The organism is Pseudotabrizicola sp. (genome assembly GCF_030656345.1).
Taxonomy (GTDB): Bacteria; Pseudomonadota; Alphaproteobacteria; order Rhodobacterales; family Rhodobacteraceae; genus Pseudotabrizicola.
In genome coordinates this window covers 1-112,145 of record NZ_JAUSNR010000011.1, presented here as the reverse complement: position 1 = coordinate 112,145, position 112,145 = coordinate 1, and the positions used below count along the sequence as shown (strand labels likewise).

General features: G+C 63.8%; 111 protein-coding genes (1 of these 111 running past the window's edge). 52 read left to right on the top strand and 59 right to left on the bottom strand.

Going from position 1 to position 112,145, the window contains the following annotated elements:
* The 3 genes from Q7J44_RS06715 to Q7J44_RS06705 form a co-directional block, all read left to right on the top strand.
* A protein-coding gene (locus Q7J44_RS06715) for a zinc-binding alcohol dehydrogenase family protein (protein ID WP_304878257.1) crosses the window boundary here: on the top strand, positions 1 to 667 show its 3' portion. 350 nt of this gene lie to the left of the window's left edge; 667 of the gene's 1,017 nt are visible here — the last part of the coding sequence; the start codon falls outside the window, past its left edge; the stop codon is at positions 665 to 667.
* 472 nt (positions 668 to 1,139) lie between these two features.
* Positions 1,140 to 2,924 (top strand): bifunctional diguanylate cyclase/phosphodiesterase, encoded by a 1,785-nt coding sequence (locus tag Q7J44_RS06710; RefSeq protein WP_304878256.1) that lies wholly within the window; start codon positions 1,140 to 1,142, stop codon positions 2,922 to 2,924.
* A gap of 105 nt (positions 2,925 to 3,029) precedes the next feature.
* A complete protein-coding gene (locus Q7J44_RS06705; RefSeq protein WP_304878255.1) occupies positions 3,030 to 3,209 on the top strand; it encodes a hypothetical protein in 180 nt (59 codons plus the stop codon).
* A gap of 171 nt (positions 3,210 to 3,380) precedes the next feature.
* Here Q7J44_RS06705 and Q7J44_RS06700 read toward each other — a convergent pair whose 3' ends face one another.
* The gene (locus tag Q7J44_RS06700; protein ID WP_304878254.1) at positions 3,381 to 4,571 is read right to left on the bottom strand and encodes a Bcr/CflA family multidrug efflux MFS transporter; all 1,191 of its coding nucleotides are present in this window, start codon (positions 4,569 to 4,571) and stop codon (positions 3,381 to 3,383) included.
* Between the two features lie 349 nt (positions 4,572 to 4,920).
* On the opposite strand from Q7J44_RS06700, the gene Q7J44_RS06695 reads away from it, so the two are divergent.
* Positions 4,921 to 5,547, top strand: a complete 627-nt coding sequence (locus tag Q7J44_RS06695; protein ID WP_304878252.1) for a TetR family transcriptional regulator — start codon at positions 4,921 to 4,923, stop codon at positions 5,545 to 5,547.
* A gap of 174 nt (positions 5,548 to 5,721) precedes the next feature.
* Here Q7J44_RS06695 and Q7J44_RS06690 read toward each other — a convergent pair whose 3' ends face one another.
* Positions 5,722 to 5,934, bottom strand: coding sequence for a heavy-metal-associated domain-containing protein (locus Q7J44_RS06690; protein ID WP_304878250.1), 213 nt, complete (start codon positions 5,932 to 5,934; stop codon positions 5,722 to 5,724).
* Between the two features lie 151 nt (positions 5,935 to 6,085).
* Between Q7J44_RS06690 and Q7J44_RS06685 the strand changes: the two genes are divergently transcribed.
* Positions 6,086 to 8,473: a heavy metal translocating P-type ATPase gene (locus Q7J44_RS06685; protein WP_304878248.1), complete on the top strand. Its 2,388-nt coding sequence runs from the start codon at positions 6,086 to 6,088 to the stop codon at positions 8,471 to 8,473.
* Between the two features lie 94 nt (positions 8,474 to 8,567).
* Positions 8,568 to 8,972, top strand: a complete 405-nt coding sequence (cueR, locus tag Q7J44_RS06680; RefSeq protein ID WP_304878246.1) for a Cu(I)-responsive transcriptional regulator — start codon at positions 8,568 to 8,570, stop codon at positions 8,970 to 8,972.
* 139 nt (positions 8,973 to 9,111) lie between these two features.
* On the opposite strand, the gene Q7J44_RS06675 is transcribed toward cueR, so the two are convergent.
* Both Q7J44_RS06675 and tesB read right to left on the bottom strand, forming a co-directional pair.
* Complete coding sequence (locus Q7J44_RS06675; protein ID WP_304878244.1) at positions 9,112 to 9,699, bottom strand: HAD family hydrolase; 588 nt, start codon at positions 9,697 to 9,699, stop codon at positions 9,112 to 9,114.
* Between the two features lie 16 nt (positions 9,700 to 9,715).
* Positions 9,716 to 10,585, bottom strand: coding sequence for an acyl-CoA thioesterase II (tesB, locus tag Q7J44_RS06670; protein WP_304878242.1), 870 nt, complete (start codon positions 10,583 to 10,585; stop codon positions 9,716 to 9,718).
* Positions 10,586 to 10,884: 299 nt separating this feature from the next.
* Between tesB and Q7J44_RS06665 the strand changes: the two genes are divergently transcribed.
* From Q7J44_RS06665 to Q7J44_RS06655, 3 genes are all read left to right on the top strand, one after another.
* Positions 10,885 to 11,805, top strand: coding sequence for a histone deacetylase (locus Q7J44_RS06665; RefSeq protein WP_304878240.1), 921 nt, complete (start codon positions 10,885 to 10,887; stop codon positions 11,803 to 11,805).
* Between the two features lie 56 nt (positions 11,806 to 11,861).
* On the top strand, positions 11,862 to 13,022 hold the full coding sequence (gene ampC / locus Q7J44_RS06660) for a class C beta-lactamase (protein ID WP_304878238.1): 1,161 nt from the start codon (positions 11,862 to 11,864) through the stop codon (positions 13,020 to 13,022).
* Positions 13,023 to 13,086: 64 nt separating this feature from the next.
* Entirely contained in the window at positions 13,087 to 13,497 is a 411-nt protein-coding gene (locus tag Q7J44_RS06655; RefSeq protein WP_304878236.1) for a hypothetical protein, read from the top strand.
* On the opposite strand, the gene Q7J44_RS06650 is transcribed toward Q7J44_RS06655, so the two are convergent.
* Entirely contained in the window at positions 13,494 to 14,102 is a 609-nt protein-coding gene (locus tag Q7J44_RS06650; RefSeq protein WP_304878234.1) for a TetR/AcrR family transcriptional regulator, read from the bottom strand. The two genes, Q7J44_RS06655 and Q7J44_RS06650, sit on opposite strands and share 4 nt — an antisense overlap.
* 140 nt (positions 14,103 to 14,242) lie before the next feature.
* Here Q7J44_RS06650 and Q7J44_RS06645 point away from each other — a divergent pair, with 140 nt between their 5' ends.
* The 3 genes from Q7J44_RS06645 (at position 14,243) to Q7J44_RS06635 (ending at position 16,010) form a co-directional block, all read left to right on the top strand.
* A complete protein-coding gene (locus tag Q7J44_RS06645; protein WP_304878232.1) occupies positions 14,243 to 14,794 on the top strand; it encodes a carboxymuconolactone decarboxylase family protein in 552 nt (183 codons plus the stop codon).
* Positions 14,795 to 14,864: 70 nt separating this feature from the next.
* On the top strand, positions 14,865 to 15,542 hold the full coding sequence (locus tag Q7J44_RS06640; protein WP_304878230.1) for a haloacid dehalogenase type II: 678 nt from the start codon (positions 14,865 to 14,867) through the stop codon (positions 15,540 to 15,542).
* A gap of 66 nt (positions 15,543 to 15,608) precedes the next feature.
* Positions 15,609 to 16,010 (top strand): DoxX family membrane protein, encoded by a 402-nt coding sequence (locus tag Q7J44_RS06635; protein WP_304878229.1) that lies wholly within the window; start codon positions 15,609 to 15,611, stop codon positions 16,008 to 16,010.
* A gap of 421 nt (positions 16,011 to 16,431) precedes the next feature.
* Here Q7J44_RS06635 and Q7J44_RS06630 read toward each other — a convergent pair whose 3' ends face one another.
* From Q7J44_RS06630 to Q7J44_RS06620, 3 genes are all read right to left on the bottom strand, one after another.
* Positions 16,432 to 16,650: a hypothetical protein gene (locus tag Q7J44_RS06630; RefSeq protein WP_304878227.1), complete on the bottom strand. Its 219-nt coding sequence runs from the start codon at positions 16,648 to 16,650 to the stop codon at positions 16,432 to 16,434.
* 191 nt (positions 16,651 to 16,841) lie between these two features.
* On the bottom strand, positions 16,842 to 18,812 hold the full coding sequence (locus Q7J44_RS06625; RefSeq protein WP_304878226.1) for a DEAD/DEAH box helicase: 1,971 nt from the start codon (positions 18,810 to 18,812) through the stop codon (positions 16,842 to 16,844).
* Positions 18,813 to 18,975: 163 nt separating this feature from the next.
* A complete protein-coding gene (locus tag Q7J44_RS06620; protein WP_304878224.1) occupies positions 18,976 to 21,114 on the bottom strand; it encodes a NosR/NirI family protein in 2,139 nt (712 codons plus the stop codon).
* 208 nt (positions 21,115 to 21,322) lie between these two features.
* On the opposite strand from Q7J44_RS06620, the gene Q7J44_RS06615 reads away from it, so the two are divergent.
* The gene (locus Q7J44_RS06615; protein WP_304878222.1) at positions 21,323 to 21,535 is read left to right on the top strand and encodes a DUF3079 domain-containing protein; all 213 of its coding nucleotides are present in this window, start codon (positions 21,323 to 21,325) and stop codon (positions 21,533 to 21,535) included.
* 129 nt (positions 21,536 to 21,664) lie between these two features.
* Positions 21,665 to 22,924: a TIGR03862 family flavoprotein gene (locus Q7J44_RS06610; protein WP_304878220.1), complete on the top strand. Its 1,260-nt coding sequence runs from the start codon at positions 21,665 to 21,667 to the stop codon at positions 22,922 to 22,924.
* 352 nt (positions 22,925 to 23,276) lie between these two features.
* On the opposite strand, the gene Q7J44_RS06605 is transcribed toward Q7J44_RS06610, so the two are convergent.
* Positions 23,277 to 24,614 (bottom strand): DEAD/DEAH box helicase, encoded by a 1,338-nt coding sequence (locus Q7J44_RS06605; RefSeq protein ID WP_304878218.1) that lies wholly within the window; start codon positions 24,612 to 24,614, stop codon positions 23,277 to 23,279.
* A 263-nt stretch (positions 24,615 to 24,877) separates the two neighbouring features.
* Between Q7J44_RS06605 and Q7J44_RS06600 the strand changes: the two genes are divergently transcribed.
* Genes Q7J44_RS06600 through Q7J44_RS06590 form a run of 3 tightly spaced genes read left to right on the top strand, consistent with a single transcriptional unit; the run spans position 24,878 to position 26,848 of the window.
* Positions 24,878 to 25,480: a LemA family protein gene (locus Q7J44_RS06600; RefSeq protein ID WP_304878216.1), complete on the top strand. Its 603-nt coding sequence runs from the start codon at positions 24,878 to 24,880 to the stop codon at positions 25,478 to 25,480.
* Positions 25,480 to 26,205 carry a YgcG family protein gene (locus Q7J44_RS06595; protein ID WP_304878214.1) on the top strand — a complete coding sequence of 242 codons (726 nt, stop codon included), beginning with the start codon at positions 25,480 to 25,482 and terminating at the stop codon, positions 26,203 to 26,205. The genes Q7J44_RS06600 and Q7J44_RS06595 overlap by 1 nt, the downstream gene beginning before the upstream one ends.
* A gap of 25 nt (positions 26,206 to 26,230) precedes the next feature.
* Positions 26,231 to 26,848, top strand: a complete 618-nt coding sequence (locus tag Q7J44_RS06590; RefSeq protein WP_304878212.1) for a TPM domain-containing protein — start codon at positions 26,231 to 26,233, stop codon at positions 26,846 to 26,848.
* 271 nt (positions 26,849 to 27,119) lie between these two features.
* Here Q7J44_RS06590 and Q7J44_RS06585 read toward each other — a convergent pair whose 3' ends face one another.
* From Q7J44_RS06585 to Q7J44_RS06575, 3 genes are all read right to left on the bottom strand, one after another.
* Entirely contained in the window at positions 27,120 to 27,302 is a 183-nt protein-coding gene (locus Q7J44_RS06585) for a DUF6435 family protein (RefSeq protein ID WP_304878210.1), read from the bottom strand.
* A 235-nt stretch (positions 27,303 to 27,537) separates the two neighbouring features.
* Entirely contained in the window at positions 27,538 to 28,155 is a 618-nt protein-coding gene (locus Q7J44_RS06580; protein WP_304878208.1) for a PolC-type DNA polymerase III, read from the bottom strand.
* Between the two features lie 164 nt (positions 28,156 to 28,319).
* Positions 28,320 to 28,799, bottom strand: a complete 480-nt coding sequence (locus tag Q7J44_RS06575) for an NYN domain-containing protein (protein WP_304878206.1) — start codon at positions 28,797 to 28,799, stop codon at positions 28,320 to 28,322.
* A gap of 154 nt (positions 28,800 to 28,953) precedes the next feature.
* Between Q7J44_RS06575 and Q7J44_RS06570 the strand changes: the two genes are divergently transcribed.
* From Q7J44_RS06570 to Q7J44_RS06560, 3 genes are read left to right on the top strand one after another with little or no spacing between them, the layout of a single operon-like run.
* Positions 28,954 to 29,079 carry a hypothetical protein gene (locus Q7J44_RS06570; RefSeq protein WP_304878204.1) on the top strand — a complete coding sequence of 42 codons (126 nt, stop codon included), beginning with the start codon at positions 28,954 to 28,956 and terminating at the stop codon, positions 29,077 to 29,079.
* Between the two features lie 45 nt (positions 29,080 to 29,124).
* On the top strand, positions 29,125 to 29,616 hold the full coding sequence (locus tag Q7J44_RS06565; protein WP_304878202.1) for a YciC family protein: 492 nt from the start codon (positions 29,125 to 29,127) through the stop codon (positions 29,614 to 29,616).
* A 46-nt stretch (positions 29,617 to 29,662) separates the two neighbouring features.
* Positions 29,663 to 30,097 carry a VOC family protein gene (locus Q7J44_RS06560; protein WP_304878200.1) on the top strand — a complete coding sequence of 145 codons (435 nt, stop codon included), beginning with the start codon at positions 29,663 to 29,665 and terminating at the stop codon, positions 30,095 to 30,097.
* A gap of 236 nt (positions 30,098 to 30,333) precedes the next feature.
* Here Q7J44_RS06560 and Q7J44_RS06555 read toward each other — a convergent pair whose 3' ends face one another.
* The 3 genes from Q7J44_RS06555 to Q7J44_RS06545 all read right to left on the bottom strand — a co-directional run bounded on the left by Q7J44_RS06555 (position 30,334) and on the right by Q7J44_RS06545 (position 33,368).
* On the bottom strand, positions 30,334 to 31,131 hold the full coding sequence (locus Q7J44_RS06555) for an SDR family oxidoreductase (protein WP_304878198.1): 798 nt from the start codon (positions 31,129 to 31,131) through the stop codon (positions 30,334 to 30,336).
* Positions 31,132 to 31,235: 104 nt separating this feature from the next.
* Positions 31,236 to 32,408 (bottom strand): acetyl-CoA C-acetyltransferase, encoded by a 1,173-nt coding sequence (locus tag Q7J44_RS06550; RefSeq protein WP_304878197.1) that lies wholly within the window; start codon positions 32,406 to 32,408, stop codon positions 31,236 to 31,238.
* A gap of 129 nt (positions 32,409 to 32,537) precedes the next feature.
* On the bottom strand, positions 32,538 to 33,368 hold the full coding sequence (locus Q7J44_RS06545; RefSeq protein ID WP_304878195.1) for an EAL domain-containing protein: 831 nt from the start codon (positions 33,366 to 33,368) through the stop codon (positions 32,538 to 32,540).
* Positions 33,369 to 33,485: 117 nt separating this feature from the next.
* Here Q7J44_RS06545 and Q7J44_RS06540 point away from each other — a divergent pair, with 117 nt between their 5' ends.
* Positions 33,486 to 34,070 carry a DNA-3-methyladenine glycosylase I gene (locus tag Q7J44_RS06540; protein ID WP_304878193.1) on the top strand — a complete coding sequence of 195 codons (585 nt, stop codon included), beginning with the start codon at positions 33,486 to 33,488 and terminating at the stop codon, positions 34,068 to 34,070.
* Positions 34,071 to 34,148: 78 nt separating this feature from the next.
* Positions 34,149 to 35,192, top strand: coding sequence for a tRNA 2-selenouridine(34) synthase MnmH (gene mnmH / locus Q7J44_RS06535; protein ID WP_304878191.1), 1,044 nt, complete (start codon positions 34,149 to 34,151; stop codon positions 35,190 to 35,192).
* Between the two features lie 70 nt (positions 35,193 to 35,262).
* Here the strand turns inward: mnmH and selD are convergent, their stop codons facing one another.
* The 12 genes from selD to hspQ form a co-directional block, all read right to left on the bottom strand.
* Complete coding sequence (gene selD, locus Q7J44_RS06530) at positions 35,263 to 37,464, bottom strand: selenide, water dikinase SelD (protein ID WP_370692966.1); 2,202 nt, start codon at positions 37,462 to 37,464, stop codon at positions 35,263 to 35,265.
* Between the two features lie 107 nt (positions 37,465 to 37,571).
* Positions 37,572 to 39,821, bottom strand: a complete 2,250-nt coding sequence (rnr, locus tag Q7J44_RS06525) for a ribonuclease R (protein ID WP_304878187.1) — start codon at positions 39,819 to 39,821, stop codon at positions 37,572 to 37,574.
* A 102-nt stretch (positions 39,822 to 39,923) separates the two neighbouring features.
* Positions 39,924 to 40,364: a molybdenum cofactor biosynthesis protein MoaE gene (locus Q7J44_RS06520; RefSeq protein WP_304878185.1), complete on the bottom strand. Its 441-nt coding sequence runs from the start codon at positions 40,362 to 40,364 to the stop codon at positions 39,924 to 39,926.
* Positions 40,365 to 40,613: a molybdopterin converting factor subunit 1 gene (moaD, locus tag Q7J44_RS06515; protein ID WP_304878183.1), complete on the bottom strand. Its 249-nt coding sequence runs from the start codon at positions 40,611 to 40,613 to the stop codon at positions 40,365 to 40,367. It abuts the gene before it with no gap.
* On the bottom strand, positions 40,613 to 41,281 hold the full coding sequence (pgsA, locus tag Q7J44_RS06510) for a CDP-diacylglycerol--glycerol-3-phosphate 3-phosphatidyltransferase (RefSeq protein WP_304878182.1): 669 nt from the start codon (positions 41,279 to 41,281) through the stop codon (positions 40,613 to 40,615). The genes moaD and pgsA overlap by 1 nt, the downstream gene beginning before the upstream one ends.
* 46 nt (positions 41,282 to 41,327) lie before the next feature.
* Positions 41,328 to 42,017: a pseudouridine synthase gene (locus tag Q7J44_RS06505; RefSeq protein ID WP_304878180.1), complete on the bottom strand. Its 690-nt coding sequence runs from the start codon at positions 42,015 to 42,017 to the stop codon at positions 41,328 to 41,330.
* Complete coding sequence (locus Q7J44_RS06500) at positions 42,014 to 42,910, bottom strand: homocysteine S-methyltransferase family protein (RefSeq protein WP_304878177.1); 897 nt, start codon at positions 42,908 to 42,910, stop codon at positions 42,014 to 42,016. Before Q7J44_RS06500 ends, Q7J44_RS06505 begins: the two co-directional genes overlap by 4 nt.
* 11 nt (positions 42,911 to 42,921) lie before the next feature.
* Complete coding sequence (locus Q7J44_RS06495) at positions 42,922 to 43,380, bottom strand: GAF domain-containing protein (protein ID WP_304878175.1); 459 nt, start codon at positions 43,378 to 43,380, stop codon at positions 42,922 to 42,924.
* A gap of 1 nt (position 43,381) precedes the next feature.
* A complete protein-coding gene (locus tag Q7J44_RS06490) occupies positions 43,382 to 44,953 on the bottom strand; it encodes a gamma-glutamyltransferase family protein (RefSeq protein ID WP_304878173.1) in 1,572 nt (523 codons plus the stop codon).
* Between the two features lie 220 nt (positions 44,954 to 45,173).
* On the bottom strand, positions 45,174 to 45,623 hold the full coding sequence (locus tag Q7J44_RS06485) for an ATP-binding protein (RefSeq protein WP_304878171.1): 450 nt from the start codon (positions 45,621 to 45,623) through the stop codon (positions 45,174 to 45,176).
* Positions 45,613 to 45,957: an STAS domain-containing protein gene (locus tag Q7J44_RS06480; RefSeq protein WP_304878169.1), complete on the bottom strand. Its 345-nt coding sequence runs from the start codon at positions 45,955 to 45,957 to the stop codon at positions 45,613 to 45,615. The genes Q7J44_RS06485 and Q7J44_RS06480 overlap by 11 nt, the downstream gene beginning before the upstream one ends.
* Positions 45,958 to 46,057: 100 nt before the next feature.
* A complete protein-coding gene (gene hspQ, locus Q7J44_RS06475; protein WP_304878167.1) occupies positions 46,058 to 46,384 on the bottom strand; it encodes a heat shock protein HspQ in 327 nt (108 codons plus the stop codon).
* Between the two features lie 84 nt (positions 46,385 to 46,468).
* Here hspQ and Q7J44_RS06470 point away from each other — a divergent pair, with 84 nt between their 5' ends.
* Together Q7J44_RS06470 and Q7J44_RS06465 are read left to right on the top strand one after the other, a co-directional pair.
* Positions 46,469 to 47,350 carry an AEC family transporter gene (locus Q7J44_RS06470; RefSeq protein WP_304878166.1) on the top strand — a complete coding sequence of 294 codons (882 nt, stop codon included), beginning with the start codon at positions 46,469 to 46,471 and terminating at the stop codon, positions 47,348 to 47,350.
* A gap of 78 nt (positions 47,351 to 47,428) precedes the next feature.
* A complete protein-coding gene (locus tag Q7J44_RS06465; RefSeq protein ID WP_304878164.1) occupies positions 47,429 to 48,019 on the top strand; it encodes a lytic transglycosylase in 591 nt (196 codons plus the stop codon).
* A 28-nt stretch (positions 48,020 to 48,047) separates the two neighbouring features.
* Here Q7J44_RS06465 and Q7J44_RS06460 read toward each other — a convergent pair whose 3' ends face one another.
* The 10 genes from Q7J44_RS06460 to ilvD all read right to left on the bottom strand — a co-directional run bounded on the left by Q7J44_RS06460 (position 48,048) and on the right by ilvD (position 56,612).
* Positions 48,048 to 48,650 (bottom strand): outer membrane lipoprotein carrier protein LolA, encoded by a 603-nt coding sequence (locus Q7J44_RS06460; protein WP_304878162.1) that lies wholly within the window; start codon positions 48,648 to 48,650, stop codon positions 48,048 to 48,050.
* A gap of 169 nt (positions 48,651 to 48,819) precedes the next feature.
* The gene (locus tag Q7J44_RS06455; RefSeq protein WP_304878160.1) at positions 48,820 to 49,722 is read right to left on the bottom strand and encodes an ornithine cyclodeaminase family protein; all 903 of its coding nucleotides are present in this window, start codon (positions 49,720 to 49,722) and stop codon (positions 48,820 to 48,822) included.
* Positions 49,719 to 50,345, bottom strand: coding sequence for an HAD-IA family hydrolase (locus Q7J44_RS06450; protein ID WP_304878159.1), 627 nt, complete (start codon positions 50,343 to 50,345; stop codon positions 49,719 to 49,721). Before Q7J44_RS06450 ends, Q7J44_RS06455 begins: the two co-directional genes overlap by 4 nt.
* A 56-nt stretch (positions 50,346 to 50,401) precedes the next feature.
* A complete protein-coding gene (locus Q7J44_RS06445; RefSeq protein WP_304878157.1) occupies positions 50,402 to 50,863 on the bottom strand; it encodes a YaiI/YqxD family protein in 462 nt (153 codons plus the stop codon).
* A gap of 3 nt (positions 50,864 to 50,866) precedes the next feature.
* Positions 50,867 to 51,697, bottom strand: a complete 831-nt coding sequence (gene fghA, locus Q7J44_RS06440; RefSeq protein WP_304878155.1) for an S-formylglutathione hydrolase — start codon at positions 51,695 to 51,697, stop codon at positions 50,867 to 50,869.
* The gene (locus Q7J44_RS06435) at positions 51,697 to 52,629 is read right to left on the bottom strand and encodes an AEC family transporter (RefSeq protein WP_304878153.1); all 933 of its coding nucleotides are present in this window, start codon (positions 52,627 to 52,629) and stop codon (positions 51,697 to 51,699) included. The genes fghA and Q7J44_RS06435 overlap by 1 nt, the downstream gene beginning before the upstream one ends.
* A gap of 294 nt (positions 52,630 to 52,923) precedes the next feature.
* Positions 52,924 to 53,298 carry a hypothetical protein gene (locus tag Q7J44_RS06430; protein WP_304878151.1) on the bottom strand — a complete coding sequence of 125 codons (375 nt, stop codon included), beginning with the start codon at positions 53,296 to 53,298 and terminating at the stop codon, positions 52,924 to 52,926.
* A 23-nt stretch (positions 53,299 to 53,321) separates the two neighbouring features.
* Positions 53,322 to 54,095, bottom strand: coding sequence for a DUF6478 family protein (locus Q7J44_RS06425; RefSeq protein ID WP_304878149.1), 774 nt, complete (start codon positions 54,093 to 54,095; stop codon positions 53,322 to 53,324).
* Between the two features lie 230 nt (positions 54,096 to 54,325).
* Complete coding sequence (locus Q7J44_RS06420; RefSeq protein WP_304878147.1) at positions 54,326 to 54,862, bottom strand: hypothetical protein; 537 nt, start codon at positions 54,860 to 54,862, stop codon at positions 54,326 to 54,328.
* Between the two features lie 13 nt (positions 54,863 to 54,875).
* Positions 54,876 to 56,612 (bottom strand): dihydroxy-acid dehydratase, encoded by a 1,737-nt coding sequence (gene ilvD / locus Q7J44_RS06415; RefSeq protein WP_370692965.1) that lies wholly within the window; start codon positions 56,610 to 56,612, stop codon positions 54,876 to 54,878.
* 430 nt (positions 56,613 to 57,042) lie between these two features.
* Here ilvD and Q7J44_RS06410 point away from each other — a divergent pair, with 430 nt between their 5' ends.
* The 4 genes from Q7J44_RS06410 to Q7J44_RS06395 all read left to right on the top strand — a co-directional run bounded on the left by Q7J44_RS06410 (position 57,043) and on the right by Q7J44_RS06395 (position 60,990).
* Positions 57,043 to 57,765, top strand: coding sequence for a DUF1624 domain-containing protein (locus tag Q7J44_RS06410; RefSeq protein WP_304878143.1), 723 nt, complete (start codon positions 57,043 to 57,045; stop codon positions 57,763 to 57,765).
* A gap of 6 nt (positions 57,766 to 57,771) precedes the next feature.
* Complete coding sequence (locus Q7J44_RS06405; protein WP_304878142.1) at positions 57,772 to 58,638, top strand: peptidoglycan DD-metalloendopeptidase family protein; 867 nt, start codon at positions 57,772 to 57,774, stop codon at positions 58,636 to 58,638.
* A 151-nt stretch (positions 58,639 to 58,789) separates the two neighbouring features.
* Positions 58,790 to 59,719 carry an acetyl-CoA carboxylase, carboxyltransferase subunit beta gene (gene accD, locus Q7J44_RS06400; protein WP_304878141.1) on the top strand — a complete coding sequence of 310 codons (930 nt, stop codon included), beginning with the start codon at positions 58,790 to 58,792 and terminating at the stop codon, positions 59,717 to 59,719.
* Between the two features lie 35 nt (positions 59,720 to 59,754).
* A complete protein-coding gene (locus tag Q7J44_RS06395) occupies positions 59,755 to 60,990 on the top strand; it encodes a folylpolyglutamate synthase/dihydrofolate synthase family protein (protein ID WP_304878287.1) in 1,236 nt (411 codons plus the stop codon).
* On the opposite strand, the gene Q7J44_RS06390 is transcribed toward Q7J44_RS06395, so the two are convergent.
* Both Q7J44_RS06390 and Q7J44_RS06385 read right to left on the bottom strand, forming a co-directional pair.
* Complete coding sequence (locus Q7J44_RS06390; protein ID WP_304878139.1) at positions 60,987 to 61,619, bottom strand: TetR/AcrR family transcriptional regulator; 633 nt, start codon at positions 61,617 to 61,619, stop codon at positions 60,987 to 60,989. The genes Q7J44_RS06395 and Q7J44_RS06390 overlap by 4 nt on opposite strands.
* Before the next feature lie 66 nt (positions 61,620 to 61,685).
* Entirely contained in the window at positions 61,686 to 61,850 is a 165-nt protein-coding gene (locus tag Q7J44_RS06385; RefSeq protein ID WP_304878137.1) for a hypothetical protein, read from the bottom strand.
* A 150-nt stretch (positions 61,851 to 62,000) separates the two neighbouring features.
* Here Q7J44_RS06385 and mbfA point away from each other — a divergent pair, with 150 nt between their 5' ends.
* Entirely contained in the window at positions 62,001 to 62,978 is a 978-nt protein-coding gene (gene mbfA, locus Q7J44_RS06380) for an iron exporter MbfA (RefSeq protein WP_304878135.1), read from the top strand.
* A gap of 62 nt (positions 62,979 to 63,040) precedes the next feature.
* On the opposite strand, the gene Q7J44_RS06375 is transcribed toward mbfA, so the two are convergent.
* Entirely contained in the window at positions 63,041 to 63,943 is a 903-nt protein-coding gene (locus Q7J44_RS06375) for a rhodanese-related sulfurtransferase (protein ID WP_304878285.1), read from the bottom strand.
* Positions 63,944 to 64,072: 129 nt separating this feature from the next.
* Here Q7J44_RS06375 and pncA point away from each other — a divergent pair, with 129 nt between their 5' ends.
* Positions 64,073 to 64,681, top strand: a complete 609-nt coding sequence (gene pncA / locus Q7J44_RS06370) for a bifunctional nicotinamidase/pyrazinamidase (protein WP_304878133.1) — start codon at positions 64,073 to 64,075, stop codon at positions 64,679 to 64,681.
* Positions 64,682 to 64,755: 74 nt separating this feature from the next.
* A complete protein-coding gene (gene pncB / locus Q7J44_RS06365; protein WP_304878131.1) occupies positions 64,756 to 66,048 on the top strand; it encodes a nicotinate phosphoribosyltransferase in 1,293 nt (430 codons plus the stop codon).
* Positions 66,049 to 66,060: 12 nt separating this feature from the next.
* Here pncB and Q7J44_RS06360 read toward each other — a convergent pair whose 3' ends face one another.
* The 9 genes from Q7J44_RS06360 to Q7J44_RS06320 all read right to left on the bottom strand — a co-directional run bounded on the left by Q7J44_RS06360 (position 66,061) and on the right by Q7J44_RS06320 (position 75,138).
* Positions 66,061 to 67,539, bottom strand: coding sequence for an inorganic phosphate transporter (locus Q7J44_RS06360; protein ID WP_304878130.1), 1,479 nt, complete (start codon positions 67,537 to 67,539; stop codon positions 66,061 to 66,063).
* An 85-nt stretch (positions 67,540 to 67,624) separates the two neighbouring features.
* Positions 67,625 to 68,536 (bottom strand): phosphotransferase enzyme family protein, encoded by a 912-nt coding sequence (locus tag Q7J44_RS06355; protein ID WP_304878129.1) that lies wholly within the window; start codon positions 68,534 to 68,536, stop codon positions 67,625 to 67,627.
* Entirely contained in the window at positions 68,533 to 69,786 is a 1,254-nt protein-coding gene (locus tag Q7J44_RS06350; protein WP_304878128.1) for an aspartate aminotransferase family protein, read from the bottom strand. The genes Q7J44_RS06355 and Q7J44_RS06350 overlap by 4 nt, the downstream gene beginning before the upstream one ends.
* Positions 69,779 to 70,204 (bottom strand): alternative ribosome rescue aminoacyl-tRNA hydrolase ArfB, encoded by a 426-nt coding sequence (arfB, locus tag Q7J44_RS06345; RefSeq protein WP_304878125.1) that lies wholly within the window; start codon positions 70,202 to 70,204, stop codon positions 69,779 to 69,781. Before arfB ends, Q7J44_RS06350 begins: the two co-directional genes overlap by 8 nt.
* A gap of 407 nt (positions 70,205 to 70,611) precedes the next feature.
* Entirely contained in the window at positions 70,612 to 71,235 is a 624-nt protein-coding gene (locus Q7J44_RS06340) for a queuosine precursor transporter (protein WP_304878123.1), read from the bottom strand.
* A gap of 118 nt (positions 71,236 to 71,353) precedes the next feature.
* Positions 71,354 to 72,295, bottom strand: coding sequence for an esterase-like activity of phytase family protein (locus Q7J44_RS06335; RefSeq protein WP_304878121.1), 942 nt, complete (start codon positions 72,293 to 72,295; stop codon positions 71,354 to 71,356).
* Positions 72,268 to 73,179, bottom strand: a complete 912-nt coding sequence (gene mepA / locus Q7J44_RS06330) for a penicillin-insensitive murein endopeptidase (RefSeq protein WP_304878120.1) — start codon at positions 73,177 to 73,179, stop codon at positions 72,268 to 72,270. The genes Q7J44_RS06335 and mepA overlap by 28 nt, the downstream gene beginning before the upstream one ends.
* Positions 73,176 to 74,507, bottom strand: a complete 1,332-nt coding sequence (locus Q7J44_RS06325) for an MFS transporter (protein WP_304878118.1) — start codon at positions 74,505 to 74,507, stop codon at positions 73,176 to 73,178. Before Q7J44_RS06325 ends, mepA begins: the two co-directional genes overlap by 4 nt.
* Before the next feature lie 85 nt (positions 74,508 to 74,592).
* Positions 74,593 to 75,138 (bottom strand): acyl-CoA thioesterase, encoded by a 546-nt coding sequence (locus Q7J44_RS06320; RefSeq protein ID WP_304878116.1) that lies wholly within the window; start codon positions 75,136 to 75,138, stop codon positions 74,593 to 74,595.
* A 145-nt stretch (positions 75,139 to 75,283) separates the two neighbouring features.
* On the opposite strand from Q7J44_RS06320, the gene Q7J44_RS06315 reads away from it, so the two are divergent.
* From Q7J44_RS06315 to yaaA, 3 genes are all read left to right on the top strand, one after another.
* Positions 75,284 to 75,562, top strand: a complete 279-nt coding sequence (locus Q7J44_RS06315) for a YggT family protein (protein ID WP_304878114.1) — start codon at positions 75,284 to 75,286, stop codon at positions 75,560 to 75,562.
* Positions 75,563 to 75,571: 9 nt separating this feature from the next.
* The gene (gene recQ / locus Q7J44_RS06310) at positions 75,572 to 77,617 is read left to right on the top strand and encodes a DNA helicase RecQ (protein WP_304878112.1); all 2,046 of its coding nucleotides are present in this window, start codon (positions 75,572 to 75,574) and stop codon (positions 77,615 to 77,617) included.
* Positions 77,618 to 77,679: 62 nt separating this feature from the next.
* On the top strand, positions 77,680 to 78,474 hold the full coding sequence (gene yaaA, locus Q7J44_RS06305; protein ID WP_304878110.1) for a peroxide stress protein YaaA: 795 nt from the start codon (positions 77,680 to 77,682) through the stop codon (positions 78,472 to 78,474).
* Here yaaA and Q7J44_RS06300 read toward each other — a convergent pair.
* Complete coding sequence (locus Q7J44_RS06300; protein WP_304878109.1) at positions 78,471 to 80,999, bottom strand: response regulator; 2,529 nt, start codon at positions 80,997 to 80,999, stop codon at positions 78,471 to 78,473. The genes yaaA and Q7J44_RS06300 overlap by 4 nt on opposite strands.
* Before the next feature lie 166 nt (positions 81,000 to 81,165).
* Between Q7J44_RS06300 and Q7J44_RS06295 the strand changes: the two genes are divergently transcribed.
* The gene (locus Q7J44_RS06295; protein ID WP_304878107.1) at positions 81,166 to 86,604 is read left to right on the top strand and encodes an alpha-2-macroglobulin family protein; all 5,439 of its coding nucleotides are present in this window, start codon (positions 81,166 to 81,168) and stop codon (positions 86,602 to 86,604) included.
* Positions 86,601 to 88,640: a penicillin-binding protein 1C gene (gene pbpC, locus Q7J44_RS06290; RefSeq protein WP_304878283.1), complete on the top strand. Its 2,040-nt coding sequence runs from the start codon at positions 86,601 to 86,603 to the stop codon at positions 88,638 to 88,640. The genes Q7J44_RS06295 and pbpC overlap by 4 nt, the downstream gene beginning before the upstream one ends.
* Positions 88,641 to 88,854: 214 nt before the next feature.
* Here the strand turns inward: pbpC and bktB are convergent, their stop codons facing one another.
* Positions 88,855 to 90,033 (bottom strand): beta-ketothiolase BktB, encoded by a 1,179-nt coding sequence (gene bktB, locus Q7J44_RS06285; protein WP_304878105.1) that lies wholly within the window; start codon positions 90,031 to 90,033, stop codon positions 88,855 to 88,857.
* Positions 90,034 to 90,160: 127 nt separating this feature from the next.
* Between bktB and Q7J44_RS06280 the strand changes: the two genes are divergently transcribed.
* Complete coding sequence (locus tag Q7J44_RS06280; protein WP_304878103.1) at positions 90,161 to 91,273, top strand: sugar MFS transporter; 1,113 nt, start codon at positions 90,161 to 90,163, stop codon at positions 91,271 to 91,273.
* A gap of 30 nt (positions 91,274 to 91,303) precedes the next feature.
* Here the strand turns inward: Q7J44_RS06280 and Q7J44_RS06275 are convergent, their stop codons facing one another.
* From Q7J44_RS06275 to Q7J44_RS06265, 3 genes are all read right to left on the bottom strand, one after another.
* Complete coding sequence (locus Q7J44_RS06275; RefSeq protein ID WP_304878101.1) at positions 91,304 to 92,056, bottom strand: metallophosphoesterase; 753 nt, start codon at positions 92,054 to 92,056, stop codon at positions 91,304 to 91,306.
* Positions 92,057 to 92,163: 107 nt separating this feature from the next.
* Positions 92,164 to 93,759 (bottom strand): phosphoglycerate dehydrogenase, encoded by a 1,596-nt coding sequence (serA, locus tag Q7J44_RS06270; protein WP_304878099.1) that lies wholly within the window; start codon positions 93,757 to 93,759, stop codon positions 92,164 to 92,166.
* Between the two features lie 88 nt (positions 93,760 to 93,847).
* Complete coding sequence (locus Q7J44_RS06265; RefSeq protein WP_304878097.1) at positions 93,848 to 95,005, bottom strand: phosphoserine transaminase; 1,158 nt, start codon at positions 95,003 to 95,005, stop codon at positions 93,848 to 93,850.
* 37 nt (positions 95,006 to 95,042) lie between these two features.
* Between Q7J44_RS06265 and Q7J44_RS06260 the strand changes: the two genes are divergently transcribed.
* From Q7J44_RS06260 to Q7J44_RS06225, 8 genes are all read left to right on the top strand, one after another.
* Positions 95,043 to 95,558 carry a hypothetical protein gene (locus tag Q7J44_RS06260; RefSeq protein WP_304878095.1) on the top strand — a complete coding sequence of 172 codons (516 nt, stop codon included), beginning with the start codon at positions 95,043 to 95,045 and terminating at the stop codon, positions 95,556 to 95,558.
* 41 nt (positions 95,559 to 95,599) lie between these two features.
* The gene (locus tag Q7J44_RS06255) at positions 95,600 to 96,931 is read left to right on the top strand and encodes an AAA family ATPase (RefSeq protein WP_304878093.1); all 1,332 of its coding nucleotides are present in this window, start codon (positions 95,600 to 95,602) and stop codon (positions 96,929 to 96,931) included.
* Positions 96,932 to 97,091: 160 nt separating this feature from the next.
* Positions 97,092 to 97,637, top strand: coding sequence for a hypothetical protein (locus Q7J44_RS06250; RefSeq protein WP_304878091.1), 546 nt, complete (start codon positions 97,092 to 97,094; stop codon positions 97,635 to 97,637).
* Positions 97,634 to 99,280, top strand: coding sequence for a terminase large subunit domain-containing protein (locus tag Q7J44_RS06245; RefSeq protein WP_304878089.1), 1,647 nt, complete (start codon positions 97,634 to 97,636; stop codon positions 99,278 to 99,280). Before Q7J44_RS06250 ends, Q7J44_RS06245 begins: the two co-directional genes overlap by 4 nt.
* On the top strand, positions 99,271 to 99,624 hold the full coding sequence (locus tag Q7J44_RS06240; protein ID WP_304878087.1) for an HNH endonuclease: 354 nt from the start codon (positions 99,271 to 99,273) through the stop codon (positions 99,622 to 99,624). The genes Q7J44_RS06245 and Q7J44_RS06240 overlap by 10 nt, the downstream gene beginning before the upstream one ends.
* Positions 99,617 to 100,900, top strand: a complete 1,284-nt coding sequence (locus Q7J44_RS06235) for a phage major capsid protein (protein WP_304878085.1) — start codon at positions 99,617 to 99,619, stop codon at positions 100,898 to 100,900. The genes Q7J44_RS06240 and Q7J44_RS06235 overlap by 8 nt, the downstream gene beginning before the upstream one ends.
* The gene (locus Q7J44_RS06230) at positions 100,900 to 101,448 is read left to right on the top strand and encodes an HK97 family phage prohead protease (protein WP_304878084.1); all 549 of its coding nucleotides are present in this window, start codon (positions 100,900 to 100,902) and stop codon (positions 101,446 to 101,448) included. Before Q7J44_RS06235 ends, Q7J44_RS06230 begins: the two co-directional genes overlap by 1 nt.
* 1 nt (position 101,449) lies before the next feature.
* Positions 101,450 to 102,547 carry a hypothetical protein gene (locus Q7J44_RS06225; RefSeq protein WP_304878082.1) on the top strand — a complete coding sequence of 366 codons (1,098 nt, stop codon included), beginning with the start codon at positions 101,450 to 101,452 and terminating at the stop codon, positions 102,545 to 102,547.
* A gap of 166 nt (positions 102,548 to 102,713) precedes the next feature.
* Here Q7J44_RS06225 and Q7J44_RS06220 read toward each other — a convergent pair whose 3' ends face one another.
* Positions 102,714 to 103,094, bottom strand: a complete 381-nt coding sequence (locus tag Q7J44_RS06220) for a helix-turn-helix domain-containing protein (RefSeq protein WP_304878080.1) — start codon at positions 103,092 to 103,094, stop codon at positions 102,714 to 102,716.
* Between Q7J44_RS06220 and Q7J44_RS06215 the strand changes: the two genes are divergently transcribed.
* The 6 genes from Q7J44_RS06215 to Q7J44_RS06190 all read left to right on the top strand — a co-directional run bounded on the left by Q7J44_RS06215 (position 103,021) and on the right by Q7J44_RS06190 (position 106,902).
* Positions 103,021 to 103,287: a hypothetical protein gene (locus tag Q7J44_RS06215; RefSeq protein WP_304878289.1), complete on the top strand. Its 267-nt coding sequence runs from the start codon at positions 103,021 to 103,023 to the stop codon at positions 103,285 to 103,287. The two genes, Q7J44_RS06220 and Q7J44_RS06215, sit on opposite strands and share 74 nt — an antisense overlap.
* Positions 103,284 to 103,514 carry a hypothetical protein gene (locus tag Q7J44_RS06210; protein ID WP_304878078.1) on the top strand — a complete coding sequence of 77 codons (231 nt, stop codon included), beginning with the start codon at positions 103,284 to 103,286 and terminating at the stop codon, positions 103,512 to 103,514. The genes Q7J44_RS06215 and Q7J44_RS06210 overlap by 4 nt, the downstream gene beginning before the upstream one ends.
* A gap of 74 nt (positions 103,515 to 103,588) precedes the next feature.
* A complete protein-coding gene (locus Q7J44_RS06205) occupies positions 103,589 to 104,227 on the top strand; it encodes a hypothetical protein (protein ID WP_304878076.1) in 639 nt (212 codons plus the stop codon).
* Positions 104,228 to 104,408: 181 nt separating this feature from the next.
* Positions 104,409 to 105,425, top strand: a complete 1,017-nt coding sequence (locus tag Q7J44_RS06200) for a site-specific integrase (protein ID WP_304878075.1) — start codon at positions 104,409 to 104,411, stop codon at positions 105,423 to 105,425.
* A 137-nt stretch (positions 105,426 to 105,562) separates the two neighbouring features.
* Positions 105,563 to 106,435 (top strand): phosphoserine phosphatase SerB, encoded by an 873-nt coding sequence (gene serB / locus Q7J44_RS06195; protein WP_304878073.1) that lies wholly within the window; start codon positions 105,563 to 105,565, stop codon positions 106,433 to 106,435.
* Complete coding sequence (locus Q7J44_RS06190) at positions 106,432 to 106,902, top strand: GNAT family N-acetyltransferase (RefSeq protein ID WP_304878071.1); 471 nt, start codon at positions 106,432 to 106,434, stop codon at positions 106,900 to 106,902. Before serB ends, Q7J44_RS06190 begins: the two co-directional genes overlap by 4 nt.
* On the opposite strand, the gene Q7J44_RS06185 is transcribed toward Q7J44_RS06190, so the two are convergent.
* The gene (locus tag Q7J44_RS06185) at positions 106,889 to 108,496 is read right to left on the bottom strand and encodes an alpha-amylase family glycosyl hydrolase (RefSeq protein ID WP_304878069.1); all 1,608 of its coding nucleotides are present in this window, start codon (positions 108,494 to 108,496) and stop codon (positions 106,889 to 106,891) included. The genes Q7J44_RS06190 and Q7J44_RS06185 overlap by 14 nt on opposite strands.
* Positions 108,497 to 108,611: 115 nt before the next feature.
* On the opposite strand from Q7J44_RS06185, the gene zapE reads away from it, so the two are divergent.
* Complete coding sequence (gene zapE / locus Q7J44_RS06180; protein WP_304878067.1) at positions 108,612 to 109,694, top strand: cell division protein ZapE; 1,083 nt, start codon at positions 108,612 to 108,614, stop codon at positions 109,692 to 109,694.
* 38 nt (positions 109,695 to 109,732) lie between these two features.
* Here zapE and Q7J44_RS06175 read toward each other — a convergent pair whose 3' ends face one another.
* The 3 genes from Q7J44_RS06175 to Q7J44_RS23260 all read right to left on the bottom strand — a co-directional run.
* On the bottom strand, positions 109,733 to 111,253 hold the full coding sequence (locus Q7J44_RS06175) for a sodium:alanine symporter family protein (protein ID WP_304878282.1): 1,521 nt from the start codon (positions 111,251 to 111,253) through the stop codon (positions 109,733 to 109,735).
* A 34-nt stretch (positions 111,254 to 111,287) separates the two neighbouring features.
* The gene (locus Q7J44_RS06170) at positions 111,288 to 111,722 is read right to left on the bottom strand and encodes a universal stress protein (RefSeq protein ID WP_304878065.1); all 435 of its coding nucleotides are present in this window, start codon (positions 111,720 to 111,722) and stop codon (positions 111,288 to 111,290) included.
* A 321-nt stretch (positions 111,723 to 112,043) separates the two neighbouring features.
* Positions 112,044 to 112,145: IS3 family transposase (locus Q7J44_RS23260; RefSeq protein ID WP_370692967.1), on the bottom strand; the 102-nt coding region annotated here is incomplete at its 5' end.

Sequence of the window (112,145 nt, the reverse complement as noted above, 5' to 3'; positions counted from 1 at the left end):
GACCTTTGCCGAAGCTGCCGCCATGCCCCTGACGGCAATCACCGCCTGGGAGTTGCTATTCGAGCGCCTGCAAATCAGCCAGGGCAGTGAAGACCAGAACCAGAGCCTGCTGATTGTCGGCGCGGCTGGCGGCGTTGGTTCGATGCTGGTGCAGTTGGCCCGCCAACTCACCGGCCTGACCGTGATTGGCACAGCGTCGCGGCCCGAGACCCAGGCCTGGGTGCGCGAGCTGGGCGCACACCATGTAATCGACCATCGCCAACCGCTGAGCGAAGAGCTCAAGCGTATCGGCATCGGCCAGGTCACCCATGTCGCCAGCCTGACCCAGACCGATCAACACTTCGCACAACTGGTCGAAGCCCTCGCCCCACAAGGCCGCCTGGCACTGATCGACGACCCGGAGCAGGCGCTGGACATCATGCAGCTCAAGCGTAAAAGCCTATCGCTGCACTGGGAGCTGATGTTCACCCGCTCACTGTTCGAGACCGCAGACATGATCGAGCAGCATCGACTGCTCAAGCGCGTTGCCGAACTGGTCGATGCCGGCACCCTGAAAACCACCCTCGGCGAGCACTTCGGCAGCATCAATGCCGCCAACCTGCGCCGCGCCCATGGCCTACTGCAAAGCGGCACAGCCAGGGGCAAAATAGTCCTCGAAGGCTTCTAAGAAAAGGCCATGCCCCTGTAACGTGCTGGGTTCAGGCGTCGGCGCTTAAGTGTGAAGGGGCTTGGTCTTGCAGGGTGCGCCGCCAGTTGTTGATTCTGGGTGCGCATGGCGCACCCTACGTGGAGCCTGGCTACGGGTGCGACGCGTAGTCTGAGGCGTCTGAGGCGTCTGAGGAACGAAGCGGCCAAGCCCAACGGACATGCAATCACCCGCAGGGCTTCGCTGCCCGCGCCAACCCACCGATTGCATGCAACGCCTCACGGCTACATAGACCAGGAAAAAACCGGCTCGCAATCATCGCGAGTCAGGTAGTTTTTTACCCACATCCTCCTCATGGCTGGCTAAACTCTATGCATCACCTCCTGCTGTGTTGCTGGCAACAGCACTTTCAACTTTAGACCTGGCTAACCATTGGCGGTAAGGGATGCGACCCGATTATCAAGGCCCACTACGCCTAGCTGGCATCTACCTCTTGTTCAGTGCCCTGTGGATTTTGGGCAGTGACTACCTGCTGCATCTACTGGTCAGAGACAGTGAACTGACAGCCGAACTGCAAACAGCTAAAGGCCTGTTGTTTATCCTGCTCAGCACCGCGCTGATTTTTTTTGTCAGCCGCCGTGACCGGCACACCCTGCGCGAGCTGTTCAACGCCCTGACGCGCAACAGCCGCCTGCTGCAACAAACCCAGCGCACCGCCGCCCTCGGTAGCTGGGAATATGACGGGCGTCTGCACTGGACGCCTGAAGCCCTGCAACTGCTCAAGCGCGACCCGGGCAGTGAATACAGCAGCGCCGAGCAATTGCTCAGCTGGCTCTACCCTGCCGAGCGGCCGGCGGTGCAGCGAGCACTGCGGGCTCTGTTTGAGCAACACACGCCTATGGCGATCACTGCACGCCTGCATCAACCGCAGCAGCATCAGACCACCTGGCTGATGCTGCGAGGCGAGGTGGATAGTAATCATCAGGTTCTCGGCACCGTGCAGGACATCAGCAGCCAGAAGCGCGACGAAAACGCCCTGCGCGAAAGCGAGCAGCGCTTCCGCCAACTGTTCGAGCAAGTCCCGCGGATTGCCGTGCAGGGTTACGACCGCGAACGCCGGGTGATTTATTGGAACCAGGCAAGCACCCAGCTCTATGGCTATAGCCTGCAGGAAGCCATGGGCCGACACCTGGAAGAGCTGATCATCCCGCCCCCCGCACGCAACCAGGTCATCAGCGCAATCAATCACTGGCTACTCGGCGGCCCGCCAATAGCTGCCGCAGAGCTGCAATTGCAGCGCAAGGATGGCAGCAAGGTATGGGTCTATTCCAGCCATTCGATGCTGCGCAATAACCGTGGTCAGATGGAGCTGTACTGCATCGACATCGACCTCAGCGAACAGAAGCAAATCCACCTGGAGCTGCAAGCCAGCGAGGCGCGTTATCGCGAACTGGTCGAGCGTCTGAGCGATGTGATCGTGCAGACGGACATCAGCGGGCACCTGGTTTTCCTCAACCCGGCCTGGGAAAAAATCAGCGGCTATGCCAGCTACGAGTGCCTCGGCCGTCCACTCGCGCAATTTCTCGAAAGCGCCGACGCCGCACGTTTCAACCGGCAGATCAGCGCCCTCGACACTGGCCAGCAAACCAGCCTGCGTGGCGAATTTCGCCTACTCACCCGCCAGGGCCAACTGCGCTGGGTAGACATCGAGTTGAGCGCCAGCCCGTCAGGCGACATGCTCAGCGGCAGCCTGCACGACATCCACGAGCGCCATCAGCGCCAGCAACTGCAACACGCACGCAATGCGGTGCTCGATGAGCTGCTGGCCCAGCGCCCCCTGGCGCACATCCTCGACGGCATCAGCCGACGGCTGCAGGATCTCAATCCGCACATGCTGGTGTCGATCATGCTGCTGGACGAGCAGCAATGCCTGCACTTGATAGCCGCGCCTGATTTACCTGAGCCTTATCGACAGGCCATCGACGGCCTGCAGGCGAAGCTCGAACTCGGGTCCTGCGGACACTGCGCGTGCAGCGGCGAACTGGTGATCGCCGAGAACCTCGCGACTCACCCCTACTGGCAGGCGTTTCGCGCCCAGACCCAGGCAGCCAACCTGCATGCCTGCTGGTCACTGCCGTTCAAGGACGATAACGCCCGAGTGCTCGGTACCTTCGGCATCTACTACCACCAGCCCAGGCGGCCCAGCCAGGCCGAAATAGCGCTGGTAACCGAGTTCACCCGCCTGGCCAGTCTGGCCGTGCAACAACTGCGACGATGAACGGTAGATCCCCCGGCAAAACAGACGCAGGACAGTTGATCCATATCAGCAAAAGCCGAGGCACAGCGACTAGACTGATCCGCCTACCCAGCGGAGGTGTCGCTCATGAACATCAGCATTCAGCCACTGAAAAAAGCCGAAGGTATGTGCTGGCAAGTACGTTTTGCAGGCCATAGCGTGACCTTCCGCAGCGAAGCCGAAGCCCGACAATTCGTTGCCACCCTCGAAGCGCGCCTGCAGGCCCCTCATCAATGGCCGAAGCAGAGCCAGCGCGCAGTCAGCTGAGCAACACAGCCAGCAGGCTTACAGAGCCAGGATGCACTGCCTGAGGTGAGCCCGCAGACTACTCCGGCCGGGCGATGTCCTTGGCCTCAAGGGTGGCGATGTGCGTGCCGTATACATCCGCGCAGGGATCGCGCGGGCAGGTTGGGCCCGGCGGCGAAGGTGCGACCCGGCTCACCACCCCGGATGCCCGCTCCGCCGCTCGGCCCAATGCGTCAAGCGCGAACAGAGCACGGCCAATGCTGCGCAGCCGCAGATCACCAGCGCCATGGGCCAGGCACTGCCGTCATGCAACGCACCCACCAGCGCCGCCGCACTGGCGGCGATGCTGAACTGTAAAAAACCGAGCAATGCAGACGCACTGCCGGCATGCGTGCCTTGCCCGGCCATGGCGCAGGCTGAAGCATTGGGCAGAAGAATCCCGAGGCAGGCGATGCAGCCGAACAAGGGGATCATGAGCGGCCACAGCGCCGCAGGGTGTGAAGCCGCTACCGCCAGCAATAGCAGCGCGCAAGCCAGGTAAAACCATACCGTGCAGCGCAGCCAGTAGCCCGGCCCATGCCGCGCCACCAACCAGGCATTGAGCTGCGCCACCAGGATAAAACCCAGGGCATTGCTGCCGAACAGCCAGCCGTAATGCTCCGCCGGCACGCCGTATAACTCGATGAAGACGAAAGGCGAACCGGCGATGTAGGCGAACATCCCGGCAATCGACAAGCCACCCGTCAGTGCATGACCGAGAAACGGCCAGTCACCGAGTAATCGTCGGTATTCGCCCAGGGCACCGCGTAAGGGCGCCCTGGCCGCATCGGTTGCCAGGGTTTCCGGCAGCCACAGCGCCACGCCGAGCCAACTGAGCACACTGAAGGCGAACAGACAGATGAAGATCGACTGCCAACCGAACCAACCCAAAAGCACGCCACCGGCCAACGGCGCGAGGATCGGCGCCAGGCCCATGACCAGCATCAGCTGGGAAAACACCTTGGCCGAGGTGATCGGATCGCACAAATCGCGCACCACGGCGCGGGTCACCACCATGCCGGCGCAGCCACCGAGAGCCTGGACGAAACGCGCAGCAATCAGCCACTCCAGGCTCGGCGCCAGCGCACAGGCCAGCGAGGCCAGGCTGAACAACAGCACCCCGGCGAGCAGCGGCTTGCGCCGGCCGAAGCGATCGGCCAAGGGGCCGTAGATCAGTTGCCCCAGCGCCAAACCAATGAAGTAGGCGGCCAGCGTTAACTGCACATGCTCGACGTCGGTGGTGAAGACCCGCGCCAGGGTCGGGAAACTCGGCAGATAGAAGTCAATGGCCAGGGGGCCAAACGCGCTCAAGGCGCCGAGGATCAGCAAAAGGCGAAGCGGCATTGGTATCCCGTTCAAATGAGGTAAATGTTGGCTATGTAGCCGCTATGCATAGCCTTCGTTTTACTATTGCATGCGTGGGAGCAACTGCACCAAGCAACGCCCATGCACTTTTGCTCAACCCGCCACCACGGCTCCAGCAGCAGGAAGAACATCGGGACCAGGACCAGCGCCAGCGCCAGCGCCAGCGCCGCGAGCCTGCGCACAGACACAGATATAGGGCAGGATGCGCAACGCGTGAAAGCGACAATGCTAGTTACATACACCTGTGTCTGTAAATAGGTAATCATGCTTAAATCGCTAGATTGCAGTTGCCCAAAATAAGAACCTGGAAGGAAACACCCTTACCGCCATGCGCCGAACCAAAGAACAAGCCGAACTAACCCGCAACGCCATCCTGATGGCTGCAGAGGAATTGTTTCTGGAAAAAGGGGTGGCCCACACCAGCCTGGAACATATCGCGCGGCACGCCGGGGTCACCCGTGGCGCGGTGTATTGGCACTTCGAGAATAAAGCCCACCTGTTTCACGAAATGCTCAACCAGGTGCGCCTGCCACCCGAACAAATGGCCATGCGCCTGAGCGCCTGCGCCGAGCGCGACCCCTTGCTGGCACTGCGCGACCTGTGTGTCGAGGCCATCGAAAACCTCGCCCACGATGAGCAGAAGCGGCGGATTTTCACCATCCTCCTGCGCCGCTGTGAATTCACCGACGAACTGCGTGAAGCAGAGCAGCGTCACGCGGCCTTTATTGGTCAATTCATCAGCCTGTGCGAACAGCAGTTCGACAACCCCTGCGTCAGGCCGCGCCTGCAACCGGGCATGAGCCCACGTTTAGCCGCCCGCATCCTGCACGCGATGATTATCGGCCTGCTCAACGACTGGTTACGCGACCCAACCCTGTTCGACCCATTGAACGACACCGCGCCCATGATCGACGCCTGCTTTCGTGGCCTGGTGCAGGATTGGCAACAAGGATAAATACCGTGGATGACACCTTGTTCATCCGCCACCGCGATTGGTGGATGGGTGAGGCGTCATCCACCCTGCCCGGCTAAGCCGAGCTACCGGTGTAGGGTGCGCCGTGCGCACCGGCAACCAATGCCATGGCGCAGACTGATCGCTGCGCATGGCAATAATGAACCCAAGCAGACCTTACGCCAGGCCCGCCCCGTAGCCCGCTTCGGCAATCGCGATGATCAGCTCGTCGCTCGACAGGCTGCTGCTCACCCGCGCTTCGCCACCTTGCAACTTCACCTTCACATCGGCCGCCGGATCACGCGCCTGCAGGGCTTCGCTAATGGTTTTGACGCAATGTTCGCAGGTCATGCCTTCGATTCTGAATGTGTGAACCTTTACTGTTTGCATCTGCAACCTCCTGATTGAATGTATGGCCCATTTTGCGGGATATGCTCAGTGTCCGTCTTCCCCCATCGGCAAGGTCAAGGCATAAAACAACACTTGACCTTACCCACTGGTCAAGGTTGATCCTGTAGCGCAACTCAACGGAGGCTCCTGCATGTCCGACCTGACTACTTTCGACCTGCCGATCAGCGGCATGACCTGCGCCAGTTGCGCCGGCCGGGTCGAGCGCGCCTTGCGCAAAGTGCCCAACGTCGCCAGCGCCACGGTCAACCTGGCCAGCGAACAGGCACGTATCGAAGCGCCGGCGGATAGCCTGCAGCAGTTGCTCGCCGCCGTTGCCGGCGCCGGCTTTCAGGTGCCCAGCGAGCGCCTGGAGCTGGCCATCGCCGGCATGACCTGCGCCAGTTGCGTTGGCCGCGTCGAGCGCGCCCTGGCGCAACTGCCGGGCGTACTCTCGGTCAGCGTCAACCTGGCCACCGAGCAGGCGTTGCTGCAGGTCACGCCGGGGTTCGACGCGCAGAGCCTGCTGCGGGCGGTCACCAAGGCCGGTTACACGGCCACCCTGCTGGATAGCGACACGCCCTCCCAGCCTGCCGCCGAACGTCACCTGCGCCGCGAACGCTGGATCCTGGCCCTGGCCTTGCTGCTCACCGCGCCGCTGCTGATCCCGATGCTGGCGGAACCCTTCGGCGCCCACTGGATGCTGCCCGCCTGGTTGCAGTTCGCCCTGGCCACCCCGGTGCAGTTCATCTTTGGCGCACGCTTCTACCGCGCCGCCTGGCTGGCCCTGCGCGCCGGTGCCGGCAACATGGATCAACTGGTCGCCCTGGGCACCAGCGCCGCCTACGGCCTGAGCCTCTATCAATGGTCGATCACCCCGAGCGACGCGATGCCACACCTGTATTTCGAAGCGTCGGCGGTGATCATCAGCCTGATCCTGCTCGGCAAATACCTGGAAAGCCGCGCCAAACGGCAGACCACCAGCGCCATCCGCGCCTTGCAGGCTCTGCGTCCGGATCAGGCATTGCGCCTGCGCGATGGCGTCGAGCAGTGGGTGGCATTGAGTGCTCTGGTGCTGGGCGATCAGGTGCTGGTCAAGCCTGGCGAACGCTTCCCGGTCGACGGCCAAGTGCTGCAAGGCCAGAGCCACGCCGACGAAGCCCTGATCAGCGGCGAGAGCCTGCCGCAACCCAAGCAACCGGGTGACAAGGTCACCGCCGGGGCGATCAACGGCGAAGGCCGTCTGCTGATCGAGACCACAGCCCTGGGCGCGGAAACCGTGCTGGCCACGATCATCCGCCTGGTCGAGGACGCCCAGGCCGCCAAGGCGCCGATCCAGAAGCTGGTGGACAAGGTCAGTCAGGTGTTCGTGCCAACCGTGCTGCTGATCGCCCTGGCCACCCTGCTCGGTTGGCTGCTGCTGGGCGCCACGCTGCAAACCGCGCTGCTGAATGCCGTGGCGGTGCTGGTGATCGCCTGCCCCTGCGCCCTCGGCCTGGCCACGCCGACGGCGATCATGGCCGGCACCGGGGTGGCGGCGCGCCACGGCATTCTGATCAAGGATGCCGAAGCCCTGGAAGTCGCCCATGGCGTCACGACCATTGCGTTCGACAAGACCGGTACCCTGACCTCCGGCACACCGCAGATTGCCCACATGACGGCACTTGATGGCGACACCACGACCCTGTTGCAATTGGCCGGCGCCCTGCAACGCGGCAGCGAGCACCCCCTGGCCAAGGCGGTGCTGGATGAATGCACGGCCCGCCAGCTGTCACTGGACGAGGTGCTCGACAGCCAGGCCCTGGCCGGGCGCGGGATTGCCGGGCAGATCGGCGAACGGCAACTGGCCCTGGGCAACAAACGCCTGCTCGAAGAGCGCTGGTTGCACAACCCGAGCCTGGCCGCCGACGCCCTGGCCTGGGAAGCCGAGGGCCGTACCCTGTCCTGGCTGATGGAGCTGGCGCCAACGCCGCAGGTGCTGGGCCTATTCGCCTTTGGCGACACCCTTAAACCCGGGGCCGCCGAGGCCATTGCCCAGCTCAAGGCGCAAGGTATCGATAGCCACCTGATCAGCGGCGACAACCGCGGCAGCGTCAACGCAGTGGCCGGTGCCCTGGGCATCGACGCGGTGCATGCCGAGGTGCTGCCGGCAGACAAGGCGGCAATCATCGGCGACCTCAGGAAAACCGGCGTGGTGGCGATGGTCGGCGACGGCATCAACGACGCCCCGGCGCTGGCGGCCGCAGATGTCGGCATCGCCATGGGCAGCGGCACCGATGTGGCCATGCATGCCGCCGGCATCACCCTGATGCGCGGCGACCCGCGCCTGGTGCCGGCAGCGCTGGACATCAGCCGGCGCACCTACAACAAGATCCGGCAGAATCTGTTCTGGGCCTTCGTCTACAACCTGATCGGTATTCCCCTGGCCGCAGCTGGCATGCTCAACCCGATGCTCGCCGGCGCCGCCATGGCCCTGTCCAGCCTCAGCGTAGTCAGCAACGCGCTACTGCTGAAAACCTGGAAGCCGAAAGATCAAGACTGACTCGTAGGAGGGGACTTGTCCGCGATGCTTTGCCCTAGGCTGACAACCTTCGCGGACAAGTCCGCTCCCACAAGAAACCGACTGGAGATAAACCATGAATATCGGCCAAGCCGCCCAGAAGACCGGTCTCAGTGCCAAGATGATCCGCTACTACGAGAGTATCGAACTGCTACCGGTCGCCGGCCGTAGCGACAGCGGTTATCGCCAGTACAGCCCACAGGATTTACATCGCCTGGCGTTTATCAAGCGCGCGCGGGATCTGGGTTTTGCCCTGGCCGAGGTGGCCCAGCTGCTGACCCTGTGGCAGGACCGCCAACGCGCCAGTGCCGACGTCAAGGCGTTGGCCGCCGGGCATATCGCCGAACTCAATCGCAAGATCGCCGAACTCAGCAGCCTGCGCGACACCCTGCAAGACCTGATGCAACACTGCCAGGGTAACGATCGCCCCGACTGCCCGATCCTCAAGGACCTGGCGTCCGGTGGCTGCGCACACTCGTAAATCCGTGGTGCGCACAGCGCACCCTACGTGGCGGAGCGCTTGTTGTCGGGTGTGCGGGCAGCCTAGGCCGCGCGCACCGGAATTTTGATATGTCTGACCGCGCCCAATTCTGCTTGCCCGGTAAATCCGTGGAACCCGGCTAGATCACCTGCCGCAACGCCGCGCAATCCACGGCGAAGTGGTCGGCCAGTTCCGGCCAGGGGTTGTCCGGCAGGTTGACCAGCACACTGTAAGCACCGGCAGCGCGAGCGCACTCCAGGTCGAAGCGGTAATCACCGACCATCACCAGTTCGCCCGGCGCCACCTGCCAGCGTGCGGCCAGGTGCAGCAGACCGCCGGGGTGCGGCTTGGGTGGCGCCTCGTCGCGGCCGAGAATATCGGCGCTGGCGAAGCAGTCACCCAGGCCAATCGCCTGTAGCGTAACCAGCGCCAAATCGTAAGCGTTGCGGGTCAGGATACCGAGTTGGCAGCCGCGTTCGTGCAACGTGCGCACCAACTCGATGGCCCCGGGTGCTGGCTCAGCGCTCAGGGCCAGCTCGCGCTCGTGCTCCAGCAGCCAGGCGTACTTGGCTGCGGCGACATCCTCGGGCAGGGCGGCCAGGTGATGCAGGATGTCATCCGCCAGGGGAATATCCAGCGACCGCTTGATCGCCTCAAAGTCATGCACCGCCAACGTCAGGGTGCCGTCCATGTCGAACACCCAATGGCTTGCTGTGTGCAGTTTCATGTCCAATCCTCGCGGCTCACTTCCAATCCTCACGGACTCGGGTCAGGCCTTCCTGAGCGACCGAGGCGACCAGCTGGCCCTGACGATTGAAGATACTGCCGCGGGAGAAGCCGCGGGCATTGCCCGACCAGGGGCTGTCCATGGCATAGAGCAGCCAGTCGTCCATGCGCAGGTTGCCGTGAAACCACAGCGAGTGGTCGAGGCTGGCGACCTGCATGAACTTCTGGAACACCGACACGCCATGGGGCAGCATCGAGGTGGTCAGCAAGTTGAAGTCGCTGGCGTAGCCGAGCAGGTATTTGTGCAGTTGCGGATCGTCCGGCAACTCGCCGGCAGCGCGGAACCACACATACTTCACCGGCTCGCACGGCTGCGGGGCAAAGGGGTTACCGACCGTGACCGGGCGGATCTCGATCGGCTTTTCCGACACTGCCAGCGCCCGCATTCGTTCAGGCAACGAGTCGCCGATCAGCCGGGCCAGCTCGGTCTCCGACTTCAAGCCTTCCGGTCCCGGCACGTCCGGCATGCTGGTCTGGTGCTCGAAGCCCTGCTCGTCGTACTGGAACGAAGCGCTGCAGAAGAAGATCGGTTTGCCCTTCTGCACGGCCACCACGCGGCGGGTGCTGAAACTGCCGCCGTCGCGGATGCGCTCCACCTGATAGACCACCGGCAACGACGCATCGCCAGCGCGCAGAAAATAACCATGCATGGAATGCACATGACGATCGGCCTCGACCGTCTGGCTGGCCGCAGAAATGCACTGCCCGAGCACCTGGCCACCGAACAGCTGACGAAAGCCCAGATCCTGACTGCGGCCACGGAAGAGGTTCTCCTCAATGGCCTCCAGACTTAACAGGGCGACCAACTCGTCCAGTACCTGACTCATGCATGTTCTCCTATCAAGCGCTTAGCGCAGTGGCAAATGGTGTTCGGGGCAGAGTGAAATGGTAAAGACTTTGCCCGCGGCTGTCGGCAATTCCGAGTAATTCAGATGGAGAATCGTCGAAATAGCCGCCGCAGAGGCCTGCAGAAAGCAAACGTGACCGATTTACCGAGACGATCATGCCGGGTTCCTGTCCGGGGGGGGCGCAGCATTGCGGCGGGCGTTTCGAGCCATTACGGCGCCCTTGAGTGGGGCCGGCAGCGCCAGCATACTCAGGCGCTGCCCCCAAAGAGCGTTCTTGCATGCGCCTGCCGCTGGTCTATCACGACGACTACAGCCCGCCTTTCCCGGCGACGCATCGTTTTCCCATGGAAAAATTCCGCCTGCTGCGCGACCACCTGGTGGCTAGCGGCCTGACCAGCGACGCCGAGTTGCTGCGCCCCGAGCTGTGCCCGCCGGAGGTGCTGGCTCTGGCTCATTGCCCCGCCTATATCGCGCGCTATATGAGCGGCGAACTGCCCCAGCAAGACCAGCGCCGCCTCGGCCTGCCCTGGAGCGCGGCCCTGGCGCAACGCACCGTTCGCGCGGTTGGCGGTTCATTATTGGCGGCTGAACAGGCCTTGCAGCACGGCCTGGCTTGCCACCTGGCCGGCGGCACCCACCACGCCCATTACGACTTCCCCTCCGGTTTCTGCATCTTCAACGACCTGGCGGTTATCGCCCGTTACCTGCTCGAAGCCGGCCAGGTACAACGGGTGCTGATCTTCGACTGCGACGTGCACCAGGGCGACGGCAGCGCCCGCCTGCTCGCCGATGTCCCCGAGGCGATCACCGTGTCCCTGCACTGCGAAAAGAACTTCCCCGCACGCAAGGCCGCCAGTGACTGGGATATTCCCCTGCCGATCGGCATGGGCGATGACGCTTACCTGAAGGTGGTGGACGACGCGCTGAACTATCTGCTGCCGCTCTACCAGCCGGACATCGTGCTGTACGACGCCGGGGTCGACGTCCACCGGGACGATGCCCTCGGCTACCTGCAACTGACCGACGCTGGCGTCGCCGCCCGCGACGCCGCGGTACTCAACCACTGCCTGAGCCGCGACATCCCGGTGGTCGGCCTGATCGGCGGTGGCTACGACAAGGACCGCGCAGCGCTGGCCCGCCGCCACGGCATCCTGCACCACAGCGCCGCCAAGGTCTGGCAAGCACACGGATTGGGATAAAACCGCACGCCGCACCGTCACATCGCGCGCACCACACCCAAGGAATTTCGCACGACATGCACAGAAAATTCATTGCCCTGTCCGCCCTGTTAACCACGCTCGCATTCGCCGCTGCCGCCCAAGCAGATGACAGGCTGCAATCACTAGTGGATGCCAGCATCCGCCCGCTGATGGCGGAATACGATATTGCCGGCATGGCCGTGGCGATCACTCACAAAGGCCAAGCGCACTACTTCAACTACGGCGTGGCGCGCCTGGACGACCAGCAAGCGGTGAGCAGCGACACCCTGTTTGAAATCGGCTCGCTGAGCAAGCCGCTTACCGCCACCCTCGCCGCCCTGGCGCAAACATCCGGCAAGCTGACTCTGATGGACAGCGCCGGACAGCACTGGCCGGCGCTGCGCGGCAGCCCGCTGGAACACGCCAGCCTGCTCGACCTCGGCACCTACACCGCCGGCGGGTTGCCGCTGCAGTTCCCAGGCAACGTGACCGACCCAGCCAGCATGCTCACCTATTACCGCCAGTGGCAGCCCGAATACGCGGCCGGCAGCCATCGGCGCTATTCCAACCCCAGCATCGGCCTGCTTGGCATGCTCGCGGCCAAGAGCATGGGCCAGCCGTTCCCCACACTGATGGAAGGCACGCTATTCCCCGCGCTCGGCATGTCGCACAGCTATATCCAGGTGCCGGCTGCGCAGATGCCGCGCTACGCCTACGGCTACAGCAAGGACAACCAGCCGCTGCGCGTCACGCCGGGGATGCTCGATGCCGAAGCCTACGGGGTGAAAACCAACGCCAAAGACATGCTGCGTTTTGTCCAGGCCAATCTGAATCCTGCCGGCCTCAACCCTGACCTGCAGCGCGCCATCGCCATTACTCACGCGGGCTATTACCGCGTCGGTGAAATGACCCAGGGCCTCGGCTGGGAGCGTTACCCCTACACCATTAGCCTGGAGCGCTTGCAAACAGGCAATTCCCCAGCCATGGCCCTGGAGTCACAAGCCGCTACACGCCTCGCGCCACCTGAAACCGAGCCAGGCGACAGCCTGTTCAATAAAACCGGCTCCACCGGCGGCTTCGGCGCCTATGCCGTGTTTGTCCCCAGTCAGGAGCTGGGTCTGGTCATGCTGGCGAACAAGAACTACCCCAACGCCGCCAGAATCAAGGCCGCCCACGCCATACTGAGCGCGTTGGATAAGCACTCCCCCACACACTAAATGGAATCCCGTCATGGGTGACTCGTAGGCCCTGAACAAAGCCAACTGGAACGAGCGCGCCGTCTTGCATGCGGCTTCGCCCGACTACCAAATTCAGCTGTTTATCGCCTTACCCGAGCATTTATCCGAAGTCGTGCGCTTTGAGCTGCCGCGCCTTGGCGATATCCGCGGCCTGCGCGCGGTGCATCCCGTACTGATGGCGCTCGACGAAGACTGCGAGGACGCCCTGCTGACCGCCGCCATCACCCATGATTGGAACCATGGCCTGGGCGAAATCATCTCGGCGCTGCTGCGCCATGGCATGCGCCTGACCGCACTGATAGAACACAGCAGCATCCCCTGGGACGCTCTGCCGGGGCAGATGAGCCTGGGAGAAGACGGCGAATGGCGGCTGAACAGCCAACCGGAACGACTGCCACTGAGCTATACCCTGCAGGCAGGTCAGATAAGCGAACACATGCGTGTACTGGCTTAGCCTGCTGAGGGGCTAAAGCTGTCGAGCATGCTCGCCATGTCATCGGCCAGCGCGGCAATCTGCGCATCGGGCACGTCGCGGGTGGCAAAGGCGCGCAACCCCATAATCTGCGCTTGCAGCAGGCGAGCCAGGCGGGCGCAATCCACATCCGCACGCAACTCGCCATTGGCTTGCGCCTGTTGTAAAGCCTCACGCAGACGCACCTCGATCGCAGCCAGCATGGCATCTACCTTCGCCAGCAAGGCTGCATCTTCGGCATTCACTTCGAGCAAGGTTTTGATCAGCATGCAGGCCTGCGCCGGAGCCTGTGCATGCCCCATACAGCAGCGCGCCAGCGTTTGCAGGTAGCGTTGCAAGCCCGCGACAACACTTGGCGCGCTGTCGAGTATCTCGCGGAACTCATCACCACTGCGGGTGGCATAGGCGTCCAGCGCTTCACTAAACAGGCCGCTTTTGCTGCCAAAAGTGGCGTAGAGGCTGCCAGGACGCATATCCAGCGCCTCTTCGATGTGCTTCATCGAGGAGGCGTAGTACCCCCTCGACCAAAACAACTCAACGGCCCGTTGTAGAGCCACTTGTCGATCAAAACGAGCCGTGCGGGCCATCTTTAACTCTCGAAATAAATTGCAATTGAACGCTTAGTTTCAATTTGAATGATCGCTCAATTTTGACTTGATCGCCTCTCTTTATTCAATTACGGTGGCCATCAAATTATTGAGCGATCACTCAAGTAAGGAGTTACGTCATGAGTTCTTTCACCCTGCACGACCAGCACAGCGCCAGCGAAGCCGCCAAGCCGCTGCTGGAAAAATCAAACAAAGCCTTCGGCCGAGTGCCGGGCCTGCATGCCGTAATGGCCGAGTCTCCCGAACTGCTCGATGGCTACCAGGTGCTGCACGGCCTGTTTCTCAACAGCAGCTTCGACGCCGACGAGAAGACCGTGGTCTGGCAAACCATCAACGTCGAGCACGCCTGCCATTATTGCGTACCGGCGCACAGCGGCATCGCCAAGCTGATGAAGGTATCGGACGAGGTCAACAACGCCCTGCGTGACGAAACGCCACTGCCGACGCCGAAGCTGGAAGCTCTGCGCGACTTCACCCTGGCCATGGTGCGCCAGCGCGGTGAGCTTGAAGCCAAGCAACTGGACGACTTCTACGCAGCCGGTTATACCCAGCGCAATGTGCTGGAGGTCATTCTCGGCCTGAGCCAGAAGGTCATGAGCAACTACACCAACCACATCGCACAAACCCCGGTGGATAAGGTGTTTGAGGTGTATGCCTGGGAAAAGAAGTAACTCGATGATAAGCCCGGCACGTGCCGGGCTCGCCTGACGCGCCCTCTCTCAGTAAACAGTGGATGCTTATATGACCCGCGCAGTGGCATTTGATATCTACGGAACCCTGATCGACACCCAGGCCGTGCTGACGCGTCTGAGTGAACTGATCGGCGCTAAAGCCCCGGCGGTGTCACAGCTGTGGCGGCAGAAGCAGCTGGAATACAGCTTTCGCCGAGGCCTGATGGGGGATTACTGCGATTTCTCCGTCTGCACCCGCCAAGCACTGCTGTTTGCCTGCCAGCAACACCAGGTGGCCATCAGCGCGGCGGCGGTTGAGCAAGCCATGCTCGCCTATGCCGAGCTGGCGGCCTTTGCCGACGTACCCGCCGGGCTTGAGGCATTGCAGCAGCAAGGCATACCACTGTATGCGTTCTCCAATGGCAGCCGCGCGGCCGTGCAGCAGCTACTCGAGCGCGCGGAGATTGCGCAGTATTTTGCGGCGGTGGTCAGCGTCGAGGATGTGCAGTCCTTCAAACCAGACCCCAAGGTTTACGCTCACCTGGCGCAAGCTTGCGGCCTCCACGCCAGCAAGGTACGCCTGGTTTCGTCGAACCCGTTCGACATCCTCGGCGCCGCTAACGCGGGTTTACCCACCGCTTGGCTACGCCGTGATCCACAGGCGATTTTTGATCCCTGGGATGTTCAGCCCGATCTCACGCTCGACGACTTTAGCGACGTGGCCCGCCAGCTCGCAGCAGGCCAATAACGCAACGTCGTAAACCCCATACCTATTCCCCAGCAGCCGCCGAACGGCGAGCACTCGGAGTTTTCAATGAAACAGATCAGCTTGTTATTACTGCGTATCTCACTGGGCTGGTTGCTGGTGATCTGGGGGGCCGACAAGGTGTTCAACGTTGAACACGGCATGGCAGTTGCCAACAAGTTCTACTTTGGCTTTCTCGCCGCTGAGAGCACCTTGCAGGTCGCCGGCGTGCTGCAGATGCTATTAGGGCTGGCTGTGGTAGTAGGCTTTGCACGTCGCTGGGCGTACCCGCTGCAAGTACTGCTCAACAGCGCCTCGCTGCTGGCGGTAGCCAAGTCGATACTCGACCCCTGGGGCTGGGTGTTCAGCGGCAGCAATGCGTTGTTCTATCCGTCACTGATCATCTTCGCCGCCAGTCTTCTGCTGATTGCCTTCCGTGCAGAAGATCGCTGGGTGCTGGAGCGCGCCTGAATCTCGGCCCATACGGCATCAGTCTTTTGCGCCTAAAGACGCAGTCTGCGGGCCGGCAGCAGTGGCGCAGCTGTGCTTAGATGGCCCGTCCCCGAACGCGCATGACTTATGAGCACTCGAGCCTTACTGCTGACGGCCCTGCCCATGCTGGCCTTTGCCTATATCAATCTGGATGCCGGCACAGGTGCCTTGATTCTGTTCGGCGCAGTACAACTGAGCATGCTCGCTTGGGGCCTGTATCGCGGCTAGCGTCTTGACCTGATGGGTTGTAGCGGCTTACTCCTGGCGTTCGCGGGGTTGCTCGTGCTGCTCAGCGCCCAGCAGCGGCATGTATAGCGGCGCTGAACACCTTATCCGGCGCCTGCCCTAGCGTCGCTACAGTGCGCTCGATATTGCCCAGTTTATTCAGGTCGAATACCCCTTAAGTGGAAGGTCTAGCGGAAGGTCTGGAAGTGCCCGGTTCGTCGCACTGCAGCGGTACGCCGGCGGCGTCGATGTCCAACGCGCCGATGCCCTCGGCTACCTGCAACTGACCGACGCCGGCGACACCGCGGGACTCAACCACTGCCTGGGCCGCGACATCCCGGTGGTCGGCCTGATGCACCGCGCAGCGCTGGCCCGCCGCCACGGCATCCTGCATCACAGCGCCGCCAGGGTATGGGGTGAACGTGGGTTAGGCCGATTGAGCGCAGCGAAGCCCTACGGGTGATCGCAGAGTCGTTGGGCTTTGTCGCGTCGGCCCCCAGGCACAACAGGCTAAGCGCCGCGCCCCATCGCACCTGGCGACTGGCGCGCGACGGCGATTGATACGTTCACCACCGCGGGTCGCCGTCAGCCGCCGCGCTGGCCGGCGCGGCGCGCCAATACCTGGGTCGCGCCCTGGGTCTTCTTGGTAAACCACAGCACCCGGCTCACGCCGCGGGTGATCGCCACATAGGCCAGGCGCAATCCTTCATCCGCCATCGCCTGGTCGTAGCTGTTGGCAAAGAACCCCGAGTAGGCATACAGCGCATTGCGCAGCGGGTGCGGCTGCGCTGGCATGCAATCGTCGACGATGATTGCCACTTCGGCCTGCAGACCCTTGGCGCGGTGAATGGTGTAGGCCTTGACCGGCAGTTTCTTGTCCAATTGGGCCTGAATGGCGCGCAAGGGCTCATTGCGCCGGCTGAGCAGCAGCACCGCGTTGCGGTCGGCCATGCTGCGGCTGGCAACGTGGGCGCACTGGGCCTTGATCGTCGCCAGCAGCTCCGGCATCCGCGCTTTGATATCGAAGCCCTGCACCAGCTTGACCCCGTGATCGCCCGGCTGCATGGCCTTGAACGCCTTGCTGGTCTTGGCTTGCTTGCAGGCGACACCCGCGAGCACCGCCTCACCGTCGCGGATCACCGGCTCGATGCAGCGGTAGTTGGTGGCCAGCATCAACAGCGCGCTGCTCTTCGCCTTGCCCTTGCCCGGGAAGTGCTTGTCGAAGTTCATAAAGAGCTCCGGCGAGCTGCCCCGCCAGCCATAGATCGACTGCCAGTCGTCGCCGATCGCCATCAGGCTGACCGCCGTGCCCTGGCGCGCCAGGCTGCGGTGCACCGCTTGCAGCCACTGCACGATCTGCGGCGAGATATCCTGGAACTCATCGATCAACAGGTGATTGAACGGCGCCAGCGCCGCAGCCGAGATCCCTGGTGCGTCGCCGCCCAGGCGCTCGCCGAGGGCCTGGAAGGCGCCATCGAAGGTCATCAGCCCCTGCGCCTGCAGGCAGTCGTCGAAGGCCTTGCCGAACAACACCAACGCCTGGATAAAGCTGCGCTCGCGGGCGGAGCAGGACAGCGCCTGGGCATCTATGCGCTCGGGACGAATACCGATGCTCTGGATAAAGCCGGCCTGCACATAAAAGGCCTCGAACAGCGGCAAGGCGGTGAACTCCCCCGCCAGCGTGAAGCCATCCAGCGGCGCCTTGGCGACCCGTGGCCGCTTGCCCTCGGCGGCTTCGGCCGGCGGCGCTGGCAGCCCCAACAGGCTGTGCACCAATTCGCGAAACAGCGGCTCCTCGGTGTAGCACTGCTGGTAGGCCTGTTTGAGCAGGCGCTGCTGGGCCGGCCGCAGACGCGCGGCGGTCAGCGGGTTATCCAGCTCACGGGGCGCGCCGGATGAGTCATCCAGCTGCTCGAACCAGCGCGGGTTGTTCAGCGCCTGCTTGGCCAGCACGCCCATGGCCGAATGGAAGGTGCGCACGCACTGGCGGGCCTGGGCGGCATCGAAGGGGTACTGCCAGAAGCCCAACACCCTGAGCAATTGCTCGCGCAACTCGGCGCAGGAGGCGTTGGTGAAGGAAATCACCGTCAGCCGGCCAGGTTCGATACCCAGATGACAGAGCATGAACACCACCCGCAGCACCAGGGTGGTGGACTTGCCCGAGCCCGCCCCGGCAAAGATCCGCGTGAGCGGATGGCGACCGAGGATCATCGCCCACTGCTCGTCCGACGGCGCACTGATCACCCCCGCCGCCACCGCCTGAGCGACCCGCGCACGCATGGCCTCGACCTGCGCTGCATCGACCGCCAGCAACGCTGGCCCGTAAATCGCGGTGCTGGCCGGCTGGCCCGGTTTACCACGCGGCCTGGCGGGCTTTTTCCCGGCACCCGCCTTGCTCGCACCCGCCGTAGCCCCGGCCTTCTTCACCCGAGCCCGCGGCTTTTTCAGCGGCACCCCCACCTCGCGCTCGGCGCGCAGATAGGCCGCGGTTCGCGGAAAGTAACGCGCCAAGGCCCCGGACAAGAGCCGCTTGTAGCGCTCGACGGCAGACAACATTCGGCAATTACCACCCAGAGCATGAGGTATATGGCTGAATGATAAGTGTTTTTCGCCGGGGGCTGGCAAGCACTGGAAGAACGGTGCGCGTAGAGGGCTAGCCTGCGGGCCGGCAAGGCGGAGTTTCCTTAGGTTCCATCATCATGGATCCGCGCCCCCTTCCCTAGCCGGCCTGCTCCGGTTGCCAGTCGCTGACGATGATTCGGTCGCGGCCTTGCTGCTTGCTAGCCTTTTCCGCCTTTTTCCGCGCGCTGATGGTGGCCACGCATTGGTCGTCGTTGTTGAGGATCACGATGCATTCCAGGCACTGGATGCACTCGTCGTAGTCGATGCGGCCGTTGCGTTCGATGGCGCCGATTTCGCAGTGGTTCTTGCAGTGCTGGCAGGGGTTGCCGCAGGCGTCGATGCGCTTGAGCCAGGCGAACAGGTGGAATTTGCCGAGCATCGCCAGGCCGGCGCCAAGCGGGCAGACGTAACGGCAGTAGAACTTGTGCACGAACAGGCTGAGGCCGAGCAGGATCACGGCGTAGAGCACGAACGGCCAGCTGCGCACGAAGAACAGGGTGATCGATGTCTTGAACGGTTCCACTTCGGCCAGGCGCTCGGCCAGGCTCAGGGAGTAGAAGGTCGCGAACAGCAGGCCGAGCAAGATGCCATATTTGAGCTTCTGCAGGCGCTGGTGAGTGCGCTCGGCGATTTTCCACTGCTTGATCCGCAGGTGCTTGACAACCCAGCCGAGCATTTCCTGCAGGGCGCCGAAGGGGCAAAGCCAGCCGCAGAACAGGCCACGACCCCAGATGAACAGGCTGACGAAGGTGAAGCTCCAGAGGATGAAGATCAGTGGGTCCATCAGGAAGATGCGGATGTCGAAGCCGTCCCACAGGGTCAGCAGCAGGGTAAAGATGTTCACCACCGACAGCTGGCCCTGGGCGTAGAGCCCGATAAAGCCGAGGGTGAACAGCAGAAAGCCGCCGCGAAACAGGTGAAAGCCGCGGCTGTGGGCGCTGATGCGGTGCTGGAAGATAAATACGCCGCTCAGCAGGAGCAACGAGCTGACCAGGAGCGCAATCTGCCACCAACGCTCTTGCCACATGCGCAGCCAGATGGGCACCGGCTTGGCTGGGGCGACGGCCTGCTGAATATCGAACAGCTGCTCGTCGAGCTGGAACGAGCGGGTGAAGTGGCTATTGCTTTCCACCAGGTGATTGCGCCGCAGGCTGACGTTCAGTTGCAGTGCGGCGGGCTGCGCCGGGTTGAAGGCGGCGTGGCTCTTGATGCGGAAGATGTGCGCGTCGACCTCCTGCAGCGGTGTGGCAAGCATCGTCAGCACCTCGCCGCTATTGAAGTGCATGTCGTACAGCTCGATGGCCTGGTCGTTTTGCATCAGCACCAGACGGCTCGGCGCTGTGGCGGGGGTGAAGTCGGCCGGGACATGCCGATACAGACCGCTGGACATGACCAACAGCGCCTGCTCACCGGGCTGTAATTGCTCGCAGAGGGCTTGCCAACCGGCGGCGTCGAGCAGGTTGCGGCCAATGCTCGGGGCATTCAGGTAGGCAAAATGCAGTTCGCTAAAGGGGCTACTGTCGTCCTCCTGCGCGAACTCCGGGTAGTCGCTCAGCGCATGTTCCAGCTGGGCCTCGACCTCCTCGCGGCCCAGCGTCCAGCGCTGTACATAGCCGTTGTCGAGCAGGCGCTGCCAGTCCATCGTTTCATATAGGTCGCTTTTCGGCGTGGCCAGCGGGGCACTGGCGAAGCCGTCGAGCAGTTGCCGGGCGACACTCAGGGCCGCCTGCAACACGGTTTCATTGAGAATGACCACCGACACCGTGGCCTTGCTGACGCCGTCGAACTGGGTGGTCGAGTCGCCGTCCGAGCTGTCCGTACGCCGACTGCCGACGATGATCGGCCGGCTGATGGATTGCTGCCGGTACTGCTCGACGAAGTCCAACAGCGGCTGCCCCCCCAGGCCATAGAGAAACACCGGCTCATGGTGTTCGAGCACCCGCACTCCGGCCAGCACGCCCTGCGGGTCCATGCCGATCAGCAGGCGCATGGGCTTGCCGGAAAAACCCTGGAGGCTGGAGTAGTCGGCGGACTCGAAGGCATAGCCGAGCAGGTCGTCGAGCTGGTAGACGCTGTAGACCGGCGGCAATTCCTGTTTGGGCTCGATGCGCGTGGCTTTCGGGAACAACTGCAGGATCTCGTCCTGCAGCGCCTCGGCGGCCAACGGCTGGCTGATCAGCGCGCACAGCAGCACGAATACTCGCACGCAGGAAAAGCGGCTGAAGCAGGATGGCATGGCGCGCCTCGTCGATATTGTCCTTATCGATCCATGCTATCGAGCGTGCAGCGGGGCGCCATGCGACTTGCCGGCAGGTAAGGCGCTACTTCAGTCGTAGAAAAACAGACATGCAGCAGCGCTTGGGCTTCTTGCGCAGGATCAAGCGCGTATTCCGGCGCCAGGAGTAGGCTTGCTGCAGCGGCCGGTTCATTCCAGGGAGGCAAGCATGCCCAAGAAGTTCCCCTTAGACCCAGCGCATCCCGAGCGTATTTGCTGGGGCTGCGACCGGTATTGCCCGGCGGACTCGCTGGATTGTGGCAATGGCTCCGAGCGCACCATGCACCCGAGCGAGCTGTTTGGCGCGGACTGGCACCTGTCCGGCGACTGGGGGATCGAGGCGCCAGGCGAGACGCAGAAGCCGGAGGACGAAGCGCCCTGAGCTGTCAACGCAGCGACAACCCGCCACGAGCCAGTGGCGCACTGCCTGCGGCGAGTGACTCCCTACAGACCGCAACCATCGGGCCTCGGGTAGAATGCGCCCTCTCCCACCACTGTTAGCACCTCGCCCATGACCGACTCGGCCCAGCATATTGCCCCTCGCGTAGCCATTATTGGTGGTGGCCCGGCGGGCCTGATGGCGGCCGAAGTGCTGGCGCAGGCCGGGATCAGGGTCGAGTTGTTCGATGCCATGCCGTCGGTCGGGCGCAAGTTTCTGCTGGCCGGGGTAGGCGGGATGAATATCACCCACTCCGAGGCCAAGCCGGCGTTCCTCGCGCGCTACGGCGAACGCCGCGAGGAACTCGCCCGGCTGCTCGCCGAGTTCGATGCCGATGCCCTGCGCGCCTGGATTCATGGTCTGGGCATCGACACCTTTGTCGGCACTTCGGGGCGGGTCTTCCCTGGCGATATGAAAGCTGCGCCGCTGCTGCGCGCCTGGCTCAAGCGCCTGCGGGAACTGGGGGTGCAGATCCATACCCGCCAGCGCTGGCTGGGCTGGCGTGATGACGGCGCCCTGCGCATCGCCACACCCAATGGCGAAACCACCGTACAGGCCGACGCGACCCTGCTCGCGTTAGGCGGCGCCAGCTGGGCGCGGCTGGGCTCCGATGGCGCCTGGGTGGCGCTGTTGCAGGCACGCGGCATTGCAATCGCACCCTTGCAGGCGAGCAACTGCGGGTTCGAGGTGGCCGGCTGGAGCCCATTGCTGCAGGGAAAATTCGCCGGCGCACCGCTGAAGAACGTCAGCCTGCACCTGGACGACGAAGCACCGCGCCTGGGCGAGTTCGTCCTCACCGCTGGCGGCGTCGAGGGCAGCCTGGTTTATGCGTTGTCGGCGCCCATCCGCGAGCGGATCAACAATCAGGGCAGCGCCACGGTCTATCTCGACCTGCTGCCGCAAAGCACGCTGGCCAAGCTGCAAGGCGCACTGGCCAAGCCGCGCGGTTCGCACTCGCTGGCCAAACACCTGCACCGCCAGATCGGCATCGACGGGGTCAAGGCCGCATTGTTGCGTGAACTGGCGCCAGCTGACTGTTTCGCCGATCCCACCCGCCTGGCCGCTGCGCTCAAGGCATTGCCACTGACCCTGGTCAGGCCGCGACCGCTGGACGAGGCTATCAGTACGGCCGGTGGCGTCGCCTTCGAAGCGCTGGATGCGCGCTTGATGCTCAAACACCTACCCGGCGTATTCTGCGCCGGCGAAATGCTCGACTGGGAAGCGCCAACCGGTGGCTACCTGCTGACCGCCTGCTTCGCCAGCGGCCGGACTGCAGGGTTGGGCATGCTGGAGTGGCTATCCACCGTAGGGTGCGCCGCGCGCACCGGATAGATTGATCCGATCATGCACCCCGCCACCCCGGTGCGCACGGCGCACCCTACGATGAGTGAGCGCGGCCATCCATGACGTTGAAGGGCGGCGGACGCGATGGCAGGGCTGGGCATGCTCGGGTGGTTGCGCACCGTAGGGTGTGCCGCGCGCACCGAATAGATTGATCAGATCGTGCACCCCGCCACCCCGGTGCGCACGGCGCACCCTACGATGAGTGAGCGCAGCCATCCACGACGCTGAATGGCGGCGGACGCGACGGCAGGGTTGGCATGCGCGGGTGGCTGCACACCGTAGGGTGCGCCGCGCGCACCGAGTAGCGTGACGCCCTACAGTTACACGGTGCGCATCGGATCTAGGCTTTTCTGCCGCCCTTGGCCGGTTTGCCGCCGAAGCTGGGGACCTTGCGCACGGCCTTGGCTGCCGGGGCGGCGGATGCGTCACTTTCCAGCCAGCGGCCGAGGCTGCCGGCTTTGCCGCCGCTGGCCACTTTGGGCTTCTTGGCTTTTTTCGGTTTCTTCACCACCTGGCCGCCGGGCAGGGTTTGCGGTACGCGGTGGTCGGGGATGAAATCGGGTACGTCGATGCGCTGCAAGACCTGTTGGGTCAGGGTCTCGATTGCCGACAGCAGTTGCACCTCGTCGGCACACACCAGCGACACGGCCTGGCCGGTGGCGCCGGCACGGCCGGTACGGCCGATGCGGTGTACGTAGTCTTCGGCGACGATCGGCAGGTCGAAGTTGACCACCAGCGGCATGTCGTCGATGTCCAGGCCGCGGGCCGCTACGTCGGTGGCCACCAGCACTTTGATCTCGCCATCCTTGAACCGTTGCAGAGCGCGCAAACGGGTAGCCTGGGGCTTGTCGCCATGGATCGCATCGGCGCTGATGCCGTGACGCTGCAGCTCACCTTCCAGCTCGTCGACGCCCTTGCGGGTCTTGACGAACACCAGCGCCTGGCTCCAGCGCTTGCTCTGGTAAAGGTGCAGGAATAGTTCGCTCTTGCGCTTCTTGTCCACCGGGATCAGCCACTGCTTGACCGACTTGGCCGCGGCGTTACGCGGGCTGACCGAGATGTTCAGCGGGTCGTTGAGCATTTCGCTGGCCATGGTGCGGATGGCTTCGGAGAAGGTCGCGGAAAACAGCAGGGTCTGGCGCTTTTTCGGCAGCGCGGCGAAGACGTCCTGCAGCTCGCGGGCAAAGCCCAGGTCGAGCATGCGGTCGGCTTCGTCGAGCACCAGCACCTGCAGCTGGTTGAACTTGACCGCTTTCTGCCGGTACAGGTCGAGCAGGCGCCCGGGAGTGGCAACCAGCACGTCGATGCCCTTGCGCAGCTTCATCATCTGCGGGTTGATGCTGACCCCGCCGTACGCCGCATAGCTGCGCAGCGGCAGGTCCTGACCGTAGGTCTGGAAGCTCTGCTGTACCTGTTCGGCCAGCTCGCGGGTCGGCACCAGCACCAGGGCGCGCACCGAGTTGCTGGCAACCTCCGGGCCTTCCATCATCAACCGCTGCAACAGCGGCAGGGCGAAGCCGGCGGTCTTGCCGGTGCCGGTCTGCGCGGCGGCCATCAGGTCGAGACCCTTGAGGATCGGCGGGATGGCCTGGGCCTGCACCGGGGTGGGGGTGACATAGCCGAGGCCATCGAGGGTGCGCAACAGGGGGTCGATCAGACCGAGGGAAGCGAAGGTCATGTGGGTAACCAGAACAGGGAGACTAAGTAGCCGAATCCGCGCAGTTTACCCTGCCCCGCGCCGGCCATCGCGTTTCTGTTGCGCGGACAGCGCACCCGGCGGCCCTGCAATGCGTCTTACACGGCCATGTCTATCGAATAAATGCCTGCCAACGCGCAACAGACCAGCGCCGCCGGGGCCGCCTCGATTGGCTTCTGGGCCCTGGGACAGGTAGGGTGAAGGTCTATTATTCATGACTGAACGGAAATCAACGGATCATGCAGATGACATCGAGAGACTGGATCAGCGGGCGCGTGGCGGCCTTGCTGGTCATGGCGGCGCTGCTCAGCGGCTGCGGCGTCAACAACATCCCCACCTACGACGAGCAGGTCAAGGCCGCCTGGTCCCAGGTGGAAAACCAGTACCAGCGGCGTGCCGACCTGATCCCCAACCTGGTAGAAACCGTCAAGGGCTTCGCCAAGCAGGAGCAGGAGACTCTGGTGGCGGTGATCGAGGCGCGGGCTAAGGCCACCTCGATCCAGGTGGATGCCAGCACCCTGGACAATCCGGAAAAAATGCGCCAGTTCCAGCAGGCCCAGACCCAGCTGACTGGCGCATTGAGCCGCTTGATGGCGGTCTCCGAGCGTTATCCTGACCTGAAATCCAATCAGAACTTCCTGGCCTTGCAATCCCAGCTGGAAGGCACGGAAAACCGCATCGCGGTGGCCCGGCGCGATTTCATTACCGCGGTTAGTCGCTACAACACCGAGATCCGCACCTTCCCCGGGCGCGTCTGGCATAGCCTGATGTACAGCGACATGCCGCTGCGCGAGAACTTCGAAGCGACTACCCCGGAGGCGGAAAAAGCCCCAGAAGTGAAGTTCTGATGACCGTCACGCTACGCCTGCCACTGTTGCTGTTGCTGTGTGCCTGGACCTGGATGGCCCAGGCACAACCCGAGTTCCCACCTCTCAGCGGTCGGGTAGTCGACCAGGCCGAACTGCTGGACGCGGCAACCGAGGCCCGCCTGAGCCAGCTGCTGGCGGCGCATGAGCAAGCCAGCAGCGAGCAAGTGGTGGTGGTCACTCTGCCGAATCTGCAGGGCATTGCCATCGAGGATTTCGGCTATCAGTTGGGGCGGCACTGGGGCATCGGCCAGAAGGGCGAGGACAACGGCGCCCTGCTGCTGGTCGCCCGCGACGAGCGCAAACTGCGCATCGAGGTCGGTTACGGCCTTGAGGGTCGTCTGACCGATGCGCAATCCTCCGTAATCATCAACCAGATCATCACCCCAGCCTTCAAGGCCGGCGATTTCGCCAAAGGCATCAGTGACGGTGTTGCGGCGATCCTCCAGGTGCTCGGCGGCGAGCCCGTGGCCACCAGCAGCACAGCCAAGGACGAGCAGGCCAAGGCGATCCCCTTCTTCGTCATGCTGCTGATCGTCATCGGCCTGATCGGCGGTGGCCGCGGCGGACGTCGCGGGCTGCTGCTCGGCGGGCTATTGGCCGCTGGCATGGGCCGTGGGGGTTCAGGCGGTGGTTTCGGCGGTGGCGGCGGCTTTGGTGGCGGCGGCGGTGGTTTCGGTGGCGGCGGTGCTTCCGGCGGCTGGTAATTCAATTCACGAGTGAACAGACCCCATGGCTTTATTGACTGAAAGCGAACAACAGCAGGTCACCCAGGCGATCAACGCCGTCGAGCGCGAGACCGACGCCGAACTGGTCACTGTGCTGGCGGCTCAAGCGGACGATTACACCTATATCCCGCTGCTCTGGGCCAGCCTGGTGGCGCTGCTGCTGCCTGGCGCGGCAAATTATTTTTTCGCCTGGCTAAGCGCCCAGGAACTGTTGCTGGTGCAGTGGCTGACCTTTGCCGGCTTAAGCCTGCTGCTGCGCATTCCTGCGCTGACCACCCGGTTGATACCGCGCACCGTGCGTCACTGGCGCGCCGCCAACCTGGCGCGCAGGCAGTTTCTCGAGCACAACCTGCACCACACCACGGGTGCAACCGGCGTGCTGATCTTCGTCTCGGAGGCCGAGCACTACGTGGAGATTCTGGTCGACCGTGGCATTTCCAGCCGGCTGCCCGACGCAACCTGGCAGGCCATAGTCGCGGACTTTACCCAACAGGTGAAACAGGGTCAGACCCTGGAAGGTTTTCTTGGCTGCATTCAGGCCTGTGGCGAACAACTCAAGCTGCATGTGCCTGCCACCCACGCGCGCAACGAGCTGCCCAACCATCTGGTGATCCTGCCCTGAGAACTTGAGCGCACCAGCCTGGAAGTCGTCAATCCTATGTTCATCTGCAAGGTCTGCGGCATCAGGGTGGATGACGCTCTATCCATCCACCCATAGCGATGGTGGCTGAAAAAGGCCTCAGCTACGCCCCCCGCCCCACCCTACACCGCTCTCGTAGAGCCCGGATAAGCCTTGGCGCAATCCGGGAATCCGGTTTTATGGCGCCTACCGATGTCCCGGATTGCGCCTGGGCTTGTTCGGACGACGAACCGGGCGTGACAGGCGTTCGGCCTCAGGGCTTGGCCTGGGCCTGCTCCAGCGGCTCAAGTTGTTTCCACAGCGCCTCGGCCTCTTCGGTCAGGCTGGCGTAACTGCGGATATCGCCGCTGCGCTGGGCATTCATCGCTTCTTCGAGCTTGGCGCTGTATTGCTTGCGCAGTTTTTTGACAGGATCGCTTTTGAACAAACCGAACATGGGCATGCCTCTTGTGGACGCGCTGGCGCGATAGCCAACACTGCATCCACTGTATAGACCGCCCTGCCTGCACTCGATGGGCAATATGTTACAAGCGAAGAAAGCAGCGCCGTAGCCGGATGAACTCCGGGGCGAGGCTCAACCCCTACAAATTATTCCCGGATTGCATCCGGGCTACGGAACGGGCGCCCTGTGGGAAGGGCCTTGGCCGCGATTGGCAACTGCCAGCGCTCAGCTAAAAACCGCGCAGGCGCTGCAGCGCTTGGCCCATCTTGGCTGCAGGAACCTTCTGCAGACTGCACAGCAACTCATGGGAAACCCCGGCAATGCCGTGGCGTTCGCGCAGCAGTGCAGCCATGAAGCAGGTCAGATTGGCCGCCATTTCCGCATCGGCCAGCGCACGGTGTGCCTGGCCGGTGTCCGGCAGCTGTGCCCAGCGATTCAGGGTGCCGAGCTTGTGGTTCGGTGCCATCGGCAGCAGACGACGCGCCAGGAGCAACGAGCAGGCGAACGGTTGCACCCGCTTGCGGCGGATCAGTGCCAGCTCGGCATCCCAGAACTTCTGGTCGAAGGAGGCGTTGTGCGCGAGCAAGGGAATGTCGCCGACGAAGTCTGCCACCTCGTTCATCACCTGCGCCGCCGGCGGCGCGTTGCGCAGCATGCTGTTGCTGATCCCGGTGAGCTGTTCGATGAAGGGCGGCACCCAGGCGCCGCTGTTCATCAGGCTCTGGTAGCGCGCCACTATCTGCCCACCTTCGACGATAACCACGCCGATCTCGGTGGCGCGGGCCTGCTGCGCCGGCGACATGCCGGTGGTTTCAAAATCGAGGACGGCTATCGGAGCTTCGAGCATTGATCGGTTTCCCAACGACTGATTTTCAACGACCCGGAGGCTGACCTGTGGAGGCCGCCCAGGCCGTGCGCAACACTGACAACCGGGGTTTGGTGCGCACAGCACACCCTACGAGCCGGACCAGCGAAACAATAACTCCGAGACAGCGCAGCAGCTCCCAGCAACTAGCTGCGCAACAACAATGCGCCTTCGATCGGCACATAACGGCTGGCCGCACGCACCAGCGATTGTGCAGTCAGCCCCGGTACGCCATAGGCCACGGCCTCGACCCCGTAGCTGCTGCGGATTTTCTCCAGCAACAGATCAAAATCGCCATCGCCGGAGGCCAGCACCACCTCGTCGACCCGCGGCGCGGTGTCCATGATATCGATGGTGATGCCCACATCCCAGTCGCCCTTGGCCGAGCCGTCGCTGCGCTGGATATAGGGTTTTAGCTTCACGGTAAAGCCAAGGTTGCGCAGGATCTGCTGGAACTGCTGTTGCTTGGCGTCGCCACGGTCGATGGCGTAGGCGTAGGCCTCGACGATCTGCCCGTGCTGGCTGATGTCAGCCCAGAGCGCGGCGTAGTCGAAATGGCAGCCATAGGCCTGGCGCACGGTGTAATAGAGGTTCTGTACATCGGCGAATATGGCGATTTTCTTCACCGGTAATCCTCTTGGGGGCAACAAACGCCGCTCAGTATGCCAGAACCGTCCCGCCACGCTTGCCTGCATGCGCAAGCCGAACGCCCTGCCGTGGCCTTTGCATGCAGCTATCGGCTAGAGTGGCGCCCTGCTCACTCGACCGCGACCCCTGCCCATGAATGTGTTCCATGTCCTGCGTGATGCCTGGTTTTTCTTCAGCCATAACCTGCCGGCAATCGTCCGCCTGTGCCTGCCGCTGGTGGTGCTTGAAGCTGTGGTGCAACAGTTTGTCCGCGCCTAGGTCGGCATCGAAGCGACGGCGGCTTACGGCATTCTGGTAGGCCTGATGTTCTATCCGCTGTACACCGGGGCACTGATCCTGTTCCTCGATGCACGCAGCCGGGGTGAGGTGCCCGCCAACCGCGACCTGTTCGCCGCCAGCCTGCGCCTGTGGCCGGCCTTTGCCCTGCTGGCAGGCCTGAGCACCCTGGCGATCATGCTCGGCGCCTCGCTGTTCGTGCTGCCGGGCCTGTGGCTCATGATCAAGCTGGCGTTCGCCGAGTACCTGCTGGTGCTGCGCGGCTTGAGCCCGATGCAAGCCCTGCGTGAGAGTTTCGAGCTGACCAGCGGTTACTTCTGGCAGATTCTGACCTGTGTGCTGTGCGTCATGCTGCCGCTGTGGCTGCTGTCCTGGGCCAGCCACCCCGCCGCGGGCACGCAGCCGGATGTGCTGCTCAGCCTGCTGCTCGACAGCGCCAACGGCTTTCTCCAGCTGTTCGCCACGGTGGTGCTGTTCCGCCTGTTCATGTTGCGCGGTACGCTGCCGGCAGAGGAGTAAATCCAAGCTAGGCTGTTAGGGGTCAATCACCCAGAAGGACTGCCCAATGGCCGACGCCACCCCCAGCAGCCTGTCGCACGTATCGCTCGGCACCAATCGGTTCGAACAGGCCGTGGCCTTCTACGATCAGGTGCTGCCGACCCTTGGTTGTAAACGCATTCTCGCCCACCCCGGAGCGGTAGCCTATGGCCGCCAATCCCCGGAGTTCTGGGTGCAGACACCCATCGATGGCCAGCCGGCGAGCGTTGGCAACGGCACCCACTTCGGCTTTAGCGCGCCCGACAAGGCCGCCGTGCATGCCTTCTACCAGGCCGCCTTGGACGCCGGGGCGACCGCTGAAGGTGAACCCGGCCCCCGCGCCGAATACGGCGAGCCCTATTACGGCTGTTTTGTGCGCGACCTCGACGGGCACAAGATCGAAGCGGCCTATTGGGATCTGGAACAGGTCTATGAGCTGTATATCGCGCCGGTCGAAGACTGAGAGTCTTGTGCCCCCCACCTACTGCGACCGCCCCCAATAGCCCTCTACCAGCGGTGCGCACGGCGCACCCTGCCCGAGCGCGCCTTGTGTTGTGACCGAACGATCCGCCTTGGTCGCGAAGCCTAGCTACCGTCTGAGTTCACGGGCGATCCGGCTCATGCAATAGCTAACCGGGACATAGCCGTGAAAAAACTCCAGCCGGCTGCGAGCGCGCTGGCTATCTTCACGGCCGCGGCTCAAGTGCGGCGCGTGCGTTGCGGCTTCATGCCGGACAGGCGCGGCAGCAGCACCCGCTCGAACAGGCGCGGGAAGAAGCGCGCCAGGATGCGCGCGCGCCAATCGACGTTGGACAGGATCAACAAGCGCTTGCGCTTGAGGGCCGCCAGATAGATGGCTTCCGCGACATCCTGTGGCGAGGCGACCTTGCCCATCGCCAACGGTGGCTGCGGGGCTACCGAACCATCACCGACCAGGGCGTTCTTGCGCAGGTCGGTGGCGGTAAAGCCGGGGCAGACCAGCATCACGCTGACCCCGCTGTCCTTCAGTTCGTAACGCAGGGTCTCGAACAAGCCATGCAAGGCATGCTTGCTGGCGTTGTAGGCGCTGCGGTAAAGCAATGGGGAGAAACCGGACAACGAGCTGAGCACGATGATCTGCCCGCCACGGGCCAGCAGGCTGGGCAACGCCGCCTGAGTGCAATGCAGGGCACCAAAATAGTTGACCGCCATAACCCGCTGAAACACCGCTAACTCGGTCTCGGCAAAGCTGCTGCGGTGAGTGATGCCGGCGTTGTTGACCAGCACATCCACCGGGCCCAGATCAGCCTCTACCTGTTTGATGCCGGCGGCGCAGGCGTCATACTCGGCAACGGACCATTTATAGGTCGGAATCCCGGTCTCTGCGGTAAACGCGTTCGCCGCCTCTTCATTGCCGGCGTAATTCGCGGCAACCGTATAACCAGCGGCCTTCAGCGCCACGGAAATCGCCGCGCCAATGCCGCGCGAGCCTCCCGTAACCAATGCAACACGAGCCATGGTATCCTCCCTATTCTGGCGTTTCTTGAAATATACGTATCGTCAAGACAATGGGCGCGCAAGATTATTGCGCGCCCATTGTGCAGTTGCAGCGACGAATTGTCTTACCGCTCCAGACACATGGCAACAGCCATGCCACCGCCGATGCACAGGGTTGCCAGACCCTTTTTCGCATCGCGCCGTGCCATTTCATGCAGCAGCGTGTTCAGGATGCGGCACCCTGACGCACCGATCGGGTGGCCGATGGCGATGGCACCGCCGTTGACGTTCACGATCGACGGGTCCCAGCCCATATCCTTGTTCACAGCACAGGCCTGTGCGGCAAAGGCTTCATTCGCCTCAACCAGATCAAGATCGCCGACCGCCCAGCCCGCCTTGCCCAGCGCCTTGCGCGAGGCATGGATCGGGCCGACGCCCATGATCGACGGGTCCAGCCCGGCGGTCGCATAAGATGCGATGCGGGCAATGACGGTCAGCCCGCGCTTTGCCGCCTCTTCCTCGGTCATCAGCAGCACAGCCGCAGCGCCATCGTTCAGGCCAGACGCATTGCCAGCGGTAACCGACCCATCCTTGGCAAAGGCCGGGCGCAGCTTCTGCATGCTTTCCAGCGTGGCGCCGTGGCGGATGTATTCATCCTGATCCACCACCGTGTCGCCCTTACGGGTCTTCACCGTGTAGGCGATGATCTCATCCTTGAACTTGCCGGCCTTTTGCGCGGCTTCGGCCTTGTTCTGACTGGCCAGCGCGAATTCGTCCTGCTGATCGCGCGAGATCTGCCACTGGTTGGCAACGTTTTCGGCGGTTTGCCCCATGTGATAGCCGTTGAAGGCATCCCACAGACCGTCGCGGATCATCGAATCGATGAAGTTCAGATCGCCCATCTTCTGCCCGGCGCGCAGATGCGCCACATGCGGCGACAGCGACATATTTTCCTGACCACCGGCCACAACGATGCGCGCGTCATTCAGCTGGATATGCTGCGCGCCCAGCGCCACAGCCCGCAGGCCCGAACCGCACACCTGATTGAGCGACCATGCGCTGGCCTCTTTCGCCAGACCGGCTTTGATATGCGCCTGCCGCGCGGGGTTCTGGCCCTGACCTGCGGTCAGCACCTGCCCCAGAATGGTTTCCTCAACCTCGGCCTTGTCGATCCCGGCACGCTCTACCACGCCCGCAATCACGGCGGCCCCCAGATCATGCGCAGGCACAGCGGCGAAAGCGCCATTGAAGCTGCCCACTGCGGTCCGTCCCGCGGCAACAATTACGACATTGGTCATGTAATCTCTCTCCCTTGGCCAAGGCGGCAGAGGGCCTTTCCCCTGCCTTCCCTTTTGACCTAAGCCGCTGTGCGCCAAAGCGCAAGATTCTTGCGTCGGGGGTGTGACCTTACGTCATCAGGGCGGCCCTCAGGCCAGACGGCGGGCGTCGGCTTCCCAGACCGGAACCACCGTCGGCACGCCGAACAGATAGCCTTGCAGGCAATCCACCCCCAAGGCCCGCAGATATTCGGCATCGGCCAGATGTTCGACGGATTCCGCCACGCACATCATGTCAAACTGCCGGGCAATTGCCAGCAGCGCTGCCGTTACCACCTGATTGTCGGCATCGGCGTGGATATTGCGGATGAAATGGCCGCTGATCTTGACGATATCAAAGGAAAAATCCTTGAAATAGCGAATGGCGGTGAAGCCCGCGCCAAAATCATCCAGCGCAAAGGCAATGCCTTCGACCTGCAGACTGTCCATAAAGGCGACCACGATTTCCGGCACCAGCATGGCCGAACTTTCGGTGATTTCCAGAATCAACCGCTCCCCCACGCCGGGATGCGCGCGCAGGGCATTGCGCAGAATTCCGGTCCATTTCGGATAGCCGATCGACCGGGCCGACATATTGATCGACAGGCGGATCTGCGGTTGCTGCACCAGTGTCGCCAGCCCCATCGACAGGGCGGCGCAATCAATGTCGCGGGCGATCTGATGCGCCTCGACCACAGGCATGAAATCGCGGGCGGGAATCACCCGGCCCGCCGGATCAAGCACCCGCATCAGCCCTTCGTAAAACCCGATGCGGCTGGTATCGGCAGACAGGACCACAGGCTGATAGGCCAGACGCAACCGGCCGCGGCCTAGCGCATCGCGCACCATGGCAACGGTTTTCTGATCCCTTTCGGAAATGGCAAAGGCCAGCGGGCTGGCCTCCCCCTGCGGAACATCCTGAAGCGGGACTTTCTTTTCCATCGTGCCGCGCCCTTGTGAACCAAACCTTTGCCACGGTGCCGCCGCAGGAGTAAATCTTGCGTAAAGTTTCACATTTTGTTCCAATTGTAGGAATAACGCGGCGTCGGGGGACAAAAGATGGATGGGAATGCGCAAGCGCGCTGTGGCTGGTGCGGGACCGAGCAGATTTATGTGGACTATCATGATCATGAATGGGGCGTGCCCGAATATGACAGCCGGGCCTTGTGGGAAAAACTGATGCTTGATGGCTTTCAGGCGGGCCTGAGCTGGATCACGATTCTGAAAAAGCGCGACAATTTTCGCGCGGCCTTTGAGGGCTTCCGCCCCGAAATCATCGCCCATTGGGGCGAGGATGACATCAAGCGCCTGCTGGCCAACCCCGGTATCGTGCGTCACCGGGGCAAGATCGCAGGCACCATCGCTTCGGCCCGCGCCTATCTGCGGATTGACCAGCGGGTGGGGTTTTCCACCTTCATCTGGCAGTTTCAGGACGGGAAAGTGCAGCACAACCAATGGCAAAGCCTGTCACAGGTGCCGGCGCAAACCCCGGTGTCGCAAGCGATGTCAAAAGCGCTGAAGCAAGAAGGCTTCACCTTTTGCGGGCCCACCATCGTTTACGCCTTCATGCAGGCGACCGGCATGGTCAATGACCATCTGGTCACCTGCCCCTGTCACGCAAGACTGGCAACTTCGGGCACGTGATGCGGCAAACGCCGCATCGCACACCACCTTGCGCCCCGCCCGCGACAGGCTAAAGCTGTACCGGATCAAGGGGGCATGATGGCCATAGAACTGACGTCACTGGCCGATGTGCTGGCGCTGCGCTTTGATGATATCATCGACGTGCGCGCCCCGGCGGAATACGCCGATGATCATCTGCCCGGTGCAATATCCTTGCCGGTGCTGGATGATGCGGAACGCGCCCGCGTGGGCACGATCTACAAACAGGTGTCGCCCTTTGATGCGCGCAAGCTGGGCGCGGCACTGGTGGCAAAGAATGCCGCCGCGCATCTGATGGGGCCGCTGGCCGACCGGCCCGGCGGCTGGCAGCCGCTGGTTTATTGCTGGCGCGGCGGCCAGCGCTCGGGGTCTTTTGCGACCATCCTGTCGCAGATCGGCTGGCGGGTGCAGGTGATCAGCGGCGGCTACAAGACCTGGCGCAGGCTGGTGGTCGATGCCCTTCAAGCGCCGATCCCCGGCCCGGTGATCGTGCTTGATGGCAACACTGGCACCGCCAAGACCGCCCTGCTGGCGCATCTGTCCGGCCTTGGCGTGCAGGTGATCGATCTGGAAGGTCTGGCCGGCCATCGCGGTTCGGTCTTCGGGGCCATCGGCCCGCAGCCGTCGCAACGCAGGTTTGAGGGGCAGCTTGCGCTGGCGCTGGCCCGGCTGGACCCGGCCCGCCCGGTGGTGGTCGAGGCCGAAAGCTCGAAGATCGGCCGGCTCAGCCTGCCGTCAAACCTGTGGCGCGCCATGACGCAGGCACCGCGCATCGCGATCACCGCCCCGCTTGACGCCCGCGCCCGATATCTGACGCAGGCCTACGCCGATATTGCCGCCGATGCCGACCGCCTTGGCACCGTGATCGACCAGCTGAAACCCTCGCACCCCGCCGAGCGCCTCGCCGCGTGGCGCAGCATGGCCGAGGCAAGCCAGTTCGCGGCCCTCGCCACCAGCCTGATGCAACACCACTACGACCCGCGCTACGCCAAGCACCGCGCCCGCAGCACGCAAAGGGTGACAGAGGTTCAGGCCGAAAGCCTCGATCCCGACAGCCTGCCCGATCTGGCCCGCCGCATCGCGCAAGCCATTACCCCGCACTGAAACCTGCCGGATTGCACCTTTTAAAAATACTCCCCGCGCGGCGCGCATCCGACACTTGCCCCAGGCCCGTTCAGCGCAGGACAATCCGCCCCGGCCCCGCCGTCACCTGCCCGATCACCACGGCCAGCTCCCCGGCCTGCGCCATCTCTGCCAGCACCGCCTCTACCTGATCAGCAGGCACACAGACCAACACCCCGCCACAGGTCTGCGGGTCAAACAGCAGGTCCAGCCGTGGCCCCGCCCCGCCGTCAACCTGCCACCCCACCGCTGCCCGATTGGCGGGCGCGAGGGTGGAAGCCACGCCCTGCGCCGCCAGCCCTTCGGCCCCCGGCAGCAGTGGCACATCGGCCAGCGACAGCGTGGCCGCCAGCCCGTCGGGCTCCAGCATTTCCCACAGGTGGCCCGCCAGACCAAATCCGGTGACATCGGTCATCGCGTTGGCCCGCCCGCGCAGCAGCGCCGCCGCTGGCCCCAAGGGCCGCACCATGCTGGCAATGCAGCCCGCCCAGATCTCGCCCAGCATCAGCCCGCCGGTCAGCTCCAGATCCGCCTGCACCAGCGCCATTTCCGCCGCCAGAATGACACCGCTGCCCAGCGGCTTGGTCAGCACAATCGCATCACCCGCCCGAGCACCGCTTTTCGTGCGCGCTGCCCCCGCCAGCAGGCCGGTGACGGTAAAGCCCACCGTCAGCTCATCCCCCACCGAAGAATGCCCGCCCACCACATCGGCCCCCGCCGCGCGGAACACGGCACCGGCGGCCTGCATCACCTCGGCCAGCATGTCGGCCTGCAAGGTATCAGACAGCCGCGGCAGGGTGATCTGCGCCAGCGCCGCCTGCGGATCTGCCCCCATCGCCCAGACATCGCCCAGCGCATGCACCGCCGCCAGCCGCCCCATCAGCGCCGGATCATCGGCAAAGGCGCGCAGGTGGTCGGTGGTGATCACCTGATCGGCACCGCCGATGCGCAGCAGCGCGGCATCATCCCCCGGCCCCGTCAGCACATCGGCCCGCAGCGGCGCGGGCACGCCGGCCAGCGCCGCCCGCAGTGCCCCGGCCCCCACCTTTGCCCCGCAGCCGCCGCACATCGGTTTGTCGCCCAGCGCCTCACGCAGGCCAAGGGTATGCACCTGCGGCAGCGCAGGCCGCGCCATCGCCGGATAGGCGGAGAACTTCGCCATGAACTTTGCGTCGATCCGGTCTTTCAGCGCCCACAGCCAGCCCCCGCCAGACCGCAGGCCGAACTTGTCGGCCACCGCCATCTTGCCGCCGACCGACACCAGTTTGAGGTAATCGCGCTGCGGGCTGTAGCGGCGCATCGCCCCGCCCGACACGGCGGCGCGCAGGTTGTGCAGCAGAAACGGGGCCTGCCGCACCGCAAATACCCCGGCCTTGGGGCGGGGCGCATGGGTCATATGGGCACAATCGCCCACCGCAAAGACCGCCGGGTCCGAAGATTGCAACGTCGGCCCCACATCGACAAAGCCGTTCGTCAGCGCCAGCCCGGTCTGCGCCAGCCAGTCCTGCGGCCGCGCGCCCGCCACCGACAGGGTGAAATCCGACGGCAGCTGCTTCCCGTCGGTCAGCACCACCGCATCCGCCATGACCTCTGCCACACTGACCCCGGTGATCAGCGTGACCCCATGGTCGCGCAGCGCTGCCAGCAGTGTGCGCCGCGTGCCCGCCGAGACGCCCTGCAACGCCTCTGCCCCACGATCCAGCAGCGTGATGCGCGCGGTCTTCCCCAACCCCCGCAGCCGGTGCGCCGAGGCCAGCGCCAGTTCCACCCCTCCAACGCCCGCACCGACAATGGTCAGCGCAGGCTCTGCACCCGCCTCTGCCACAAATGCTTCCCACCGCGCGGCATAGGCCCCCAGCGGCTTGGCCGCGACACCATGCGCGGCATAGCCCGGCACCTCCGGCAGATCCGACGCGATGCCGATGTCGATCGACGCCACATCATAGCGCAGCCGCCGCCCCGAGGTCAGCACCACCTGCCCTGCCGCCCGGTCGATGTCGCAGGCCCGGTCAAGGATGACCCGCGCCCCGGCAAAACGCGCCAGCCGCACCAGGTCGATCATCATCGCGTCGCGCGTGTAATGCCCGGCAATCGCCCCCGGCAACATGCCGGTATAGGGGGCCACCGGCCCGGGATTGATCACCGTGATCCGCGCGCCCGCCAGCGGGCTCATCCCCCACATCCGCAGCACCAGCGCATGGGCATGACCGCCACCGATCAGCACAATGTCACGGGTCAGGGGAAGCGGCGGCATCTGCATGGCTCAGGTCTTTCTGGTGAGGGCAGCATCGACCCTACCCGCTTGCCCGGACAAGGGCGAGGGCGATGCACACCGCCTGACACGACACCACCCTCTGCACCCTAGCGCCGCTTGCGCAGCACCTTGCGTTTCAGCTTGCTGTCCTTGGCCGCCGCCTGGCCCGGCTTGCGCGGGGCATAACGGCCCCGGCGCTGCGCGGTCTTTGGCATCGTCCCGCCCTCGATGCTCAGCAGATCCAGCGTGATGCCGCCCGTCACCGGCGTCGCCTCGGCCAGCCGCACGGTCACCCGCTGGCCGATGCCGATGGTCATGCCACTATCGGCCCCGGTCAGGGTCTGGCTGTCCTGATCATAATGGTAGAATTCCCGCCCGATGCTGCGGATCGGGATCAGCCCGTCGGCCCCGGTTTCATCCAGCTTCACGAACAGACCAAAGCGCTGCACGCCGGAAATCCGCCCGGTAAACTCCGCCCCCACCCGGTCGGCCAGATAGGCGGCAAGGTAGCGGTCGGTCGTATCACGCTCCGCCGCCATGCTGCGCCGCTCGCTGTCGGAAATCAGCTTGGCGGTCTCCTCCAGCGTCTCCACATCCGCCGCCGACAAGCCATCCTTGCCCCAGCGATGCCCGGCAATCAGCGCCCGGTGCACGATCAGATCGGAATAGCGCCGGATGGGAGAGGTGAAATGCGCGTAATTCTTCAACGCGAGCCCGAAGTGGCCAAAGTTCTGCGGGAAGTAATAGGCCTGCGTCATGCTGCGCAGGGTGGAAATGTTCAGCAATTCGTCAAACTCGGTCCCCTGCGCCGCCGCCAGCAGCGTGTTCAGATGCCGGGTCTGCAACACCTGCCCCTTGGCCAGCACAAAGCCCGACGCCTCGGCCACCTCGCGCAGATTGTCCAGCTTTTCGGGCGTGGGTTCCTCATGCACCCGGAACAGCAGCGGCTGTTTCAGCCGCACCAGCTCTTCCGCCGCCGCCACATTGGCCAGGATCATGAATTCTTCAATCAGCCGGTGCGCGTCAAAGCGTTCCTTGAACGTCACCGCCTTGACCTCACCTGTCTCCGACAGCTCGATCTTGCGCTCCGGCAGGTCCAGATCCAGCGGCTGGCGCAAGGCGCGGGCGTGTTTCGTGGCAGCATAGGCGGCATAGAGCGGCTTCAGCACCGGCTCCAGCAGCGGTTCGGTCACGTCATCAGGGTTGCCATCCACCGCCGCCTGCACCTGCTCATAGCTCAGGCTGGCGACAGACCGCATGATCCCGCGCACAAAACGGTGGCTGATCTTCGCGCCCTGCGCATCCAGCCGCATCCGCACCGCAAGGCAGGCGCGGTCAACATGCTGATGCAAGGAACACAGATCGCCCGACAGAATGTCAGGCAGCATCGGCACAACCCGGTCGGGGAAATAGGTGGAGTTGCCGCGCTTCCTCGCCTCACGGTCCAGCGCCGAACCGGGGCGGACATAATACGCCACATCGGCAATCGCCACCCAGACGACAAAGCCACCCACATTCCCCGCCTCACGGTCATGCTCGGCATATACCGCATCATCGCGGTCGCGCGCATCGGCAGGGTCGATGGTCAACAAAGGCAGATCGCGCAGGTCATCGCGCCCCGCCATCCCCGCAGGCTCGGCGCGGTCGGCCTCACCAATCACCGCATCGGGGAACTGGTCGGGAATGCCGTGCTGGTGAATCGCAATCAGTGATACCGCACGCGGTCCCGACGGGTCGCCCAGTACCGCCGTGATCCGCGCCTGGGGCAGCCCCATGTTGCGCCGCCCGATGGCTTCGCCCTCGACCAGCTCGCCATCCTTCGCCCCCAGCGTCATATCACGCCCGACGCGCCATTCCTTGTCCTGCCCCTTGTCGATGGGCACGATCCGCCCGCCTTCGGCATTGGCGCGGAACACGCCCAGCACCCGCAGCGGATTGGTGCCGATATGGCGGATCAGCCTGGCCTCATACTGGTACTCGCCCACATCCACCGGCGACAGCCGCGCCAGAATCCGGTTCCCCGCCGCCAGCGCCGGGTCGCCCTTCTTGGCGACGAACAACACGAGCGGGGCATCGCCCTCACCGCCCCATTCCATCGGCCGGGCAAAGACATCGCCCTGCGCATCCGGCCCGGTGATCACCAGGATGGATACCGGCGGCAGGCTTTCCGGATCGCGGTAGCTGCGGCCCTTTTTGGCGACCTGCCCCTCATCCTCCAGCTCGGCCAGTATCCGCTTCAGCTCGATCCGCGCCGCCCCCTTGATGCCAAAAGCCTTCGCGATATCGCGCTTGGCCTGCAGGCCGGGGTTCTCGGTGATCCATTGCAGGATCTGCTCTTTGCTGGGCAATTGTTCCATAGCGCCAGCCCTAGCACGCCCGCAGCGCGCAAGAAAGCCACCCCGGATTTGCACCTTTCTTAAATACTCCCGCGCGGCGCGCATCGACGCCGGCCCCAAGCGCTACCAGCGGCGCAAAGCAGCTTCGTCCTCATCCTTCGCCGCCACCCAGGTGGCACCATCCGGCCCAAGTTCCTTTTTCCAGAACGGCGCGCGGGATTTGAGGTAATCCATCAGGAATTCTGCCGCCGCAAAGGCATCGGCCCGGTGCGGGGCGGCGGTGGCGACCATCATGATCATCTCACCCCCCGACAGCCGCCCATGCCGGTGAATCACCAGCGCGTCGGTCAGCGCCCAACGGGCCTGCGCCTGATCGATGATCGCACCGATCGCGCGTTCGGTCATGCCGGGGTAATGCTCGATCTCCATCGCGGACAATGCACCACCATTGTCGCGCACGATGCCGGTAAAGGTCACCACCGCTCCGGCGCCAGCCGTACCGCGCGCAAAGGCCACCGACTCAGCCCCCAGATCAAAGGGTTCGGCCTGCACCGACAGCCGCATCTAACCCCCCGTCATCGGCGGAAAAAACGCCACCTCGCGCACCCCGGCAAGGGGCGCGTCAAAATCTGCCAGCTCCTGATCCAGCGCCACCCGCAGGCTGGCCAGATCGGCAAAGGCCAGCGCATAGCGGTCTTCGCGGGCGGTCAGTTCGGCGATCAGACCGGCCACGGTGTCAGCTTCGGTCTGCACCTTTTCGCGGGGCAGGCCGATCCGTTCGCGCACCCAGGCGAAGTACAGCACCTCGACCATCACGGCGCCTCATCCTTCAGAAACGGCAGCGATTTGCGGAAATAATCCCACCCCGTCAGCAGCGTCAGCACCGCCGCCGCCCAGATCAGCCCCAGCCCGACCATCGTTGCCACCGACGAACAGCCCCGCGCGCCGCAAGACCGCAGCGGGTCGGCCAGCCCGCGCGTGACCAGATCGGCATATTGCTCTGTCGTCATGCCGCGCCGCGCGATGCCTTCCAGATGCTCCAGCCCGGTGCCCAGAAACAGCACCGCAATCGCCACCATCTGCGCCGTGGTCTTCCACTTGGCCAGCTTGGTCACCTTCAAAAGCCCGGCCTTGTCGGCCAGAAACTCGCGCAAGCCCGACACGAACACTTCACGGAACAGGATCAGCGTGACCGGCAGTATCAGCCAGGGATTCATCCCCGAATAGCCGGTGATGATCACCAGCGCGATCACCACCATCGCCTTGTCGGCAATCGGGTCCAGCATGGCCCCGAACTTCGACTCCTGCTGCCAGCGCCGCGCGATATAGCCGTCAAACCAATCGGTGATGGCCGCCACGATGAACAGTGTCAGCGCGAACCAGTCGGCCCAGGGGCGGTGGAAATACAAAAACATGACCGCAACGCCGGGGGCAGCGATCAGGCGCATCACCGTCAGAATATTTGGCAACGTCCATCTCATGCCAGATGCTTAGACCATTAACATGGCCAGAGGAAAGCGGATTTGATCAGAACGGCACCGGGGCGTTAAAGGTCACGCGTTCGTTTTTGGCCGGATGGTGCAGGCTCAGCGTCTCGGAATGCAGCATCAGGCGGGGGGCGTCGCGCGCAGGCCCCGTCGCATAGATCTGGTCGCCGATGATCACATGGCCCAGCGCCAGCATATGCACCCGCAACTGATGGCTGCGCCCGGTCAGCGGGTGCAGCCGCACCCGGGTCTCGGTTTCGCTGCGCCCGACAACCTCCCAATCGGTCCGCGCCGGGCGGCCGTTCTCATGGTCCACCATCTGGCGTGGGCGGCGCGGCCAGTCGCTGCCCAACGGCAGATCGACATGGCCCCGGTCGCCGTCCATCACGCCCCAGACCCGCGCCATATAGGTCTTCTTTGCCCGGCGCTTTTCAAACTCCTGCCCCAGAAAGCCCTGCGCCTGTTTGGTGCGGGCAAAGATCATCACGCCAGACGTATCGCAATCCAGCCGGTGCACCACCAGCGCATCCCAGCGCGCCGCCTGCAACCGGGTGATGAGGCAATCCTGCCGCCCTTCCAGTTTGCCCGGCACGCTCAGCAAGCCGGCGGGTTTGTCCACCACCAGGATGTGCTGATCCTCATGCAGGATCTGCAACGGCACATCCGGCGGGTCATAGCCGAAATCGGGGATCAGGCTGGGGGCGTGGTCAGGAACTGCGCGCCGGGTCATAGAATCGTATGGCCCGCATCCCGCAACCGAGCCGCCAGATGCCGGATATGCGCCGGACCCACCTCACAACAGCCACCGACGATCGTGGCCCCCAGATCGACCCATTGCAGCACAAACTCCGCGTATTTCTCGGGCGTCAGATCATGGCGATGGGTGTAATCGGGCGCGTCATTGCTTTCGGGCAGCGGCAGGCTGGAAATCTCGGAAAATCCGTTGGCATAGGCTCCGAACGGCAGCCCCATGGCGGACAACTCCCGCAGCGCCGCCAGCATCGCCTCGGGCATCGAGCAATTGGCCAGCACCGCCGCCGTGGGATGCCCGGCAATCACCTCTGCCAGCGCCGCCACCGGCTCGCCGGACCGAAGCTTCGACCCGTCCCGGTCATCCACCGACACCGACAGCCAGACCGGCACCCCCGCCGCTTGCGCGCCCTGCAACGCCCCGCGCGCAAGGTCGAGCGAGGACATGGTTTCGCACAGGATCACATCGACATGCGCCGCCATCAGCCGCGCCTTTTCCGCATAGAGCGCCGCCGACACCGCAACCGGCGGCGTCAGGTCGGGGCGATAGCTTTCGCCCAAAGGCCCCATCGAGCCTGCAATCATCCCCCGCCCATGTTCCGCCCGCGCCTCATGCGCCTGAAACAGCGCGCTCAGATGCAGGGCGTGGTAAAGGTGGTCCAGCCCTTCGCGCTCCAGCCGGTCATGCAGGATGTTATAGGTGTTGGTGGTCGCCACCGACGCACCGGCCGCAAAATACTCGGCATGAATCTCGCGCACCAGACCCGGGTGGTCAATCATCGCCCGCGTGGCCCAAAGCGGTGATCGGTCATCGCCCGCCCGCGCAATCAGCTCCTGCCCCATGCCGCCGTCAAGAAGGGTAATCTCAGCCATCGTCAAACCTTTCAGTCTGCGTTGCGGAACACATCCGCCAGCAGGGTGGTAAAGAACGCCTCATCCGCAGCGGTAAAGGCCGCAGGTGTGTTGCTGTCCAGATCGAACACGCCCAGCAGCACGCCAGCCCCGTTCCAAACCGGCAGCACCAGTTCTGACCGCGTGCTGGACGCACAGGCGATATGGCCCGGAAACGCATCGACATCGGGCACATTCTGCACCTGACCCGTCCGTGCAGCTGCCCCGCAAACCCCCCGCGAAAACGGGATGACCAGACACCCATGCCCGCCCTGATACGGCCCGATCTTCAAAAGCTCGGGCGCGACCACGCGGTAGAACCCGGTCCAGTCGCTGAACGGGTGCCCATGGTGCACCTCGCACGCCACCGTCGCCATCAGCGCCACCGCATCGGTCTCACCTTGGGTCAGCGACAGAACCGCGCTGCGCAAATCATCATAGTCGAAAGCCATCTCAATACCCCAGCGCAATGCCATCCTTGCGCGGATCGGACCCAGCCGTCAGCACGCCATCCGCGCCTATCACAATGGCCTGCGCGCCGCCAAGCGGGGTGTCGGGCGTCACAATGCGGTGCCCCAGCGCCGCCAGTTCAGCCCGCACGCCGCTCCCATAGCCCCGCTCCACCTCCAGCCCGCCGGGTGCCGCAAAGCTGCGCGGGGCGTCGATGGCGGTTTGCAGATCCATACCAAAATCACGCAGGTTGGAAATCAGCCGCGCATGTCCCGCCGGCTGATAGCCGCCGCCCATCACCCCAAACGGCATGGTCACGCGGCCGTTTTCCATCACCATCCCCGGAATGATCGTGTGCATCGGCCGCTTGCCGCCCGCCGCCTCATTCGGGTGGCCCGGCTCAAGCGTGAATCCCGCGCCACGGTTCTGGAAGCACAGGCCAAACTTGTCAGACGCCATCCCCGCGCCAAAACCCCAGAACACCGAATAGATCAGCGACACCGCCATCCGGTCGCGGTCCACCACGGTGATATAGATGGTGTCACGGTGGATAGCCTCGGTCAGCGGGGCCGCCGCGGCAATCACCTTGCCCGGATCAATCAGCGCCGCCAGCCTGGCCGCCGTGTCCATCGACAGCATATGGTCCAGCCGTGCCGATTTCTCTGCGATAAATCGGTTCCTGGCATCATAGGCCAGCTTGGCCGCCTCTGCCTCCAGATGCACGCGGGCGGCCCCGAACGGGTCCATCGCCGCCACGTCGAAATGCGACAGGATGTTCAAGAGCAGAATGGCCGTCGCGCCCTGCCCGTTCGGCGGATGTTCCAGCAGATCGATGCCTTTGTAGGCCCCCTGCACCGGATCACCATAGCTGCACCGGGTCGCCGCCAGATCGTCCAGCGTATGCGTGCCACCCAAGCCCCGCAGACTGGCGATCATATCCTCGGCCACCTCGCCGTCATAAAACCCGGCGCGGCCTTCGCGGGCAACACGGCGCAGCACCTCGGCCTGACCGGGGGCGCGGAAGATCTGGCCGGGGCGCGGGGCCTGACCATTCATCAGGAACAGATCGCGCGCGCGGCCCTGCAGTTCGGGCGCATCATCGGCCCAGTCAAAGGCCACACGCGGGGCCACCGGCACGCCCGCTTCGGCGTAGTGAATGGCCGGGGCCAGCACCTGCGCCAGTGGCAGGCTGCCCCAATCGGCGGACAGGGTGCAGAACGCATCCACCGCCCCCGGCAGCGTCACCGATTCAATTCCGCGCAGCGGCACCGCCGTCAGCCCCCGGTCGCGCATCGCCGCCGCCGACAGACCCGCAGGTGCCCGGCCAGACCCGTTCAGCGCGATCACCCGCTCTTGCCCCGCAGGCTTCAGCAGCACAAAACAATCGCCGCCCAACCCGGTCATCTGCGGTTCGCAAAACCCCAGAAGCACCGCGCCGGCAATGGCCGCATCCGCCGCATTGCCGCCCGCCTTCAGCACCTCGACCGCCGCTTGCGCGGCAAGCGGATGCGACGTGGCGCAAACCCCGTTTTCGGCATAGACGGCCGACCGGCCCGGAAGGTGAAAATCGCGCATGGTGCCCCCTTTATGGTATGGGGCAGGCTACTCAGCAGCGTGGCAGAGTGCAAACAGCATGGAAATCCCGGCGCCGCGAACTGGGTGGGGGCGTTATCCGCAGCGCCGGGAGAAGCTTATATGCAGCTACCCGTTCACTGTCGCGCGCCTGCGCGGCGGTTTCGGGGCGAAACCTGGGCTTATTCGCGTCATAGATGACGCAGCGCGTACAATTCCCCGCTCAATGCCGGTATTGTTGCCCGGTGATCCGGAATGTCAGAAAATTCCGCTCCCCTTCGCGGTGGTAGTCCAGGTCTTCGGACAAGCTGCGAATCAGATGCCAGCCGAAACCGCCTTCGGGCAGATCCTCTGCCTTGGGGGGCTGCGCAAGCGGCCCGTCGGCCAGCGCGCAGAGCGGCAACGGCATCCCGGCATCGACGATGCGGCAGGTCAGCCCGCCCGGCGAGACATCGACCGTCAGGTCAATCTCACCCGGGCTTTGGGCATAGGCATGTTCGACAATGTTGTTCAGCGCTTCGGCCAGAACGATCTGCGCCGTGTCGCGGGCGTCCGCGCTCATCCGGCTGGTCATCATCAGCCGTTCAAACAGGGCACACAGGGCCAGACGAACCGACATCGCGTCAGAGGCGATCACAATGCGGGTGTGGTTCTGTCCGCCGTCAGACGACATCACGAAAGCTGCCCGCCAGAGCCGGAACTGCGGGATGGATGATGAAGACGGAATTCATACGGGTCAGGTGAAACACCTTTTCCACCGCAGGGTTCAGCCCGGCCAGTTCCAGCGGGCGGTCGGGCCCCAGTGATTTGCGCACCGCCACCACCGCCCCAAGGCCAGAGCTGTCAATGAACGTCACCTGCGACAGGTCAAGGATCACCCGGCGCGTATCGGCGACGGTCAGATCCCGCATCCGGTCCTTGAAATCGATCGCCCCAGCTGCATCAATCCGGGCATCGCGCACGTGAACAATGATAAGATCTGGGGTCTGTGTGCAGTCCAGTTGCATTCTTGCCCTCCGGTTTCTGAGGCAAGGCTAGCGCCGGAAGGTTACCGATTGGTCAATGCCAGCCGGTCAGTTCAGCCAGCCGATCAATTCAGCCAGCCGGTCAGTTCAGCTGAAACTGCAGCGGATAGCGCCCGTCTTCGAAATCGCCGAACAGATCGCCCAGATCGGGGTGGCCCACAGGCTCTCCGGTTTCATCCGGCACCAGATTCTGTTCCGACACATAGGCCACATAGAAACTCTGGTCATTTTCGGCGAGCAGATGATAGAACGGCTGATCCTTGTGCGGGCGGCTTTCTTCGGGAATGTTCTCGTACCATTCGTCAGTATTGGAAAACATGGCATCGACATCAAATACCACACCCCGGAACGGATGTTTGCGATGCCGCAGCACCTGACCAAGGTGGTATTTGGGTGTTAGTCTCAGCATCACATTGCGTCCCCTGCTGTTGGTTATTACTCCCGACGGCACTGTCTTGTCCACCTGACAGGCGTTGATTTAAGGAAACAAACTGTGGCCCTGATCCTCACAGTGCTGGAAATCGTGGCACCTGTCGGCCTGCTGGGTGCCATCGGGTATCTTTGGGTAAAGACCGGCCATGAGTACCGGATGGAGTTCATCACCCGCCTGTCGATGACCCTGTCGGTGCCGGCGCTGATCTTCACCGCGCTGATGAAAACCGAGCTTGATCCGGCGGCGCTGACGGCGGTGACGCTGGCGGCCATCGTGGCCTATGCCGTGCTGACGCTTGTCCTGTGGGGGGTGGTCCGGGTGCTGGGGCTGGAGCGGCGCACCTATCTGGCCCCGCTGATCTTTGGCAACACCGGCAATGTCGGCCTGCCGCTGGCGATGTTCGCCTTTGGCGAGGCGGGTCTGGGCTATGCCGTGGTGATCTTCGCGGTGATGATGGTGTGGAGCTTTACCTTCGGCATCTGGCTGGTCTCCGGCGGCGGCTCTTTGCTGCGCATCGTGAAGGAACCGGCGATGGGGGCCACGCTGCTGGGCGCGCTGTTTTTGTGGCAAGGCTGGCAGACCCCGCTGTGGCTGACCAATTCGCTGACCCTGCTGGGCCAGATCGCCATTCCGATGATGCTGATCACGCTGGGGGTTGCCGTCGCACGGCTGACGCCGGGGCGGCTGGGCCGCGCGGTCTGGCTGTCGCTCTTGCGCGGCGGCCTGACCGTGGCGGTCGGCGTCGCGGTGGGCCGGTTCTTCGCACTGGACCCGGTGGCCTTTGCGGTTCTGGTGGTGCAGGTCAGCACCCCGGTCGCGGTCACCTCCTACATGCTGGCCGAGAAATACGGGGCCGATGCCGATGCGGTTGCAGGGCTTGTCATCGCCTCAACTTTGCTGGCCATCATCACTTTACCGCTCACTCTCGCATTTCTGATCTGAAGGGCGACCATGCCCCATTTCCCCCGCAGCGCATTTGCCCTATCATTCGGGTAATAAATATAAACGTGCGAGGGGCAAATGAGCAGACTTCTCCGCGCGTCGATGCTTTTGTTGTTACTGGCCGCCTGTGGCGGCGGCAGCAGCAAGTTCTCGGCGCCCCGTGATTTGGAAAACGCCTGCGCTATCGTGCGTGAGCGACCGCAATACTTTCGTGCGATGCAGGCGACGGAACGCAAATGGGGCATTCCGATTCCTGTTCAGATGGCCACCATCCATCAGGAATCGAAATTCATCGGCAATGCCCAGACCCCGCACCAGTTCGCGCTGGGGATCATTCCGATGGGGCGGCAGTCGTCAGCCTATGGGTATTCACAGGCGCTGGACGGCACCTGGGAGGAATACCAGCAGGAACAGAACCGCCGCAACGCCCGGCGCGACCGGATCAGCGACGCCACCGATTTCATGGGCTGGTACATGGATCAAAGCGAAAAGCGCCTTGGCATTTCAAAAGCCGATGCCCGCAATCAGTATCTGGCCTATCACGAAGGCCGCACCGGCTATTCACGGCAGAGCTTTCTGGCAAAACCCTGGCTTGTCGATGTGGCCCAGCGCGTGCAGATCCGGTCAAACATGTATGCCCAGCAGCTTATGACCTGCGGACGCCTCTGACAAAACCCGCCAAAGCAGAACGCGGCCCCTAAAGGCCGCGTTTGCGCGACTCTGCGGTGATGTCGAAATAGGACGCCGGCATCGACCCGCCCTTCACCATTTCACCCAGAATCACCGTGGTCTTGTTGCCGACATCATCGGTGATGATCCACTGCCGCAATTCGACCGGGCCGGCGGTGAACACCAGCTCGATGGTGCCATAGGCCGGGTTGTCCGGGTCTTGTGCGATGACGCGGGTGGTGTTCTCCACCTCACGATGTCCGACAACCATGCGGGCCTGGCCCAGATTCACATTCGCCGCCAGAATCAGGTTCAGCGGCGTCCGGCTCAGCGGATATTGCTCGGGCGGCTGGTTGGATTTGGCGTCAAAGATCGCCACCTGACTGCCCCCCGCCATCACCAGAGACCGATCCGGCGGCGCATATTCAAACCGGATGCGGCCCGGCCGCCGGATGAACAGCCTGCCGGTCGCGATGGTGCCATCACCATTCACCTGTGTGAAATCGGCCTGCACCGTCGTCAACCCGTTCAGATAGGCCGACAGATCAGCCAGCGGAATGGGCGCAGCAGCGGCCGGTGCGCCAAGCGCGAAAAGGGCGAGCGGGGCCAATATGGCGGTTCTGCGGTTCATGACCCTCATATAATCGCGCCGCCGCAGCCTTGCATCACCCTTCGCAAAACATTGCGGGCTTTTGCCGATTCTGTGAAGCCCGGTGTCACCAAGGGTAGGGCGGGGTTCACCCCGCCTTTGTCGCGCCATATGGCGGGGTGAACCCCGCCCTACCCACAATCACCCGCCCTCAGCCCCCTGCACCCGCCGTCCGCGCAATGTAATCCGCCGTCATCAGATCCAGATGCGCCCCGCCGCCGTTCTTGGCGATGGTGATCTCGTCATCCGACCTGCGGTCATAGCCTGCCGGGTCATCGTAGAAATCGGCAATCACATCCGCCTCGGATATCGCGCCGCTTTTGATCGGCTCTATCAGCTCTCCGATATGGCCGATGGTGGTGGCCCGGCTGTCGACAAACACCCGCGCCCGCGACATAGCCTCGTCATCCACCTCGCGCATCGCGGCGGTATAGGCACCGATCAGGTCCAGATGCTGGCCGGGTTGCAGCCATGCCCCCTTGATCAGCGGATGGTGCGACATGGTGGCGGTGCAGATGATGTCGGCACCCCGCACCGCCGCTTCCAGATCATCAGCCACCGGCAATCCCGTTGCCGCTGCCGTGGCCCGGTTCCGGCTCCAGACCGTGAATTCCGCCTGCGGGAAAGCGCTGGCATAGGCGCCCACCATCGACCGCGCCACCGTCCCCGCCCCCACCAGCAAGATCCGGCGCGAGTCCTTGCGCGCCAGCCGCCTGGCCGACAGCAGGGAATCCCCCGCCGTCTTCCACTTCGTCACAAGATGGAAATCGACCAGCGCCGTCAGCACCCCCGTGCGGTCATCATACAGCGTCACCGCCCCGTTCACGGTCGGCAGCCCCTGCGCGCCATTGCCCGGAAACACCGTCGCCACCTTGACCAGCTGCCCCAGCCCGTCGATCCACGCCGCCCGGTTCAGCAAGGTATCCCCACCGCGATACAGCACCATATCGCGGATCTCGGCGCGTGGTCGCAGATGCCCCGCCTCCAGCGCGGCGGTCAGACCACCCCATGTCAGCCGGTCTTCAACATCGCGTCCGATGATCCTTGGTGTCATAGCCCCGCCTCCGCTGTCGTCAGCAATCCTTCGTCCACCAGCCGCAGGGCCCAACCCTGCCAGCCAGTGAAATGATGCACCCGCCAGCCGCGCGCTGCCGCCGCCGCGATGTTCTCGGCCTTGTCATCGGTAAAGATCAGCCGCTCGGGCACGATGCCCATCGCCTCTTCCAGCTGTTGGTAGATCCCGGCATCCGGCTTGATCACCCCCATCCGCCCCGAGACAAAGGCGTGGTCGAATTCATTCATGAAATCATATTGCGTCTGGGCATAGGTAAAACTGTCATCGCCGAAATTGGTCAGCGCCAGCACCGGAATGCCCTTGGCCCTGAGCGCCCGCAGCAGGGCGATCGACCCCTCAATCCGCGGTGCCGCCATCTCGATCCAGTTGTGATACCAGCACAGGATATGCTCGCGCCACTCCGGATGCGCCTCTGCATGCGCCTCCACCGTCGCCCGGAACGGTGCCCCGGCATCGACCGCCAGATTCATCGCCTCAATCCCGGTCTCAGCGAACAAGCGCTGCCGCCCGGCCTCGCCCAGCCGCCGGTCGTAAAACCCTTCCGGGTTCCAGTGCATCAGCACATTGCCGATATCGAAAACCACCGCTTCGGGTTTTGTCATCCCGCACCCCTGTCCTGTCTGCTTTGGCCGCATAAGGCCCTGCGCCGCCCCGGAACTCAACCCCCGCCGTCGCGCTGCGCCGCCCGCAGCAAACGGTCCAGCGTGTCCAGAAAACGCGAGCGGTCGGCCTTGGAGAACGGCCGCCCGCCGCCCTGCCGGAACGGATCGGCACTGCGCAGATCCTGCATCAGATCGCGCGTCGCCAGCACCATGCCGATATTGGCGGTGTTCAGCTCTTCGCCATTGTGCTTGACCACCCGGGCCCCCGCCGCCACGCATTTCGCGGCCAGCGGAATATCCCCCGTCACCACCACATCGCCGACGCCACAGGTGTCCGCAATCCACTTGTCGGCCTCATCCGGGCCGGCGGCCACGAACACACTCTCCACCAAAGGGTTGGGCGAAGGCCGGATGCCCCCGTTCGACACCACCAGCATCCGCACCCCATGCCGCGTCGCCACCCGCTCGGCCTCCGCCTTCACCGGGCAGGCATCAGCATCAATGAACACCCGTGTCATATCTCAGCCATAGAGCGCCTTGGCGTGAAAGCCGATATGCTCTTCCATGAAGGTCGAGACGAAGAAATAGCTGTGGTCATAGCCCTTCTGCATCCGCACCGCGCCGCCCTGCCGCCGCGCCGCAATGGCTTCCGCCAAGGCCTCGGGCTTCAGCAGATCGACAAACTGGTCCGAGGTGCCCTGATCCACCAGAATAGGCCCGTCAAACCCGCGCTTGCGCATCAGCAATGTCGCATCATGCGCGGCCCATGTGCTCTCATCGCGGCCCAGATAGGCCGTAAACTGCTTGCGTCCCCAGTCGCTGGTCGTGGGATGGCAGATCGGCGCAAAGGCCGACACCGACTTGAACCGCCCCGGAAAGCTCATCGCGATGGTCAGCGCGCCATGCCCGCCCATCGAATGCCCGCTGATCGCCTGCGCCTCCTCGGCCAGCGGAAAGGCGCTGAACAGCAGCCGCGGCAACTCATCCGTCACATAATCCCACATCCGGAAATGCGGGGCCCATGGCTTTTGCGTGGCGTTCACATAGAACCCCGCCCCCTGCCCCAGATCATAATCGGCACTGTCCGCCACCCCCTCACCGCGCGGCGAGGTATCAGGAAACACGATCCCCACCCCCGCCTCTGCCGCCCAGCGCTGCGCATTCGACTTCACCATCGCATTCTCATGCGTGCAGGTCAGCCCCGACAGAAACCAGATCAGCGGCACCGGCCCGTCCTCGGCCCCTTCGGGCAGGAACAGGCCAAAGGTCATCTCGCCGCCCGTGGCCGCCGATGCATGCGAATACACCCCCTGCACGCCACCAAAAGCCCTGTTTTCCGATACCGTTTTCATCATGGTCCTCCATTCACCAGAGCGATCACCGCCGTCACCGTCAGCACCGAAGCCGCGGTCGACAGCAAGATCGCCGTAGACACCCGTTGCGGGGCCACGCCGAAATGCGCGGCCAGAATATAGACATTGCCCGCCACCGGCAGCGCGGCCGCCGCAATCATCACCCCCGCCGCATACCGCTCCACCGGGAAAATCACCAGTGCCGCCACCGCCACCGCCGCCGGATGCAGCACCAGCTTCGCCGCCGTCAGCCAGACCGCTACCTGCACCCGCTCCGCCGTGCGACCGGCCAAAGACGCGCCAATGGCAAACAGCGCCCCCGGCGTCGCAGCCGCGCCCAGCGTGGTCAGGAACTCATTGACCGGCACCGGCACCGCCCGGCCCGTCGCCCCCCAACCCAGCCCCAGCACGATCGACACGATCATCGGGTTCTTCAAAAGCCCGAAGCCCAGCACCCGGAAAATCCCAAGCGTCATCCGCCCTTCCCGCCGCGCAGTGATCACCAGCGTGATCACGGATGAGAACACGATCAGATCCACCGCCAGCACCAGCAGAACCGGTCCCGCCGCCGCCGCCCCCAGCAGCAACACCAGCATCGGCACCCCAATGAACCCGACATTGCCGACCACCGCGCATTGCGCCTCAACCGCCGCTTCCTCGACCGAAACGCCACGCCACAATGCCACGCCGGTCGCCAGCAGATAGACCAGAACCGATGCCGACAGATAGGCCTGCACAAAGGGCCAGTCAAAAATCTGCCCCAGGGACAGGTTGGCGGCAAAGCCGAACAGCATCGCCGACAGCGCAAAGTAAAACACGAATTTCGTCAGCGCCGCCGTCGCCTCGGCCCCGAAAAACCGCGTACGCCCGGCCAGATAGCCAAGGCCGATCAGCGCAAAGAACGGCAGGGTTTTCAGAAGGATCGGCAGCATAGGCTCACTTTCAACGCGCTCAGCGCAGGCTTTCAGAAAGCCCGCGCCCCCGCAACCCGCCGACCGGAAATATCCCGCAACTCTTCCCGCGGCACCAGCGCAGGCCGCACCGAAAACCCTGCATTTATCTCCTGTTCAAAAATATCCTGGGGGGAGTCGCGCCCTTCGCGCGGCACTCTTTAGAGAATCTCTGGGGGGCAAAGCCCCCCTGACCGGAGGGATCGCGGCGCAAGCCGCGACCCGACACATAGAATGCGGGCGGCACGCCCGCTCCATCAGATCCGACAGCTCCGGCTACCCCGCCGTTTCCAGACAATGCCGCCGGAACGCGCGTTTCAGCATGTCCAGCTCCTGCCGCAAAAGGTCCACCTCGGCGCGCAGATCATCCTCCATCGCCACCCCGGTGATGATGGTGAAATGCGCCAGCGTCTGATCGCTGCCCGCCTCGCGGATCAGGAAGGTCTGCACGCCCTCACTCAGCACCTCTGCCGGAATGGGCACCCGCACCGCCCATTCGCCGGGCCGCCCCGCAACCGGCTCCACCACCACACCCGGAAGGGGCTGCTCCAGCAACAGCACCTCCAGCTTCGGCTGGCTTGCCACCCCGCTCAGCACGCCTTCCCAGACCCCGGCCCGGATGCGTGTTCTGGTCAGCCGTTTTTCCGACATCTCTGCCTCACAATTCCGCCCACCTATAGCTCAGCTCTGGGCCGACGGCCAAGGGTCACATCGCGCAGGATGATCTGGTTCATCTCCGGCCCCTCAAAGATCAGATCCACCCACAGCCGCTCCACCCGTTTTTCGTTGATCTTGGTATAGGCAAGGTCGAACTCGACCATCACCTCCTCGTCGCCCAGCGGCAGCTCGCGCACGATCTGCTCCACATTCGGCCCGTGCTTGATGTTCAGCCGCGCGAAAATCTCCAGCGGCTTTTCCATCTCGACGATCACATCCAGCCGGATCAGATGGCGCAGCTTCAGCCCGCCGGCGGCTTCGGGCGGCAGGTCCAGCACCATGCTCAGGAACGACCCGTCAAAGCGGAACACATCCATGCGAAAGCCGAACGGCGCCAGATCGTCAGGCCGCGTGTTGCGGATCTGGCGCACGGTCAGTTCCGAATGGCGGCAATCGTGAAACACCGTCGCCCCCTCACAGACCAGCGCCCGCCCCGGCACGCTTGAAAACCCCGGCACCGGAATTGGCCCCCGCCACAGCGCGGGCCGCCAGGACCAGTCGGTGCCCAGCGGGCGGCGCATCGCATTCGACCCGATCACCGGCAGCGCCAGCCGGTGTTCCGCTTCATGAATCACCCGGTCCAGCTGACGGCGGATCGCCCGCGCACGCCCGCGCAATGCGCTCAGGGTTTCCAGATCCAGTGTGGCGGCACGCTCGGCCACCGCGCCCCAGCGGCGCTGCACCCGGCGCTGCAGCACCCGGTCAAGAAACGCATCAATCCTGCCAGCCATGTGCTTTTGCGAAACCCCACCCGGAAAATGCCACCGATTGTTCACGCAGCGGCAACGATTCCCTTTATTGCCGGAAAAAACGCAAGACGCCAAACACTTTGCGGGCGAGGACTGGCTCCGGATGCGCCAGAGCGGCGCTTCCCCCGAGGGGTAGGGCGGGGTTCACCCCGCCACAGGCTCCGGGCAAGGCGGGGTGAACCCCGCCCTACGCCCGGCACACAGCGCGGGCCTCAGCGATTGGCCCGGCGCAGCGCCTTTGTCGTGCTTTCCACCAGCTTGCGGCTTTCCACCTCGTCCAGCTCGGGGCCCGACACCTTGACGCTCACCGTGCGCCCGTTCAGCGCGGTCATGCCGCGCCAATAGGTGCCCTCTGCCCGGTCCGTCACCCGGAACAGGAACAGATCGCCGACACTGCGGGCCGAGGTTACCGCCACATCCGCCGCGCGCCCCCGCCTGCTCAGCGATTTGCGCCCGGCGTCCGACGCAAAGAACGCCGACATCTCGGCCCCGCCCGAGGCCATCACCGCCGCACTGCCCGCCCGGCCAAAGGTGACGGATATCACCGCAGGCGGACCCACCGCCTGATCGCTGCAGCGCCCCAGCAACACCGCCACCGCGCCACCCGTCTGCCGCAGCGTGGCCGGGTCCGGGCAATAGCCCGCCGGACCCTGCACGGTAATCTCTTCCGCCCGCAGCGTCACCGCCTTTGGCAGCGCGGTTTCTGCCCCGGCGGTCAGGGGCTGGCACAGGGCCAGCCCCAAAACCATAGGCCTCAGCAGCCTATTGGTCCATGTAGACATGTTTTTCAGCCTTCGCCCCCGGATGCGTCACCGCACCCCAGCGCGCGCCGCCGACCAGTTTTGCATATTTGTACAGCGCGCCGGTGGCATATTGCGTCTCACGCGGGCCTGTCCACGCGGCCTTGCGCGCCGCCAGCTCGGCGTCGGTCAAAGCCACCGACAACTCGCCGGTCAGCGCGTTCAGCGTGATCACATCGCCGGTCTTCAGCAGGGCAATCGGCCCGCCATGCGCCGCCTCCGGCCCGACATGGCCCACACAGAACCCACGGGTCGCGCCACTGAACCGGCCATCGGTGATCAAAGCCACCTTCTTGCCCATCCCCTGCCCCGACAGGGCCGCGGTGGTCGACAGCATCTCGCGCATCCCCGGCCCGCCAGCGGGGCCTTCATTGCGGATCACAATCACATCGCCTTCAGAGTATTCCCGATTCTTCACCGCCTCGAACGCATCTTCCTCACATTCGAACACCCGCGCCGGGCCAGAGAACACCTGCTCGGCCTCCGACATGCCCGCCACCTTCACGATGGCCCCATCGGGTGCCAGATTGCCCTTCAGCCCGACAACCCCACCCGTCTGGGTGATCGGGGTCGAGACCGGATAGATCACCCGGCCATCGGCCTCACCCACGATCTCGTCCAAAGACTCACCAATGGTCTTGCCACTGACGGTGATGCAGTCTTCGTGCATCAGCCCGGCCTTCATCAGCTCTTTCATCACAATCGGCACGCCGCCAACCTCATACAGGTCTTTGGCCACATACTTCCCGCCCGGACGCAGATCGACGAAATACGGCGTGTCGCGCATGATATCGGCCACGTCGAACAGGTCGAAATCGATCCCCGCCTCATGCGCAATCGCAGGCAGGTGCAGCGCGCCGTTGGTGCTGCCCCCGGTGCAGGCCACAACCCGCGCCGCATTTTCCAGTGATTTGCGCGTCACAATGTCCCGCGCACGGATGTTCTTCTCGATCAGGTTCATCACCGCCACGCCCGACGCCTCACCATACTGGTCGCGCGACTCGTAAGGCGCAGGCGCGCCTGAGGAATTCAGCAACGCCAGCCCGATAGCCTCCGACACACAAGCCATCGTATTGGCGGTATATTGCGCGCCACAGGCACCCGAGGACGGGCACGCCACCCGCTCCATGATCTCCAGCTCGGCATTCGACAGGGTGCCGGCCTGATTCTTGCCAACCGCCTCGAACATATCCTGCACGGTGATGTCCTGGCCCTTGTAGCGGCCCGGCAGGATCGACCCGCCATAGATGAACACGCTTGGCACGTTCAGCCGCACCATCGCCATCATCATCCCGGGCAGGGATTTGTCACACCCGGCCAAGCCAACCAGCGCGTCATAGCAATGCCCGCGCATCGTCAGTTCCACCGTATCGGCAATCGCATCGCGCGACGCGAGCGACGACCGCATCCCCTCATGCCCCATCGCGATACCATCGGTGACGGTGATGGTGGTGAACTCGCGCGGCGTGCCGCCCCCCTTTTTCACCCCATGCTTGACGATCTGCGCCTGACGGGCCAGCGAGATGTTGCAGGGTGCCGCCTCGTTCCAGCAGGTCGCAACCCCAACCCATGGCTGGTGAATCTCTTCCTCGGTGATGCCCATGGCATAGAAATACGACCGGTGCGGCGCGCGCGCCGGGCCTTCGGTCACATGACGGCTGGGAAGTTTCGACTTGTCGAAACGCTGGTTCGTGGACATGGGCATCCTCCCGTAATGACTGGCTGGCATTGGGATAATGGGCGAACCCCCCGGGGGCAAGTCGCGAAAACAGGGATTAAAACCGAATCGCGGGCATAGGGCGGGGGTCTCCCCGCCATTGCCGCGCGATGTGGCGGGGTGAACCCCGCCCTACCCATCACCGCCACCGCCTCATACTCTGGCGTAGCAACTGTCTTTCACGCCCCCAATTCCGGGTCGTGCGGGGGTCTCCCCGCCACCCGTCCCCCAAGGCGGGGTGAACCCCGCCCTACCCATGGCTGCCACACGCCTCGCCATGACACACCGCGATGCGTTTCCCGTGCCGGTAGGGCGGGGGTCTCCCCGCCACCCGTCCCCGCATCGGCGGAGCGGCCTCCGCCCCCAACACCGCCCCTTCCCTCCGCCGCCCATATGGCTACTGTGCCGCCCCATGACATCGCACCGCATCCACGCCATCGACCTTGCCCGCAGCCTCGCCCTGCTGGCGATGGCGGGGTATCACCTTACCTTCGATCTGATGCTTTTTGCCCATCTTCCGCCCGGCTTTGTGTTTCAGGGCCCATGGCCGCTGATCGCCCGCGCCATCGCCTCCAGCTTCCTGTTCCTCGCCGGGGTGTCGCTCTGGCTGGCCCATGGCAACGGCATCCGCTGGAACAGCTTCTGGAAACGCTTTGCCATGGTGGCGGGTGCTGCGGCGCTGGTCAGCATCGCCACCTATTTTGCGATGAGCGGGCAGTTTATCCGCTGGGGCATCCTGCATGCCATCGCGGCGGGCAGCCTGATCGGGCTGGCCTTCCTGCGCGCGCCCGTCATTCTGACCGTGGCCACCGCCGCCGCCGCCTTCGCCGCCCCGCATCTGCTGGGCCGGTTCGACATGTTCAACGCCCCGCAGTGGATCTGGCTTGGCCTGTCATCCAAAATTCCGCCGATGATGGATTATGAACCCCTGCTGCCATGGCTCTGCCCGGTCCTCCTCGGCATCGCCACCGCAAAGCTGATGACCCGCGCGGGCGCATGGGACAGGTTGCGCCGCTGGCAACCCGGCCGCCTCGGCCGCGCGGCGCTGTGGCCCGGCAGGCACAGCCTTGCCATCTACCTGATCCATCAGCCCGTGCTGTTCGGCGCGGTCTATGTCTTCACCCGCTACCTGTAGGCCGCCATGCACGCGCTTCCCGATCAGCCCGACCTCTACACCGCGCTGCGCGCCAGCGGCGTGGCCCCCGAAGACCTGCAAGCGCTGATCAAAGCCAGCCCGTCCGCCGTGGCCGCCCGCCTGCGCGCCGCCGATCAGGGCCTGCTGCGCGCCATCCTGCGGGCAGGGCGCGGCCAGCCCGCCATCCCCACCGCCCCGCAGATCATCGCCCATCTGCAAGGCCAGAGCTTTGCGCCGCTGTTCCGCCCCGATGTCGCCAGCACCCGCACCCTTGCCCTGCTGACCAATGGCGAACATCCCGACATGCCGCCCTTCTCCTGCCACGCCTTCGATGCATGGTTCACAAGCAAAAACATCCCCTACGGCATCGGCACCTATGGCGAGGATCGGTCAGTCTATCGCACTGCCCAGTTCGCCGACGCCCTCAGCCCCGAACGCCGCACAAGGCACCTTGGCATCGATGTCTTCGCCCCCGCCGGAACCCCGCTTTACGCTCCACTCCCCGGCAAAGTCCTGCACCTGACCTACAACGCCGACCCGCTTGACTATGGCCACACGCTGATTGTCGAACATGCGGCGGACGGCCTGCCGTTCTTCACCCTCTACGGCCACCTTGCCGCCACCCTGCCCACCCTGCTGCGCCCCGGCGCGCACATCACCGCAGGCCAGCACATCGCCGACCTCGGCGACTGGCCCGAAAATGGCGGCTGGGCCCCGCATGTGCATTTCCAGATCATGACCGACATGCTGGACCAGACCGGCGGCAACTTCTACGGCGTCGGCCACAGCAGCCTGTGGGATGTCTGGCAGTCGATCTGCCCCGACCCGAACCTGATCCTGCGCCTGCCCGACAGCGCTTTCACCCTGTCCTGACCGCTCAAACACCCCGCGCACACACGTCATGACGTAAGCCATACGCAAACCATACGCCCGCCAGACGCGATCCATACGCCGCTGCCGATTGCAAATCGCGCCCGGGCGCTCTATCTGAAACCAAAGACCGGCACCCGAAAGGCCCGCCCGCATGAACTGGATTTCGAACTACGTCCGCCCGAAAATCAACTCGCTCTTCTCGCGTCGGGAGGTGCCGGAAAACCTGTGGACGAAGTGTTCTGAATGCGGAACCATGCTGTTCCACCGCGAGCTGGCCGAGAACCTGAACGTCTGTTCCAACTGTGACCACCACATGGCAATCAGCCCGCGTGACAGGTTCAAGTCCTTGTTTGACACGGGTATTTTCACCGAGGTGAAGGTGCCGGAGCCGGTCGTCGACCCGCTGCACTTCAAGGATCAGAAGAAATACCCCGACCGCCTGAAAGCCGCACAAAAGGCCACCGGCGAGAAAGAGGCGATGCTGGTGGCCGAAGGCGAAATGGGCCGCACCCCCGTGGTGGCCGTGGCGCAGGATTTCAGCTTCATGGCAGGCTCCATGGGCATGTACGTCGGCAACGCCATCCTGGCCGCCGCCGAACGCGCCGTAAAGCTCAAACGCCCCCTGATCCTGTTCTCCGCCGCCGGTGGCGCCCGCATGCAGGAAGGCATCCTGTCCCTGATGCAGATGCCGCGAACAACCGTTGCAGTTCAAATGCTTAAAGAGGCGCGGCTGCCCTATGTGGTGGTGCTGACCCACCCTACAACCGGGGGTGTCACGGCCTCATACGCCATGCTGGGCGACGTTCATATCTCGGAACCCAACGCCCTGATCTGCTTCGCCGGGCCGCGGGTGATCGAACAAACCATCCGCGAAAAGCTGCCCGAAGGCTTTCAGCGCGCCGAATATCTTCTGGACCACGGCATGCTGGACCGGGTGACGCATCGCAAGCAGATGCGCGACGAACTGATCACCATTCTGCGGATGCTGACCAGCCAACCCCCGGCTGTGAAAGGCGACCTGCCCGCCCCGGCACCCGAACCAGCCCTTGCGCCCCCGCCGCCAGCACCCACAGCAGGTTGATCTTGGCCACCGGCTCCGACGCGATCCTTGACCGGATGATGGCCCTGCACCCCAAGGTCATCGACCTGACGCTTGACCGCATGCACCGCCTGCTGGCAGCAATTGGCCACCCCGAACGGCACCTGCCCCCGGTGATCCACATCGCCGGAACCAACGGCAAGGGCAGCACCCAAGCGATGATCCGCGCCGGGCTGGAGGCGTCGGGTTCAGCGGTTCACGCCTATACCTCGCCGCATCTGGCGCGCTTTCACGAACGCATCCGGCTGCAGGGCGAGCTGATCAGCGAACCGGCGCTGACCGCCCTGCTGGACGAATGCGTGCAGGCCAATGGCCCTGATTCCATTACGTTTTTTGAGATCACCACCGCCGCCGCCCTGCTGGCCTTTGCCCGCTCCCCCGCCGATTTTACCCTGTTGGAGGTGGGCCTTGGTGGGCGGTTGGATGCGACCAATGTGGTGGAACCGCGCCTGACCATCATCACCCCGGTCAGCATCGACCATCAGCAATATCTGGGCGAAACCCTGCCGGAAATCGCGGGCGAAAAGGCCGGGATCATCAAGCGCGGCGTGCCGGTGATCGTCGGCCCTCAAAGCCCCGAGGGGCTGGCGGTGATTGAGGCACGCGCCGCCCGCATGGGCGCGCCGCTGCTTGCCTATGGCCAGCACTGGCATGTGAGTGAAGACCGCAACCATCTGATTTTTCAGGACGAAACCGGCCTGCTGGAACTGCCGCTGCCGAACCTGCCCGGGCCGCATCAGATCCAGAACGCGGGGGCCGCCATCGCCGCGCTGCGCGCGCTTGGCCGGGATGAGGCGGCTTGCGAGGCTGCCGTCACCCGCGCCGTCTGGCCCGCGCGGATGCAGCGCCTGCGCCATGGCCCGCTGGTCGACATGGCCCCCGATGTCGAGCTGTGGCTCGACGGCGGGCACAATCCCGCTGGGGGGCAGGCAATTGCCGCGACCCTCGCCCGCATGCCCACGCGCCCGACATTCCTGATCTGCGGGATGCTCAACACCAAGGACGTCACCGGCTACATGCGCCCGCTGGCCCCGCATGCCACGCAGCTTTATGCGGTATCGATTCCCAATGAAAAGAACACCTTGCCGGCAGAAACCACACGCGATGCGGCAATATCGGCAGGTCTGCCTGCCAGTGCCGCAGCATCAGTTGCAGATGCGCTGTCGGCCATCAGCGCGACCCATCCGGCGGCGCGTGTGCTGATCTGTGGCTCGCTTTATCTGGCCGGGGCCATTCTGCGCGAAAACGGCTAAGCCTTTGGCGGCACGCCATAACGTGCGATGAACATCTCGACCGCGCCGCGCACGGAGCGGCGGACGCGGTCTTCGGTCACCTGATGATCCATGCGGAACGCCAGCTTTTCCACCAGTGATGCCTTGCACAGCTGAATGAACTGCTCTGCCGCCAGATCCAGATCGTCGATCTGCAGCGCCCCGTTCTGCACCAGAAGGTGCAGATGATGCACCAGCCGGTCATGCACCAGACCGGGACCGTTGCGGTAGAAGTCGCGCGCCAGCTCGGGAAAGCGCGCACCTTCGCCGCTGATCAGCCGGAACGCATTCTGCCCGAAGTCCGACATCATGAACCCGGCGATCCGCTCTCCGGCAAGGGTCAGCATTGCCTCGACCGTCATTGACGGGTCGATTCTGGCCTCAACCTCATCGGCTTGCTGCAGGCATTCCTTTGCGCAGATTTCCCTGAAAAGCACCTGCTTGTCCGGGAAATAGGCGTAAAGCGTGGCCTTGCTGACCCCGGCTTCGCGGGCAATGTCATCGACCGACGCCCCGTCAAACCCGTCGCGCAAAAAGATGGTCCGGGCGCCTGCCAGCACCTGATCAAACTTGCGCCCCCGCCGCACGCCCTGTTCCGCAGCCTCAGTCATAGTCACCCCATTTTCCCGACCATAGGTCAGGAAGACAGGGGACAGCAAGCCACCCATCGGGTCAGGTTACTTGCAGACAGGCGCTGTGTGCGTGGCAGTCTCGCAGCCCTTGGTCGAGCTGGTGGCCTGATCCTGCGGCCAGGTCAGGGTTGGCAGATCAACGACCACGCCAATGGCAAAGGCCGGCAGGGCGGTCAGCGAGAGGGTCAGGGCGAGAAGAACGGAACGCATGGGAATCTCCACAAGTGAACTGATTGGTTCAGTTTATATGAACCTTTTGGTTTGCCATTTCAAGCTAAATCTAAACCAGTAAGTTCATTTTTATCGCTTGCATCCCCCTGCACCCAGAGTAACTTAGAATGATTCCAGAAAGTATCAGTCATGCTCTCCTCCCTGACCCTCCGCCGCCGCTTTTCCGATCTGTCCGAACAAGAGGTGCTGGCGCTGGCCATTTCCTCGGAAGAGGATGACGCCCGCATCTACCGCAGCTATGCCGAACGCCTGCGCGGCAGCTATGGCGCGACCGCCATGGTGTTCGAGGGGATGGCAACCGAGGAAGACGATCACCGCCGCCGCCTGATCGACCTGCATCGCGCGCGTTTTGGTGAGGTGATTCCCCTGCTGCGCCGAGAACATGTCGCCGGGTTCTATGCCCGCCGCCCGGTCTGGCTGGTGGAGAACCTGTCGCTCGACACCATCCGCGCCGAGGCCGAGGCGATGGAAAAGCAGGCCGAAGCCTTCTACCTGCGTGCAGCGCAAGCGACGCGTGATGCGGGCACCCGCAGATTGCTGGGCGATCTGGCAGCGGCAGAGGCAGGCCATAACGCCAAGGCGGCACGCCTGACAGCAGACCATGTCGACTCCGGGTCAGAAGATCAGGAAAACCGCGCCGCCAAGCGCCAGTTCATCCTGACATGGGTGCAGCCGGGGCTGGCGGGGCTGATGGACGGGTCTGTCTCAACCCTCGCCCCGATTTTCGCCACTGCCTTTGCGACGCAGGACACCTGGACCACCTTTCTGGTCGGCACTGCTGCCAGTGTGGGCGCGGGCATCTCGATGGGCTTTACCGAGGCCGCGCATGATGATGGCGTGCTGTCGGGCCGCGGCAGCCCGTGGAAACGCGGTGTCGCATCAGGCGTGATGACGACCATCGGCGGCATGGGCCACGCCCTGCCCTATCTGATCACCGATTTCTGGACAGCGACCAGCGTGGCCATTGTCGTGGTGTTTATCGAGCTTTGGGCGATCGCGTGGATTCAGAACCGCTTCATGGAGACACCGTTTCTGCGTGCGGCGATGCAGGTGGTTCTGGGCGGTGCGCTGGTGTTTGCGGCGGGTGTGCTGATCGGCGGGGGGTGAGGGGGCTGGCGTCGCAGGGGGCTCTGCCCCCTTACCCCGGAGTATTTTTGTCAAGATGAAGCTCAGCCGCCCAGATGCGGCTCTCCGCGCGCGGCGGCAAGCTCCATCTGGCGCTGACGTTCGCGGAAACGGGCGCGATCTTCGGACGTGTATTCCTCCACACAGGCGGCGCAGCAGGCACCCTTTTCATAGGCCGGATGCGTCCGCCCCTCGGGCGTGACCGGGCGGCGGCAGGCGCCGCAGCTTTCGTTCCGGCCCGGAACCAGCCCATGGCCGACTGACACGCGGGCATCGAACACGTAGCATTCGCCCTGCCACAGGCTGTCTTCCTGCGGCACCTCTTCGAGGTATTTCAGGATGCCGCCTTTCAGGTGGAATACATCCTCTACCCCCTGTGACAGCAGGTAGTTGGTCGATTTTTCGCAGCGGATACCGCCGGTGCAGAACATCGCAATCCGCTTGTTGTGAAAGCGGTCGCGGTTTTCGGCCCACCATTCCGGGAATTCGCCGAAGCTACGGGTGTTCGGGTCGACCGCGCCTGCAAATGTACCGATGGCAACCTCGTAATCATTGCGGGTGTCGATCACCGCCACATCAGGCTGGCTTATCAACGCATTCCACGCCGCCGCCTCGACGTAATGGCCGACGCGTGCCCTTGGGTCCACGTCCGGCACGCCCATGGTCACGATCTCACGCTTCAGCCGCACCTTCATGCGGCCAAAGGGCATGGCTTCGGCGCGGCTTTCCTTCCACTCCAGACCGGCGCAGCCCGGCAGCGCGCGGATATGGGCCAGCACTGCATCTATCCCGTCGCGCGGGCCCGCAATGGTGCCGTTGATCCCTTCCTGCGCCAGCAGCAGCGACCCCTTTACGCCCTGCGCTGCGCACAGATCTGCCAAGGGCGCGCGCAAGGCGGCCGGATCGGGAAAGCGGGTAAAGTGGTATAGCGCGGCGATGATCATCATGCGCGCGGCATAGGCCAAGCGCGGTGCCGGATCAAGCCGCAGCGCGCGGGCGCGCTGCACTGCCGCATCGGCGATTGACACCGGGCCGCGTATCCCTACCGTTGCGCCAACACAAAGACGGAGGCGAAAATGCACCCATCCAGCGACGCGCTGATCGTGATCGACGTGCAGAACGATTTCTGCCCCGGCGGCGCGCTTGCCGTGGCGAATGGCGATGCGATCCTGCCCGGGATCAATGCGCTGATGGCTGAGTTTTCCGCCGTGGTGCTGACTCAGGACTGGCACCCCACAGGCCACAGCTCTTTCGCCGCCAGCCATCCCGGTGCGGCCCCCTTCAGCCTGACAGACATGCCCTATGGCCCGCAGGTGCTGTGGCCCACCCATTGCGTGCAGGGCAGCAAGGGGGCTGCGTTCCACCCCGCCCTGCAGACCGACCGCGCCGATCTGATCCTCCGCAAAGGCTATCGCCCCGCCATCGACAGCTATTCGGCGTTTTTTGAAAATGACCACACGACGCCGACCGGGCTGGATGGCTATCTGCGTGACAGAGGCGTGTCGCGGCTGGTGCTGACCGGGCTGGCCACCGATTTCTGCGTCGCCTATTCCGCCCTCGACGCGGCGCGTCTGGGGTATGAAGTAGCGGTGCGTCTGGACCTGTGCCGCGCCATTGATCTGGAGGGCAGCCTTGACGCCATGCTGGCCAAACTGGCGGTTGAGGGCATCGCGCTGGAGGGCTGAAAAGCGCCGACACAACTGGACAGCACGGCGCGCAGTTGATTTAACGGCCCAAACTGCCGTGCAGGAGCCGCACCATGGTCGACATCGCCACCCGCGTCCACAATCACAAGTGGAAGATCGACCCGATTGTCCGGTCGCTGCTGGACACCGATTTTTACAAACTGCTGATGTGCCAGTCGGTGTTCCGCAACAAGCCTGACACCACGGTCACCTTCAGCCTGATCAACCGCACCAAAAGCATCCGCCTGACCGATCTGATCGACGAAGGCGAATTGCGTGAACAGCTGGACCATATCCGCACGCTGCGCCTGTCGCGCGGGGAAAGCACCTTTCTGCGCGGCAACACGTTTTACGGCAAGCGCCAGATGTTCCGCCCAGATTTCATGGACTGGTTCGAAACCCTGCAACTGCCGCCCTATCATCTGGAAAAGCACGACGGCCAGTATGAGCTGACGTTTGAGGGCAAGTGGCCCGAAGTGATGATGTGGGAAATTCCCGCGCTGGCGGTGCTGATGGAGCTGCGGTCGCGCGCCGTGCTGCGCAGCATGGGCAAGTTCGAGCTGCAGGTGCTCTATGCCCGCGCGATGACCAAGCTTTGGGCCAAGATCGAAAAGCTGCGCCCGATTGACGGGTTGAAGCTGGCCGATTTCGGCACCCGGCGGCGCCATTCCTTCATGTGGCAGGACTGGGCCGTGCAAGCGCTGATCGAGGGGATGGAGGGCAAGTTCATCGGCACCTCGAACTGCCTGATCGCCATGCGCCGCGAGGTAGAGGCGATCGGCACCAATGCCCACGAACTGCCAATGGTCTATTCTGCCCTTGCCAATTCCGATGCCGAACTGGCGCAGGCCCCCTATCAGGTGCTGGCCGACTGGCACGAAGAACATGACGGCAATCTGCGCATCATGCTGCCCGACACCTACGGCACCGAAGGTTTTCTGGCCCGCGCGCCGGAATGGCTGGCCAAATGGACCGGCATCCGCATCGATTCCGGCGATCCTGCGAAGGGCGCGGAAACCGCGATCCGCTGGTGGAAAGACCGGGGCGAAGACCCGGCCAGCAAGCTGGTGATCTTTTCCGACGGGCTGGATGCTGACAAGATTGCCGAGTTGCACGCGCAATTTGCGGGCCGGGTGAAAGTGTCATTCGGCTGGGGCACCATGCTGACCAATGATTTCCGCGGCCTTGCCCCCAATGATGCGCTGGCCCCGTTCAGCCTTGTCTGCAAGGCGATTTCAGCCAATGGCCGGCCCACCGTCAAACTGTCCGACAACCCGAACAAGGCCATGGGCCCGGCGGATGAGATTGCCCGTTACAAACGGGTGTTCCATGTGGGGGAACAGGCCCCGATGGACGTGGTGGTCTGAGCCGCTGCGCGGTCAGGCGAATGCCGTCAGCGCCAGATAGATCAGCGCTGACAGAATGGCCGCCATCGGTACCGTGATCACCCAGGCCGCGCCGATGGTCAGGAAATGCGCCCGACGCACCAGTTTGCGGCGGCCACGCTCCTCCGGGGCCACGGGCCTGCCCTTTTCGATGCCCAGACGGCGCGCTTTGCGCTCGGCATCCCATTCGCGGTAAAACCCGACGCCAAAAACCGCCCCCACCGCGATGTGGGTTGAACTGACGGGCAGGCCCAGACCGCTGGCAACAATCACCGTAATGGCCGCTGACAAGGCCACGCAATAGGCGCGCATCGCATTCAGTTTGGTGATCTCGCCGCCAACCATGCGGATCAGCTTGGGGCCGAACAGCACCAGACCAAAGGAAATGCCCGCAGCGCCCATGATCAGCACCCACAGCGGGATTGTCACCTGTGCCCCGGCCCCGCCATTCTGCAGGGCATGGGCAATGGCCGCCAAAGGCCCGACCGCATTGGCCACATCATTGGCCCCATGGGCAAAAGACAACAGCGCAGCCGACACGACAAGCGGAAAGCCAAACAGCTTTTTCAACGATTTCTTGCGGTTTTCCAGCCCTTCGGATTGTCGCCGCACCAAGGGGCGCGCGACCAGCGTGGCAAACACCCCGACCCCCAGACCCAGGATCAGAGCAGAGGTCAGATCGATATCAATCAGCCGCCGCAGCCCCTTGATGGCCAGATAGGCCGAAAACGCCCCCGTCATCACCCCGATCAGCACCGGCACCCATTTGCGCGCAGCCGTGATCTTGTCGGGCACATCATTGATAAAAGCATTGATAAAGCTGAGAAACAGCGCGGCAATCAGCCCCCCCAACAGCGGAGAGATCACCCAGCTGGCCGCAATCTGCCCCATGGTCGGCCAGTTCACCGCGCCAAAGCCTGCCGCCATGATGCCGGCCCCCATCACCCCACCGACAATGGAATGGGTGGTCGACACCGGCGCACCGACCCAGGTTGCCAGATTAAGCCACATCGCTGCCGCCAGCAAAGACGACATCATCGCCCAGATAAACGTGTCGGGGTCCGCCACCGCTTCGGGTGACACGATCCCGCCCGAGATGGTCGACACCACATCACCCCCGGCAATCAGCGCGCCTGCGGTTTCAAACACCGCCGCGATGATCAGCGCGCCGCCCATGGTCAGTGCATTGGCCCCGACCGCAGGCCCCATGTTGTTGGCCACATCATTGGCCCCGATGTTCAGCGCCATATAGGCCCCGAACGCCGCCGCCGTCACCAGAATGGCCGTCGAGGACGACCCCCCCGCCAGAATGATCGCCGCAACCGCACAGATCACGATGAACAGGACGCCAAGGCTGATCGCAATCATCGGGCGGCTGACATAGACCAGCGCCTGTTCCAGTTGCACGATGCGACGCAGATCCTTGTCCAGCGTTTTCCACTGGTTGATCGGCGGGGTCGGCTGATCTGTCATGTCTTGCGCCTGTTACCTGGGCGTTACGCCGGTGTTACAGGTGCGCTGACTAACCGTTCACCGCCGAACTGACAACCGATTCACCCTAGGCCAAACAGCGGCGCGCGAACATCAGCGCGCGCGCGATATGGCTGGCATGAACCGGGTGGTCCGGCGGCAAGCGCGGCGCGGCCCAACCGACAGACGCCAGCGTGCGCGCCAATGTGAACGCATCCACCTGTCCGGTGTCAGTCAGACCATACCCCTCACACAGGGCGGCCCTGATCTCGGCATAGCCGGGTTCGTACAGATTCTGCGACAGCACGGTGCCCAGATCATAGATCCGGTAGCCAAAGCCAGAGTCATCAAAGTCGATCAGGGAAAGTGAACCATCGTTCACAAGAATATTTTCACGCAGCACATCGGCATGGATCAACCCCATCACCCCGTTGTGCCGCGCCAGCTGCGCCGCCAGCCAGTCCCGCGCCTCATTCAGCAATCCGGCCTGCGCGGATGTCAGCGCCGGATGCTCCCAGAAGCGCCCCCAGAACGGCGCGTCACCGATCAGCCCGTCGCGGTCCCAGCGGGGGCGGATGAACCAGTCGGGCAAGGTCAGCCCGTCCGTCGCCCTGTGCACCCCGGCAAGCAGCCGTCCCAGAGCGTAATGCTGTGCAGCCTGATCGGCCACCGTCCCACCCAGCGGCACCCCGGCGTCGCCCAAAGGCGCACCCTCCACCCAATCCACGACCGACGCCATCCGCCCGCCCGCCAGCACCGCCAGAAGCCCGCCCGCTGGCAAGGGCACAGCCGCAGGCACCGGCAAACCCGCCCGCGCCAGTTCCGCACACCACCATAGTTCCGACCGGATCGCATCCGCCGACTGATAGCCCCGGCGATGCAGGCGCAAGGCCGCCCGCCGCCCTGTCAGGGCCACCTCATACACCTCATTCTCACGCAGGCGCAGCGGGCGCAGGATGACCCCGCCCCACAGACCTGCGGCTTCCTCCGCCTCGGTCATGCCGCGTCCAGCGCCGCCTGCAGCGCATCGGCCAGCAGATCAGCCTCCGCCTGCCCGAACACCATCGGCGGGCGGATCTTCAGCGTCGCCCCATTGCGCCCGATCCGGTTCAGCAGGAACCCGCGCGCCACCATATCCTCGACCAGATCGGCGGCAAATTCGCCCGCACCGATCCCGCCGAACTCCAGCCCGAAAAACATTCCCACGCCGCGCACGTTCACGATGCGCCCGTGGCGCAATGCCGCCAACCGCTCCAGCAGATAGGCCGAGGTCGCAGCGCCGCGCGCCTGCAACCCCTCGTCCTCGATCACATCCAGCGTCGCAAGGCACGCCGCCGCCGACACCGGATTGCCACCAAAGGTGTTGAAATACCCGAACGCCTCGCGGAACGCCGCCATCACATCGGGCCGTGCCAGACACGCCGCCACCGGATGTCCGTTCGCCATCGGTTTGCCCACTGTCACCACATCGGGCGCAAAACCCAGCCAGTCATGCCCCCAGAACTGGCTGCCGACCCGGCCAAACCCCGGCTGCACCTCGTCACACAGGATCAGCCCCCCGGCACGGCGCACCACCTCCACTGTCGGGTCCAGAAACCCCGGCGCGATTCCGGGCAAGCCCTCATTGGCAAATACGGCGCACAGCATCAGCCCGGAAAACCCGAACCCCGCCGCCTCCAGCTCATCAATCGCGCGCGCCACATGCGCCGCAAACGCCGCAGGCTGCGCCGCGGCACTGCCCCCCAAAGGCGCAAGCGTCTCGGGCGACGGCACCAGCCGCACATGCGGGGCGCGCCCGCCAATCGGCGGGCGGCGGGTGGAAAGCTGGCTCACCGCCGCCGTATTGCCATGATAGGTGGCATCGGTCGCGATGATCCCGGTCTTGCCGGTCACCGCCTGCGCCATCCGCAAGGCCAGATCATTCGCCTCCGACCCGGTGCAGACCATGATCGCCTGCGAAATCCCGTGCCCCAACGTTCCGGTCAGCCGCTCAATGTAATTCAGCACAAGATCGTGGTGATAGCGGGTATGGGTGTTCAGCACCGCCGCCTGCTGCGCAATGGCCGCCACCACGCGCGGGTGGCAATGCCCGACATGGGCCACGTTGTTGTAGCAATCCAGATAGCGTTTGCCATCCGCATCCCACAACCACACGCCCTGCCCGCGCACGATATGCACCGGCTGGCGATAGAACGTCGGCACATTCGGCCCCATCAGCCGCGCCCGCCGGGCTTCCATCGTCTCACGCATCATCGCCCTCCACCCGGCCGCGCCCGGCCTTCACATCGCCGCGCACCGCTTTGGCCTTCAGCCGGCGCAGGGTGCTGCCATAGGTCGGCTTGGTCGCCACCCGCCGTTTCGGGGCCACCAGTGCCGCCTTGATCATCTCTACCAGCCGTTCGCGCGCCAGTTCCCGGTTGCGGGTCTGGCTACGCGTCTCTTCCGCCCGGATCAGAATGGCCCCGTCCAGCGTCCAGCGCCGCCCGGCCAGCTTTTTCAGCCGCGCCTTGACCGGCCCCGACAGATGCGGCGAGCGTTCGGCCTCAAACCGCAGTTCGACCGCCGTTTCAACCTTGTTGACATTCTGCCCCCCCGGCCCTTGCGAGCGGGTGAAATTCTCGCTCAGCTCCCAGTCGGCCAGCGACACTGTGTCTGTAATCCGCAACATGCCCGCACCATAGCAACGGCTCGCCACAGCGAAAGCCCTGCCCTTCATCTGTTCAAAAATATCCCCGCGCGGCGCGCATACCCGAGGCGGCGCGCAGGCGCCAACGAGATAAAAAGCGTGCGCGCTTTGCGCGCTCAATTTCACAACCGCGCGGACGGTCACACCGGCCGCAGAAACGAGAAAGGATCGCCGGTGTGCGGCGACCCTTTCCGAGTTCAAGGAGATGGGCCAGTTAGGTAACCTGTCCCAATCAAAGGTTCGTTGACTAAGGGGTTGCCCCTAGAAAACACCCCCCATGACTGTCCCGACACGTCTCTCCAATATCACTCTAGACACTGGATCACCTCCTTTCAAATGTGTTGCCGATAGGGGTAGCCTGACACAGATTTTGTGCCTGTCAAATGCTTTTACGCAATCGGTGTGGTCAATTTTCTGACAATTAAGCGGAATGGCAAAAGTGCCACCAAAGCGAGCAGAAGTTTAACGCCCCAGTCCGCAACAGCCAGCGACACCCACAAAGGCGCAGCGGGCCCAAGCCCCAGAAGTGGCAAAACCTCATTGGCCCAGCTCACATCATTGCCCGGTTCCAGCCCGGCCAGCGTCGTTGAAAACGCGATCGAGAAGAACAGCGCGGTATCGACAGATGACCCGATCAGGGTCGAGATCAGCGGCGCGCGCCACCAGACCCCGCCGCGAAAGCGGTCAAACACAGCCACATCCAGCAATTGCGCGGTCAGAAACGCAATCCCCGACCCGATGGCAATGCGCAAGGTCACCATCGGGCCGAACTCGCCCATGATCTGCGTGCCGATCAGCGAACAGGCCACGCCGACGGCAAAGCCGATGAACACCACCCGCCGCGCCGCTTGCGCGCCATACAGCCGGTTGGTCAGGTCCGTTACCAGAAAGGCGAGCGGATAGGTAAAGGCACCCCAGGTCAGCCATTGGCCGAACAGAAACTGCACAAGGATATTGGAGGCCACGACAGTCGCGGCCATGGCAACAATGCCAGGCAGAAGTTTTTGCATCATGTGATCCGTTTTTTATGCAAGGTCGCGGAGACTTGCCCCCCGATGGGTTGGGGACGCGCTGCCCTAGTGCAGGCCGCGCGCGCTGTCAATCGGCCAGCCCCTTCAATCGGCCAGTCTTTCAGTCAGCCAGCCGGTATTCCACAATCTCGGTCCGTTGCACCGGCAGAAAATTGTCGTCTGAAATCATCGTCAGCCGGATCGCCCCGGTTTTGTCGCGCCAGACCGACAGCCCTTCCAGATTGTCATGCAGTCCGGTGGGAGATTGCAGATGCACCTGCTGATCGCTCAGCACCTCTGCGCCCACCCGGAATGACCGCACACGGCTGCCAAATCCCGCCAGCCCGTGAAACGACCGTTCCAGCACATAGAGCCGCCCGTCCGGTCCGAAATCTGCAGAAACCGGCAGGAACACCCCGTCACGCGGCAGATCGAACGGCTGGGTCCAGCTGCCATCGGCAAAGCGCCAGACCGGAAAGGCCGGGCCCTTGCTGTTGCCACGCTGCCCGATCAGCAGCCGTATCCGCTTTGACTCCGCCAGATCTTCGGGAAAGGTGTAGAGCACCCCGTCCTCGTCAATCGCCAATGCCTCCAGCGCCGCGTTGTGGGGAAAGTCGCGGAAGGCCGGTGGCGTGGGCAGCGCCTGCGCCGGGCCATCCAGTGACACGTAGCGCAGCACGCGCGCCGGCCCCTCGAACGAGACATAGGCCGTCCCGTCCGGCGCAATCGCCAGGCCTTCGCTGTCGGTTGCCCCTGCAGCCAGCGGGGCTCCATTGACGGACTTCAGCCGTGTCACCGGCCCGGCCTCCACGCTGGCAATCGTGCCCTCTGCCGTCCGGTGAAACCGGCCCTGCACAAAGGCCCCCTTGTCATTCACGACGGTAAACTCGGTTCCGTCCGCTGACATGTCAATCGCCGAAAACCCGCCAAAACGCGGGTCCGCGACAGACCAGCGATAGGCCGCAATGAACCCCGCTGGTGGCGTGGGATTGGCGCTGCCTTGCAGCCCGATGGCGACCAGAGCCGCCGCCGCGATCACCGCGACGCGAGAACGTCCTGACATTGCTGGGGCAGATCTTTCATCGTGAACTGGCGCGGATGGCGCGTACGGGGAACATCGGGATCAACAGGTTTCTTCGTCGTGGCTTTGGGCGGGTTCAGATAGTCGGTCACCCACCAGGTCAACGTCTCATCGCAGCCGTTGCCGCCCTTTGACAGCTCTTTCACCGTCGGGGTCTGGGTTTCGCACAGCCGCGCGCCACGCGGGCATTTCAGCCGCACGTGAAAATGGGTGTCATGCCCGGCAACCGGCCGGATCTTTTGCAACCACGGTGTATCGGCGCGGGTCGCCGTCTTGCACATTTCGATCTTTACCGCCGCCGCGACAAAAATCCGGTCCACCCGCGGATCAGACGCCGCCGCCCGCATCACCGCATGGTGCCGCGGGGTCCAGTTCCGGGTGACCGATTTCTGATCTGCCGAGCGCACCGGGATGGACGAGATATTCTCACGTTCGCGCCGCGTCAGGTTCAGCCGGTCTGGCGGCAATTGCCACACATCCGCATCCAGCCCGATCTGGTGGCTGGCATGGCCGCTGGTCATCGGACCGCCGCGCGGCTGGCTGATATCGCCGATATACAGACCGGCCCAACCGATCTGCTGCGCCGTCCGGCTCAGATCGACCAGAAAGCTGATCATCTCGGGGTGGCCGAAATTGCGCCCGCGCGACAGACGCATCGCCTGCCAGCTTGGCCCGCTTTCCGGCAGCGCCACCAGCCCGGCGGCACAGCCCTTGGCATAAGACCCAACCGGCATCGGCTTTTGCTGGCTGGGCGCAGCGTGCGCGCCGAACAGCTGGTTCGCCAGCTGCTGCGCCTGCACCACACCCGGAAAACACAGACCCAAGACAAAAACCTGGGCTGCGGCCAGCAACAGAGGTCTGATCATACGGGCTCTCCATCCGGTTTCACCCAGAGTAGCAGGAACAACCCGATCAGGAACAGCACGATCAGCGGGGTCACGCCAAGTTGTTGGCTGCCGGTCAGGTCCGTCACCACCCCGATCGACAAGGGCGCGATGAACGACGTGGCCTTTCCGGCGAGCGCATAGAGCCCGAACGCCTCGGTCATCCGGCCCGGTTCGGCCTGCCGCACCATCATGGTCCGGCTGGAGGATTGCAAAGACCCGCCACCTGCGCCGATCAGTGCGCCAAGGACATAGAACCCGACATCAGGCAGGATGCTGTCCGGCCCGACCGGCACGCCGAACACCGACTCCCGGCTGACAAACACCACGGCAACCGCCACCAACGTCAGCACAACCACGTTGAGGATGATCACCGGTTTTGGCCCGAACCGGCTGTCCATCCGGCCGCCTGCCCACGCAAAAATCGCCCCGGTCAGCGCCGCGATGATCCCGAAAATCCCCACATTGGTCACCGACCAGCCCAGCACCCCCGCCGCATAGATGCCGCCGAACACATACATGCCGTTCAGCGCGTCACGGTAAAACATCGACGACGCCAGATAGGCAAACAGGCTGCGCTGCTGGGGCAAGCGCGCCAGCGTCTGTTTCAGCTCGGGCCACGCCGCACGAAGCGCCTGACCAATGGGCAAGGCATCTGATTTACGCGGTTCTTTCACCCAGAGGAAAAACGGGATCATGAACACCGCATACCAGAGTGCCACCAGCGGCCCTACCGAGCGGGTGCCTTCGCGCGTCTCCGGGTCCAGCCCGAAAATCGGTGAGATGCCCAGTAGCGTGCGCCCCGACGCGCCCTCGGCCAGCAAGAGCAGCATGATGATCAGCGCAAGAATCCCGCCCAGATAGCCAAAGGCCCAGCCATTGCCAGACACCCGCCCAAGGTCTTCACGTGGGCACAGATCGGGCAGCATGGCATTGGTGAAGGTGGTGGCAAATTCCATGCCGATCAGACCGATGCAGAAGAACAGCATCACGAACCAGACGTTGAAATCTGCCGGTGCCGAATACCACAGCATCCACGACCCGATGACATACAGCGCAGAAAACAGCCATATGAACACCATGCGCCCGCCCGACTTGTCGGCCACCGCGCCCAGCAATGGCGACAGCACCGCAATGATCAGCCCTGCTGTGCCAATGCCGTACCCCCAGATCGCTTGTGCTGCTGATCCGTCGCCGATCACCGACACCACATAAGGGCCGAAAATGAATGTCAGCAACAAGGTGTTGTAGGGCTGGCTGGCCCAGTCAAAGAAATACCAGCCCCAGATCCGCTTGCTTGCAGCCGTCATCGCCGTCCCCCGATGGCCCTTATGAGCCGTTCGCGCGATCAAGCCCGAAAAGGCTGACGGGCGCAAGACGCGCCAGAACGCCGCGCTATTGCATCGGGGGCCAGGGCCGCTGCCCATCCGCCGCCACCCAGGCCGTCACCCATTCCGGCAGTGGCGGGCTTTCAACCGGCAGACCAAAGGCCTGCGCCATCTCGGCCGGCGGCACGATGCCCCCCTTGCCACGCTCCCCCGCCCCGGTCACGGCGGACCGGATCAGGATATGCGACGTGCACTCAGTCCCCCGCCACATCGACTGCTCGATATACAAGAACCGCGCATCCCAGCCGATGATCCGGGTCCGCATTTCCAGCCGGTGGAACATCTTGACCCGGCGGCGATAGCGCGTGGTATTGCCCGCCACCGCCAGCCCCCAGCCGCGCGCCTTCAGCACCTTGTGCAATCCCATCCGTTGCCCCAGCGGAATGCGGCCCAGATCATACAGCGTCAGCGTGCGGCCGTTGTTCAGCTCCATCCACGGGTCGATATCCCAGGGCCAGCAGATGTGATGGCTGACATGGGTGTCAAACAGCCCCAGCTTTGGCGCATTGCGGAATTTGAACAGTTCCTTGAACATTCGGACATAGGGATACATGGACAGCCACTCCGGTTTGACCGCTTTCCCCTGCCCAAGCCTGACGTAAAGGTCAAGTCAGACGCGGCGGAAGGCGGTTGCCCTTTGGGGGGCCGGTTGATACCACTGCCACAACCCATAGCTTCATGCGGATAAGGTCACCCCAATGATTGCACTTCGCGATACCCTGCTGTTGATCCTGAACATCGCACAATGGATCATCATTGTGCATATCATCATGTCCTGGCTGATCAATTTTCAGGTGCTGAACCTGCGCCAGCCGTTGGTCGCCCAGATCTGGGACGGGCTGAACCGCATCCTCGATCCGCTGTATTCCCGCATCCGGGCAATGCTGCCCAATCTGGGTGGGTTGGACCTTGCACCGCTGATCGTGCTGATCGTGATTTTCTTCCTGCAACGGCTTGTTGCCACCGGCGGGTTCTGATCCGATCAGATGCACGACGACCCGCTTGACCTTCTGCGCAGCGTTTTCGGCTTTCCCGGTTTCCGACCGGGACAGGAAGAAATTGTGCAGGCCGTGCTGGCGGGCCGCAACACGCTTGCCATCATGCCCACGGGCGGCGGCAAATCGCTGTGTTTTCAGCTGCCTGCGCTGTGTCGGGGGGGCGTCACCGTCGTGATCTCGCCGCTGATCGCGCTGATGCGCGATCAGGTCCGCGCGCTGAAAGCGGCGGGGGTAGAGGCGGGGGCGCTGACTTCGGGCAACACCGAACAGGAAACCGAGGATGTGTTCAGCGCCATCGACGATGGCCGGTTGAAACTGCTGTATATGGCCCCAGAACGGCTTGCCTCGGGTGGCGCAATGGGGCTGTTGCGCCGCGCCAACGTGACGATGATCGCCGTGGATGAGGCGCATTGCGTGTCGCAATGGGGCCATGACTTCCGCCCCGACTACCTGCGCATCGGCGAATTGCGCCGCGCATTGGGCGTGCCGCTGGCCGCCTTCACCGCCACCGCAGATGAAGAAACCCGCGCCGAAATCGTCACCCGGCTGTTCGATGGCGTGGCCCCGGAAACCTTTCTGCGCGGGTTTGACCGGCCCAACATCCACCTTGCCTTCTCCGTCAAAGACAAGCCGCGCGACCAGATCCTGCGATTTGCCGCCGCCCGCAAGGGCCAGTCCGGCATCGTCTACACCGCCTCACGCGCCCGTACCGAAGTGCTCGCGCAGGCGCTGCGCGAGGCAGGGCACTCCGCATGCCACTACCACGGCGGGATGGAAGCGGAAGAGCGCAGACGGGTCGAAATCCGCTTCCAGCAGGAAGACGGGCTGATCGTCGTCGCCACTGTCGCCTTTGGCATGGGGATCGACAAACCCGATATCCGCTGGGTCGCCCACGCCGATCTGCCCAAATCGATTGAAGGCTATTATCAGGAAATCGGCCGCGCCGGGCGCGACGGGGCCGCGGCTGAAACGCTTACGCTTTACGGCCCCGACGATATCCGCCTGCGCCGCACCCAGATTGACGAAGGTGCCGCGCCCCCCGACCGCAAGGCTGCCGACCATGGCCGTCTGAACGCGCTTCTGGGTCTGGCCGAGGCGATGGCCTGCCGCCGTCAGGTTCTGCTGGGCTATTTCGGCGAAACATCCATGCCATGCGGCAACTGCGACCTGTGCGACCGCCCGGTCGAGGTGTTTGATGCCACCGAATCCGTGCGCAAGGCCCTGTCCGCCATTTTGCGCACCGGAGAATGGTTCGGCGCAGGCCATCTGATCGACATTCTGACCGGCAACGCCACCGCCAAGGTCCGCGAAAAGGGCCATGACCAGTTGCCCACCTTCGCCGTTGGCCGCGACCTGTCCAAACCCGCATGGGGCGCGGTGTTCCGCCAGATGATGGGCCGCGATCTGGTGCGCCCTGATGCCGACCGTTTCGGTGCCCTGCGCATGACCGACGCCGCCCGCCCCATCCTGCGCGGCGAGGAGAACATTTCGCTGCGCCGCGACACCATCACCTCTGCCATTCCGCGCACCGTCGTCAAAACGCTGGTGTCTGACGAAGACGCGCCACTTTTGTCGGCGCTCAAAGCCAAACGCCGCGCACTGGCCGAGGCGCAGGGCGTGCCCGCCTATGTCGTTTTCCCCGATCGCACCCTGATTGAGATGGCCGAACGTAAACCTGCCACGCTCGACGATATGGCAGGCGTTACCGGGGTTGGCGCGAAAAAGCTGGAAAGCTACGGTGCGGCCTTTCTTGCCGTGATCAACGGCGCATCCGACTCCCTTCACCCCGCCCGCCAGCGGCTTGCCGGTCGCCCGTCCGGCCCGATTTACGACCGTCTGGCCGAAGTGCAGCTGTCGCTGCTGCGCGGGATCGACGGCACCGGCAAACCGCTCAGCCTGTCGCCCGGCACCCTGCGCCGCATTGCCGAGGCGCGGCCGTCCACCCTGTCAGACCTTGACCGGGTGGGAGAGCTTGGCCCGGCCAAGATTGAACGCTTCGGCCCGGCCTTTCTGGATGTTTTGCGCGATGCCTGACCCGTAGGGGTTTACACCGCCACCCCACACCATATCTTGTGGGGCCAAGGAAAGGGCCTGCCATGCTGACCGTCATCTCCCCCGCCAAAAAACTGAACGAGGTGCCGCAGGCTCTGCCCGATGGCCATCAGCTGACCGATCCGGAGTTCGGCGCACAGGCGCTGGAGCTGGCCAAGCTGGCGCGCGCCCTGTCGGTGGAAGACCTGCGCAAGCTCAGCCATATTTCGGAACCGCTCGCCCGCCTGAACCGGGACCGGTTCGCCACATTCAGCGCCACTCCGGCACCGGGCACGATCTTTCCTGCGGTGCATTGCTTTGCCGGTGACACCTATCAGGGGCTTGACGCGCGCACGCTTTCCGCCGCTGCACTTGATTGGGCCAGCGGGCACCTGCGCATCCTGTCCGGCCTTTACGGGCTGCTGCGCCCGTTCGATTCGATTCAGGCCTACCGCTTGGAAATGGGCAGCCGTCTTGCCAATCCACAGGGGGCTGACCTCTACGCCTTCTGGGGCACGCGCATTGCCCGGTCACTCAACAGCCTTGCACTAGAGACCGGGGCCAAGGCGCTGATCAACTGCGCCTCAATCGAGTATTTCGGTGCCGTGGACCGCACCACCCTGCAAATGCCAGTGATTAGCCCGGTCTTTCTGGAAGAGCGGGACGGGCAGGCGAAGACGGTCAGCTTCTGGGCCAAGCGCGCCCGGGGGGCGATGGCGCGCTATATCTGCGAACATCAGATCACCGATCCGGCAGATCTGCGCGGCTTTGATCTGTCGGGATACCGCCATCAGCCGGGCCGGTCCACCGACGGGCAGATGGTCTTTCTGCGCCAGGCCCCCGCCCAACAGGCGGCTTAGGCCGCCACTTCCACCGGCCGCACCTCGCTGGGGCAATAGGTTGTCATCACTTCAAGAATGGCGGATTTGCGCAAGGGCTTGGTCAGATACTTGTCCATCCCGGCCTCCAGTATCGCCAGACCGTCGCCATCCATCGCATGGGCCGTCAGCGCCACGATCGGGACATGGCTACGACCGTTCTCGATCAGACGGATCGCCCGTGCCGCCTCGCGGCCATCCATTTCCGGCATCGAGATATCCATGAAGATCAGATCCGGCTTCCAGCTCTGGAACACCTCCACCGCCTCGCGCCCGTTGTTGGCAAAGCGCAATTCGATGTCGACATCCCTGACCATCTTGGCAAAAACCAGCTGGTTGGTGCGGTTATCCTCGGCCGCCAAGATCCGCATCTGACGCGGTGCCGCACCGGGTGCCGCCACCGCAGAGGCGACTGCCGGCACCGACAGGGCCTGAAGGTGGCGGTACAGATCGGCCCGCAACAGCGGTTTTTGCAAAACGGCCGCCAAGCCCACGTCTTCCGCCGCCTCACGCGCCAGCAAAGGGTTCGACGACAGCATCACCAGTGGCATCATATGCCCCGCCGCGCGGATCTTGCGGGCCAAAGTCGGCCCGTCCATTTCGGGCATATCATGATCGGTCAGCACCACGTCAAAGCGCGCATCGCGCGTCAGCGTGGCCAGTGCCTCTGCCCCGGACCGGCAGAGCGTCACCGCAATGCCATGCGGGGTCAGCTGCCGTTCCAGTATGGTGCGGTTGATGAACTGGTCGTCCACCACCAGCGCCCGCCGCAGGCTGATCGGCTCGCGCGCCTCGGGCGGGTCTTCCGACAGCGGCAGGCTGATCTTGAACCCGAAGCACGACCCTTTGCCAAACTCGCTGTCGACCCAGACCGATCCATCCATCCGTTCGATCAGCCGCCGGGTGATGGCGAGGCCCAGGCCGGTGCCTTCGAACTTGCGGTTCTGCTGATCCTCAACCTGATTGAACTCGCCGAAAACATGCTCCAGATTTGACTGAGAAATGCCGATCCCGGTGTCTTCCACCGTCACATGCAACTGCTGCACACCGTCACCCGCCTCAGGCCCGACCACCCGCACCAGCACATGACCGTCATTGGTGAATTTCACCGCATTGCCCATCAGATTGATCAGAACCTGCCGGATGCGCCCCGGATCGCCAATGAACCGCGTCGGCAAAAACATGTCGTAATCAATCGCAAGATCAATGCCCTTGGCCCGCGCGCGGGGCTGCAACAGCATCGCCACCTCATGAATGGTGCGTTCCAGATCAAAGGGTTCGGGGTGCAGCGTCAGCCGTTCCGCCTCAATCTTGGAATAGTCCAGAATATCGTTGATGATCACCAGAAGCGCCTCACCAGAAGAGCGGATCGTTTCGGCAAACAGCCGCTGCTCGTCCGTAAGCTGGGTGTCGCACAGCAGTTCGGCCATCCCCACCACGCCATTCATCGGTGTACGTATCTCATGGCTCATATTCGCCAGAAACGCCGATTTGGCCCGGTTCGCCGCTTCGGCCTGCAGGCGCGCGGCCTCCAGCGCGGTCTGCTGTTCCTTCCAGTCGGTGATATCGACCCGCAGGCCGACACGCCCGCCGTCCGGCGTGCTGTGTTCCATCACCCGAAGCCAACGCCCGTTCGAGATTTTCTGTTCGTGAATAGATGACGTTGCCCGGTGCGCCGCCATGCGTTCCGACATCCATTCCGCCTCACGTCCGACCGCTTCGGCATATTTTCCGCGCGCAAGGCCATGGCGCAGAATATCCTCAAACGCCACGCCGGGGCGCAGGATATCGGCGGCTTCGGGGTAAATGTCGCGGTAGCGTTGGTTGCAGGTCAAGAGCCTGTCCTCCCTGTCAAAAAGCACAAAACCATCGGGAATAGCCTCAATCGCGGCCCAGATCCGCATCTGGTCGGTAATGTCGATCGCCAGTGTGACCATGCCACCATCCAGCATGCGCCGGTTTATGATGCGGACGTAGTTGCCGCTGGCCATCTGCAAGATCACCGGGTCGATCACGTCAGCGGTGACCCGGTCCAGCATCTTCGCGACCCAGGCTTCAACTGTTAACCCATCCAGACGGACCAAGCCCTGCCCGGCCGCCAGCTGCAGCAGACTGGCATAGGTGATGCCCGGCGCAACTTTCTGGCCCTGGAACGCATTCTGATAGACCCGGTTTGCAGCCACCAGCCGCAGGTCGCGATCAAACACGGCTATGCCATCCCGAATCGTGTCAACGGAATCCGTCAACCGCTTCTCCGCCATCAGCGCGGCGGTTGTCGCCTCTTCCAGGGCGGTCTGAAACTGCACGTTCTGACCCTTGAGCGCCTGCGCCTCCGACTGCGCTTCGCGCGCGACGGTGCGCTGCTCAACAATCTGGTCTGACAACAAACGGGCATGCAGCGCCAGCTTTTCGTTGGCGGCAAAAAGTTCGCGGCTTTTCTGATCAAGCAAGCGTTCAGCCGCCAACCGGGCGCGCCGTTCCTTTGCCAGACGTTCCGTCATATCCATCGCGAGCCGTTCCCCATTCCGCTTTCTGCTGCGGGGCCATGCCGGACCATAAGGGCAACGGCATGAATGACTGATTAACATGACAAATCGTGTCAGCCGCCGCAGGGTGCTTGCGCCCCAGGATCGCCGGACGCATCATGCGCCCATTCCGACGAAAGGTTTCATGATGCGCTTTTTTGCCCCGGTTCTGCTGGCCTGCCTGCTCGCCGCCCTGCCCTCCTTTGCACAAGACACGTCCCTTGTGCCGCAAAAGCGGGCTGTTCTGGCGCAGGACACCGACCTGCCCGGCGGCGATATCGCGCAATTGTTCGACACCACGCTGGAGGCTTGCGAACGCGCCTGCCTGACCAATACGCAATGCACCGCCTTTACCTTCAACACCCGCAACGGATCGTGCTTTCCGAAGTCCGGTCCGGGGGCGGGGGCCTTTTATCAGGGCGCGGTTTCAGCGCAGGTGGCACCCTCTGCCGCCGATGCCGCCGGCCGGGCCGCCACACGCCGGGGGGAGCTGAGCTTTCTGTCGGACCAATCCGTGCAGGACGCCCGCAATCAGGCCGAAGCCATCGGGCGCAAACACATGGCAAACGGCCTGACTGCCACAGATCTCAGCCAGACCGCGACAGAGGCGCTTGCCCAAGGCAATATCGATACCGCCATCGCCCTGACTGGTGCCGCCGTCAGCGTGGCCGATCAGCCCGATGCCTGGCTGGATTACTCCCGCCTGTCGCTGCTGGCCGGCAACCGCGACCGCAATGATCAGCACACCCTGCGCCAGCAAGGCCTGACCGCCGCCATCAACGCCTATCTGCGCGCCGATGCAGCCGCCCTGCGCCACACCATCCTTGTCACCATGGCCGAGGCGTTTGAGCCCCTTGGCCGCGGCCGTGACACCGTGGCGGCGCTGCGTCTGGCACAATCGCTGCAGCCGCGCGATGACACGGCAACCGCGCTGGATACGGCCATCGGCAAGTACGGCTTCCGCATCACCGGAAACGATGTGCAGGCCGATGCTGTTCGCCCCCGGATATGCGCCGCATTTTCAGAAAATCTGGTCAAGGCCGGGGTGGATTACGAAACCTTTGTCCAACTGCCCCAACCGGGCCTGACCGTCACCTCTGACGGCGACCGCACCCTGTGTGTCGAAGGGCTGACGCATGGCGCGCGCTATACGCTGACCTTCCGGCAGGGTCTTCCCGCCGCCGATGGGCAGACGCTGGCGAAATCCGTCGATATCACCGCCTATATCCGCGACCGCGCCGCAACCGTGCGGTTTCCGGGCCGGTCCTATGTGCTGCCAAAGGGTGACAACGCCGCGATCCCGGTGGAAACCGTCAACACCGATGCGCTGGATCTGACCCTGTTCCGCGTGACCGACCGCAACCTGCTGCGCGCCTTTCAGAACGGCTATTTCAGCCAGCCGATTTCGAACTGGCAAGAAGGCGACTTCGACGGCCAGGTCGGCGCACAGATCTGGCAGGGCAGCGCCACCGTCGGGCTGGACGTGAACCGCGATGTCACCACGCGCCTGCCCCTGACCGAGGCGTTGCAGGGCCAGCCGGCAGGCGTCTACGCGCTCAAAGCTGCGATCCCCGGCGAAGACCCGTATGAAACCGCCGCCGCCTGGCAGTGGTTTGTGGTGTCAGACCTTGGCCTGACCACCCTGTCGGGTGTGGACGGGGTGCATGTCTTTGTCCGCAGCCTTGGTTCGGCGCAGGCAAGGGCGGGCGTCACGGTAGAGCTTTTGTCCACCGCCAACGAAATCCTTGCCACCAACACCACCGATGCCATGGGCTATGCGCGGTTTGATGCGGGCCTGACCCGTGGCACCGGCGGCTCCGCCCCGGCGCTGATTGTGGCGCGCGATGGCGAGAGTGACCTTGCCTTCCTGTCGCTGACCGACCCTAAATTCGACCTGTCAGACCGCGGCGTCGAAGGCCGCGCCGCCTCCCCCCCGGTCGATGTGTTCCTGACCACCGATCGCGGGGCCTATCGCGCCGGTGAAACCGTTTACGCCACGGCACTGGCCCGCGACAGCACTGCCGCCGCCGTCCCCGGCCTGCCCCTGACCGCGCGCCTGAAACGCCCTGATGGCGTGGAATATTCCCGCACCTTGGTTGAAGATGCGGGTGCTGGCGGCCATGTCTTTGCCCTGCCCATCGCAGGCACCGCCCCGCGCGGCGTCTGGCGGCTGGAGGTACTGGCCGACCCCGAGGCCGCCCCGCTGACCAGCCAGACCTTTCTGGTCGAGGATTTCCTGCCCGAACGCATCGACTTTGACCTGTCGCTTGCGGGTACCGACCTGCGCCTTGGCGACACGCCAGAACTGACCGTCACCGCCCGCTACCTGTTCGGTGCCCCCGGTGCAGACCTTGCCATTGAAGGTGAGGTACTGCTGCGCGCCGCCTCCCAAATTGCGGGCTTCACCGGCTATGTCTTCGGCCCGCATGACGACCCCTTCAACGCCCGCATGGAGTCTTTCGGCGGCGAGCGTACGGACGAGTCGGGCGTAGCCACCCTGTTCCCCGCCCTCCCCGAAACCGACGCCCCCCGGCAACCGCTGGAGGCGCGCATCACCTTGCGCGTCGCCGAAGGCTCCGGCCGCCCGGTCGAGCGGCAGATCACCAAACTGATCACCCCCACCACCCCGATGATCGGCGTTCGCCCGATGTTTGATGGTGTGGCGGCGGAGGGGACAGATGCATGGTTCAGTCTGATCGGCCTTGGCCCCGATGGCCAGCCCGCCGATATGGCGGTGGACTGGCAGATCACGCGGGTGGAGACCAATTACCAATGGTATCAAAGCTATGGGAACTGGAACTGGGAGCCCGTGGTGTCGCGCAGCATTGCTGCCGAAGGCACGGCATCCTTGGGCACCCAGCCGGTTGAAATCACGGCCCCCGTGCAGTGGGGATCATATGAGCTGCGGGTGCAGGCTGCCAATGGTGCAGTCACCTCTACCCCGTTCTACGCCGGCTGGTATGCCCCCGCCGACGTGACCGCCACGCCGGACACGCTGGACCTGTCGCTCGACAAACCGGCCTACACTTCGGGCGAGACCGCCACCCTGCGCATCGTGCCGCGCGCGGCGGGCACCGCTCTTGTTACCGTGCTGTCCAACCGTTTGATCAGCATGCAGGCGGTTGAGGTGGCGGAAGGCGAAAACCTGATCCTCCTGCCGGTCACCGATGACTGGGGTGCAGGGGTCTATGTCACCGCTTCCGTCCTGCGCCCGATGGATGTGGCCGCAGGCCGCAACCCGGCCCGCGCGCTTGGCCTTGCCCATGCCGCGGTTGATCCGGGCGCGCGAAAGCTTGACGTGACCGTGGAAACCCCGATTGAGGCCGCGCCGCGCGGAGCTCTGGATGTTGCGGTAAACGTCGCCGGTCTGGCGCCGGGTGAACCCGCATGGGTCACCATCGCGGCGGTGGATCAGGGCATCCTGAACCTCACCGCCTTTACCCCGCCCGACCCCTCTGCGCATTACTTCGGTCAGCGCAAGCTGGGCGTGGGCATCCGTGACGTCTATGGCCGGTTGATCGACGGGCTGAACGGCGCACAGGGCACCGTCCGCTCGGGTGGCGACGCGGGCGCGCAGGCCCGCCTGCAAGCCCCGCCCCCCACCGAAGAACTGGTCGCTTATTTCACCGGCCCGGTTCAGGTGGGGCCTGATGGCTATGCCCGCACCTCCTTCACCCTGCCCGCCTTTAACGGCAGCGTCAAAATTATGGCCGTCGCATGGTCGTCCACCGCCGTGGGTCAAGCCAATGCCGATGTTCTGGTGCGTGACCCCGTTGTTGTCACCGCCAGCATGCCCCGCTTCATGGCCCCCGGCGACAGTAGTCGCGTGCTGCTGGAAATCGTCCACGCCACCGGCCCCTCTGGCCGTATGGGCCTTGATGTCACCGCCAGCGGCCTCACCCTTGGCGCAGTCCCGTCCGGCTTTGACCTTGCAGATCAGGCCAAAACCGTCTTTGCCGTCCCCGTTACCGCAGGGGACGCGGGCATCCGGACCATCACCGTCAACCTCACCACACCAGACGGCAAACAGCTGGTCAAAACCCTCACCCTGCCGGTGCAGGCGAACGACCCCGAAGTTGCCCGCACCACCCGCCTGACATTGGCGCAGGGTCAGACCCTGACGCTGGATGACACTATTTTCGCCGGCCTTTCCCGCGACTCTGCCAAGGCGACCATGGCCATCGGCCCACTGGCGCGGATGGACGCGCCCGGCCTGCTGGCCGCCCTCGACCGCTACCCCTACGGCTGCACCGAGCAGATCACCTCCAAGGCCCTGCCGCTGCTGTACTTCGATCAGGTCGCACAGGCGATGGACCTGCAAGGTGCCGACAATATCGCAGAACGCATCCAACAGGCGGTGGCGCAGATCCTGACCAATCAGGGGGCCGAAGGCGGCTTTGGCTTGTGGTCCCCCGGCAGCGGGGATCTGTGGCTCGATGCCTACGTCACAGATTTCCTCAGCCGCGCCCGCGCGCAGGGCCATGCGGTGCCCGACCGCGCCTTCCGCTCTGCGCTCGACAGCTTGCGCAATCAGGTGAACTACGCCCCCGACTTTGACGCCACCTCGAACGGCGGCGGCGAGGCGCTGGCCTATGCGCTGATGGTGCTCGCCCGCGAAGGTGCCGCCGCCATCGGCGACTTGCGCTATTACGCCGATGTCAAAGCCGATGACTTCCGCACCGCCCTTGCGCAGGCCCAGCTTGGCGCGGCCCTTGCCAGCTATGGCGACCAGCCCCGCGCCGATGCCATGTTCCGCCGCGCAGGCGGGCGGGTGCTGGATCTGACGGCAACCGAATCCACGCAGACCTTCCGCACCGATTACGGCACCAACTTCCGCGACGCCGCCGCCATCCTGACATTGGCCGTGGACTCGGACACGCAGGCCATCAACCGCGACGCCCTGCTCGTCCGCCTGTCGGCCAATCCCGCCACGCTGTCGACGCAAGAGGCGACATGGGCGCTGATGGCCACCAACGCCCTGATCGACCGGCCGGGGCTCGATGGCATCACCCTGAACGGTGCCCCAGCCACCGGCCCGCTGGTCAAGGTGCTGACCGCAGCCACCGGGCCGGTTTCCGTGCAGAACAACGGCACCGATACCCAGCTGACGCTGACCGCCTACGGCATCCCCACCGAACCGGAACCCGCAGGCGGCAACGGCTATGCCATCACCCGCAGCTACTACACGCTGGACGGCGAAGCCACGACGCTGGAGACCGTGCGCACCGGCGACCGTCTGGTGACCGTGCTGGAGGTGACGCCGTTCGGCACCGGCCAGGCCCGGCTGATGGTGAACGACCCGCTTCCGGCGGGGTTTGAAATCGACAACCCCAACCTGATCTCGGGCGGGTCGCTGGCCAATCTGGAATGGCTGAGCCTTGAAGGTGACGTCGCCCACAGCGAATTCCGGCAAGACCGTTTCCTCACCGCGATTGACCGCACCAGTGCCGACAGCTTCCGGCTTGGCTACATCGTCCGCGCCATATCGCCCGGCGAATTCCACCACCCGGCGGCTTCGGTTGAGGATATGTACCGCCCCACCTTCCGCGCCCGGTCTGACACGGGCCGGGTGACCATAGCCGACTGATGCGCGCCAGCTACGCCTTTGTCCTCGCCGCGGGCCTGTTCCTCACCGGACTGGCCCGCGACCGCTTTGACGACTGGATCACCGCCACCACCCTGCCGCCCTTGTCGCTGGAAACCTCGACCGAGGTGACAGACCGCGACGGAACCTTGTTGCGTGCCTACACCGTCGCCGATGGCCGCTGGCGCATGGCGGTGGATCTGGGTGCCGTGGATGAAGATTACCGCGCCATGCTGATTGCCTATGAGGACAAGCGCTTTTACGACCACGCCGGAGTCGATCTGCGCGCCATGACCCGGGCGGTGGCGCAGGCGCTGCGCAATGGCCGGGTGATCTCCGGCGGATCGACCCTGACCATGCAGGTGGCGCGGCTGCTGGAAAACTCCGGCACTGGCGCGATGACGGGCAAGGCCCGGCAGATGCGGGTGGCCTGGGCGCTGGAACGCAGGCTGACCAAGGACCAGATCCTGCAGCTTTACATGCACCTTGCCCCGTTCGGCGGCAATCTTGAAGGCGTCCGGGCCGCCTCCTTCGCCTATTTCGGCAAGGAACCCCGCCGCCTGACGCCCGCGCAAGCCGCCTTGCTGGTCGCCATCCCGCAGGCTCCGGAATCGCGTCGCCCCGACCGCGCCCACGCAAGCGCCGTCATCGCGCGCGAACGCGTGCTGGCGCGTGCCCTGCGCGATGGTATCGTGCCCGACCATATGGCCCATGGCGCGCTGACCGAACCCGTGCCGCACGCCCGCCAGCCGTTTCCCGCCCTTGCGCCCCACCTCGCCGACCGCGCCCGCAGCGAAGACCCCACCACCACCCGCCACCAGCTGACCCTGAAGGCCAGCCTGCAGCGCAGTCTGGAATCCCTCGCCCGTGATGTGATCGCCACCCAAGGCGAGCGTCTGCAGATCGCCATCGTCGCCGCTGACCACAGATCGGGCGAGATCCTCGCCTCCGTCGGCTCTGCCGCGTTTCAGGCCGACCAGCGCGCCGGGTTTGTCGATATGACCACCGCGCTGCGCAGCCCCGGATCGACCCTGAAGCCGCTGATCTACGGTCTGGCCTTCGATCAGGGCCTCGCCCATCCCGAAACCATGATCGAAGACCGCCCGCAGCGCTTTGGCACCTACGCCCCGCAGAATTTTGACCGGCAGTTCCGTGGCACCATCCGGGTGCGCGACGCGCTGCAACTCTCGCTGAACCTGCCTGTGGTGCAACTGCTCGATGCCATGGGTCCGCCCCGCCTTCTGGCGGCGTTCGACAAGGCGGCGATCCGCGCCGTCATCCCCGGCAATGAACCCGGCCTTGCCATCGGCCTTGGCGGCATCGGCATCAGCCTGACCGATATGGTGCAGCTTTATGCCGCCATTGCGCGCGGCGGCGTGGCGCTGCCGCTGACCTGGCGGATGGACGGCCACCGGGGTGAGGGGCAACGGCTGCTGTCCACCAGCGCCGCCTGGCAGATCGGCGATATCCTCGCCGGGCTGGCCCCGCCACCCGGTGCGCCGGCGAACCGGCTGCCCTACAAGACCGGCACCAGCTATGGCCACCGCGATGCCTGGGCCATCGGCTATGATGGCCGCTATGTCGTCGGTGTCTGGCTGGGCCGCGCCGATGGTACCCCGGTGCCCGGCGCCTTCGGGGCCGCGCTTGCCGCCCCTGTGCTGTTCCAGACCTTCGCCCGCATCGCACCAAGGCTGGAGCCGCAGCCCCCTGCACCACCCTCCACCCTGCTGGTGTCAAACGCGCAGTTGCCGCAACCGCTGCAACGCTTCCGCCCGCAGGGCAGCCTGACCGCTGATACCGACGCCCCCGCCGTCGCCTTCCCACCCGACGGGGCGGTGGTGGAACTGCTGGACGGCGCCCTGATGGTCAAGGTCGCGGGCGGCCGCGCGCCGTTCACATGGCTGGCCGATGGGGTGCCCGTGGTGGTGCAGGGCCGCGACCGCAGCACGCTGCTGACCCTTCCCGGCACCGGCTTTGTCAGATTGTCTGTGATCGACGCCACCGGCCGCTCTGCCCGCGCGTCGGTGCGCCTGCGCTGATCCCCCACACCCGGCCAGACTCTCCGCCACAGCGGCTTTCATCTTGAGAAAAATACTCCCGCCGGAGGCATCCACACTCTCCGCACGCACACCCGCCTGCCAACCCCGCACACCCTTCTACAAGGGCAACAGCGCCATCCTGCCCCAACGCCAATGCCAGAGCCTCCCCCCCTTGTGGGGGAGGGCCGGGGTGGGGGGCCAGCGAGCGCAAGGATCAGACCCGTTCAATCCCCAGCGCGATTCCCTGACCACCACCGATGCACATGGTGATCAGGGCGGTCCGCGCCCCCGTCCGCTCCAGCTCGTGCAGCGCCTTGACCACCAGCATTGCGCCCGTGGCCCCCACCGGATGCCCCAGCGCAATCGCGCCGCCGTTCGGGTTCACCCGGGCCACGTCCAACCCAAGTTCCCGGTTCACCGCAATTGCCTGCGCGGCAAAGGCCTCGTTCGATTCCACCAGATCGAAATCGCCGGGCCGCATCCCCAGCCGGGCGCACAGCGCCTCGAGCGCCGGCACCGGGCCGATGCCCATCACCTTCGGGTCCACCCCGGCATGGGCGTAGCCCATGACCCGCGCCCGTGGCCTGGCCCCCGGAAACAACCCGCGTGACAGCACAATCGCCGCCGCCCCGTCATTGATGCCCGACGCATTGCCCGCCGTCACCGTACCGTCCTTTTGGAACACCGGGCGCAGACCCGCCAAGGCCTCCAGCGAAGTGGCCTTGGGATGCTCATCCACCGCGAATTCCACCGGACCTTTGCGGGTTTCGACCAGGATCGGGGTGATCTGCGCAGCGAAGAGGCCATCCGCAATCGCCCGCGCCGCGCGTTTCTGGCTTTCCAGCGCAAAGGCATCCTGTGCGGCGCGACTGATGCCATGCTGGGCGGCCACATTTTCTGCCGTCACCCCCATGTGCCCGGTGCCGAACGGGCAGGTCAGCGCGCCGGTCATCATGTCCAGTGCGCGTGTATCCCCCATCTTCTGCCCGAACCGCGCAGCGGGCAGGATATAGGGTGACCGGCTCATGCTTTCGGCCCCGCCCGCCACCGCCACCGTGCAATCGCCCAACATCAGCGCCTGCACCGCCGACACCACCGCCTGCGCCCCCGATCCGCACAGACGGTTCACGTTCATCGCCGGCACGGTTTCGGGAATGCCGGCCTGCATCGCCGCCACCCGGCTCAGATACATGTCGCGCGGTTCGGTGTTGATCACATGCCCCATCACCACATGCCCGACCTGCGCCCCGCCGATCCCCGCCCGCCGCAGGGCCGAGCTGATCACCTGCGCCGCCAGATCAATCGGCGGCACCGTCGCAAGCGCCCCGCCAAAGCCGCCGATCGCAGAGCGCGTCGCGGACAGGATGAAAACGTCTTGCTGTGAGCTGGCCATGGGAACCTCCTGAATTTCGGGCAATCCTAACGCCATTTCGCGTCGGGAGGAAAGATAACGCGGCGTCGATTGACAGTTCCCGCGCGCCAAGAGAAGGAGAGCGGTTAGAACGCATTCCGAGGCCATGATGAAAGACGTGAACCGGGCAAATACCGGCCTGTTGCTGGTGGGCATCGCCAGCTTTGTCATGATGGGGGCCGGGCAATCGCTGTATGGCCCGGCGCTGCCGGCCTTTGGCCGCGCGCTGTCGCTCAGCGCGGCGCAAGCCGGGTGGCTGGTGTCGGCGCATTGGATCGGCTGCGCCATCGGCGTGGCGGCGATGTACCGCTGGGGGGCACATGTCTCGCCCCGGATCGCCGTTGGCATCATGCTGGTGGGGGCTGCCGCGATTGCAACCGCCCTAGGGACCGTGGCCACCTTTGCCGGGGCGCTGACCTTTGGCGCGGGCTATGGGCTGGCGACGGTGGTGTTCAATCCGCGCATCCTGCGGGCCTATGGCGCGCGCGGCACGGCGATGGTCAGTCTTGTGAACGCCAGTTTTGGCCTTGGGGCGATTGTCGCGCCGCTGGTCTTTGTCTGGCTGGGGTCTAACCCCGGACTGGCCTACGCGCTGGTTGCCGGTCTGGCCGCGCTGATCTGGCTGGGGGCTGGCCCCGCCGGGCGCGCGGCCCCGCCACCCCAAACCGGCAGCACCGGCCCGTTCCGCCCGCTGCTGGCGTTTCAGCTGTTCGCGGTCGCAGGCATCGGGATCGAGGCGACGCTGATCGGCCTTGGCCCCAGCGCGCTGATCCGGTCGGGCCTGTCGGAAACCGCCGCCGCGCAACTTCTCAGCGCGTTTTTCGTGGCTTTCCTCGGTGCGCGGACGGTGCTGATCTTCACCGCCCATCTGACCGCGCCGTTTCTGCTGTATGTGGGGGCGATGCTGGCGGCGACGGTTTCGGCCACACTGGCGGTGTTTGTCAGCCCCGGCGTGTTCTTTGTGGCGATGGGCATCTCGGCCGGGCTGTTCTTTCCCGGCTTCTACGTCGCCGCCACCCGGCGGATGGGCGATGACCCGCGCACCGCCCCCACCATCATTGCCGCCGGGTTGGTGGGCGGCATCGCGGCCCCGGTCCTGCTGGCCCCCCTGCTGGACCGGCTGGGCAGTGCCGGGTTTTTCACCATCCTCGCCCTTGTTGCGGGCACCTGCACGGTTCTGAGCCTGCAGCTCTGCCGTCGCCTGCCAGAGCTGCGGCACTGACCCGCAGGCAGGCCGGAGCAAGCTGACCCGCTACCGGCCCTCGGGGCGCAGCGGTACCCGGCCCTTTGCGGTCAGGCGGAATACGTCGTACCCCTCAAGCACAATCGCCGACAGCGGCCCGCCATAGGCGGCAGAGGAATCGATGTTGACCCGGTTGCCGTAATGCGTCGGCGTATCAATCGCGGTGTGGCCATGCACGATCAGCGCCTCGAACGGGCCGTCATGATCCAGAAAGCCTTTGCGGATCCAGACCAGATCATCCTCGGCCTGATCCGCAATCGCGATGCCGGGCCGCACCCCTGCATGCACAAAGATTGCGCCGCCCGCACGGTGCCAGGCCGGTCGGCGGATCAGGAAATCAATATGCGCCTGCGGCACAGCCGTCAGCGCCTCGGCATGCACCTTTGCCACCGGCCGGTCCGACGCATTGGCCACACCATAAGACGCCAGCGTCGCACCGCCGCCCAGCTTGGGATGCAGCCAACTGTAATCCGACCGCAGCCCTGGATCGCTGGCCTTGGGATCGGCCATGAACAATGTGAACAGCCGGTCATGATTGCTTTTGAGCACGACCCAGTCCTGCCCATCTGCAATGCCCTGCCTCAGATAGTCCACCACGCCCCGGCTGTCTGGCCCGCGATCCACCAGATCGCCCAAATGCACCACCTGTCCGCTGCCATGCCGGGCCATGTCATCTGCAATCAGGTCATGCACACCGCGCAACAGGTCAAAATGGCCGTGAATGTCACCGACAGCGTAGGTATGCGAGGTCGCGGTCTGCATGGTCGGGCCTTTCGAATGCTGAAAGCCCGGGGGACTTCACGTCCCCCGGACCCCCTGTGGGATATTTGTGAACAGATGAAACTGCAAGCAGCCCCACCCGTTCGGGTTTACGCGCCTTCAAACACCAGCGGTTTGACCTGCAGGAACATGCCGGTGTTATCAAGCGTTTCGACGACCTTGGGGTTGATCGCCTGATCCAGATACAGCAGCGCAATCGCATCCTGCCCGATGGACGACCGGCCAAGGGTAAAGTTGGCAATGTTCACGCCGTTCTTGCCCAGCGTCATGCCCAGCAGACCGATGATGCCCGGCACGTCTTCGTTGGTAGTGTACAGCATATGCTCGCCTACCTCGGCATCGATGTTGATGCCCTTGATCTGGATAAAGCGCGGTTTGCCATCCGAGAAACAGGTGCCCGCGATCGAGCGTTCGCGTTTGTCGGTCACCATCGTCACCTTGATATAGGCGTCGAACACCCCCGACTTGTCCTGCCGGGTGGTAGAGATCTGGATGCCCTTGTCCTTGGCCACAACCGGGGCCGACACCAGATTGACATCCGGGTTCTGCGCCTTCAGGACGCCCGCAATCACCGACTGGTTCAACGCGGCGATGTTCATGTCGGACACCCGACCATCATAGAGGATGTTGATGGCCTTGATCGGCTCATCCGTCATCTGGCCGATAAAGGCCCCCAGATGGCTGGCCAGCTTGACCCAAGGACCCATCACAACCGCCTCTTCAGCGGTGACGTTGGGCATGTTCAGCGCGTTGGTGACAGCGCCGGTCAGCAGGTAATCCGACATCTGTTCCGCCACCTGCAGCGCCACATTCTCCTGCGCTTCAGTGGTCGAGGCACCAAGGTGCGGGGTGACGACCACGTTGGGCAGGTTGAACAGCGGGCTGTCCTTGGCCGGTTCCACTTCAAACACATCCAGCGCAGCGCCAGCCACCTGACCCGAGGTCAGCGCCTCTGCCAGTGCCGCTTCGTCGATCAGACCGCCACGGGCGCAGTTGATGATGCGGACGCCCTTTTTGGTTTTGGCAAGGGTCTCGCGGTTCAGGATATTGCGGGTCTTGTCGGTCAGCGGGACGTGCAGGGTGATGAAATCGGCGCGCGCCAGCAACTCATCCAGTTCCACCTTGGTGACGCCCAGCGTCTTGGCGCGTTCTTCGGACAGGAAGGGGTCATAGGCCACGACCTTCATCTTAAGGCCAACCGCGCGGTCGCAGACGATGCCGCCGATATTGCCGGCCCCGATCACGCCAAGGGTCTTGTTGAACAGCTCCACCCCCATGAACCGCGATTTTTCCCAAAGGCCCGCATGGGTGCTGGCATTCGCCTCGGGCAATTGCCGTGCCACGGCGAACATCATCGCAATCGCATGTTCGGCGGTGGTGATCGAGTTGCCGAACGGCGTGTTCATCACGATCACGCCCTTTTTTGACGCCGCCGGAATGTCGACATTGTCGACGCCGATCCCGGCGCGGCCAATCACTTTCAACCGCGTAGCAGCCGCCAGCAGCTTTTCGGTGGCCTTGGTGGCAGAGCGGATCGCCAGCCCGTCATACTGATCGATGACAGCCAGCAGCGCATCCTTGTCCTTGCCGAGCTTCGGCAGGTAGTCCACCTCGACGCCACGGTCGCGGAAGATCTGAACGGCGGTTTCAGAGAGTTCGTCGGAAACGAGAACCTTGGGGGCCATTTGGGAAGTCCTTAATAGGGAATGGGGGCGGCGGGGTGAACCCCGCCCTACGGATGGGGGTAGGGCGGGGTTCACCCCGCCATCCCGGTCAGGCAGCCTGCGCTTGCGCGGCGATCTCGGCCTCAAACGCATGGGCGATCCATGGCATCAAGGCTTGCACATCAGCGGTTTCCACCGTCGACCCGCACCAGATCCGCAGACCGGCAGGCGCATCGCGGTAGGCCCCGATGTCATAGGCGACCCCGGCCTTTTCCAGCCGCTTGGCAACGGCTTTGGCAAAGGCCTCACCGTCCACAATCCGTGCATCCGCAAACTTCAGGCAGACACTTGTGGTCGAGGCGATCTCCGCCGTTTCCGCCAGATTTTGCAGCCACGGGTTCGTGGCGCAGAAGTCCCAGACCACCTGCGCATTGGCCGTCGCCCGGTCCACCAAACCGCGCTGGCCTCCCACCGATTTGGCCCATTTCAGCGCGACCAGATAATCCTCGACCGCCATCATCGACGGGGTGTTGATCGTCTCGCCGGTGAAAATCCCCTCAATCAGCTTGCCCTTGGCGGTCAGGCGGAAAATCTTGGGCAGTGGCCAGGCGGGCGCATAGCTTTCCAGCCGTTCGACCGCGCGCGGGCTTAGGATCAGCACACCATGCGCACCCTCGCCGCCCAGCACCTTTTGCCAGCTGAAGGTCACCACATCCAGTTTAGCCCAGTCCATTTCCATTGCAAAGGCGGCAGAGGTGGCATCACAGATCGTCAGCCCCGCCCGGTCCGCCGGAATGGCATCGGCATTGGGCAAGCGGCAGCCAGAGGTGGTGCCGTTCCAGGTGAACACCACATCCTTGTCGAAATCGACGGTCGAAAAATCAACGATCTGCCCGTAAGGAGCCTTCTTCACCACCGCATCCAGCTTCAGCTGCTTGACCACATCGGTCACCCAGCCCTCACCAAAACTTTCCCACGCGAGCATCTCAACGGGACGCGCGCCCAGCAGCGACCACATCGCCATTTCCACAGCGCCGGTGTCGGAACCGGGGACGATACCAATGCGGTACTCCGCAGGCACGTCCAGAATTTCACGGGTCAGGTCGATGGCTTCTTTCAGCTTGGATTTGCCCACAGCCGCACGATGCGAGCGGCCCAAGGGCGCGTCTTCAAGCATCGAAAGGGAAAAGCCGGGGATCTTGGCGCAAGGGCCAGAAGAAAAGCGCGGGTTAGCCGGGCGCAACGCCGGGGCGATCAGATCAGCCATGGTATCCTCACAGATAAATGCCCTTCGTTGGGGAAGGGTGTCCCAAGACGGCACCTACGAAACCCCTGAAAAAATAGCAAGTATCAAAGTCGGTTACGGCGCTGAATCTGTCGGTTCGGGCAGCTTGGCGCAGAACGATGCAGGAACGCGCGAGAAGAATTGGCACAAATCTGACACAGCCAATTCCGCGAATGTTCACGGTCTGGAAAAAGAAAACCCCGGCGCGCTGGGGGGCGCAGCCGGGGCAAAGGGGACATGTGAAAGCCAGTCAGGTCAATACTACTCCACCAACCTCTCCCCGTCTATGGCTTTGTGCCTCGCAATCGTGAAATGCGACCCCGAAGACGCGGCCCTGATCATGGAAAAGGCGCTGTCGGACATGGCGCGGGGCATGCCGATTGCGCCCTTCCTGTCTGTCATGGATGAGGCCGCGTTCTGGGCCGATCTGGCCACGCCCATGGAACTCAAAGCCTATGCGTTGGCCTGCTTCAATCGCCTCTCAGTGACCGAACAGGGCGCGTTCCTGGCCTATGTGCAGCGGGGGGCGGTATGATGGCTGATGGCAGCTTTGACTCGCTGGGCGGGCATGATGCGGTGCACCGCAAGGAATACACAACCCCTTCCTATGATGTGGACGGCGGAGATGATGGCGTCTGGTGCCTTCGGGCAGGAACGCGGGTGCAGTCCAGTCAAGACGGGCGTATCGGCGTTGTCATCAAGATGCAAAAGCCAATGCTCTGGGATGACCGGGACAACCTGCGCCCTTGCGCAGCCGACCACCCCGAAGCGGTCTTCCATGAGGCTTACATCGCATGGGAAGACGGGACCAGAGGCACAGAAAAAACGCTCTGGCTCAACATTCCCGATCTGATCGAGGATGACTTTTTCTCTGCATCCAAGCTGAAAGGCAAACCCGTTCCCCCGCGCGAGTGGCTTGTGGAGGGACTTGTCCCGTCTCGCACGGTTACGCTCTTGGGCGGGGATGGGGGCACCGGGAAAAGCCTCTTGGCGCTGCAACTGGCTTTGGCATCGGTCACAGGCGGGCCGTGGATCACAAACCCCGTCAAAGGCGGGCCTGTGGTGTATTTTTCCGCCGAGGATGACGAAGACGAATTGCATCGCCGACTTGACGATATTCTCCAATCGACGGGCTGCACATATGACGATGTGCCTGACCTGATCTTGGCCAGCTACGCGGGCAAGGATGCTCTCTTGGCTTCGCAGGCAAGCCCTACGGCACCCTTGCAGCCGACACCGCTCTACAAGCGTCTGGACGCGCGCATGGCGGCTGTGAAGCCCGCTCTGCTGATCCTGGACACGCTAGCCGATCTGTTCCCCGGCAATGAGAATGACCGGGCACAGGCACGGCAATTCATCGGCCTGTTGCGGGCCCTGTCGATCAAGCATCAATGCGCAGTTGTGCTGTTGGCGCACCCTTCGCTGTCGGGACTGAATAGCGGTTCCGGCACGTCCGGCAGCACCGGGTGGAATAACTCTGTTCGGTCGCGGCTCTACTTCGAGCGGATCAATCAAGATGGTTATGAGGCGAACCCCGACGCGCGGGTGTTGCGCACCATGAAGGCTAACTACGGGCGCACGGGCGGCGAAATCAACCTGACTTGGCGCAATGGCGTCTTCGTGGCCGATGCACCCGTGACCGGGCTGGACCGCATGGCAGGCAATGCCAAAGCCGAGCGGGTCTTCATGTCCCTGCTGCGATCCACGACAGACCAAGGCGTGAAAGTGAACCCCAGCGGCGGCAAGAACTACGCGCCACTGTATTTCCAAAGCGAACCCAAGGCCGAGGGCATCAAGAAACACGCCTTCGTCTCTGCAATGAAAACCCTCTTGGACAACGGCAAAATTCGGATCGTCACCGATGGGCCACCATCCAAGCAAAGGCAGTTTCTGCAGGTGGCAGAATGACTTCCAACCCCCTTCCAACCCCGTTCCAACCCACCTGCGGTAGTGCCTTCCGACCCGCTTCCAACCCCGTTCCGACCCCTGCTCTTACACACACCCACACCCTTATGGAGTTGCGCGCCCCTTCGGGCGGGCGCGCACTCCCAAGGAAAGAGGCAAAGCCATGAACTACAACCGCACCCCCATTGCCACCGCACCGGCCTTCGATCTGGTATCGGTCAAGGCGCGTCTGCGCTTCACGGACAGCATTGCCGATGCAGAGATCGCCGCGCTTGCGCATGCAGCGGTGGCCGAGATCGAAGCATATTGTGATCTGGCTTTCATGGATCAGACCATCACCACGATTACCGATCAATGGCCGGGCTGCATCATCGCCCTGCCTGTCGGGCCTGTGGCTGAGGGCGCAACCGTCACCGTGGCAGTGATCGAGGCAGACGGCACCGCAACGCCTGTCATGTCTGGCTGGTGGCTGGAAGCGGGCAGATATCCCAGATTGCATTTCACCACCACCACACCCGGCGCACGTCTGCGCATCAGCTATCCCGCTGGCTATGGGGAGGATGCAGCGAGTGTGCCGGCTGATCTGGCATTGGCTATACAAGAGCATGTCTGCGCATCGTTCGATGAACGCGGCAGCACAGAGGCACCCCGTGGCCTGCCACCTGCTGTTGCTCGCATCATCGCACGTCATCGCAAGGTGCGCGCATGACCGAGCAAATCAAACGAACGCGCGGCAGACCCCGCAAGAATGGTCCCAATGACCGCAAAGCAACCGGGCCGGGTACCGTGGGGGGGAGTCTTTCGCTCCCTCCCACGGCGCACCCGAAAAAATCCGGGGGGGATATTGCGGCGACGGCAATCGAGTTTCTGCAAACCCTGATCGTTCCCGAGGGACCGCTTGCGGGGCAGGCTGTGAAGCTGGCCGAATATCAAAAGCTGTTCATTCGGGGCGCACTGGCTGATGGCGTCATGGTCGGCTGTCTGTCCATCGGCAGAGGTAACGCCAAGACCGCGACGGCGGCTGGCATTGGCCTTGGGGCTGTGATGGGCGTCTGGGATGATCAGCCCAAGCGGGAAATCATTCTGGCAGCGCGGAACCGTGATCAGGCGAAGACCGCATTTCAATTCGTCGTCGGCTTTGTGGAACGCTTGCCAGAGGCGGAACAAGACCTGTTCACCATCCGGCGCGGTTACAAAATGGAGGTGGAGTATTCCGCAAACGGCGGCGGGCTGCTGCGCGTCATCCCGGCTGATGGCAAGTCTATTCTCGGCGGCGCACCGACGCTGGCCATTCTGGACGAGCGGGCTGCATGGGAACGCGACAAGGGCGACGCTCTGGAAAACGCAATCCTGTCCGGTCTGGGCAAACGGAACGGGCGGGCGCTGATCATCAGCACATCGGCACCGGACGACGCCAACACCTTTTCCCGCTGGCTGGATGAACCGCCACCCGGCACCTATGTGCAGGAACATCGACCCGCTTTCGGTCTGCCTGCGGATGATCTGGAAAGCCTCCTGATTGCCAACCCCGGCTCTGCCGAGGGCATCGGCGCAAGCCCTGAATGGCTGGTGGCACAGGCACGGCGGGCGATTGCGCGCGGCGGTTCGGCGCTGTCCAGTTTCAGGAATCTCAACCGCAATGAGCGTTGCAATTCCGAAGACCGTTCTGTGCTGGTCACGGTTGACGAATGGCTGTCGGCTGAGGTGGCACCCGACGCCCTGCCAGAACGGCGCGGGGCCTGCATCCTTGGCGTTGACCTGGGCGGCAGTCGCAGCATGTCGGCAGCGGCGTTCTACTGGCCGGAAACAGGGCGCTTGGAGGCGGTGGGCACCTTCCCCGCCATTCCGTCCTTAAGCGACAGGGGCGCGTCTGACGGCGTGTCAGGGCGCTATGTCGAAATGCACGACCGGGGCGAACTGTCTGTCATGGGTGAAAACACTGTCCCGCCGGGGCCGTGGCTCGCCTCTTTGGTGCGGATGGCAGATGGTGCAGAGATTGCCGCTATCGTGGGCGACCGTTTCCGACATGCCGAGTTTGTCGAGGCCATGAACGGCGCTGGGCTGCGCGTCCCGTTCATGTGGCGCGGGTTTGGCTGGAAGGATGGCAGCGAGGATATTGAGCGGTTCCGGCGCGCGCTGTTTGACGGCGAGGTTGTGACGACGCCGAGCCTGCTGCTGCGGTCTGCCTTTGCCGATGCAATCACGCTGGTGGACCCCGCGAACAATCACAAGCTGGCCAAGGCAAGGTCCTTGGGGCGGATCGACGCGGCGGCGGCGGTTGTGCTGGCTGTTGCCGAAGGGCAGCGGCGCAAGGCTGCACCGACGCGGAAAGCGAGGCTCGAATGGGCCTGACCCGCGCCGAACATCACCGCCATTCCAAGCGGGTCACGTCAACCCGGCGCTGGCAGGTTCTGCGCCATGCAGTCCTAGAACGGGACGGCTGGGCCTGTGTCGATTGCGGCTCACAGCGGCGGCTTGAAGTCGATCACGTCAAGCCTGTTCGGACCAACCCCGAATTGGCCTTTTCCCCGGCGAATTTGGCTGTGCGTTGCGCGGCCTGTCACACCCGGAAAACCCGAATTGAGTGTGGGCACAAGCCTGCATCCAAAGACCGCCTGCAATGGCGGGATAGTGTCCTGACGCTGGAAAGCGCGGGCAAAGACAAACCATCGAGCAATGGAGAACAAGATGCTTGAATCTGTCAAAATCACCCGGCGTCAGTCGGAAATCCGCCAAGCCCTTGCCGGTCTGGTGGGCAAAGAGAAACCAACCGAGGACGAAGTGCGCAGCATCGAAGCCATGGATCTGGAATTTCGCCAGAACGAAACCCGCTACCGGGCCGCGCTGATCTGCGAAGACACCGAGCGGCGCGAAGCCGGGGCCGAACTGGAAACCCGTTCCGGCAAGGAATGGGCCGATCTGATGGCCGGTTTCGAAATGCGCCAGGTGGCGCTTGCTCTGGATGAGGGCGCAAGCCTGACGGGCCAGACAGCGGAAATCGTGCAAGAGCTGCGCAGCGCGGGCGGCTATCGCGGCATCCCCGTTCCGTGGGCGGCTCTGGAACAGCGCAACACGGTTTCCAGCGGCACCCCTGACCCGATCCAGACCCGCCCGATCATTGACCGCCTTTTCCCTGCCTCCGTGGCAAGTCAGATGGGCGCGCAGATGATCAGCATCGACAGCGGCGCGATTGAATGGCCTGTGACGACCTCCGCTGTCACGGCAGGATGGGCTGCGACCGAGGGCGGCAACGTGGCCACCGGCGCGGCTTATGCCACCACTGACCGGGCCATGAAGCCAGATCACACCCTTGGCGTTCAAATGCGGATCACCCGCAAGACCCTGAAACAGTCGGGCGAGGCACTGGAACAGGCGATCCGGCGCGACATGGCGGGCGCTATGGGGCAGGAAATGGACAAGGCGGTGTTTCTGGGCACCGGGGCCGATGGCCAGCCCCTTGGCATCATTCCCGGCGCTGCAACCTACGGCATCACTGCCACCGCTGTGGCTGATGTGCCGACCTACAATACGTTCCTTGCCGAGGTTGTGGCCTTCATGGCTGGCAACCTGATCACTTCACCGGGCGAAATCCGCGCGCTGATGCGGCCGGAATTGTTCGGTCTGCTGGAAGGCACTTTGAACACCATCACCCAGACGACCGAATATTACCGGCTGGCCTTCCTGCTGGCAGGGCGTGGCGTCACTGGCACCTTCCCGAGCAACATCAGCGTGTCATCCAACGCACTGGCTGCGCCCGCTGGAAGCCCGCTTGCAACTTCCATGGTGATGACGACCGCAACGGGCGGTGTCGCGCCGATCTTCGTTGGGGCATGGGGCGCTGTTGACGTGATCCGCGACCCGTTCACCGACGCGCAGTCGGGCGGTCTTCGCATCACGGCTTTGGCCACGATGGACCTCACCGTGGCGCGGCCTGCGCAACTGCGCATCCTGACCGGGCTGGAGCTGGCCTGATGCTCTGGGGCGCAGCATATGGCGCGTTAGAGCTGCGCCAAGAGAATGGGGGCGTCCGGTTGTCCGGGCGCTTCCCATACTCCACTGAAACCGAACTGGCACCGGGCAAGGCCGAGCGGATCGAGGCGCGGGCCTTTGCGGAACGGATCGAGGCGGGCGAGGATATTCACCTGCTGTCGGGCCACGATTATGAAAAACCTCTCGCCTCACGGGCGGCGGGCAACCTGACAGTCACCGACACCGACGCGGCGCTTGTGATCGAGGCGACCATTGACGGCGGCACAAGCTGGGCGCGTGACTTTCTCGCAGCCCATTCCGCTGGCCTTGTCCGGGGGCTGTCACCGGGCTTTCGGGTTCCGACTGGTGGGGAGCGGATCGAGCGGCGCGGCGCGGGCCTGTTGCGTTCCATCCAGCGGGCCGAACTGTTCGAGATCAGCGCAGTGACCCGTCCCGCCTATCCCCAAGCGCAGATCGAGGCGCGATGCTGGAACATTGGTGCGGGCGACCACACGAATGTTTTCCACCCCCTGAAACGCTGGAGGCTTTGACATGGGACTGATGGATATTTTCAAATGGGGTAGGGGCGACCACACCCCGTTGCCGGAAACCCGGTCGGCCATGGCGGCAGGCTATACCGCCGAAATCATAGGCGCGCGGGAAAGCTACATTGCCGGCCGATCTGGCATCGGGGAACTGACCGGCACGGTTCAATCTTGTGTCACCCTCTGGGAATCGGCGCTTTGCCTGTCGGACGTGACCGGCACCGATCTACTGGACCGGCGCACCATGGCAATGATCGGGCGATCACTGGCCTTGCGCGGGGAAGCCCTGTTCCTGATCAGGGACCAGCTCTTGCCTTGTGCTGATTGGGATTTGTCCACGACCAACGGCACCCCCCGCGCCTATCGGTGCAGCGTGTCGGACGTGTCGGGGCCGCGATCTGAAACCGTCCTGGCGGGCGAGGTGCTTCATCTGCGTATCGGTTCCGACACTGTGACCCCATGGGCCGGATCATCGCCCTTGCGGCGGGCGGCGCTGTCGGCATCGCTCTTGCAAGAGGTGGAAACCGCCTTGCGTGACGTTTACCGGGACTCGCCTATTGGCAGCAAAATTGCGCACGTTCCCGAAGGCAGCGCCGATGACATGGAAACCATGCGGCGCACGTTCCGGGGCCGTCGCGGCTCAACGCTGATCATCGAGGGGCAGGCACAGGCGGCAGCGGCAGGGATGCACCCGAACTTGGGCAAGTCACCCGATGACCTGACACCCGATCTGTCAAAGGCTATGACCGGGGAAACGCTGGAAGCGGCGCGCGGAGCCATCTTCGCAGTTTATGGCGTCCTGCCTGCCATGTTCACACCGATGGCACAGGGGCCGCTTGTGCGCGAGGCGCAGAGGCACCTTGCGGGATGGATGCTGCAACCCATGGCCGAAATCATCGCAGAGGAAGCCAGCGCCAAGCTGGGCGCGTCTGTGGTGATCGACGTGGGCAGACCGTTGCAAGCCTTCGATGCTGGGGGCCGCGCACGGGCGCTGTCGGCTCTGATTGAGGCTATGGGGCGGGCCAAGGAACTGGGCCTGACACCGGCAGAACTTGGCGCGGCGTTCACAAGCGTGAATTGGGGCGGCGGCGACGGGCTGGCCTGATCGAATAGGCTGGGTGCGCCTATTGATCAAAGCACCCCCGTTTGTCGGTGAGTGGGAAAACCCCGACAAGGCGCGGTCCGGGCCTTTCGCCAGACGCGGCGCAGATCGGCACGGCTCATTACCGGGGGCGATCAGGGGCCGGGGCAAGCGGGATGCTGTCCCGGCCTTATTCTTTCCGCAAGGCCACACCGGGGCCGTTCCCGTTCTCTGGCAGGAACACCACCCCGGCACCTTCAAGGGCCGCACGGATGGCGGCAACCGTAGCAGGGCGACCGCCTATGTCACCGTCCTGCGCCTCAAGACGTTTGATCGTCGGCAGGGAGATCCCTGACGCTTTAGCTAGATCGGTCTGAGATAAGCCTGCAAGCGCGCGCGCGGCCTTGATCTGCCGAATTGATACTAAAGGTATTGACACTCTGGGCCGTCCTGTGTTGATACTTTTCGTATTAAACACCACACAAGGATGCAATGCAATGACCGACAATAACGCCACCCCGGCGAACGATCCCGGCTTGAAAAAATACGACCTGGAGCACGAAGCCTGCATGTTGGCATCAATGATCGAAGGCCTTTCCGTTCTGCACGATCAGGCAGACGGACCAGAAGGATGCACCATTGCCAAGCGGGCGCGCAATTCGCTGGCACCGACCTTTGACATGGTGATCCAGAAGGCATGGGCGCTGACGACCGCGATCGAAAATGCCGAGGATGCGGCGCGAAAAAAGTCGGTCTCGCAATGACCGTTTCAGACGCATACCGCGAAGCGCACGATCAATACGACTACCACTTCGCTACCCTTGAAGGGCTGGTGAACCTCTTGGCCGAGGTCGCGCAGCACCGCGTCAACGATGGGCAACCCGGAACGGGCCAGTTGGCGGCGCTGGCAGAGACAATGCAGGAAAAGGTCCGGCAGTTGCATGATTTGCATGTTGCCGAGTTTCAGGCGGCGCGAGCGGCCAAGGTCTAATCAAGGACTTCAAAAAGCGTGACGGTTGACACGTTATTCAAAGCGTGTTAGCTGTCACGAAAATGGAGATTCCCATGTCCTTCGATGTCGCGTTCAATCTTTTCACTCCTGCCGACGCTGCCAAGATCACGGGGGTTTCCCAAACCTTGCAAAGAAACTGGCGGCGTCATGGCTATCTGCCGGAAGGCGAAGGCCATACGCGCTTTGACGTATTTTCGCTCGCGGAACTCTATGCTCTCGGGATGCTTGCGGAGCGTGGCGTCGGCCCCCATCAAAGCGTTCAAGTTGTCGAACTTCTCGGCGCAGGTATGGTTTGGGGTGCTCTCGAATGCTTTGGCGCTTACGAAGGGCCGAAGTCTTTGCTGGCATACGGCGAAAACACCGACGAAGAGAACGCGGCGATCCAGCATGCCAAAGGCGGCGGCTTTTACCTGCCTGACGCGCCCTTGGATTGGCTGAACAAAAGCGACAAGTATACTCGGGCTGCTTTTCGGCTGAATGGGTTTGATAAGCGGGTGGGGCGTGTGATCCCCGCCCGCTTCTTTCTTTGGTTCCCAGACGGCTCACACAGTTGGGAACAGTCGGTCGACCATTGTTTCAACAGCCCTAACTTCCATACCGATGGTCCAGTTATCGTTCTGGATCAGCGCGCTTTGGGCCGAAAAATGGTTGCCGCTGCACCTCGACCTTTCGTCAAGCTGAAAGCTGACTGATGACCGCCCGTCCCGCCCTACTGCCTGAATACACGACCCCGGCAGAACTGGCGGGGCATTTGGGCATGTCGGAGCGGACGCTGCGCGAAATGGCGCGGGGCCTTGGGGCCTATCGCTTGTTCGGCAAACAGATGATCTTTCTCGAAGGCGATGTTCAAACCATTCTGGAGGCCGCGAAACCATGCCCCTCAACATCAAAAAGCGCGGCAAGATCTGGCACTACAGCGGATCTGTCTCCGGCAGGCGACTTCGCGGCTCTTGCGGCACTTCGGACAAAGCAATCGCCCAAAGGGTCGCGGCGGAAGTCGAGGCCAAAGAGTGGAAGCGTCATCTTGATGGACCGGGGGCGCATGTGACCTTTGCACAAGCTGCAATCGCATATCGCAGCGCAGAGAAGCCGACCCGCTTTCTGGACGTGATCGAGGACCATTGGCAGGATACACCGATCCGCGACATATCGGGCGGAGCAATTCGTCAGTCTGCAATCAAGCTTTACCCCAAGGCCAAAGGCGCGACCCGCAACCGGCAGGTGATCGTGCCCACACAGGCGATCATCAATCATGCGGCAACGCTGGACTGGTGCAGCCCGATCAAGGTCAAGCGGTTCAATGTGGATGCGAAGACCAAGGCACCGGCGACACAGGAATGGGTAGAGGCTTTCGCGGCTCATGCTTCCCCGCACCTTGCCGCCCTGTGCTATTTCATGTTCGGCACCGGGGCGCGGATTGGCGAGGCTGTTGCACTGACATGGGGCAAGGTTGATCTGACAAAGCGCACTGCGGTTCTGTCCGGCCTTAAGCCAAAACCATGGACCCGGACGGCCCATTTGCCGCCCCCTGTCTTTGCAGCGATTGCGAACATTCCGAGCAACCGGAAACCTGATGAACAGGTTTTTCAATACTTCGAAGCGGGCAACGTCAAGCAGGTCTGGGATGGCGTGATCGAGCGGGCGGGAATTGACCGGCTCACGCCTCATTCGTGCCGTCACGGCTTCGCTACGACCCTGCTACAGCGTGGCGTTGACCCGAAGACTGTGGCCGCGCGGGGAGGCTGGAAAGACGTTGCTACGGTCATGAAATTCTACGCTCACGCGATGGAGGACACGACCGTAACAGACCGGCTTTTTGGCACAAATCCGACACAGGACGCCACAAAAGAAACCGTAACCACCGGAAACAAAAGGACAAAACAGGCATGACCCAAGCCCTTCGTTGGGGAAGGGTGTCCCACTGCCGGACTTACAGACCTGCCCCCTCTGGCACAAGGGGGAAAATCGTCGTAATGCGGCGCATCACCGCGCGAAACCGACGCCTTGCAGCCAGACGGACCCCACCCATGTTCATTGCCACCCTGCTGACCAACCCGGAAACGCCGGTCCTTGACCGCGCAACTGTGGAATCGCTGCGCAACGCCTGGGGCGGCGGCGATGCGATCTGGCTCGATCCCGGCGTGGCGGCGGAATTTCCGCTGGAAGCGGTGCAGGAAAACCTGTGGGAGGCTTGGGCGGACCTGCAAACCCTGCGGATTGATCTGGCGGTACAGCCTGCTGCAAATCGTAAAAAGCGCCTACTGATTGCCGATATGGACAGCACCATGATCCGGCAGGAATGCATTGACGAGCTGGCAGATGAGGCCGGGGTCGGCACCTATGTGGCGGGCATCACCGCTCGCGCAATGAACGGCGAGCTGGATTTTGAGGCCGCCCTGCGCGAACGCGTTCACCTGCTGCGCGACCTGCCGGAAAGCACCATTGCCCATGTGATCCGCGACCGCATCACCCTGATGCCGGGCGGACCGGCGCTGCTGGCCACCATGCGCGCCAACGGCGCTTATGCGGCGCTGGTCTCGGGCGGCTTCACCGCCTTTACCGCAAGCATTGCGCAAACGCTGGGCTTTGACGAACACCGCGCCAACACGCTGCTGATCGAGGGTGGCAAACTGACCGGCCATGTCGCCGAGCCGATCCTTGGTAAACAGGCCAAACTGGACGCGCTGCTGCAGATCACCGCGCGGCTAGGCGTCACCCCCGAAGATGCCATCGCCGTCGGCGACGGGGCCAATGATCTTGCCATGCTGACCCGCGCAGGCGCAGGCGTGGCGCTGCATGCCAAGCCGTTGGTGGCCGCGCAATGCAACCTGCGCGTCAACCACGGCGACCTGACGGCGCTGCTCTACATGCAAGGCTACCGACGCGAGGACTTCGCATGATCATCCGCCCCGCCACCCCGCAAGACGCCCCACAGATGGCCGCGCTGCTGAACACCATCATCGCCATCGGCGGCACCACGGCGCATGAATCCCCCAAAAGCCCCGCAACCGTGTGCCATGACTACATCGACGGGCCTGACACCATCACCTGCGTCGTCGCGGAAGAGGCCGGGCAGATTCTTGGCTGGCAATCCGTCGGCTGGCACACAGGCGACGCGCATATCGGCAGTTTCGTCGATCCCCACACCCAGGCCAAAGGCATCGGCGCTCAGTTGTTCGCCCAGACCCGTGCGCTGTGCGCGGCCAGGGGTATCGCCGATGTCTTCGCCACCATCCGCGCCGACAACGCCCCCGGTCTGGCCTATTACGCCCGCCTCGGCTTTGCCGATATCGAGGCCGAACCCGACTATGCGCTGTCCACCGGACAGGTCGTCGGCCGCATCCACCGCAAGCTTACTCTGCGCTGAGCAGCAACGGCGCATCTCCCTGCACAAAGGCAAAACCGTTCGGCCCCAGCAGCAGCCGCTCATCTTCCAGATGGGCGGCATGGCACGGCGCGCCCGGCATCAGCGTGCCATGCGCGGCCAGCGTCACCGGCCGGGCCGACAGGTTGAACACGCAGGCCAGACCCTCACCGCGCGCAAAGCCCAGCACAGGTTCGGGCAGGTTGAAAAACCGCGTCCGCCCGACCCGCAGCGCCGGTGTTGCGCGGCGGAACGCCAGCATTTCGCGGTAGAACTCCAGAACTGACCCCGGCAACCCGTCCTGTGCCGCCACATTATGCGCCAGTTGCGGCGGTTTCACCGGCAGCCACGGTTTCACGTCGGAAAACCCGCCGTAGTCAGACACATCCCACACCATCGGCGTGCGGCAGCCATCGCGGCCCTTGTAATCGGGCCAGAACCTTATGCCCGGCGGGTCTGTCAGCTCTTCATATTCGATGTCCGTCTCAACCTGCCCGGTCTCTTCGCCCTGATACAGGCAGACCGAGCCTTCAAACGACAACAGCATCGCCGCCGCCAGCTTGGCCACCGCATCGGGTGCCCCGTGATCGGCCCAGCGGGTGGCATGGCGGATCACATCATGGTTGGAAAACGCCCACATCGGCCAGCCCTCGGGTGCGCCCTGAAAAAACCCTTCGATCTTTTCGCGGAAATGCGTGGCCGTAAATTCGGGCCCCAGCATATCAAAGCTGTAGGCCATGTGCAGCCGCCCGGGCTGGGTGTATTCCGCCATGATCGCCACATTGCGCCATGACGCATCGCCGACCTCGCCCACCATGGTCCGGTCAGGGTATTCGTCAGTCAGCGCCCGCAACCGCTCCAGCCATCCGGGGTTTTCGGGGCGCGATTTGGAATACAGGTGATCCTGCATATCATTGGGGTTCACCGGCGGTCGGTTGTCCTTTTGCGGCATTGGCCCGTTTGACCGCAACTCCTTGTCGTGGAAATAGTAATTCACCGTATCCAGCCGGAACCCATCCACGCCACGATCCAGCCAGAACCGCAAAACATCCAGCGCCCAAGCCTGCACCTCCGGGTTGTGAAAGTTCAGATCCGGCTGGCTGGGCAGAAAGTTGTGCAGATAATACTGCCGTCGCCGCGAATCCCACTCCCACGCCGACCCGCCAAACACCGACAGCCAGTTGTTCGGCGGGCTGCCATCGGGATGGGCATCGGCCCAGACATACCAGTCGGCGCGCGGGTTATCTCGGGTCATCCGGCTTTCGCGGAAGAACGGGTGCTGGTCCGAGGAATGCGAGATCACCTGATCGATGATCACCTTGAGCCCCAGATCATGCGCCCGCACCACCATGGCATCAAACGCCGCCAGATCACCGAACAGCGGGTCGACATCGGTGTAATCCGAAACATCATACCCCATATCCGCCATCGGGCTTTTGAAGATCGGCGACAGCCAGACCGCATCCACCCCCAGCGCTGCCAGATGCGGCAGGCGTTCGGTGATTCCGGCCAGATCGCCGATGCCATCGCCATTGGTATCCTGAAAAGACCTCGGATAAACCTGATAGGTCACCGACCCGCGCCACCAATCCGCCATCACAATTCCCCGCACCGTTTGCGCCACTCAAACCGTTTTGAATCTGGCCTTCAAGGCAAAATCCACACAATCCCGTTGTTGCCCGCCGCCCGCATACAGATGTATACCAACCGCCATGCGCCAGACCCTTCCCCAGATCTACGATGCCCGCATCACCGCCGGCACCCTGCGCCCTGACCCGGCGCAGCATGGCGTTCTGCCGGAACTGGAATCGCTGCGGCTCTGGCTTGAAGAAAACGCCAGCCGCCGCACCGGCCTGTTTGCCGGGCTGTTCGCCAGACCGCTGGTGCCGCCAAAGGGACTGTACCTGTGGGGCGGCGTCGGGCGTGGCAAATCCATGCTGATGGATCTGTTCTACCAGTCCACCGACATTGCGAAAAAGCGCCGCGTGCATTTTCATGCCTTCATGCAGGATATCCACCACGGCATCCACGCCGCCCGCCAGACCGGCGTCGAAGACCCGATCGCCCCGGTGGCCGAGGCGATCATCAAAGACACCCGCCTGCTCGCCTTTGACGAGATGCAGATCACCGACATCACCGATGCGATGATCGTGGGTCGCCTGTTTGAAAAGCTGTTCGCCGCCGGTGTGGTCATCGTCACCACCTCGAACCGCCCGCCCGAAGATCTGTATCTGAACGGGCTGAACCGCGCGCTGTTCCTGCCCTTCATCGCCATGCTGCGCGACCGGCTGATCATTCACGAACTGGCCAGCCCCAATGATTACCGCCAGCACCGGCTGTCTGGCGCGCAGGTCTATTTCCACCCTGCAGGCAAGGCCCGCGCGCAGATCGATGCAATCTGGACCGACCTGACCGACGGCGCGCCCGGCGTGCCGTTGACGCTGCCGGTCAATGGCCGCACGGTCGAAATTCCCCGCGTTGCCAATGGCATCGGCCGCGCCACCTTCTGGGAGTTCTGCGCAAGGCCCTTGGGGGCCGCCGATTTTCTGGCCATCGCCGCTGCCATCCGCGTGCTGATTCTGGAAGACATCCCGCAACTGTCGGCCAGCAACTATAACGAGGCCAAGCGCTTCGTCATGCTGATTGATGCGCTGTATGAGGCAAAGGTCCGCCTGATCTGTTCCGCCGCTGATGAACCCGAGCGGCTGTATACCGAAGGCACCGGCAGTTTCGAATTCGAACGCACCGCCAGCCGCTTGCGTGAAATGCAGGGCGCAGACTGGGTTCAGCAATAGCAAAGGCCCGGATCTTGCGATCCGGGCCCCCGTCGTTTTTACTTGAACCGCTTGATCGCGCCCGACTGCAGCCGCGCCAGATAGCTTTCCAGCTCGCGCTTCACCACCGGCATCAGGAAATACAGCCCGATGATGTTCACCACTGCCATCGCAAAGATCGCCGCATCGGAAAAGTCGATGACAGGCCCCAGCGATGCCGCAGCGCCGATCACCACAAAGATGCAGAACATCACCTTGAAGGTCATCTCCTGCTTTTTCCCTTCGCCGAACAGATAGGTCCAGGCTTTCAACCCATAGTAGGACCAGGACAGCATGGTGGAAAACGCAAACAGCAGCACCGCCACCATCAGCACATAAGGGAACCACGGCAGGGCCGACCCGAAGGCGGCCGAGGTCAGGCCAACCCCCGTGGCACCAGAGGCGGTGACGATCTGGCCGTTCTCACCCAGAATATACAGCCCCGTCGCCGGATCAGTGGTCAGCTGCCCGGTGATGATGATCACCAGCGCGGTCATCGTGCAGATCACCACCGTATCGATGAACGGCTCCAGCAAGGACACGAATCCTTCGGTGATCGGCTCTTTGGTGCGCACCGCCGAATGGGCGATGGCCGCCGACCCCACGCCCGCCTCGTTGGAAAAGGCCGCGCGGCGAAAGCCCTGAATCAGCGCGCCGATCACCCCGCCGGCAATACCATTGCCGGTAAAGGCACCGTTGAAGATCTGCCCGAAAGCCCAGCCGATCATGTCGTAATTCATCAGCAGGATGATCAGCGCGGTGCCGACATAAAGCACCCCCATGAAAGGCACGACCCGTTCCGTCACCCGCGCAATCGACTTCAGCCCGCCGATGATCACCGCAAACACGATGGCGGCAAAGATCACCCCGGTGATCCAGCCCGGATATGCACCGAACACACCGGACAGCTGCTGATGCGCCTGATTGGCCTGAAACATGTTGCCGCCCCCCAGCGACCCCAGCACACAGAAAATCGCGAACAGCACCGCCAGCGGTTTGCCCCCCGGAATGCCCCGTTCGGCAAAGCCCTTGGTGATGTAATACATCGGCCCGCCAGACACCGTGCCATCGGCATATTCGTTGCGGTACTTTACCCCCAACGTGCATTCGGTGAACTTCGATGCCATGCCCAGCAGCCCGGCCAGGATCATCCAGAACGTCGCCCCGGCCCCGCCGATGGTGACAGCGACCGCCACCCCGGCGATGTTGCCAAGGCCCACGGTGCCCGACAGCGCGGTCGCCAGTGCCTGAAAATGGCTGACCTCGCCCGCGTCATTCGGATCGGAATACTTGCCGCTGACCAGCTGGATCGAATGGCGCCAGACGCGGAACTGGATAAAGCCGAAATACAGGGTGAACACCGAAGCGGCGATCACCAGCCAGGCCACGATCCACGAAAACCCGGTGCCGGGGATCGGGGCAAAGATGAAATTCACAAACCAGCCGGTCGAGGCCAGAAAGATCTGGTTCACAGTGTCGTCAATGCTCTGCGCCTGTGCTGTCGTCGCGGCAAAGGCGGAACATGCAGCAAAAGCCGCCATAAAGCGGATAAATTTAGTCATGATCGGGGTCTCCTTACGGGACAATGGTGCATGGCACCGGCGCGATCTGCGCCAGCGTGCCTGCGACGGAGCCAAAGACGCGCGACATCACGCCCGAATTGCCGGTGCGCCCGGTCACAATTTCTTTGGCTCCGATTTCCACAGCGACATCACAGATCGTCTCGGTCACATGGCCGTATTTGATCGCAGTCTCGATCTCGACCCCCTGACCCATGAACTTCGCCGCCATCGGTGTGATGATCGCGGCCTCGGCGCGGGCCAGTTCCTGTTTACGCCGCGCGTGACGTTCCTCCAGCTCTTCCTTGGTCAGAAAGGTATAGGGCGACCACTCCAGCACATGGACCAGCATCAGCGACCAGCCCTCACTTTTTGCGCGCGCATGGGCAAAGGCCAAAGCCCGCACCCCCGCGTCGCTGCCATCTACGGCAACCAATATTTTCCCAAGCATCGTGTTCTCCTTTGTTGGCAAAGATCGCTGATCTGAACGTCAGCTTGGGGCGACAGCACGTTGCCCATGCCCAAAGGATAACGGAATTGTGACAGTCAGGTCGCCTTAAAATTGCATTGCGGCGATCCAACTGGCCCGCATTTGCCACCGTTCTGCGTCATTTGACTGCAAAAGGGCCCTTCGGCAGGCAGCCTTCCTATCCTCTCCCCTTGCCCCTTGCCGCTTGTGCCCGGCCTTGGGGCAGGGGCTTGTCAGCCCGCTCTGGCTCTTGCCGGGTGGCACCTGGTCTTGTCACGTATTTGTGCCGCTCCCAGTCCTCGTTTAGGCCACTTGACGTTCGAAGGCCAAGGGGCTTTTGCCTCCCAATGCTGAGTGCCGACGGCGCGGGTTATAGAAGCCGTTGATGTATTGGAAGATGGCGGT

Bases quoted from the DNA above. Each gene is read 5' to 3' on its own strand.
- Q7J44_RS06705 (WP_304878255.1), top strand. From the start codon at position 3,030: ATGAACATCAGCATTCAGCCACTGAAAAAAGCCGAAGGTATGTGCTGG.
- Q7J44_RS06700 (WP_304878254.1), bottom strand. From the start codon at position 4,571: ATGCCGCTTCGCCTTTTGCTGATCCTCGGCGCCTTGAGCGCGTTTGGC.
- Q7J44_RS06695 (WP_304878252.1), top strand. From the start codon at position 4,921: ATGCGCCGAACCAAAGAACAAGCCGAACTAACCCGCAACGCCATCCTG.
- Q7J44_RS06690 (WP_304878250.1), bottom strand. From the start codon at position 5,934: ATGCAAACAGTAAAGGTTCACACATTCAGAATCGAAGGCATGACCTGC.
- Q7J44_RS06685 (WP_304878248.1), top strand. From the start codon at position 6,086: ATGTCCGACCTGACTACTTTCGACCTGCCGATCAGCGGCATGACCTGC.
- cueR (WP_304878246.1), top strand. From the start codon at position 8,568: ATGAATATCGGCCAAGCCGCCCAGAAGACCGGTCTCAGTGCCAAGATG.
- Q7J44_RS06675 (WP_304878244.1), bottom strand. From the start codon at position 9,699: ATGAAACTGCACACAGCAAGCCATTGGGTGTTCGACATGGACGGCACC.
- tesB (WP_304878242.1), bottom strand. From the start codon at position 10,585: ATGAGTCAGGTACTGGACGAGTTGGTCGCCCTGTTAAGTCTGGAGGCC.
- Q7J44_RS06665 (WP_304878240.1), top strand. From the start codon at position 10,885: ATGCGCCTGCCGCTGGTCTATCACGACGACTACAGCCCGCCTTTCCCG.
- ampC (WP_304878238.1), top strand. From the start codon at position 11,862: ATGCACAGAAAATTCATTGCCCTGTCCGCCCTGTTAACCACGCTCGCA.
- Q7J44_RS06650 (WP_304878234.1), bottom strand. From the start codon at position 14,102: ATGGCCCGCACGGCTCGTTTTGATCGACAAGTGGCTCTACAACGGGCC.
- Q7J44_RS06645 (WP_304878232.1), top strand. From the start codon at position 14,243: ATGAGTTCTTTCACCCTGCACGACCAGCACAGCGCCAGCGAAGCCGCC.
- Q7J44_RS06640 (WP_304878230.1), top strand. From the start codon at position 14,865: ATGACCCGCGCAGTGGCATTTGATATCTACGGAACCCTGATCGACACC.
- Q7J44_RS06635 (WP_304878229.1), top strand. From the start codon at position 15,609: ATGAAACAGATCAGCTTGTTATTACTGCGTATCTCACTGGGCTGGTTG.
- Q7J44_RS06630 (WP_304878227.1), bottom strand. From the start codon at position 16,650: ATGCAGGATGCCGTGGCGGCGGGCCAGCGCTGCGCGGTGCATCAGGCC.
- Q7J44_RS06625 (WP_304878226.1), bottom strand. From the start codon at position 18,812: ATGTTGTCTGCCGTCGAGCGCTACAAGCGGCTCTTGTCCGGGGCCTTG.
- Q7J44_RS06620 (WP_304878224.1), bottom strand. From the start codon at position 21,114: ATGCCATCCTGCTTCAGCCGCTTTTCCTGCGTGCGAGTATTCGTGCTG.
- Q7J44_RS06615 (WP_304878222.1), top strand. From the start codon at position 21,323: ATGCCCAAGAAGTTCCCCTTAGACCCAGCGCATCCCGAGCGTATTTGC.
- Q7J44_RS06610 (WP_304878220.1), top strand. From the start codon at position 21,665: ATGACCGACTCGGCCCAGCATATTGCCCCTCGCGTAGCCATTATTGGT.
- Q7J44_RS06605 (WP_304878218.1), bottom strand. From the start codon at position 24,614: ATGACCTTCGCTTCCCTCGGTCTGATCGACCCCCTGTTGCGCACCCTC.
- Q7J44_RS06600 (WP_304878216.1), top strand. From the start codon at position 24,878: ATGACATCGAGAGACTGGATCAGCGGGCGCGTGGCGGCCTTGCTGGTC.
- Q7J44_RS06595 (WP_304878214.1), top strand. From the start codon at position 25,480: ATGACCGTCACGCTACGCCTGCCACTGTTGCTGTTGCTGTGTGCCTGG.
- Q7J44_RS06590 (WP_304878212.1), top strand. From the start codon at position 26,231: ATGGCTTTATTGACTGAAAGCGAACAACAGCAGGTCACCCAGGCGATC.
- Q7J44_RS06585 (WP_304878210.1), bottom strand. From the start codon at position 27,302: ATGTTCGGTTTGTTCAAAAGCGATCCTGTCAAAAAACTGCGCAAGCAA.
- Q7J44_RS06580 (WP_304878208.1), bottom strand. From the start codon at position 28,155: ATGCTCGAAGCTCCGATAGCCGTCCTCGATTTTGAAACCACCGGCATG.
- Q7J44_RS06570 (WP_304878204.1), top strand. From the start codon at position 28,954: ATGAATGTGTTCCATGTCCTGCGTGATGCCTGGTTTTTCTTCAGCCAT.
- Q7J44_RS06565 (WP_304878202.1), top strand. From the start codon at position 29,125: ATGTTCTATCCGCTGTACACCGGGGCACTGATCCTGTTCCTCGATGCA.
- Q7J44_RS06560 (WP_304878200.1), top strand. From the start codon at position 29,663: ATGGCCGACGCCACCCCCAGCAGCCTGTCGCACGTATCGCTCGGCACC.
- Q7J44_RS06555 (WP_304878198.1), bottom strand. From the start codon at position 31,131: ATGGCTCGTGTTGCATTGGTTACGGGAGGCTCGCGCGGCATTGGCGCG.
- Q7J44_RS06550 (WP_304878197.1), bottom strand. From the start codon at position 32,408: ATGACCAATGTCGTAATTGTTGCCGCGGGACGGACCGCAGTGGGCAGC.
- Q7J44_RS06545 (WP_304878195.1), bottom strand. From the start codon at position 33,368: ATGGAAAAGAAAGTCCCGCTTCAGGATGTTCCGCAGGGGGAGGCCAGC.
- Q7J44_RS06540 (WP_304878193.1), top strand. From the start codon at position 33,486: ATGGATGGGAATGCGCAAGCGCGCTGTGGCTGGTGCGGGACCGAGCAG.
- mnmH (WP_304878191.1), top strand. From the start codon at position 34,149: ATGGCCATAGAACTGACGTCACTGGCCGATGTGCTGGCGCTGCGCTTT.
- selD (WP_370692966.1), bottom strand. From the start codon at position 37,464: ATGCCGCCGCTTCCCCTGACCCGTGACATTGTGCTGATCGGTGGCGGT.
- rnr (WP_304878187.1), bottom strand. From the start codon at position 39,821: ATGGAACAATTGCCCAGCAAAGAGCAGATCCTGCAATGGATCACCGAG.
- Q7J44_RS06520 (WP_304878185.1), bottom strand. From the start codon at position 40,364: ATGCGGCTGTCGGTGCAGGCCGAACCCTTTGATCTGGGGGCTGAGTCG.
- moaD (WP_304878183.1), bottom strand. From the start codon at position 40,613: ATGGTCGAGGTGCTGTACTTCGCCTGGGTGCGCGAACGGATCGGCCTG.
- pgsA (WP_304878182.1), bottom strand. From the start codon at position 41,281: ATGAGATGGACGTTGCCAAATATTCTGACGGTGATGCGCCTGATCGCT.
- Q7J44_RS06505 (WP_304878180.1), bottom strand. From the start codon at position 42,017: ATGACCCGGCGCGCAGTTCCTGACCACGCCCCCAGCCTGATCCCCGAT.
- Q7J44_RS06500 (WP_304878177.1), bottom strand. From the start codon at position 42,910: ATGGCTGAGATTACCCTTCTTGACGGCGGCATGGGGCAGGAGCTGATT.
- Q7J44_RS06495 (WP_304878175.1), bottom strand. From the start codon at position 43,380: ATGGCTTTCGACTATGATGATTTGCGCAGCGCGGTTCTGTCGCTGACC.
- Q7J44_RS06490 (WP_304878173.1), bottom strand. From the start codon at position 44,953: ATGCGCGATTTTCACCTTCCGGGCCGGTCGGCCGTCTATGCCGAAAAC.
- Q7J44_RS06485 (WP_304878171.1), bottom strand. From the start codon at position 45,623: ATGTCGTCTGACGGCGGACAGAACCACACCCGCATTGTGATCGCCTCT.
- Q7J44_RS06480 (WP_304878169.1), bottom strand. From the start codon at position 45,957: ATGCAACTGGACTGCACACAGACCCCAGATCTTATCATTGTTCACGTG.
- hspQ (WP_304878167.1), bottom strand. From the start codon at position 46,384: ATGCTGAGACTAACACCCAAATACCACCTTGGTCAGGTGCTGCGGCAT.
- Q7J44_RS06465 (WP_304878164.1), top strand. From the start codon at position 47,429: ATGAGCAGACTTCTCCGCGCGTCGATGCTTTTGTTGTTACTGGCCGCC.
- Q7J44_RS06460 (WP_304878162.1), bottom strand. From the start codon at position 48,650: ATGAACCGCAGAACCGCCATATTGGCCCCGCTCGCCCTTTTCGCGCTT.
- Q7J44_RS06455 (WP_304878160.1), bottom strand. From the start codon at position 49,722: ATGACACCAAGGATCATCGGACGCGATGTTGAAGACCGGCTGACATGG.
- Q7J44_RS06450 (WP_304878159.1), bottom strand. From the start codon at position 50,345: ATGACAAAACCCGAAGCGGTGGTTTTCGATATCGGCAATGTGCTGATG.
- Q7J44_RS06445 (WP_304878157.1), bottom strand. From the start codon at position 50,863: ATGACACGGGTGTTCATTGATGCTGATGCCTGCCCGGTGAAGGCGGAG.
- fghA (WP_304878155.1), bottom strand. From the start codon at position 51,697: ATGAAAACGGTATCGGAAAACAGGGCTTTTGGTGGCGTGCAGGGGGTG.
- Q7J44_RS06435 (WP_304878153.1), bottom strand. From the start codon at position 52,629: ATGCTGCCGATCCTTCTGAAAACCCTGCCGTTCTTTGCGCTGATCGGC.
- Q7J44_RS06430 (WP_304878151.1), bottom strand. From the start codon at position 53,298: ATGTCGGAAAAACGGCTGACCAGAACACGCATCCGGGCCGGGGTCTGG.
- Q7J44_RS06425 (WP_304878149.1), bottom strand. From the start codon at position 54,095: ATGGCTGGCAGGATTGATGCGTTTCTTGACCGGGTGCTGCAGCGCCGG.
- Q7J44_RS06420 (WP_304878147.1), bottom strand. From the start codon at position 54,862: ATGGTTTTGGGGCTGGCCCTGTGCCAGCCCCTGACCGCCGGGGCAGAA.
- ilvD (WP_370692965.1), bottom strand. From the start codon at position 56,612: ATGTCCACGAACCAGCGTTTCGACAAGTCGAAACTTCCCAGCCGTCAT.
- Q7J44_RS06410 (WP_304878143.1), top strand. From the start codon at position 57,043: ATGACATCGCACCGCATCCACGCCATCGACCTTGCCCGCAGCCTCGCC.
- Q7J44_RS06405 (WP_304878142.1), top strand. From the start codon at position 57,772: ATGCACGCGCTTCCCGATCAGCCCGACCTCTACACCGCGCTGCGCGCC.
- accD (WP_304878141.1), top strand. From the start codon at position 58,790: ATGAACTGGATTTCGAACTACGTCCGCCCGAAAATCAACTCGCTCTTC.
- Q7J44_RS06395 (WP_304878287.1), top strand. From the start codon at position 59,755: ATGATGGCCCTGCACCCCAAGGTCATCGACCTGACGCTTGACCGCATG.
- Q7J44_RS06390 (WP_304878139.1), bottom strand. From the start codon at position 61,619: ATGACTGAGGCTGCGGAACAGGGCGTGCGGCGGGGGCGCAAGTTTGAT.
- Q7J44_RS06385 (WP_304878137.1), bottom strand. From the start codon at position 61,850: ATGCGTTCCGTTCTTCTCGCCCTGACCCTCTCGCTGACCGCCCTGCCG.
- mbfA (WP_304878135.1), top strand. From the start codon at position 62,001: ATGCTCTCCTCCCTGACCCTCCGCCGCCGCTTTTCCGATCTGTCCGAA.
- Q7J44_RS06375 (WP_304878285.1), bottom strand. From the start codon at position 63,943: ATGATGATCATCGCCGCGCTATACCACTTTACCCGCTTTCCCGATCCG.
- pncA (WP_304878133.1), top strand. From the start codon at position 64,073: ATGCACCCATCCAGCGACGCGCTGATCGTGATCGACGTGCAGAACGAT.
- pncB (WP_304878131.1), top strand. From the start codon at position 64,756: ATGGTCGACATCGCCACCCGCGTCCACAATCACAAGTGGAAGATCGAC.
- Q7J44_RS06360 (WP_304878130.1), bottom strand. From the start codon at position 67,539: ATGACAGATCAGCCGACCCCGCCGATCAACCAGTGGAAAACGCTGGAC.
- Q7J44_RS06355 (WP_304878129.1), bottom strand. From the start codon at position 68,536: ATGACCGAGGCGGAGGAAGCCGCAGGTCTGTGGGGCGGGGTCATCCTG.
- Q7J44_RS06350 (WP_304878128.1), bottom strand. From the start codon at position 69,786: ATGCGTGAGACGATGGAAGCCCGGCGGGCGCGGCTGATGGGGCCGAAT.
- arfB (WP_304878125.1), bottom strand. From the start codon at position 70,204: ATGTTGCGGATTACAGACACAGTGTCGCTGGCCGACTGGGAGCTGAGC.
- Q7J44_RS06340 (WP_304878123.1), bottom strand. From the start codon at position 71,235: ATGATGCAAAAACTTCTGCCTGGCATTGTTGCCATGGCCGCGACTGTC.
- Q7J44_RS06335 (WP_304878121.1), bottom strand. From the start codon at position 72,295: ATGTCAGGACGTTCTCGCGTCGCGGTGATCGCGGCGGCGGCTCTGGTC.
- mepA (WP_304878120.1), bottom strand. From the start codon at position 73,179: ATGATCAGACCTCTGTTGCTGGCCGCAGCCCAGGTTTTTGTCTTGGGT.
- Q7J44_RS06325 (WP_304878118.1), bottom strand. From the start codon at position 74,507: ATGACGGCTGCAAGCAAGCGGATCTGGGGCTGGTATTTCTTTGACTGG.
- Q7J44_RS06320 (WP_304878116.1), bottom strand. From the start codon at position 75,138: ATGTATCCCTATGTCCGAATGTTCAAGGAACTGTTCAAATTCCGCAAT.
- Q7J44_RS06315 (WP_304878114.1), top strand. From the start codon at position 75,284: ATGATTGCACTTCGCGATACCCTGCTGTTGATCCTGAACATCGCACAA.
- recQ (WP_304878112.1), top strand. From the start codon at position 75,572: ATGCACGACGACCCGCTTGACCTTCTGCGCAGCGTTTTCGGCTTTCCC.
- yaaA (WP_304878110.1), top strand. From the start codon at position 77,680: ATGCTGACCGTCATCTCCCCCGCCAAAAAACTGAACGAGGTGCCGCAG.
- Q7J44_RS06300 (WP_304878109.1), bottom strand. From the start codon at position 80,999: ATGGATATGACGGAACGTCTGGCAAAGGAACGGCGCGCCCGGTTGGCG.
- Q7J44_RS06295 (WP_304878107.1), top strand. From the start codon at position 81,166: ATGCGCTTTTTTGCCCCGGTTCTGCTGGCCTGCCTGCTCGCCGCCCTG.
- bktB (WP_304878105.1), bottom strand. From the start codon at position 90,033: ATGGCCAGCTCACAGCAAGACGTTTTCATCCTGTCCGCGACGCGCTCT.
- Q7J44_RS06280 (WP_304878103.1), top strand. From the start codon at position 90,161: ATGAAAGACGTGAACCGGGCAAATACCGGCCTGTTGCTGGTGGGCATC.
- Q7J44_RS06275 (WP_304878101.1), bottom strand. From the start codon at position 92,056: ATGCAGACCGCGACCTCGCATACCTACGCTGTCGGTGACATTCACGGC.
- serA (WP_304878099.1), bottom strand. From the start codon at position 93,759: ATGGCCCCCAAGGTTCTCGTTTCCGACGAACTCTCTGAAACCGCCGTT.
- Q7J44_RS06265 (WP_304878097.1), bottom strand. From the start codon at position 95,005: ATGGCTGATCTGATCGCCCCGGCGTTGCGCCCGGCTAACCCGCGCTTT.
- Q7J44_RS06250 (WP_304878091.1), top strand. From the start codon at position 97,092: ATGAACTACAACCGCACCCCCATTGCCACCGCACCGGCCTTCGATCTG.
- Q7J44_RS06245 (WP_304878089.1), top strand. From the start codon at position 97,634: ATGACCGAGCAAATCAAACGAACGCGCGGCAGACCCCGCAAGAATGGT.
- Q7J44_RS06240 (WP_304878087.1), top strand. From the start codon at position 99,271: ATGGGCCTGACCCGCGCCGAACATCACCGCCATTCCAAGCGGGTCACG.
- Q7J44_RS06235 (WP_304878085.1), top strand. From the start codon at position 99,617: ATGCTTGAATCTGTCAAAATCACCCGGCGTCAGTCGGAAATCCGCCAA.
- Q7J44_RS06230 (WP_304878084.1), top strand. From the start codon at position 100,900: ATGCTCTGGGGCGCAGCATATGGCGCGTTAGAGCTGCGCCAAGAGAAT.
- Q7J44_RS06225 (WP_304878082.1), top strand. From the start codon at position 101,450: ATGGGACTGATGGATATTTTCAAATGGGGTAGGGGCGACCACACCCCG.
- Q7J44_RS06215 (WP_304878289.1), top strand. From the start codon at position 103,021: ATGACCGACAATAACGCCACCCCGGCGAACGATCCCGGCTTGAAAAAA.
- Q7J44_RS06220 (WP_304878080.1), bottom strand. From the start codon at position 103,094: ATGCAGGCTTCGTGCTCCAGGTCGTATTTTTTCAAGCCGGGATCGTTC.
- Q7J44_RS06210 (WP_304878078.1), top strand. From the start codon at position 103,284: ATGACCGTTTCAGACGCATACCGCGAAGCGCACGATCAATACGACTAC.
- Q7J44_RS06205 (WP_304878076.1), top strand. From the start codon at position 103,589: ATGTCCTTCGATGTCGCGTTCAATCTTTTCACTCCTGCCGACGCTGCC.
- Q7J44_RS06200 (WP_304878075.1), top strand. From the start codon at position 104,409: ATGCCCCTCAACATCAAAAAGCGCGGCAAGATCTGGCACTACAGCGGA.
- serB (WP_304878073.1), top strand. From the start codon at position 105,563: ATGTTCATTGCCACCCTGCTGACCAACCCGGAAACGCCGGTCCTTGAC.
- Q7J44_RS06190 (WP_304878071.1), top strand. From the start codon at position 106,432: ATGATCATCCGCCCCGCCACCCCGCAAGACGCCCCACAGATGGCCGCG.
- Q7J44_RS06185 (WP_304878069.1), bottom strand. From the start codon at position 108,496: ATGGCGGATTGGTGGCGCGGGTCGGTGACCTATCAGGTTTATCCGAGG.
- zapE (WP_304878067.1), top strand. From the start codon at position 108,612: ATGCGCCAGACCCTTCCCCAGATCTACGATGCCCGCATCACCGCCGGC.
- Q7J44_RS06175 (WP_304878282.1), bottom strand. From the start codon at position 111,253: ATGGCGGCTTTTGCTGCATGTTCCGCCTTTGCCGCGACGACAGCACAG.
- Q7J44_RS06170 (WP_304878065.1), bottom strand. From the start codon at position 111,722: ATGCTTGGGAAAATATTGGTTGCCGTAGATGGCAGCGACGCGGGGGTG.